The sequence below is a fragment of the Pseudarthrobacter sp. TE3704 genome (assembly GCF_056279405.1).
This window is the reverse complement of the sequence record NZ_JBWCCJ010000001.1, coordinates 452,414-563,990: the sequence shown is the minus strand read 5'-3', so window position 1 is coordinate 563,990 and position 111,577 is coordinate 452,414. Positions and strand designations below refer to the sequence as shown.

At 66.1% G+C, this 111,577-nt stretch carries 109 protein-coding genes (2 of these 109 cut by a window edge); 56 read left to right on the top strand and 53 right to left on the bottom strand.

Annotated elements, in window-relative coordinates:
- A protein-coding gene (dacB, locus tag ACZ9BC_RS02670) for a D-alanyl-D-alanine carboxypeptidase/D-alanyl-D-alanine endopeptidase (protein WP_476244612.1) crosses the window boundary here: on the bottom strand, window positions 1-1,386 show its 5' portion. 117 nt of this gene lie to the left of the window's left edge; only the first 1,386 of its 1,503 coding nucleotides appear in the window; it begins with the start codon at window positions 1,384-1,386; its stop codon lies beyond the left edge, outside the window.
- A gap of 155 nt (window positions 1,387-1,541) precedes the next feature.
- Here dacB and ACZ9BC_RS02665 point away from each other — a divergent pair, with 155 nt between their 5' ends.
- Together ACZ9BC_RS02665 and ACZ9BC_RS02660 are read left to right on the top strand one after the other, a co-directional pair.
- On the top strand, window positions 1,542-2,030 hold the full coding sequence (locus ACZ9BC_RS02665; protein ID WP_079596875.1) for an inorganic diphosphatase: 489 nt from the start codon (window positions 1,542-1,544) through the stop codon (window positions 2,028-2,030).
- A gap of 160 nt (window positions 2,031-2,190) precedes the next feature.
- Window positions 2,191-3,603 (top strand): carboxylesterase family protein, encoded by a 1,413-nt coding sequence (locus tag ACZ9BC_RS02660; RefSeq protein ID WP_476244611.1) that lies wholly within the window; start codon window positions 2,191-2,193, stop codon window positions 3,601-3,603.
- Here the strand turns inward: ACZ9BC_RS02660 and ACZ9BC_RS02655 are convergent.
- Window positions 3,534-4,373 (bottom strand): alpha/beta fold hydrolase, encoded by an 840-nt coding sequence (locus tag ACZ9BC_RS02655; protein ID WP_476244610.1) that lies wholly within the window; start codon window positions 4,371-4,373, stop codon window positions 3,534-3,536. The genes ACZ9BC_RS02660 and ACZ9BC_RS02655 overlap by 70 nt on opposite strands.
- 125 nt (window positions 4,374-4,498) lie before the next feature.
- Here ACZ9BC_RS02655 and ACZ9BC_RS02650 point away from each other — a divergent pair, with 125 nt between their 5' ends.
- A complete protein-coding gene (locus tag ACZ9BC_RS02650; protein WP_476244609.1) occupies window positions 4,499-5,245 on the top strand; it encodes a DUF429 domain-containing protein in 747 nt (248 codons plus the stop codon).
- A 15-nt stretch (window positions 5,246-5,260) separates the two neighbouring features.
- Here ACZ9BC_RS02650 and ACZ9BC_RS02645 read toward each other — a convergent pair whose 3' ends face one another.
- The gene (locus ACZ9BC_RS02645) at window positions 5,261-7,642 is read right to left on the bottom strand and encodes a phosphoketolase family protein (protein WP_476244608.1); all 2,382 of its coding nucleotides are present in this window, start codon (window positions 7,640-7,642) and stop codon (window positions 5,261-5,263) included.
- 168 nt (window positions 7,643-7,810) lie between these two features.
- Here ACZ9BC_RS02645 and ACZ9BC_RS02640 point away from each other — a divergent pair, with 168 nt between their 5' ends.
- Window positions 7,811-8,410: a hypothetical protein gene (locus ACZ9BC_RS02640; RefSeq protein ID WP_476244607.1), complete on the top strand. Its 600-nt coding sequence runs from the start codon at window positions 7,811-7,813 to the stop codon at window positions 8,408-8,410.
- 67 nt (window positions 8,411-8,477) lie between these two features.
- Here ACZ9BC_RS02640 and ACZ9BC_RS02635 read toward each other — a convergent pair whose 3' ends face one another.
- The 5 genes from ACZ9BC_RS02635 to serS all read right to left on the bottom strand — a co-directional run bounded on the left by ACZ9BC_RS02635 (window position 8,478) and on the right by serS (window position 13,053).
- Window positions 8,478-9,062: a histidine phosphatase family protein gene (locus tag ACZ9BC_RS02635; RefSeq protein ID WP_476244606.1), complete on the bottom strand. Its 585-nt coding sequence runs from the start codon at window positions 9,060-9,062 to the stop codon at window positions 8,478-8,480.
- Window positions 9,063-9,132: 70 nt separating this feature from the next.
- A complete protein-coding gene (locus tag ACZ9BC_RS02630; RefSeq protein WP_476244605.1) occupies window positions 9,133-9,519 on the bottom strand; it encodes a hypothetical protein in 387 nt (128 codons plus the stop codon).
- A gap of 17 nt (window positions 9,520-9,536) precedes the next feature.
- A complete protein-coding gene (locus ACZ9BC_RS02625) occupies window positions 9,537-10,397 on the bottom strand; it encodes an HAD family hydrolase (protein WP_476244604.1) in 861 nt (286 codons plus the stop codon).
- Window positions 10,398-10,574: 177 nt separating this feature from the next.
- Complete coding sequence (locus tag ACZ9BC_RS02620; RefSeq protein ID WP_476244603.1) at window positions 10,575-11,588, bottom strand: hypothetical protein; 1,014 nt, start codon at window positions 11,586-11,588, stop codon at window positions 10,575-10,577.
- A gap of 184 nt (window positions 11,589-11,772) precedes the next feature.
- A complete protein-coding gene (gene serS / locus ACZ9BC_RS02615) occupies window positions 11,773-13,053 on the bottom strand; it encodes a serine--tRNA ligase (RefSeq protein WP_079596884.1) in 1,281 nt (426 codons plus the stop codon).
- 90 nt (window positions 13,054-13,143) lie between these two features.
- On the opposite strand from serS, the gene ACZ9BC_RS02610 reads away from it, so the two are divergent.
- A complete protein-coding gene (locus ACZ9BC_RS02610) occupies window positions 13,144-14,199 on the top strand; it encodes a diacylglycerol/lipid kinase family protein (RefSeq protein ID WP_079596885.1) in 1,056 nt (351 codons plus the stop codon).
- Between the two features lie 50 nt (window positions 14,200-14,249).
- On the opposite strand, the gene ACZ9BC_RS02605 is transcribed toward ACZ9BC_RS02610, so the two are convergent.
- The 3 genes from ACZ9BC_RS02605 to ACZ9BC_RS02595 form a co-directional block, all read right to left on the bottom strand.
- Window positions 14,250-14,456, bottom strand: coding sequence for a hypothetical protein (locus ACZ9BC_RS02605; RefSeq protein ID WP_079596886.1), 207 nt, complete (start codon window positions 14,454-14,456; stop codon window positions 14,250-14,252).
- Window positions 14,457-14,550: 94 nt separating this feature from the next.
- A complete protein-coding gene (gene pheA / locus ACZ9BC_RS02600) occupies window positions 14,551-15,531 on the bottom strand; it encodes a prephenate dehydratase (RefSeq protein ID WP_476244602.1) in 981 nt (326 codons plus the stop codon).
- Window positions 15,531-15,857, bottom strand: coding sequence for a rhodanese-like domain-containing protein (locus ACZ9BC_RS02595; RefSeq protein ID WP_079596888.1), 327 nt, complete (start codon window positions 15,855-15,857; stop codon window positions 15,531-15,533). The genes pheA and ACZ9BC_RS02595 overlap by 1 nt, the downstream gene beginning before the upstream one ends.
- Window positions 15,858-15,967: 110 nt before the next feature.
- Between ACZ9BC_RS02595 and ACZ9BC_RS02590 the strand changes: the two genes are divergently transcribed.
- The 7 genes from ACZ9BC_RS02590 to ACZ9BC_RS02560 all read left to right on the top strand — a co-directional run bounded on the left by ACZ9BC_RS02590 (window position 15,968) and on the right by ACZ9BC_RS02560 (window position 19,863).
- Window positions 15,968-16,699 carry a Type 1 glutamine amidotransferase-like domain-containing protein gene (locus tag ACZ9BC_RS02590; protein WP_476244601.1) on the top strand — a complete coding sequence of 244 codons (732 nt, stop codon included), beginning with the start codon at window positions 15,968-15,970 and terminating at the stop codon, window positions 16,697-16,699.
- Window positions 16,692-18,098 carry an amidase gene (locus ACZ9BC_RS02585; RefSeq protein WP_476244600.1) on the top strand — a complete coding sequence of 469 codons (1,407 nt, stop codon included), beginning with the start codon at window positions 16,692-16,694 and terminating at the stop codon, window positions 18,096-18,098. Before ACZ9BC_RS02590 ends, ACZ9BC_RS02585 begins: the two co-directional genes overlap by 8 nt.
- Window positions 18,099-18,222: 124 nt before the next feature.
- Entirely contained in the window at window positions 18,223-18,450 is a 228-nt protein-coding gene (locus ACZ9BC_RS02580) for a hypothetical protein (protein ID WP_476244599.1), read from the top strand.
- 155 nt (window positions 18,451-18,605) lie between these two features.
- Complete coding sequence (locus ACZ9BC_RS02575) at window positions 18,606-18,809, top strand: hypothetical protein (protein ID WP_476244598.1); 204 nt, start codon at window positions 18,606-18,608, stop codon at window positions 18,807-18,809.
- Window positions 18,810-19,000: 191 nt separating this feature from the next.
- Window positions 19,001-19,168, top strand: a complete 168-nt coding sequence (locus tag ACZ9BC_RS02570) for a hypothetical protein (protein ID WP_476244597.1) — start codon at window positions 19,001-19,003, stop codon at window positions 19,166-19,168.
- Window positions 19,165-19,359, top strand: coding sequence for a hypothetical protein (locus ACZ9BC_RS02565; RefSeq protein ID WP_476244596.1), 195 nt, complete (start codon window positions 19,165-19,167; stop codon window positions 19,357-19,359). Before ACZ9BC_RS02570 ends, ACZ9BC_RS02565 begins: the two co-directional genes overlap by 4 nt.
- Window positions 19,360-19,440: 81 nt before the next feature.
- Window positions 19,441-19,863, top strand: a complete 423-nt coding sequence (locus ACZ9BC_RS02560; RefSeq protein WP_176156832.1) for a lipopolysaccharide assembly protein LapA domain-containing protein — start codon at window positions 19,441-19,443, stop codon at window positions 19,861-19,863.
- Between the two features lie 41 nt (window positions 19,864-19,904).
- Here the strand turns inward: ACZ9BC_RS02560 and ACZ9BC_RS02555 are convergent, their stop codons facing one another.
- From ACZ9BC_RS02555 to ACZ9BC_RS02545, 3 genes are all read right to left on the bottom strand, one after another.
- Window positions 19,905-21,431 (bottom strand): carboxyl transferase domain-containing protein, encoded by a 1,527-nt coding sequence (locus ACZ9BC_RS02555; RefSeq protein ID WP_476244595.1) that lies wholly within the window; start codon window positions 21,429-21,431, stop codon window positions 19,905-19,907.
- Window position 21,432: 1 nt separating this feature from the next.
- On the bottom strand, window positions 21,433-22,659 hold the full coding sequence (locus tag ACZ9BC_RS02550; protein WP_476244594.1) for a CaiB/BaiF CoA transferase family protein: 1,227 nt from the start codon (window positions 22,657-22,659) through the stop codon (window positions 21,433-21,435).
- Window positions 22,660-22,726: 67 nt separating this feature from the next.
- Window positions 22,727-24,091, bottom strand: a complete 1,365-nt coding sequence (locus tag ACZ9BC_RS02545) for an SLC13 family permease (protein ID WP_079596896.1) — start codon at window positions 24,089-24,091, stop codon at window positions 22,727-22,729.
- A 132-nt stretch (window positions 24,092-24,223) separates the two neighbouring features.
- On the opposite strand from ACZ9BC_RS02545, the gene ACZ9BC_RS02540 reads away from it, so the two are divergent.
- The gene (locus ACZ9BC_RS02540) at window positions 24,224-24,922 is read left to right on the top strand and encodes a FadR/GntR family transcriptional regulator (protein WP_476244593.1); all 699 of its coding nucleotides are present in this window, start codon (window positions 24,224-24,226) and stop codon (window positions 24,920-24,922) included.
- A gap of 210 nt (window positions 24,923-25,132) precedes the next feature.
- A complete protein-coding gene (locus tag ACZ9BC_RS02535; protein ID WP_476244592.1) occupies window positions 25,133-26,584 on the top strand; it encodes a purine-cytosine permease family protein in 1,452 nt (483 codons plus the stop codon).
- 74 nt (window positions 26,585-26,658) lie between these two features.
- Here ACZ9BC_RS02535 and ACZ9BC_RS02530 read toward each other — a convergent pair whose 3' ends face one another.
- Entirely contained in the window at window positions 26,659-27,228 is a 570-nt protein-coding gene (locus ACZ9BC_RS02530; protein ID WP_476244591.1) for a DUF4190 domain-containing protein, read from the bottom strand.
- A gap of 57 nt (window positions 27,229-27,285) precedes the next feature.
- Window positions 27,286-27,882: a LysE/ArgO family amino acid transporter gene (locus tag ACZ9BC_RS02525; RefSeq protein ID WP_476244590.1), complete on the bottom strand. Its 597-nt coding sequence runs from the start codon at window positions 27,880-27,882 to the stop codon at window positions 27,286-27,288.
- A gap of 69 nt (window positions 27,883-27,951) precedes the next feature.
- Between ACZ9BC_RS02525 and ACZ9BC_RS02520 the strand changes: the two genes are divergently transcribed.
- The gene (locus ACZ9BC_RS02520) at window positions 27,952-28,911 is read left to right on the top strand and encodes a LysR family transcriptional regulator ArgP (RefSeq protein WP_476244589.1); all 960 of its coding nucleotides are present in this window, start codon (window positions 27,952-27,954) and stop codon (window positions 28,909-28,911) included.
- On the opposite strand, the gene ACZ9BC_RS02515 is transcribed toward ACZ9BC_RS02520, so the two are convergent.
- Window positions 28,871-29,800 (bottom strand): NERD domain-containing protein, encoded by a 930-nt coding sequence (locus tag ACZ9BC_RS02515; RefSeq protein WP_476244588.1) that lies wholly within the window; start codon window positions 29,798-29,800, stop codon window positions 28,871-28,873. The genes ACZ9BC_RS02520 and ACZ9BC_RS02515 overlap by 41 nt on opposite strands.
- 251 nt (window positions 29,801-30,051) lie before the next feature.
- Here ACZ9BC_RS02515 and pgm point away from each other — a divergent pair, with 251 nt between their 5' ends.
- On the top strand, window positions 30,052-31,704 hold the full coding sequence (pgm, locus tag ACZ9BC_RS02510) for a phosphoglucomutase (alpha-D-glucose-1,6-bisphosphate-dependent) (RefSeq protein ID WP_476244587.1): 1,653 nt from the start codon (window positions 30,052-30,054) through the stop codon (window positions 31,702-31,704).
- On the opposite strand, the gene ACZ9BC_RS02505 is transcribed toward pgm, so the two are convergent.
- Window positions 31,701-32,216, bottom strand: a complete 516-nt coding sequence (locus ACZ9BC_RS02505; RefSeq protein ID WP_476244586.1) for a 2'-5' RNA ligase family protein — start codon at window positions 32,214-32,216, stop codon at window positions 31,701-31,703. The two genes, pgm and ACZ9BC_RS02505, sit on opposite strands and share 4 nt — an antisense overlap.
- Before the next feature lie 190 nt (window positions 32,217-32,406).
- The gene (locus ACZ9BC_RS02500) at window positions 32,407-33,012 is read right to left on the bottom strand and encodes a malonic semialdehyde reductase (protein WP_476244585.1); all 606 of its coding nucleotides are present in this window, start codon (window positions 33,010-33,012) and stop codon (window positions 32,407-32,409) included.
- Window positions 33,013-33,199: 187 nt separating this feature from the next.
- Here ACZ9BC_RS02500 and ACZ9BC_RS02495 point away from each other — a divergent pair, with 187 nt between their 5' ends.
- A complete protein-coding gene (locus ACZ9BC_RS02495) occupies window positions 33,200-34,552 on the top strand; it encodes a uracil-xanthine permease family protein (protein ID WP_476244584.1) in 1,353 nt (450 codons plus the stop codon).
- A gap of 33 nt (window positions 34,553-34,585) precedes the next feature.
- Here ACZ9BC_RS02495 and ACZ9BC_RS02490 read toward each other — a convergent pair whose 3' ends face one another.
- The 4 genes from ACZ9BC_RS02490 to ACZ9BC_RS02475 form a co-directional block, all read right to left on the bottom strand.
- Window positions 34,586-35,509 (bottom strand): SGNH/GDSL hydrolase family protein, encoded by a 924-nt coding sequence (locus tag ACZ9BC_RS02490; protein WP_476244583.1) that lies wholly within the window; start codon window positions 35,507-35,509, stop codon window positions 34,586-34,588.
- Window positions 35,506-36,429, bottom strand: coding sequence for a GAF and ANTAR domain-containing protein (locus tag ACZ9BC_RS02485; protein ID WP_476244582.1), 924 nt, complete (start codon window positions 36,427-36,429; stop codon window positions 35,506-35,508). The genes ACZ9BC_RS02490 and ACZ9BC_RS02485 overlap by 4 nt, the downstream gene beginning before the upstream one ends.
- Window positions 36,430-36,531: 102 nt before the next feature.
- Window positions 36,532-36,807, bottom strand: coding sequence for a hypothetical protein (locus tag ACZ9BC_RS02480; RefSeq protein ID WP_476244581.1), 276 nt, complete (start codon window positions 36,805-36,807; stop codon window positions 36,532-36,534).
- Window positions 36,808-36,958: 151 nt separating this feature from the next.
- On the bottom strand, window positions 36,959-37,639 hold the full coding sequence (locus ACZ9BC_RS02475; protein WP_476244580.1) for a GntR family transcriptional regulator: 681 nt from the start codon (window positions 37,637-37,639) through the stop codon (window positions 36,959-36,961).
- A gap of 122 nt (window positions 37,640-37,761) precedes the next feature.
- Here ACZ9BC_RS02475 and purU point away from each other — a divergent pair, with 122 nt between their 5' ends.
- From purU to ACZ9BC_RS02440, 7 genes are all read left to right on the top strand, one after another.
- Window positions 37,762-38,667, top strand: coding sequence for a formyltetrahydrofolate deformylase (gene purU, locus ACZ9BC_RS02470; protein WP_476244579.1), 906 nt, complete (start codon window positions 37,762-37,764; stop codon window positions 38,665-38,667).
- A gap of 53 nt (window positions 38,668-38,720) precedes the next feature.
- A complete protein-coding gene (locus tag ACZ9BC_RS02465; RefSeq protein ID WP_476244578.1) occupies window positions 38,721-41,213 on the top strand; it encodes a GcvT family protein in 2,493 nt (830 codons plus the stop codon).
- 3 nt (window positions 41,214-41,216) lie between these two features.
- Complete coding sequence (locus ACZ9BC_RS02460) at window positions 41,217-41,843, top strand: cyclodeaminase/cyclohydrolase family protein (protein ID WP_476244577.1); 627 nt, start codon at window positions 41,217-41,219, stop codon at window positions 41,841-41,843.
- Window positions 41,840-42,736, top strand: a complete 897-nt coding sequence (locus tag ACZ9BC_RS02455) for a bifunctional 5,10-methylenetetrahydrofolate dehydrogenase/5,10-methenyltetrahydrofolate cyclohydrolase (protein WP_476244576.1) — start codon at window positions 41,840-41,842, stop codon at window positions 42,734-42,736. The genes ACZ9BC_RS02460 and ACZ9BC_RS02455 overlap by 4 nt, the downstream gene beginning before the upstream one ends.
- A 146-nt stretch (window positions 42,737-42,882) precedes the next feature.
- A complete protein-coding gene (locus ACZ9BC_RS02450; protein WP_476244575.1) occupies window positions 42,883-44,217 on the top strand; it encodes a molybdopterin molybdotransferase MoeA in 1,335 nt (444 codons plus the stop codon).
- The gene (fdhD, locus tag ACZ9BC_RS02445; protein ID WP_476244574.1) at window positions 44,205-45,086 is read left to right on the top strand and encodes a formate dehydrogenase accessory sulfurtransferase FdhD; all 882 of its coding nucleotides are present in this window, start codon (window positions 44,205-44,207) and stop codon (window positions 45,084-45,086) included. Before ACZ9BC_RS02450 ends, fdhD begins: the two co-directional genes overlap by 13 nt.
- Window positions 45,087-45,389: 303 nt before the next feature.
- The gene (locus ACZ9BC_RS02440; RefSeq protein ID WP_476244573.1) at window positions 45,390-47,408 is read left to right on the top strand and encodes a BCCT family transporter; all 2,019 of its coding nucleotides are present in this window, start codon (window positions 45,390-45,392) and stop codon (window positions 47,406-47,408) included.
- Between the two features lie 57 nt (window positions 47,409-47,465).
- Here the strand turns inward: ACZ9BC_RS02440 and ACZ9BC_RS02435 are convergent, their stop codons facing one another.
- Window positions 47,466-48,683 carry an ROK family transcriptional regulator gene (locus ACZ9BC_RS02435; protein WP_476244572.1) on the bottom strand — a complete coding sequence of 406 codons (1,218 nt, stop codon included), beginning with the start codon at window positions 48,681-48,683 and terminating at the stop codon, window positions 47,466-47,468.
- A 137-nt stretch (window positions 48,684-48,820) separates the two neighbouring features.
- Here ACZ9BC_RS02435 and ACZ9BC_RS02430 point away from each other — a divergent pair, with 137 nt between their 5' ends.
- The 5 genes from ACZ9BC_RS02430 to ACZ9BC_RS02410 are packed head-to-tail and all read left to right on the top strand — an operon-like array spanning window position 48,821 to window position 53,909.
- A complete protein-coding gene (locus ACZ9BC_RS02430; RefSeq protein WP_476244571.1) occupies window positions 48,821-49,582 on the top strand; it encodes a sugar phosphate isomerase/epimerase family protein in 762 nt (253 codons plus the stop codon).
- Window positions 49,579-50,697: a Gfo/Idh/MocA family protein gene (locus ACZ9BC_RS02425; RefSeq protein WP_476244570.1), complete on the top strand. Its 1,119-nt coding sequence runs from the start codon at window positions 49,579-49,581 to the stop codon at window positions 50,695-50,697. Before ACZ9BC_RS02430 ends, ACZ9BC_RS02425 begins: the two co-directional genes overlap by 4 nt.
- Before the next feature lie 12 nt (window positions 50,698-50,709).
- The gene (locus ACZ9BC_RS02420) at window positions 50,710-51,888 is read left to right on the top strand and encodes a Gfo/Idh/MocA family protein (protein WP_476244569.1); all 1,179 of its coding nucleotides are present in this window, start codon (window positions 50,710-50,712) and stop codon (window positions 51,886-51,888) included.
- A 1-nt stretch (window position 51,889) separates the two neighbouring features.
- A complete protein-coding gene (locus tag ACZ9BC_RS02415) occupies window positions 51,890-52,891 on the top strand; it encodes a sugar phosphate isomerase/epimerase family protein (protein WP_476244568.1) in 1,002 nt (333 codons plus the stop codon).
- 1 nt (window position 52,892) lies between these two features.
- Window positions 52,893-53,909 carry a Gfo/Idh/MocA family protein gene (locus ACZ9BC_RS02410; protein WP_476244567.1) on the top strand — a complete coding sequence of 339 codons (1,017 nt, stop codon included), beginning with the start codon at window positions 52,893-52,895 and terminating at the stop codon, window positions 53,907-53,909.
- A 13-nt stretch (window positions 53,910-53,922) separates the two neighbouring features.
- On the opposite strand, the gene ACZ9BC_RS02405 is transcribed toward ACZ9BC_RS02410, so the two are convergent.
- From ACZ9BC_RS02405 to ACZ9BC_RS02395, 3 genes are all read right to left on the bottom strand, one after another.
- On the bottom strand, window positions 53,923-54,792 hold the full coding sequence (locus ACZ9BC_RS02405) for a glycosyltransferase family 2 protein (protein ID WP_476244566.1): 870 nt from the start codon (window positions 54,790-54,792) through the stop codon (window positions 53,923-53,925).
- A 152-nt stretch (window positions 54,793-54,944) separates the two neighbouring features.
- Window positions 54,945-55,307, bottom strand: coding sequence for a hypothetical protein (locus ACZ9BC_RS02400; protein WP_115524754.1), 363 nt, complete (start codon window positions 55,305-55,307; stop codon window positions 54,945-54,947).
- Window positions 55,308-55,375: 68 nt separating this feature from the next.
- Window positions 55,376-56,275 carry an SDR family oxidoreductase gene (locus tag ACZ9BC_RS02395; RefSeq protein ID WP_476244565.1) on the bottom strand — a complete coding sequence of 300 codons (900 nt, stop codon included), beginning with the start codon at window positions 56,273-56,275 and terminating at the stop codon, window positions 55,376-55,378.
- Between the two features lie 209 nt (window positions 56,276-56,484).
- On the opposite strand from ACZ9BC_RS02395, the gene ACZ9BC_RS02390 reads away from it, so the two are divergent.
- From ACZ9BC_RS02390 to ACZ9BC_RS02375, 4 genes are read left to right on the top strand one after another with little or no spacing between them, the layout of a single operon-like run.
- The gene (locus ACZ9BC_RS02390) at window positions 56,485-57,003 is read left to right on the top strand and encodes a DUF6328 family protein (protein ID WP_079596924.1); all 519 of its coding nucleotides are present in this window, start codon (window positions 56,485-56,487) and stop codon (window positions 57,001-57,003) included.
- A gap of 2 nt (window positions 57,004-57,005) precedes the next feature.
- Window positions 57,006-57,668, top strand: a complete 663-nt coding sequence (locus tag ACZ9BC_RS02385; RefSeq protein WP_476244564.1) for a DUF6766 family protein — start codon at window positions 57,006-57,008, stop codon at window positions 57,666-57,668.
- A gap of 24 nt (window positions 57,669-57,692) precedes the next feature.
- Complete coding sequence (locus ACZ9BC_RS02380; RefSeq protein ID WP_476244563.1) at window positions 57,693-58,046, top strand: LuxR family transcriptional regulator; 354 nt, start codon at window positions 57,693-57,695, stop codon at window positions 58,044-58,046.
- A 7-nt stretch (window positions 58,047-58,053) separates the two neighbouring features.
- Complete coding sequence (locus ACZ9BC_RS02375) at window positions 58,054-58,797, top strand: MBL fold metallo-hydrolase (RefSeq protein WP_476244562.1); 744 nt, start codon at window positions 58,054-58,056, stop codon at window positions 58,795-58,797.
- Between the two features lie 31 nt (window positions 58,798-58,828).
- On the opposite strand, the gene ACZ9BC_RS02370 is transcribed toward ACZ9BC_RS02375, so the two are convergent.
- The 6 genes from ACZ9BC_RS02370 to ACZ9BC_RS02345 all read right to left on the bottom strand — a co-directional run bounded on the left by ACZ9BC_RS02370 (window position 58,829) and on the right by ACZ9BC_RS02345 (window position 63,315).
- Window positions 58,829-59,953 carry a glycerate kinase gene (locus tag ACZ9BC_RS02370; protein ID WP_476244561.1) on the bottom strand — a complete coding sequence of 375 codons (1,125 nt, stop codon included), beginning with the start codon at window positions 59,951-59,953 and terminating at the stop codon, window positions 58,829-58,831.
- An 81-nt stretch (window positions 59,954-60,034) separates the two neighbouring features.
- Window positions 60,035-60,844: an SDR family oxidoreductase gene (locus tag ACZ9BC_RS02365; RefSeq protein WP_476244560.1), complete on the bottom strand. Its 810-nt coding sequence runs from the start codon at window positions 60,842-60,844 to the stop codon at window positions 60,035-60,037.
- Between the two features lie 63 nt (window positions 60,845-60,907).
- Window positions 60,908-61,324: a hypothetical protein gene (locus ACZ9BC_RS02360; RefSeq protein ID WP_476244559.1), complete on the bottom strand. Its 417-nt coding sequence runs from the start codon at window positions 61,322-61,324 to the stop codon at window positions 60,908-60,910.
- Between the two features lie 90 nt (window positions 61,325-61,414).
- Entirely contained in the window at window positions 61,415-61,864 is a 450-nt protein-coding gene (locus tag ACZ9BC_RS02355; protein WP_275730494.1) for a hypothetical protein, read from the bottom strand.
- Between the two features lie 133 nt (window positions 61,865-61,997).
- Window positions 61,998-62,753, bottom strand: a complete 756-nt coding sequence (locus ACZ9BC_RS02350; RefSeq protein ID WP_476244830.1) for a class I SAM-dependent methyltransferase — start codon at window positions 62,751-62,753, stop codon at window positions 61,998-62,000.
- Window positions 62,754-62,910: 157 nt separating this feature from the next.
- The gene (locus ACZ9BC_RS02345; protein WP_115524760.1) at window positions 62,911-63,315 is read right to left on the bottom strand and encodes a SpoIIAA family protein; all 405 of its coding nucleotides are present in this window, start codon (window positions 63,313-63,315) and stop codon (window positions 62,911-62,913) included.
- A 58-nt stretch (window positions 63,316-63,373) separates the two neighbouring features.
- On the opposite strand from ACZ9BC_RS02345, the gene ACZ9BC_RS02340 reads away from it, so the two are divergent.
- The 3 genes from ACZ9BC_RS02340 to ACZ9BC_RS02330 all read left to right on the top strand — a co-directional run bounded on the left by ACZ9BC_RS02340 (window position 63,374) and on the right by ACZ9BC_RS02330 (window position 67,871).
- Window positions 63,374-65,077 (top strand): ATP-binding protein, encoded by a 1,704-nt coding sequence (locus tag ACZ9BC_RS02340; RefSeq protein ID WP_476244829.1) that lies wholly within the window; start codon window positions 63,374-63,376, stop codon window positions 65,075-65,077.
- An 18-nt stretch (window positions 65,078-65,095) separates the two neighbouring features.
- On the top strand, window positions 65,096-66,634 hold the full coding sequence (locus ACZ9BC_RS02335) for a putative bifunctional diguanylate cyclase/phosphodiesterase (protein WP_476244558.1): 1,539 nt from the start codon (window positions 65,096-65,098) through the stop codon (window positions 66,632-66,634).
- 172 nt (window positions 66,635-66,806) lie between these two features.
- Window positions 66,807-67,871, top strand: a complete 1,065-nt coding sequence (locus ACZ9BC_RS02330) for an EAL domain-containing protein (RefSeq protein WP_476244557.1) — start codon at window positions 66,807-66,809, stop codon at window positions 67,869-67,871.
- A 91-nt stretch (window positions 67,872-67,962) separates the two neighbouring features.
- On the opposite strand, the gene ACZ9BC_RS02325 is transcribed toward ACZ9BC_RS02330, so the two are convergent.
- A complete protein-coding gene (locus ACZ9BC_RS02325) occupies window positions 67,963-68,202 on the bottom strand; it encodes a DUF6480 family protein (RefSeq protein ID WP_476244556.1) in 240 nt (79 codons plus the stop codon).
- Between the two features lie 135 nt (window positions 68,203-68,337).
- On the opposite strand from ACZ9BC_RS02325, the gene ACZ9BC_RS02320 reads away from it, so the two are divergent.
- Entirely contained in the window at window positions 68,338-68,796 is a 459-nt protein-coding gene (locus ACZ9BC_RS02320) for a hypothetical protein (protein WP_476244555.1), read from the top strand.
- Between the two features lie 15 nt (window positions 68,797-68,811).
- Here the strand turns inward: ACZ9BC_RS02320 and ACZ9BC_RS02315 are convergent, their stop codons facing one another.
- The 3 genes from ACZ9BC_RS02315 to ACZ9BC_RS02305 all read right to left on the bottom strand — a co-directional run bounded on the left by ACZ9BC_RS02315 (window position 68,812) and on the right by ACZ9BC_RS02305 (window position 70,864).
- Complete coding sequence (locus ACZ9BC_RS02315) at window positions 68,812-69,624, bottom strand: glycerophosphodiester phosphodiesterase family protein (RefSeq protein WP_476244554.1); 813 nt, start codon at window positions 69,622-69,624, stop codon at window positions 68,812-68,814.
- Between the two features lie 67 nt (window positions 69,625-69,691).
- Complete coding sequence (locus tag ACZ9BC_RS02310) at window positions 69,692-69,940, bottom strand: hypothetical protein (RefSeq protein WP_476244553.1); 249 nt, start codon at window positions 69,938-69,940, stop codon at window positions 69,692-69,694.
- Window positions 69,941-70,045: 105 nt separating this feature from the next.
- Window positions 70,046-70,864, bottom strand: coding sequence for an HAD family hydrolase (locus ACZ9BC_RS02305; RefSeq protein WP_476244552.1), 819 nt, complete (start codon window positions 70,862-70,864; stop codon window positions 70,046-70,048).
- A 159-nt stretch (window positions 70,865-71,023) separates the two neighbouring features.
- Between ACZ9BC_RS02305 and ACZ9BC_RS02300 the strand changes: the two genes are divergently transcribed.
- Window positions 71,024-71,479 carry a DUF6278 family protein gene (locus ACZ9BC_RS02300; RefSeq protein ID WP_476244551.1) on the top strand — a complete coding sequence of 152 codons (456 nt, stop codon included), beginning with the start codon at window positions 71,024-71,026 and terminating at the stop codon, window positions 71,477-71,479.
- Window positions 71,480-71,636: 157 nt separating this feature from the next.
- Here the strand turns inward: ACZ9BC_RS02300 and ACZ9BC_RS02295 are convergent, their stop codons facing one another.
- From ACZ9BC_RS02295 to ACZ9BC_RS02275, 5 genes are all read right to left on the bottom strand, one after another.
- Entirely contained in the window at window positions 71,637-72,203 is a 567-nt protein-coding gene (locus tag ACZ9BC_RS02295; protein ID WP_476244550.1) for a hypothetical protein, read from the bottom strand.
- 650 nt (window positions 72,204-72,853) lie between these two features.
- The gene (locus ACZ9BC_RS02290) at window positions 72,854-73,552 is read right to left on the bottom strand and encodes a hypothetical protein (protein ID WP_476244549.1); all 699 of its coding nucleotides are present in this window, start codon (window positions 73,550-73,552) and stop codon (window positions 72,854-72,856) included.
- A gap of 157 nt (window positions 73,553-73,709) precedes the next feature.
- Window positions 73,710-74,444, bottom strand: coding sequence for a hypothetical protein (locus ACZ9BC_RS02285; protein ID WP_476244548.1), 735 nt, complete (start codon window positions 74,442-74,444; stop codon window positions 73,710-73,712).
- Between the two features lie 134 nt (window positions 74,445-74,578).
- A complete protein-coding gene (locus ACZ9BC_RS02280) occupies window positions 74,579-74,935 on the bottom strand; it encodes a helix-turn-helix domain-containing protein (protein ID WP_476244547.1) in 357 nt (118 codons plus the stop codon).
- A 1-nt stretch (window position 74,936) separates the two neighbouring features.
- Window positions 74,937-75,827, bottom strand: a complete 891-nt coding sequence (locus tag ACZ9BC_RS02275) for a tyrosine-type recombinase/integrase (RefSeq protein ID WP_476244546.1) — start codon at window positions 75,825-75,827, stop codon at window positions 74,937-74,939.
- Between the two features lie 437 nt (window positions 75,828-76,264).
- On the opposite strand from ACZ9BC_RS02275, the gene ACZ9BC_RS02270 reads away from it, so the two are divergent.
- Entirely contained in the window at window positions 76,265-76,696 is a 432-nt protein-coding gene (locus tag ACZ9BC_RS02270; protein WP_476244545.1) for a LexA family protein, read from the top strand.
- Between the two features lie 36 nt (window positions 76,697-76,732).
- Window positions 76,733-78,031, top strand: a complete 1,299-nt coding sequence (locus ACZ9BC_RS02265; protein WP_476244544.1) for a Y-family DNA polymerase — start codon at window positions 76,733-76,735, stop codon at window positions 78,029-78,031.
- Window positions 78,032-78,073: 42 nt separating this feature from the next.
- Here ACZ9BC_RS02265 and ACZ9BC_RS02260 read toward each other — a convergent pair whose 3' ends face one another.
- The 6 genes from ACZ9BC_RS02260 to ACZ9BC_RS02235 all read right to left on the bottom strand — a co-directional run bounded on the left by ACZ9BC_RS02260 (window position 78,074) and on the right by ACZ9BC_RS02235 (window position 86,161).
- Window positions 78,074-78,910: an alpha/beta fold hydrolase gene (locus tag ACZ9BC_RS02260; protein ID WP_476244543.1), complete on the bottom strand. Its 837-nt coding sequence runs from the start codon at window positions 78,908-78,910 to the stop codon at window positions 78,074-78,076.
- Between the two features lie 76 nt (window positions 78,911-78,986).
- Window positions 78,987-79,946: a lipid kinase gene (locus ACZ9BC_RS02255; protein ID WP_476244542.1), complete on the bottom strand. Its 960-nt coding sequence runs from the start codon at window positions 79,944-79,946 to the stop codon at window positions 78,987-78,989.
- Window positions 79,947-80,143: 197 nt separating this feature from the next.
- Complete coding sequence (locus ACZ9BC_RS02250) at window positions 80,144-81,745, bottom strand: APC family permease (RefSeq protein ID WP_476244541.1); 1,602 nt, start codon at window positions 81,743-81,745, stop codon at window positions 80,144-80,146.
- 119 nt (window positions 81,746-81,864) lie between these two features.
- Complete coding sequence (locus ACZ9BC_RS02245; RefSeq protein WP_476244540.1) at window positions 81,865-83,418, bottom strand: aldehyde dehydrogenase family protein; 1,554 nt, start codon at window positions 83,416-83,418, stop codon at window positions 81,865-81,867.
- Window positions 83,419-83,449: 31 nt separating this feature from the next.
- Complete coding sequence (betA, locus tag ACZ9BC_RS02240) at window positions 83,450-85,162, bottom strand: choline dehydrogenase (protein WP_476244539.1); 1,713 nt, start codon at window positions 85,160-85,162, stop codon at window positions 83,450-83,452.
- Between the two features lie 414 nt (window positions 85,163-85,576).
- Window positions 85,577-86,161, bottom strand: a complete 585-nt coding sequence (locus tag ACZ9BC_RS02235) for a TetR/AcrR family transcriptional regulator (RefSeq protein WP_079596944.1) — start codon at window positions 86,159-86,161, stop codon at window positions 85,577-85,579.
- 261 nt (window positions 86,162-86,422) lie between these two features.
- On the opposite strand from ACZ9BC_RS02235, the gene ACZ9BC_RS02230 reads away from it, so the two are divergent.
- The 8 genes from ACZ9BC_RS02230 to ACZ9BC_RS02195 all read left to right on the top strand — a co-directional run bounded on the left by ACZ9BC_RS02230 (window position 86,423) and on the right by ACZ9BC_RS02195 (window position 94,910).
- A complete protein-coding gene (locus tag ACZ9BC_RS02230; RefSeq protein WP_476244538.1) occupies window positions 86,423-87,601 on the top strand; it encodes an ABC transporter substrate-binding protein in 1,179 nt (392 codons plus the stop codon).
- Between the two features lie 237 nt (window positions 87,602-87,838).
- Window positions 87,839-88,858 carry a VOC family protein gene (locus ACZ9BC_RS02225; protein ID WP_079596946.1) on the top strand — a complete coding sequence of 340 codons (1,020 nt, stop codon included), beginning with the start codon at window positions 87,839-87,841 and terminating at the stop codon, window positions 88,856-88,858.
- Window positions 88,859-88,864: 6 nt separating this feature from the next.
- Window positions 88,865-89,824 (top strand): fumarylacetoacetate hydrolase family protein, encoded by a 960-nt coding sequence (locus ACZ9BC_RS02220; RefSeq protein WP_476244537.1) that lies wholly within the window; start codon window positions 88,865-88,867, stop codon window positions 89,822-89,824.
- Complete coding sequence (locus ACZ9BC_RS02215; protein ID WP_476244536.1) at window positions 89,821-90,858, top strand: cyclase family protein; 1,038 nt, start codon at window positions 89,821-89,823, stop codon at window positions 90,856-90,858. The genes ACZ9BC_RS02220 and ACZ9BC_RS02215 overlap by 4 nt, the downstream gene beginning before the upstream one ends.
- A gap of 63 nt (window positions 90,859-90,921) precedes the next feature.
- Complete coding sequence (locus tag ACZ9BC_RS02210) at window positions 90,922-92,046, top strand: FAD-dependent oxidoreductase (RefSeq protein ID WP_476244535.1); 1,125 nt, start codon at window positions 90,922-90,924, stop codon at window positions 92,044-92,046.
- Window positions 92,043-93,122, top strand: coding sequence for an amidohydrolase family protein (locus tag ACZ9BC_RS02205; protein ID WP_476244534.1), 1,080 nt, complete (start codon window positions 92,043-92,045; stop codon window positions 93,120-93,122). Before ACZ9BC_RS02210 ends, ACZ9BC_RS02205 begins: the two co-directional genes overlap by 4 nt.
- Before the next feature lie 11 nt (window positions 93,123-93,133).
- The gene (locus ACZ9BC_RS02200; RefSeq protein WP_476244533.1) at window positions 93,134-94,132 is read left to right on the top strand and encodes a fumarylacetoacetate hydrolase family protein; all 999 of its coding nucleotides are present in this window, start codon (window positions 93,134-93,136) and stop codon (window positions 94,130-94,132) included.
- 1 nt (window position 94,133) lies between these two features.
- On the top strand, window positions 94,134-94,910 hold the full coding sequence (locus tag ACZ9BC_RS02195) for an SDR family NAD(P)-dependent oxidoreductase (RefSeq protein WP_476244532.1): 777 nt from the start codon (window positions 94,134-94,136) through the stop codon (window positions 94,908-94,910).
- A gap of 89 nt (window positions 94,911-94,999) precedes the next feature.
- Here ACZ9BC_RS02195 and ACZ9BC_RS02190 read toward each other — a convergent pair whose 3' ends face one another.
- From ACZ9BC_RS02190 to ACZ9BC_RS02180, 3 genes are all read right to left on the bottom strand, one after another.
- Window positions 95,000-95,782 carry an SDR family NAD(P)-dependent oxidoreductase gene (locus tag ACZ9BC_RS02190; RefSeq protein ID WP_476244531.1) on the bottom strand — a complete coding sequence of 261 codons (783 nt, stop codon included), beginning with the start codon at window positions 95,780-95,782 and terminating at the stop codon, window positions 95,000-95,002.
- Window positions 95,783-95,894: 112 nt separating this feature from the next.
- Window positions 95,895-96,470: a DoxX family protein gene (locus ACZ9BC_RS02185; RefSeq protein ID WP_476244530.1), complete on the bottom strand. Its 576-nt coding sequence runs from the start codon at window positions 96,468-96,470 to the stop codon at window positions 95,895-95,897.
- Between the two features lie 53 nt (window positions 96,471-96,523).
- The gene (locus ACZ9BC_RS02180; protein WP_115525631.1) at window positions 96,524-97,492 is read right to left on the bottom strand and encodes a LysR family transcriptional regulator; all 969 of its coding nucleotides are present in this window, start codon (window positions 97,490-97,492) and stop codon (window positions 96,524-96,526) included.
- A 222-nt stretch (window positions 97,493-97,714) separates the two neighbouring features.
- On the opposite strand from ACZ9BC_RS02180, the gene ACZ9BC_RS02175 reads away from it, so the two are divergent.
- The 8 genes from ACZ9BC_RS02175 to ACZ9BC_RS02140 all read left to right on the top strand — a co-directional run bounded on the left by ACZ9BC_RS02175 (window position 97,715) and on the right by ACZ9BC_RS02140 (window position 108,609).
- Entirely contained in the window at window positions 97,715-98,479 is a 765-nt protein-coding gene (locus ACZ9BC_RS02175; RefSeq protein WP_476244529.1) for an IclR family transcriptional regulator, read from the top strand.
- Between the two features lie 104 nt (window positions 98,480-98,583).
- Window positions 98,584-99,555 (top strand): PDR/VanB family oxidoreductase, encoded by a 972-nt coding sequence (locus ACZ9BC_RS02170; protein WP_476244528.1) that lies wholly within the window; start codon window positions 98,584-98,586, stop codon window positions 99,553-99,555.
- 25 nt (window positions 99,556-99,580) lie between these two features.
- Window positions 99,581-100,786 (top strand): cytochrome P450, encoded by a 1,206-nt coding sequence (locus ACZ9BC_RS02165; RefSeq protein WP_476244527.1) that lies wholly within the window; start codon window positions 99,581-99,583, stop codon window positions 100,784-100,786.
- Between the two features lie 131 nt (window positions 100,787-100,917).
- Window positions 100,918-102,252, top strand: a complete 1,335-nt coding sequence (locus tag ACZ9BC_RS02160) for an aromatic acid/H+ symport family MFS transporter (RefSeq protein WP_476244526.1) — start codon at window positions 100,918-100,920, stop codon at window positions 102,250-102,252.
- A 242-nt stretch (window positions 102,253-102,494) separates the two neighbouring features.
- Window positions 102,495-103,778, top strand: coding sequence for an MFS transporter (locus ACZ9BC_RS02155; protein ID WP_476244525.1), 1,284 nt, complete (start codon window positions 102,495-102,497; stop codon window positions 103,776-103,778).
- A gap of 50 nt (window positions 103,779-103,828) precedes the next feature.
- Window positions 103,829-104,503, top strand: coding sequence for a TetR/AcrR family transcriptional regulator (locus ACZ9BC_RS02150; RefSeq protein ID WP_476244524.1), 675 nt, complete (start codon window positions 103,829-103,831; stop codon window positions 104,501-104,503).
- 51 nt (window positions 104,504-104,554) lie between these two features.
- Window positions 104,555-106,843: an alpha-L-rhamnosidase gene (locus ACZ9BC_RS02145; RefSeq protein ID WP_476244523.1), complete on the top strand. Its 2,289-nt coding sequence runs from the start codon at window positions 104,555-104,557 to the stop codon at window positions 106,841-106,843.
- Window positions 106,840-108,609, top strand: coding sequence for a glycoside hydrolase family 3 protein (locus tag ACZ9BC_RS02140; protein ID WP_476244522.1), 1,770 nt, complete (start codon window positions 106,840-106,842; stop codon window positions 108,607-108,609). The genes ACZ9BC_RS02145 and ACZ9BC_RS02140 overlap by 4 nt, the downstream gene beginning before the upstream one ends.
- Window positions 108,610-108,638: 29 nt before the next feature.
- On the opposite strand, the gene ACZ9BC_RS02135 is transcribed toward ACZ9BC_RS02140, so the two are convergent.
- Together ACZ9BC_RS02135 and ACZ9BC_RS02130 are read right to left on the bottom strand one after the other, a co-directional pair.
- Window positions 108,639-109,856: an MFS transporter gene (locus tag ACZ9BC_RS02135; protein WP_476244521.1), complete on the bottom strand. Its 1,218-nt coding sequence runs from the start codon at window positions 109,854-109,856 to the stop codon at window positions 108,639-108,641.
- A 181-nt stretch (window positions 109,857-110,037) separates the two neighbouring features.
- Window positions 110,038-111,577, bottom strand: partial view of a family 43 glycosylhydrolase gene (locus ACZ9BC_RS02130; protein WP_476244520.1) — the 3' portion only. 14 nt of this gene lie beyond the right edge of the window; the window shows 1,540 of its 1,554 coding nt (coding positions 15-1,554); the start codon falls outside the window, past its right edge — the gene reads right to left on this strand; it ends in the stop codon at window positions 110,038-110,040.

The following is a 111,577-nucleotide window of genomic DNA, read 5'->3' as shown; positions in this document are numbered from 1 at the left end:
CGCATCCACCACGTAACCGCTCAGCGCCAGCACCGTGTTCAAGGTTCCGGTCTTGGCACGCACCAGCCCGGCGCCGCCCGCCGTCGATTCCTCCCCGTATCTCGCGTCCAGGGTGCCTGTCAGGCCGGCAACGGGAAAACCGTCCAGCGCCTCGCGGAGCCTGCTGTCCGTGCCGGACGTGATGGCGCGGACCACCTCGGCGAACTGGCGGGCCGAGACCTGGTTGCCCATGGCCAGCCCGCAGACATCCACAAGTTGCATGGAGTCCGAGGGTATTCCGGCCCCGGCAAGCTGCGCGCGGACGGCCGCCGAGGCGCCGTCGTTGCTGCCCGGCTGGCCGGCCGCCACAGCAGCCATCCGGCCCAAAGCCTCGGCCAGGTAGTTGTCGGAGACCTGCAGCATCAGGTCAACCTGCTCCGCGACGGTAGCCGACTGCACTTCCGCCAGGACCGGCGTGGTGGCAGTGTCACCTGCGGGCGCGGGTGCACGTTCGACGGCGGCGGCCACGGTCAGTCCCGCCGCGGCACCTGCCTCACGCAGCCGGGCGGCGAATTCCTCCGCTGCCGTGACGGCGGAATCCTGCGGGCGCGGCCCGGTAGTGACGGCAGGATCAAAGCGTGCCGAATGCAGCGCCAGCGGGTACAGCGGGGCCACCTCACCGGCAGCCACATCCCCGGCCTGCCACGCCGGATTAAGGGCGGGGCCAGTAAAGAGGGAATCGTCCACCAGGACCTTGATCTCCCCCGAGGTTCCGGCAGCCTGCAGCGCCGCAGCGGTCTGGGCCGCCAGCGTGGCCAGACCGCCGTGCCCCATCACCAGTTCACCGGCAGATTCACCGGCGCCGAGCAGGACGTCGCCGCCGCCCTTCAGGACCACCTGCCCGGCGGCGGGGCCGGCGGTCACGGTGGTGCTGAACCGGCGGTCCGGGCCCAGCGAGCGCAGCGCGGCGACCGCGGTCAGCAGCTTAAGGTTCGACGCCGGCACGCGGCTTTCGGAGCCGCCCCGGTCAAAGAGGACCTGGCCGGTCACCGCATCCTGGACCAGCCCCGTGAAAGTACCGCCGCCGTCGGTCTTCAACACCGGGTCCAGCCGAGCGGTGACCGCCTCCGGCGACGGCATGTCCGCGGAGGCGTCCAGCTGGGCAAGCCCCTCCGGGGCCGACAGTGTGGCCGGAACCTGCTGCCATTCGGGAGCCGGCGGTGCGGGGGCAGGGGGCTCGGGTCCGATGAAACCGGGGGCCACCAGCAGGGCCGCCGGGACGGCGAGGGCAACCAGGAGCGCGGTGAGCAGGACCGCCGGCCAGGAGCTTTTCACGGCTGCCACCCAGCTGTCCGCAGCCCGCCGGACGCGGTCCATCCAGGCGTCCGTGACGGTTGTTTTGGTCATGCTGGTGCCGGTCCTCAAGTCCTGAAATATCCCCACAAGTTCCTGATTCCAGGGCCTCTCGCTATATCCTCAATAGTAGTCGGCGGCACGGACACTCCTTTTTGTGGGCCCGTCAGATGTGCCGCGCACCCCCTGCAATTGCCGAGGAGCATTCCATGAAGCATGACGTGACCATCGAGATCCCCAAGGGATCACGCGTCAAGTACGAAGTTGACCACGAGACCGGCCGCGTCCGCCTGGACCGCGTCCTCTTCACCTCCATGCAGTACCCCACGCACTACGGGTACTTCGAAAACACCCTCGGCGAAGACGGCGACCCCTTGGATGCACTGGTGCTCCTGCAGGACTTCGACCTGCACCCGGGCGTCATCGTTGAGTCCCGCCCCATCGGCGTCTTTAACATGACGGACGACGGCGGCGGAGACGCCAAGATCCTCTGCGTCCCGGTTGACGCCCGCTTCGACCACATCCAGGAAGTCAGCGACGTCAACGACTTCCTGATCAAGGAAATCGAGCACTTCTTCACCCGCTACAAGGACCTGGAGCCGGGCAAGTGGGTCAAGGCCGAGGGCTGGGGCGACCGCGCCGCCGCCGAAGCCGAACTGGAAGCCTCCATCAAGCGTTACGTGCCCACCGGCCACTAGTCCCCACCGTCTCCCTCACCTCGCTTCTCTCGGTCAGGGAACCCTGACGGCGTGGGCCCAGCCATCGACGCGGGGTCACTCTCTGCCCAATCCGCCGCCGGATTTGGGCCGGAAGTGACTCCGCGTTGTTGCTTAAGGGTTGTGGTTTAAGGTGGGTTCGGTGAACTCCGCACCTGTCTTCAGCCCGCCCTGCGGACCCGTCACCGGGTGGCGGGACGGGCACGTCCTCCGCGCCACCGGCATTCTCTATGCCACGGCCGCCCGGTTCCAGCCGCCCGTCCCGGCGCCGGACTGGAGCAAGCCCTTTGCGGCCACCTCGCCGGCACCGGCCTGCCCGCAGGGGCCAGTCCCGTTCCTCGACGACGTCCTGGGCACCCGGTACGGCGAGCTCCCCGGCAGCGAGGACTGCCAGAACCTGTCCATCACCATGCCTGCGGACGTGTCCCCGGATGAACGGCTGCCCGTCATGGTGTGGATCCATGGCGGGTCCTACACCACCGGGTCCGGCGACCTCGCCATCTTCGATCCCGCAGTCCTGGTGGCCGAGAACCGGGTGGTGGTGGTTTCGGTGACCTACCGGCTGGGACTGTTCGGGTTCCTGGCCACGCGCACGGGCCGCCCGGGGAACCTGGGACTGCTGGACCAGCTCGAGGCGTTCCGCTGGGTCCGGCGCAACATCGCAGCGTTTGGCGGTGACCCCAGCCGGGTCACCGCATTTGGGCAGTCCGCCGGCGGTGACGCCATCGCCCACCTGATGGCCACCCCGGAAGCGCCGAAGCTCTTCCAGCGTGCCATCATCCAGAGCGCACCGTTGGGCATCGCACGCGGCCGCGCCAAGATGAACCATGCCATGGGGATCGCCGCGGAGGCCGTCACCGGGGAAACTCCGGCCATGGACGTGGTGGAACGGGAGAAACACGTGGCCCAGGTGGCCCGCAGGTTCGGGATGCTGGCCGCCATGCCGTTCGGGACCCAGTACGGGCATGCACCGCTGCCGGAGGAAGCCGGAATCGAGGAGGCCTGGAACCGCTCAGCTCCCGGGATCGAGGTGCTGATCGGGCACACGTCCGAGGAAGCCCGGCTGTTCCTGCCCCGCAGCCCGCACCTCAGCAGGCTCGGCACACTGCCGGTTGTGGGTGATGCGGCGCTGCGAGCCATCAACTGGGTGGTCACCGAGACCGTCTACGGCTGGGCTGCGCGGAAGTTCGCCCGACGGCACTCCCGGGCCGGCGGGAACGCCCACCGCTACGTCCTGCACTGGCATGCCCCGGGCAACATTTTCGGCGCCGCCCACACCATTGACCTCCCGCTGCTTTTTGGCAACCGGAGCACGTGGGATGGCGTTGGGCTGATCGCCGGAGCCGGCTGGGAGGACGTGAACGCTGTGGGCCGGCAGCTGCGGGCACTTTGGGCGGGCTTTGCCCGGGGTGAAGACCTTGGTTCGGAGGGCGGGATTCCGGGCGCACTCACCTACAGGTCGGAGCACCGGCCACCCCACCCGCGTCAGCGGCCCCGTGTGCTGGCAGCCGTGCTGCGGATGGTTTCCACCAGGATGTCCTGGCGCTGGAAGTAGGCGTTGTGGCCGGCGTCCTGGACGACCACGAGGCGCGCGCCCGGCACCGTAGCGGCAACATGCTCTGCCCCGCGGCGGATGCGCGGCCTTTCCTCATCCCCGATCAGCAGCGCCAGCGGGCTGGAGATGGATTCCAGTCCCCGCTGGAACGAGTCCACGGCCTGCGGGTCGGCGCTGAGGAACTCGCCCTGGCTCTGTTCCAGGCTCCGCGGGTGGCGTGCCGCTTCTATGGCGGCAGCGGTGGACCGGACCCGGATGTAGCGGGCGTAGTCCAGCGGGTTTTCCGCGATCCACCGCTCGGTGAAGGAATTTCCCACGCCCAGCCAGATCCGTTCGTCTGCATCAAGCGAGCTGAAGACCTCGAACTTCTCCGGCACACCAGGTTGTCCCGGAGGCGGCACCACCAGCGGCCAGCCCATGCCGCAGACCACCAGGGCAGCGGCACCGCCGGGGTTTCGGACCGCCCAGCGGAGCGTGGTCATGCCGCCCATGGACTGCCCCACAATGACAGGGTTCTGCAGGCCGAGGGAGCCCAGAAAGTGTTCAAGCTCTGCGGCCCGGTCAACCAGCGGGCCCTGCCGCGGGGAGTTCGAGGACCAGCCATGGTCGTAGGTGTCGTAGGACAGGACCCGGAAGTCCTGCTCGAGTTCGGCGATGATCGGCTCCCAGCAGGCCGCCGCCGAGGCGTGGCCATGCAGGAGCACCACCGGCTGGCCCTTGCCTGAGTCCGTGTAGTGGATGTCGTTGCCGAGTACATCAAGCCATGGCATGGAAATGATCCTTTCGGGGCCGGTCAGCCGGGTGGCGCACCACCCACCAGCCTTTCAGAAGCGGGACAGGGCGTCATCCGGCGTCCACTGCGGTAGCGGGGTTCCCGGAGGTAGAGTCTGGTCACGTGAAAACGCTCGGAGTGGATCTGGCAGCCGCCACGAAGAAGACCGCGGCGGCGGTCATCGAATGGCTCCCGGGTTCTGCACGGCTGGTGCACCTGTCCCTGGACGTGGACGACCGGGAGATCGTGGAGCTGTTCGGCGCCACGGACATGACCGGCGTCGACTGTCCGGTGGGCTGGCCGGACGCACTCATTCCGTTCCTTACCGGACACCTCGCCCTCAACCCGGCGCCGGTTCTGGAGCATGACGGGATAGCGGGCCGGCGGCTGTTGGCATACCGCGACACGGACCGGTTCGTAACGGGGCAAACAGGCCTGATCCCGCTCAGCGTCTCGGCGGACCGGCTTGCGCATCCGGCCATGCGGTGCGCGGTGATCCAGGCAAAAATCGCCATGCTGCACGAGCCCCAGGCGAGGGACGGCTCCGGCCGCCTGGCAGAGGTCTACCCCGCTGCATCATTGAAAATCTGGGGGTTCAACGGGCGCGGCTACAAGGGCCGCGCCGAGACAGAACGCCTTGGCCTCCTGCTTGACAGCCTCACGGCGCAGGCGCCGTGGCTGGACCTGGCCGGGCACGGGAACAAACTGGCCGGATCGGACGACCTGTTTGATGCCGTCGTCGCTTCCCTTACCGCCCGCGCGGTGGCCCGCCGGCTGACCCTGGTGCCGGACCGGGCCCACGCGGCCGCCGCCCGCACGGAGGGCTGGATCCACCTGCCCTCCGCGGGACTCGACGCGCTGGTCGAATAGGACCGCGCTGCTCCGCTAGGAAAGCTGCCAGTTCCGGATCTCCTCCGGGTCCTCGCCGTCCGTCCGGGTGTGTTCAAAGGCCCGCATGCGGCGGTCCTGGAGGTCCTGCCGCAGGAGCGAGTGCTTCTCAGCCAGCCCCGGCACGCGATCGATGGCGTCGATGGCCAGCTGGAAGCGGTCAATGCCGTTCAGCATGGCCATGTCGAAGGGCGTGGTGGTGGTGCCCTCTTCCTTGTAGCCGCGCACGTGCAGGCCTTCCTGGTTGCTGCGCCGGTAAGCCAGCCGGTGGATCAGGGCGGGATAGCCGTGGTAGGCGAAGATGATCGGCTTGTCCCTTGTGAAGATCCCATCAAAGTCGCGGGCCGGGAGTCCATGCGGGTGCTCGCTTTCGTCCTGCAGCCGCATCAGGTCCACCACGTTGACCACCCTGACTTTCAGCCCCGGCGCACCTTCCCGCAGGAGTTCCGCGGCGGCCACGGTCTCCACGGTGGGTACGTCGCCGGCGCAGGCCAGCACTACGTCGGGCTCCTCGCCGGGCACCTCGGACCCGGCGAAGGTCCAGATCCCCAGCCCGCGCCGGCAGTGGTTCGCGGCGTCCGTCGGCCCCAGCCAGGTGGGTGAAGGCTGCTTCCCGCTGACCACGATGTTGACGTAGTCCGTGGACTCCAGGCAGTGCTCCATGACAGACAGCAGCGTGTTGGCGTCCGGCGGCAAATACACCCGGATGACCTCCGCCTTCTTGTTCACGGCATGGTCGATGAACCCGGGATCCTGGTGTGAGAACCCGTTGTGGTCCTGCTGCCACACGTGCGAGGACAGCAGGTAGTTCAGCGAAGCCACGGGCTGGCGCCACGGCAGGGTGCGGTGCACCTTCAGCCACTTGGCGTGCTGGTTGAACATGGAATCGACAATGTGGATGAAGGCCTCGTAGCAGCTGAAGACGCCGTGCCGGCCGGTGAGGAGGTAGCCTTCCAGCCAGCCCTGGCACAGGTGCTCGCTCAGCACCTCCATGACCCTGCCGGACCGCCCAAGGTGCTCGTCGACGTCGTCAATCCGGTACTGCCACACCTTGTCGGTGACCTCGTAGACGTTCTGCAGCCGGTTGGACGCCGTCTCGTCGGGGCCGAAAAGCCGGAAGGTTTCCTTGTTCAGCGAGATGACGTCCCGCATCCAGGAGCCCAGCGTGATCATGGGGCTGACCCGTTCGGTTCCCGGCTGGGCAACCTCGACGGCGTGGTCCCGGTAGGCGGGCAGCTTCAGGGCGCGCCGGAGCAAGCCGCCGTTCGCGTGCGGCGTGGCGCTCATCCGGAAGTCCCCCGTGGGGGCACCCTCGGCGACGTCGGGCCGGAGCCGGCCGTCGCCGTCGAACAGTTCTTCCGGCCGGTAGGACTGCAGCCACTCCTCAAGCTGGCCCAGGTGCCCACTGTTGGTGCGGACCTCGGAGAGCGGGACCTGGTGGCTGCGCCACGTGCCCTCCACCTGCAGCCCGTCCACGTAGCGCGGCCCGGTCCAGCCCTTCGGCGAGCGCAGGACGATCATGGGCCAGCGCGGCGCGCCGTCTTCCCCTGCGTCCGGATCGGCCGAGGGTGACCGGTGCACGTCCTGGATGGCACGGATGTCCGCGAGGCACCGGTCCAGCGCCTCCGCGAAGTCCCGGTGCGCCTTTTCCGTGGCGGCCGGATCGTCCACCGTGACGAAGTACGGCTCGTGGCCGTAGCCGCGCAGCAGGTGTTCCAGCTGCTGTTCGGGCATCCGCGCCAGGACCGTGGGGTTGGCAATTTTGTAGCCGTTGAGGTGCAGGATGGGCAGCACGGCGCCGTCGGCCGCGGGGTCCAGGAAGTTGTGGGAGTGCCAGCTGGCGGCCAGCGGTCCGGTCTCTGCCTCGCCGTCGCCAATGACGACGGCGGTGACCAGCTGGGGATTGTCGAACACCGATCCGTAGGCGTGCGCCAGGGAGTACCCGAGTTCGCCGCCCTCGCTGATGGAGCCGGGGCTCTCCGGGGCGGCATGGCTGGGGATTCCGCCGGGGTAGGAGAACTGGCGGAAGAGCTCGGCCAGGCCCGCTTCGTCGTTGCCCACGTGGGCATAGATCTCCGAGTAGGTTCCTTCCAGCCAGGCATTGGCGACGACGGCGGGGCCGCCATGGCCGGGACCGGCCACGAAGAGCATCTCGGTGGAGTCGCGGCGGATGACGCGGTTCAGGTGGGCGTAGACGAAGTTCAGCCCCGGGGTGGTCCCCCAGTGGCCCAGCAGGCGGGACTTGGTGTGCTCAGCCTTGAGCGGTTCGCGCAGCAGGGGATTGGCCCGGAGGTAGATCTGGCCCACCGAAAGGTAGTTGGCTGCCCGCCACCAGCGGTCGACGAGTTCGAGTTCTTCCTGCCCCATGCTGCCGGCCATAACCATCCTCACGTCGGGTGCGCCGCCCGTCGGCGGCCGTCCCTCCATCGCAACAGATGGGCCGGGCTGAGGCAACCTCTGCCCATGCTTTGCTGCCACCATCTCCTATTTGACCAGCCGTAATACAGAGATTCCCTGATTCCTGCTTCCGGGTAGTGTGTACCCAGAATGTTCACGCTGACAATCAACCAAACGGACGTCCGGCGCGATGGGGACCGGGTACCGCAGTTGCTCAAGGACCTGCGGCACATCCCCGCGCGCCTGGACTTCGACCGCTCGGTGGAGGATGAAGTCCAGGGCATTGTTGACTCTCCGAACCAGGCGGTGGATGCGGCGTTGATCGCGCTGCGCAGCGGCTCCTGGTACGTGGGGATCGGCGTTGGCCCTGTGAGCGAGCCGCTTCCCAACCAGATCAAGGATGCCTCCGGCCACGGCCTGGTCTATGCCCGGCGTGCAGTGGACCGGCTGCGCAGCAGCAAGGAGCGGGTTCCGGTGGCCGTGGAAGGGCCGCTGGCGGATATTGCCCAAGACGCCGAGGCCGTGCTGCGGCTCCTGGGGCATATTGTCCGCGACCGGTCCGAGGCGGAGTGGCGCGTGCTTGACCTGCTGACGCCTGGCGTGCGCGGGCAGCAGAAAGCCGTGGCGCAGGAGCTGGGCATCACCACCCAGGCCGTGAGCAAAGCGGTGGCGCGGGCGCAGTGGAACGAGGAACACGCCGCCCGTCCCGCGGCAGCCAGGCTGCTGGGCCTGATCCTCGAGGTGCGCTAAGCCGAAGGATATTGGCGGAGTTGGTAGCGCCGGATCAGCCGGGTGCCCGCCTTAGCCCTGCGTTCAATCAGCCCTGAGTGGCAGCCAGAACAGGTTCGCCGTTGAAGTATTCGAGCTGCCAGCCTTCGATGGCGTGGTGGTGCGCCAGGTTAAGGACGGCGTTGTCCACGCTTGTCAGCGTGCGGCCGATGGCACGACTCAGGCTCACACGGAGCAGGGTGCCGTGCGTAACCACCAGGAGCCGCCGGCCGCGGAACTCCTCGGCCAGGGCCTCGAGCGCAGCGAGTCCCCGATCGGCTGCCTCGTCCTCGCTCTCGGCGCCCTGGAAACCGCCGGGGACGCGCAGTGCGTCCAGTTCGGGTCCGGCCTGCATCCCCTCTGCCGGCCCGAAGCTGCGCTCGGTGAGTTCCGGAACGCGGCGCACCACTTCCAGCCCGAGCCCTTCGGCAATCAGGTCTGCGGTTTCGGCCGCCCGGCTCAACGGCGAGGAGACGATTGCATCCCATTCGTACGGGGAAAGGACGGCGACGGCGTCACGCGCCTGGCCGCGGCCGACGTCGTTCAGCGGGATATCGGTTGATCCCTGCAGCCGGCGCTCGGCATTCCAGTCGGTCTGGCCGTGGCGGACGAGGGCGAACGTCGTAAGGGTCATGACTTCTATTCTGCCTTGACTGCAACGGAGCTCCGGCACCGGAGTCTGTGGCTATGTCCGCGCCGGCGCATCAGCTGAGGGCCAGGACCAGGTAAAGCACGGCAAGGACAAGCGCGACGGGCGTCATGACCAGGCGCTCCGGCTTGCTCCTGGAGATGGCGTTCATGATGATGCCGAGCGCGAAGTACCCGGTCAGCACCCAGATGATGACGGATACGGCGGACTCGCCGCCCAGCGGCGGCACCGTTCCGGCCCTGCCGAGCGCCGCATATCCGAAAAGCGCGTAGAGGACGATGGAAACGGCGCTGCCGATCCGCAACCTGGCCGGCAGCACTTCATGTTGCCCTCCCCAGGCAAGCCTGCCAAGCGGGGCACCGGCAATAAGGGCGGCCTGAAAGACGGCCAGGCCGGCCAAAACCACGCAGGCAGCAAGCGCTGCCAGCTGGACCCACGCCATGCGGACCTGGTCCTGCGCTACAGAAGGCTGCGCAGCACGTGGGCGGCGCCGTCGTCGAACACGGAGTGGGTAACCTCGTCCGCGGCGGCGATGACTTCCTCCGGAGCCTGGCCCATGGCCACTCCCCGCCCCGCCCAACCGAGCATCTCGATGTCGTTCCGGCCGTCGCCGATGGCCACCGTCCGGTCGGGGTCGATGCCCAGCTGGAGGCGGAGGTTTTCCAGGGCACTGGCCTTGGTGACGCCGGCTGCGGCGATGTCCAGCCAGGCGGTCCAGCCCACCGAGTAGGTGACGCCGGCGAGGCCCACATGCTCAATCGCCTCGTTGAACTCCTCCGGGGTGTTTTCCGTGCTGAACACCACCACGCGGACGGCCGTGGCCTCAAGCATGGTGTGGAAGTCGACGCCCACGGCCTCGACGCCGAAGCTCGGGTCCTGGAAGCGCTCGGTGGAGAGGAAGTTCCCGTCGGCGTCCTCCAGCGCGTACTTGGCGGAGGGCAACCGCTCGCGGAGGGCCTTCAGCGCGGGTGCAGGATCAAAGGTGGCTTTGTGGATGACCTCGTAGCCGTTGTCCAGTTCGGGGTGGAGCCGCAGGGTCACGCCGCCGTTGCAGCACACTGCGTAGCCGTGCTCGATCCCGATGTTCTCGATGACGGGAAGCGTGGCGTTGAGCGACCGGCCGGTGGCGATCATGACCTCGTGTCCGGCGGCCACCACAGCCTGTGCGGCATCCCGCACTCCCGGTGACATGTGGCCGTCGTGGTCCACGAGCGTGCCGTCCACGTCCAGGGCGACCATCAGCTTCAGGCCATTGGTGTCGTTTTCGTTCTCTCGCCGGTCATCGTTGCCGGCGACTGAGGTTTCAGTCAGCGTTGTCATTCACATAGTGAACCAGACGTCTCTGAAGGGCGCTAGGACGCGCGCCACACAGTTATCGAACCGAAAGTGAACATCCCGTGCCGGCGGTACTCGCTTTCTCGGCCCGCGCCGGCCGCCCCCGGCTTCTGGTCCTAAGCTTGTTCGCGAAACCGAGCCTGCACGGTCCGGATCGGCGGACTAGCTTCTGACGTGTGGGCGCAAGCCAACCGCCAGAAGCTTGCGCCTCAGCCGTTCCGGGTTTTCCACATCCGCCCAACCCCACCGCACGAAGCCGAGGCCAAGCCCCCGGATCCGGTCCTCACGAAGCTTTTCGCGGTACACAGCCTCCTCCGCCGACGTGTCACCACGGACGGCCGCGTCAAGGTACTTCGCCTTCCCATCGAATTCACCCACAACGCGCTGTTGCGGCCACCAGCTGTCCGCCCTGCCGATGAAGCCGTCCTGGTCATGGAAAACGTGCTGGAGCACAGGTTGGTCAAATCCCAGGAGGGTGAAGACGGCGCGGCTGTAGGATTCCCCGACTGATTCCGCCAAGGGATTGGCCAGGGCAGCCACCCGAGCCGCCCTGCGCTGTGCGGAGGCATGGGGGTGGGCTGAAATGCCATCCACAATTTCGCTTACTTCCAACAAGTTGGAGTCGGCGGATAGCATGCCTTGCCGGTGCAGTCGTGCAGCCAGTCCGTCTGCTACGACCAAAGCCTCACTGAGTTTTCCGGCGACCATGAGGTCGAGGGTCGTCTGGACGGGGCTGGTGCACCGGAATTCACCATGGACCTCGGGCTTTATGCCGGGCTTCAGACAATATCGCAAGGGATACGAGCGTTTTGTCCTGACCTGCCGGGCTGCGTCGTCCTCGCCCAGAACTATGAGGGGAGACCGCCTTACTCCGCTCCGGCCGGGCAGTGTGGTTGCCAGTTCCACGCACGGAGGTGTCCTCAACGTGGGCAATCCGATGGCCACGGCTGCGGTTTCCCCGCACAAAACAGCGTCCTTGACCGACCTGGCCACTGCTGCCGTCGACCAGGCAAAACGCTCGGACGGCCGGGCACGTAGCCAGTCCGCGGTGCGGACGTAGAAACCGCGGCGAATCCGGACCAGCCTTCCCGCCCGGAACTCGCGGTGGATAACGTCGGTAGACCCTTGGGTCCGCAGGATGGCGGCGGAATCGATGAGCCCGGGCAGAATCTCCATGCCACAAGGCTGCCCGGAAGGGACTGCGGAGTCAGCATGGGCCGGCGCCTATGTGGACAAAGCGGGCGCGGGAGGCTGCCCGGAGCCCCTCCCCCGTCCGGTCCTGAGCTTGTTCGCGAATCCGAGCCTGCAAGGTCCGGATTCGCGAACCAGCTTAGGAGAGCCGGCGAAAGGAAGCGGGAAACTACAGGACCGGGAGGACCTCGAGGCCGCCCAAGTACTTCTGCAGGGCCTTGGGCACGTTCACCGAGCCGTCGGCGTTCTGGTGGTGCTCAAGGAGCGCCACGATCCAGCGGGTGGTGGCAAGGGTGCCGTTCAGCGTGGCCACTGCCCGGGTGCCCTTGGCGACGCCCTCCGAGTTCACCGCACGCTCACGGATGTTCAGGCGCCGGGCCTGGAACGTGGTGCAGTTCGAGGTGGACGTCAGCTCGCGGTACGCGCCTTGGGTGGGAACCCATGCCTCGCAGTCGTACTTCCGGGCCGCGGAGGTGCCGAGGTCGCCGGCGGCGGTGTCGATCACGCGGTACGGCAGCTCGCACTTGGCCAGCATTTCCTCTTCCCAGGCCAGCAGGCGCTGGTGCTCGGCGGCAGCCTCTTCAACGGTGGTGTAGATGAACATCTCCACCTTGTTGAACTGGTGCACGCGGATGATGCCGCGGGTGTCCTTGCCGTGCGAGCCTGCTTCACGCCGGTAGCAGGAGCTCTGGCCGGCGTACCGGATGGGACCCTTGGAGAAGTCGAGGATTTCGTCCGCGTGGTACCCGGCAAGTGCCACCTCGGAGGTGCCCACCAGGTAAAGGTCGTCTTCGGCGAGACGGTAAATTTCGGCGTCGTGCTTTACATCGAAGCCGGTACCCTGCATGGTTTCCGGACGCACCAGGGTGGGGGTGATCATCGGGATAAAGCCGGCCTCGATGGCCTGGTCCATCGCCATCTGCAGCAGGGCCATCTCCAGCCGGGCCCCCACGCCGCGGAGGAAATAGAAGCGGGCGCCGGACACCTTGGCGCCGCGCTCCATGTCGATGGCGCCGATCAGCTCGCCGATTTCCAGGTGGTCCTTCGGTTCAAAGTCGGGGAATTCGCGTGGCGTCCCGACGGTCTTGACCACCACGTAGTCGTCCTCGCCGCCCTCGGGAACACCGTCCTCGATGAGGTTCGGGATGGTGCGCAGCAGCTCTTCCTGCTTGGTCTGCGCAGCGTCGGCTTCGGCGGACGCCGCCTTGACCGAGTTGGCCAGCTCCTTGACCTCGGCGAGCAGTGCCTGCTTCTCCTCGCCCTTGGCCTGCGCCACCTTTTTGCCGAAAGCGTTCTGCTCGGCCCGGAGGTTTTCGAAGCGGATCAGCGCTGCCCGGCGGGCGGAATCCGCGGAAATGATCGCGTCCACCACTGATTCGTCCGCGCCGCGGGCGCGCTGGCTGGCACGGAACTTGTCCGGGTTTTCGCTGAGGTCTTTTACGTCGATCACCCCATAAGGGTATCCAATACCTCGCACGACGACGGGCGGGCACCGGGCGTGCCGGATCGGCACCCGCCGCCGGGCTACTGTTGAAGCACCATGAGCGACCTGATTCTCTACCTGCTGATTGCGGTGGCGCTTGCCTTCGCCATCTCCAGCTGGTGGGGCGTGCGCAAGCTCAAGGCCCTGCATATCCGCAGCGCGGTGGGCGGGGACGCGCACGAGTCGGGACTCAGCCAGCAGCGCGTCGCCGTGATCCTGAACCCCATCAAGACGCGCTCCGGTGAGGCGAGGGCAGACATCCAGCGGGCCTGCGTCACGGCGGGCTGGGATGAGCCCGTCTTTTTTGAAACCACTGCCGAGGACCCCGGCTTCGGCCAGGTGCAGGCCGCGCTGGCGCACAAGCCCGACGTCGTCCTGGTGGGCGGCGGCGACGGTACCGTGCGGGTGGTGGCCGAGTCCCTTGCCCACACGGGTGTGGCCATGGGCCTGATTCCGCTGGGGACCGGCAACCTGCTGGCGCGGAACGTGGACCTGGACGTCAACGACCTGCACGCCAACGTCCAGACGGCGCTCTTCGGCCGGCAGCGTTTTATCGATACCGCCCGGATGGCAATCGAGAACTCCCGTACCGGGCATTCCTCGGAGCATGTTTTCCTGGTCATCGCCGGCATCGGCATGGACGCCGAGGTGCTGGCAGATACAAACGCCGGCCTGAAAAAAGCCGTGGGCTGGCTCGCCTACACCGAGGCCGGAATGCGGCACCTTCCCGGCCGGCGGAAGAAAATCTCCATATCGCTGGACGGCAGCCCCGAACAGGCCCGGAATATCCGCAGCGTCCTTTTCGCCAACTGCGGCCTGGTGCCCGGCGGCATCGACTTCATCCCGCAGGCCATGATCGACGACGGCATGCTGGACGTGGTGGTGATGAGCCCGCGCAGCGCCCTGGGCTGGCTGCTGATGTACGTCAAGATCCTGTTCAAGCACAGCGGAAAGCTGCCCATCATGACTGTTTACCGGTCCGGCAGGATCGTCATCAAATGCCCTGAACCGATGCCCACACAGCTCGATGGCGACACGTCAGGCGAGGCCACCCGGCTGACAGTCCAGGTGGATCCCCGGTCGCTGCTGGTTCGGGTGAGAAGTCAGGTTTAGGACGGGCTGGCGTTGTTCGATAAGGGGCAGCTGGCAGAGCACGGAGCCTGTCAGGCGTGGGCTTCCTTCGCAGCCTGGGCTGCAGCCTTGGCGGCAGCGCGGGCTTCGGACTGCTCACGGATCATTGCCTGTTCCTCTTCGAAGCGCAGGCGGTCAGCACGGTCTGCGTCGTCGCCGTCCCAGTCCTGGTTGTCGGCAGTGGGCCGGGGATTGACGATCATTCCCTGGCCATCGTTGTCTGTGCTGCTGGTAGTCATGACCCGCTCCCTTCGTTAGGGGCCATCCCCCATGTGGATCAAGTAAGCATACGCACTTGTCCACAGCCCCGGAAGTACCCGCGACGGCATTTACCTACGCTGTGGGCGAAGCGGCGGAAACGTTTTCTGCCGGTGAAGACCCGGGCTGCAGGATGGATGCCACCCAGGACTTTGCCGCCGCGAACGCCTCATCGGACGTGTGGGACTCCACCGCTGTTTCCTGCATGTCCGCCCGGGGATATGAGCCCAGGAAGCGGGTATTGGGGCTGATCCGGTGAAGGCCGGCTAATGCATCCGCCACGCGCGCATCGCCCGCATGGCCGTCGGCGTCGATGCTGAAAAAGTAGTGGCCGAGGTACTGCCCGGTGGGGCGTGATTCGATGCGGCTCAGGTTCACGCCGCGGCTGGCGAACTGGTCGAGGATTTCCATGAGGGCGCCCGGCCGGTCCTCCGGGAGTGGAACCACCACGGTGGTCTTGTCCGCGCCTGTCCGTTCCGGCAGCCTGCCCGGGCGGCTGACCAGGATGAAGCGCGTCACCGCGCCCGGGTTGTCGCCGATGTTCTCAGCGATAACGGAGAGACCGGGCTGCTCCCGGGCCACAAGCGGCGCGCAGATGGCGGCGTCGTAGTGGCAGTCTTCATCCAGCAGGCCCATGGCCGACGCGGCGGTGGAGGATCCCGGAACGTATTCCGCAGCGGGAATATTCTTGTCCATCCACAGCCGGCATTGTGCCCAGGCATGCCCGTGGGTGGACACCCTCCGCACGTCTGCCAACTCCACACGGGGCCGGGCCGCCAGGACGAAGCTGATGGGAACCAGGACCTCCCGGATGATCCGCAGTTCCTGCCCGTTGGCGATCGCGTCGAGAGTGGCGGTGACGCCGCCCTCCACGGAGTTCTCGATGGGGACCATTGCCGCGTCAGCCGCACCGTCCCGGACCAGGTCCAGGGCCGCGTTGACGTTCGACGCCGGGATGCGGGTGGCCTGGGCAGCGTCCGGCACCTGCATCAGGGCGGCTTCGGTAAAGGTTCCCTCGGGGCCCAGGAAGGCGTAGGTGACGGCGGAGCCGGGCATCAGAGGACGATCGGCTTGAGACCGTTGTCCGAGACCAGCGGCTTGCCCAGCTCCAGCCACTGGTCCATGCCGCCGGCCACGTTGATCGCGGTATATCCCTGGCCGTTGAGCCACTGCGCGACGCGGAAGGAGCGGCCCCCGGTGCGGCAGATGATGTAGAGGTCCTCGTCCGGATCAAGTTCGTCCAGGCGCGCCGGGACCTGGTCCATCGGAATGTGGACGGCATCTTCGGCGTGCCCGGCCACCCATTCGTAGTCCTCCCGCACGTCCACAATTACGGCGTGGGAAGGGATGTCCTGGACGGGAACGGTATCGAAATCACTCATGGGAAGTCCTGTCGTGGCGGATCGGATGCACCGTTAAGCCTAGTGCTTCCACCGCGGGCGGGTCCGGCAGCCAGGCAAGTTAGGCTTCTAGGAAACCCTGAGGAGGACGCGTGCCCGCAGAGCAGCCCACCATCCTGGCCACCTCGGGCGGCCTCAAGCCAGGCGCCCGGACGCGGCTGGAGTTTGACCTGCTCCTGCATCACGCCGTGGAACTATCCGGCGTCAGCGGGCGCGCCCCAAGAGTGACCCACCTCGGCACAGCCGGCGGCGACCAGCGCGCGTTCAACGCGGAGCTGGATGAGGCAGCGCGCCTCGCCGGGGTCCAGTTCAGCCACCTGAACCTGTTCACCATGCCCAACCACCCGGACCCGGCAGCGCATCTCCTGGAGCAGGACGTGGTCTGGGTCAGCGGCGGTTCGGTGGTGAACCTCCTGGCGGTGTGGCGCGCCCACGGGCTGGATAGCATCCTGCGCACCGCGTGGCAGGAGGGAGTGGTCCTGGCCGGAGTGTCCGCAGGCTCCATCTGCTGGTTCCAGGGCGGCACCACTGATTCTTTCGGACCGGAACTGAGCGCCGTGGGCAATGGCCTGGCGCTGCTGCCGTACGCCAACGGCGTGCACTACGATTCGGAAGCACGCCGGCGGCCCCTGGTCCATCGGCTCGTTGCGGACGGAACCCTCGGGGAAACGCATTGCACGGACGACGGCGTGGGGCTGGTTTACCGCGGCACGTCACTTGTGGAGGCCGTGTCCGAGGTCCGGGGCAAGGGCGCGTACAGGGTCACCCGCGGAGAAGGCGGCGACGTGCTCGAGGAGATGGTGGAGCCGCGGTGCCTTGGCTGAGCTTCACGAGCTGTCGGCCGTCGCGCTGAGGGACGCCCTGCATTCAGGGGAAGTCTCTGCAAAGGACGCCGCCGCCCACTTCCTGGCAAGGGTGGAGCAGCACAATCCGCTGCTGGGCGCATTCGTCACCGTCACAGCGGAACACGCCCTGCGGCAGGCTCTGGCGGCAGATGCCCGGCGTTCCCAGACACGCGCCAACGCACTGCCCGTCCTGCACGGCATGCCGCTGGCCTTCAAGGACCTCACGGATGTGGCCGGGGTGGTGACCACCCACGGCAGCGCTGCCCTGGACCACAAGCCGGCGCCCGCGGACGCTCCGCTGGTGGCGCACCTGAAGGAGGCTGGTGCGATCTCCCTGGGAAAGACCCAGGTTCCCGAATTCGGCCTGACGGCCTACAGCGAAAACCGCATCGCACCGCCGTCGCGCAATCCCCATGCCTTGAGCAGGAGCTCCGGCGGCTCCTCGGGCGGGAGTGCGGCAGCGGTGGCGGCCAACCTGCTTCCCTTCGCCCCGGGCACCGACGGCGGCGGTTCAGTCCGGATTCCGGCGGCCGCCTGCGGACTGGTCGGGTTGAAGCCGGGCCGGGGCCTGGTGCCTGCCGGGGAAAGCCAGGGCGACCCCGCCAGGCTGGTGGTGGCGGGCCCGCTGGCCCGGAGCGCCGCCGACGCCGCGCTCATGATGGATGCCCTGGTCCCGGACGCCGCATTTTTGGATGCGCTGGCGCAGGAGCCCCCGCGCCTGCGGATCGGCGTCACGCTGGACAGCCCATGGTCCGGAACGTTCCCGTTCACCGCGGAGCCGGAAGCGCTGGAGGCGCTTGAGGCCGGCGAGAAGCTGCTGGAGCACGCAGGGCACAGCGTCACCGAGGCAAGCATCCGCTACGACAACCGGTACCCGGACGCCTTCACCACGGCCTGGACCGCCGGCGTGGGCGCCGCCAGGATCAGCCCCCAGCGGGAAGCGCTGCTGGCCCCGCTGACCCGCACCTTTCGCCGTCGCGCCCAGCAGCGCAGCCCGGCCAAACTGGCCGAAGCGCTCGCGTTCCTGCGGCAGTTCCAGCAGGACACCGTGACGCAATATGCACAGTGGGACCTGCTCCTGATGCCTGCACTGGCACAGACCCCACGCCCGGTGGGCTGGTTCACCGGGACGGCACACGGCGATGAACGCTGGCCCGCAACGCAGTGGCCGGGGGATGCCGACGGCGACTACCGGAAACAGTGCGAATACGCGCCGTGGTCATCCATGGTCAACGTCTGCGGCCTTCCCGCGATCACCGTTCCGGTGCACTGGACAGGCAACGCGCCGGGCAACCGGTTCCCGATGGGGATCCAGCTGGTGGGACCGATGGGCTCGGAGGCCCTCCTGCTGCGGGTGGCCCACCAGCTGGGATTCTAGCGGGACGGTAGTTGACCTGCGCCTAACGCCCCTTTAACCCTCCCGTAACCTGGCGGGAGCAGACTCTTATCAGCGCCTTTCCGCATCCTCCACCTGGCCAAAGCTCAACGAGGAGTTGCCCATTATGAACGCTGAATTCCCGAGTGCTGCCACTGGACAAGCCGGCCTGGGTGAAGACTTCCGGCCGGACCTGAGCAATGCCACCGTCCGGGAAGACCTGGCAAAAACCGGCCGCTGCGCAATGGTGCACCTTCCCACCGGCAGGACCTGCCTCCGTCCCCTCCGCCACCTTGGCCCCTGCGATTTCCACGGGCCCGAAGAGGCCGAGACGGTCGCCGCCACGGCCCAATAACCGTGGCCCGGGGGCCCGCCAGCGCAGCAGCCTCGCAGCCTCGCAGCCTCGCAGCCTGGACAGCAAGGGTGGTAGTGCCGGATTGCCTGCAGGGTGTCGACTCTTGGGCACATCGGGAGGACGATTAAGGGGCGGTCACGATAAGGAGGTCTGCGATGTGCTATTCATCCAGCAAGGACTTCGGGTGGGGCGTTAAGAAGGAAACCCACCGCCAGCCTGAAGCCAAGCAGGAAACCCCGGCGGAAACTCCGGAGCAGGAAGTCAAGGCACAGGACTACACGTTCTGGGCCTTCCCTAACTGGCGCAGGACGCCACGGCCCAGCACCCCCTCCGCGGAACGGAGCAAGGAAAGGGTCTGACACAGTGCCGGTTTAACACTGTGCCGGTCTGACGAAATGCCGGTCCGGCACAGTGCCGGTTTGATACAGTGCCGACGTCCTCGGAAGGGCCTCCCCAAGGGGCCCTTCCGTTGCGTCCGGGCTTGGCCAGGCAGGGCTTGGTCGGACGGAGCCTTCCGCCGCCGGGGCGCCTCTTGCCGGAGAATGGACGCATGCCCGGTTTCTACGTACACGAAGCCACCCTCCGGTTGGACCCCGCCGCCGACTCAGCGGCGCCCGGAGCTGCGATCACCGTAGCCCTGTGCGGCAGCTGGGAGCACCCCACGCCGTGCCCGCTCGCCGCCACCAGACTGCCGTCCAACAGGACGGACAGTCCGTGAGGCTGCGGACCGTCTTCGCGGCCGATCCACGGCAGGAAGCCGAGGTCCGCCGTCGTATTGACGCTGCGCTTGCCAAAGGATCGCAGCCCAGCCCGGACGGCATCCTGTCCCGCTGGACGCTGGTGGGGACCAAAGCTGCCGAACTGACCACGGCTGAGCTCGAGCACGCGCAACGAATCGCCGGCAGTTAGCAGGCGCGGCGTTGTGCCAGCCGAAACCTCCCCGCTAAGGTGGCATTATAAGCATGCTTATCATCCTGGAAGGGGACGTGAATGAGTGCTGGACAGTACACGCCGGGGACTGACGGACCGATGGAGCCGCGCGACAATGGAACGCCGCCGGCCGACCGGACCGGCACGCCGGGGGTACCCGCCGCGCGCCCCGCAGACTCATCACCTGCCACCACCCCGCCTGCGCCGGCGGGTGCAGGTGAACCCAAGGTGACCCGCGCCGGCGTGGTGTGGGCCGCGGTGGTAGCGGCCCTTGCGCTCCTGATCCTGCTGATTATCTTCATCCTGCAGAACCAGGACCTCGTGCTGGTCAGGTTCCTGGGCTTCGAAGGAAGCTTGCCACTGGGCATGGCACTGTTTATCGCCAGCGTGACCGGCGGGGTCCTGGTGGCGGCGGCAGGCGGCGCGCGCATCCTCCAGCTCCGCGCCAATGCCCGCCGGGCGCGGGCAACGCAGCGAAGGTAGAGCGCCCCGAAGCATCACAAGAGCGGACAGCCACCGCAGGCTCAGAAGCTCCCGAGGGTGCGGTACTTCCCCGCCCGCGCTGCCACCAGCTCGGGAACGGGGATCCCGGCTACGGAACCCAGCTCGTATTCGATGGCGGAGGCCATCCGCCCGCAGAATTCACGGGGCTCCAGCGAGGCGTCGTCGCGTTCATCCACGATGTGGTCCACCAGGCCGTGGGCGTACAGCGACGCAACGTTCACGCCCTGTGCCTGGGCCATGGCAGGGGCAAAGGCCGTGGTCCGGTGGACAATCGCGCTGGCGCCCTCGGGAGGCAGCGGGGACAGCCAGCTGTGCTGGGCGGCGATGGTCCTGTCCGCGGGCAGCAGCGCCAGCGCCCCTCCCCCGGCCCCCTGGCCGAGCAGCACCGAGACCGACGGCGATTCCAGGCCGATCAGCTCGTGCAGCGAGCGTGCGATTTCGCCTGCAAGCCCGCCTTCTTCTGCTTCCTGTGAGAGGGCCGCGCCTGCGGTGTCGATGACTGTGAGCAGCGGCAGCCGAAGTTCCTCCGCGAGTTTCATGCCGCGCCGCGCCTCCCGCAGGGAGCCTGGCCCCATCCCGGCAGCGTCCTTCCGCAGCGGGCGGGCGTGCCCCAGGACGATGCAGGACTGGCTGCCGAAGCGGGCCAGGGCCAGCAGGAGCCCGGGGTCCTTTTCCCCTTGCCCGGTTCCGTTCAGGGGCAGGGCATCGGTGGCACCGTATTTGAGGAGCTGGCGCAGGTCGGGCCGCCGGGGCCGGCGGGAGATTTCGATCGACGTCCAGGCGTCCACGGGTGCGGGCCGGACGGCCAGGGTGGGCGGCGCGCCAGGCTGGTCAGCCGGCTGGGAGGACGGGTCCTGGCGGGGCGTCAGGATATCCAGCGCCCTGCCCACCAGGTCGGCCAGGTGGCCGGGTTCCACCACGCCGTCGATCAGCCCCTTGTTGAACAGGTTCTCCGCCACCTGCACGTTGTCCGGGAACGCTTCCCCATGCAGCGCCTCATAGACCCGGGGGCCCAGGAACCCCAGCAGCGCGCCGGGCTCGGCCACGTTGATGTGCCCCAGGGATCCCCACGAGGCCATCACCCCGCCGGTGGTGGGGTGGCGGAGGTAGACCAGGTAGGGCAGGCCTGCCTGCCGGTGCGCCCGGACCGCGCCGGTGATCTTGACCATGGACAGGAACGCGAGTGTTCCTTCCTGCATGCGTGTGCCGCCGGACGCGGGTCCGGCCAGCAGCGGCAGCCCTTCGGCGGTGGCGCGCTCCACGGCGGCCACGATGCGTTCCGCTGCCGCGTGGCCGATGGATCCCGCCAGGAAGGAGAATTCACTGACGATGACCGCCACACGACGGCCGCGGATGAGGCCGTCGCCGGTGATGACGGATTCGTCGGTGCCGCTGCGTTCCCTCGCCTTGGCCAGGTCCCGGGCGTAGTCGTCGGACAGCGCCGGCTCCTGCGCCGGTGTGTCCCAGGAGATGAAGGAGCCCTCGTCCACCACAATGTCCAGCAGTTCCGCGGCGCTGAGGTGCCGCACCTTTTCGGTCGTGGGCATGCTATTTCACCCCGGCGGTGGCGGCAGTTGCATCGGCAGGGACAAGGCCCAGCCACTGCCGGATGGATTCGCCGTCGGCGTCCAGCAGCGGCGGGGCCGCATGCTCGGTGACCGTGGTTTCCGCGGTGTCGCCAGGTGCGAAGAACCGCAGCGGGGGGCCGGGCAGACTGACTTTGCCCAGCAGCGGGTGGTCAACATCCACCACCAGGCCCTGGGACGCCACCTGCTCCCAGGCGTACACCTCGTCCAGCGAGCGGACCTTCCCGGCCGGGATCCCGGCGTCGTTAAGCTTTTGCAGCAGTTCCGCGGCGCCGTAGCCGGCAAAGACGCGTTCGACGGCGGCAATCACCCCGGCGCGGTTCCGCACCCTTTCAGCGTTGCTGGCAAAGCCGGGGGTGGCGGGGTCCAGGCCGAAGGCGGCCGCGAAGGAGGCCCACAGCTTTTCGCTGCCGACACTGATCTGGACGCTGCCGTCCTTGCACGCGAACAGGCCGTAGGGGGCGATGGACGGATGGTGGTTGCCCTGCGCCTGCGGCACTTCCCCGGCCACGGTGGTGCGGGTGCCCTGGAAGGCGTGGACCCCGATCAGGGATGCCAACAACGAGGTGCGCACCACCTGGCCGTGGCCGGTCCGGTCGCGTTCAACCAGCGCCGCCAGTACCCCGAACGCGCCGTTCATCCCTGCCAGCAGGTCGGCGATGGGGACGCCCACGCGCTGCGGATCGTCCGGACCGGACCCGGTGAGGGACATCAGGCCCGCCTCTCCCTGGAGGATCTGGTCGTACCCGCTGCGCTGCGAGTCGGGACCGTCGTGGCCGAACCCCGTGATGGACAGGATCACCAGCCGCGGGTTGAGTTCGTGCATGGCCGCGGTCGAGAAGCCCAGCCGGTCCATGACGCCGGGGCGGAAGTTCTCGATCACCACATCAGCCCGCTCCAGGAGCCCGCGCAGCACGGCCTGGCCGTCCCCGCTCTTGAGGTCCAGGCTGATGGATTCCTTGTTCCGGTTGCAGGACATGAAATAGGTGGACTGCAGGTCGTCCTCGGGTCCTACGAAGGGCGGACCCCAGCCGCGGGTGTCGTCACCGGTTCCGGGGTTCTCCACCTTGATGACGCGGGCGCCCAAATCAGCCAGCATCATGCCGGCATGCGGTCCGGCCAGCGCCCGGCTCAGGTCAACGACCGTGTGCCCGGCCAGGGGGCCTTGGGGATTGTCAGCTCTGCTCATGTGCTGGTTCCTTTTCTGAATATGGGATGGGGCCGTGGATGCCGGCCGGTGCGGGGGCTTGGGGCGGCTACAGCCAGCCGGGGACCACGAGCGCCAGCCAGGCCAGGGCGGGGCCGGCCACGATCACGATGCCGCTGTAGCCGAGGATCTGCTTGTAGAACCGGTCCTTGTCCACGCCCTCGGGCGCGTTGGCCAGGACCAGGGCGCCGTTGGTGGAGAACGGCGAGACGTCCACGATGGTGGCCGCAACTGCCAGCGCGCAGATCACGCCGACGGCACCAATTTCACCGGTGGACAGGAACGGCACCGCGAGCGGGATAAGTGCGGCCAGGATTGCGGTGGAGGAGGCGAAGGCGGAGACCACGGCACCGATGTAGCAGATGAGGAGGGCCGCGAGGAGGGGCATGCCCATGCCGGCCACGCCGTTGGAGACGAACTCGATGGTTCCGGCTTCCTCCAGCACCCCGACGAATGTCAGCATGCCGCAGATCAGCAGCACCGTGGACCAGCTGATCTTGTTGATGGCACCCTTCTGGGCGGCAGGAGAGACCAGGGCCAGCACGATGGCGATGGTGATGGAGACAAACCCGACGTCAACCTTGAACCCGAGGGCGACGACGGCCAGGGCGATCAGGCCGCCGATGGTCACCAGCTGCGGGATCCGCTGGGACCGTTCCTTGGTGGCGGCCACGCCGTCGCCTGCCGGGTCGCGGGGGCCGTACATGCCGGAGCCGAAGCCCTTGAAGGCAACGTCGCCGGCCTTGGCTCCGACGCTGACGGCCATCCGCGCTTCGGCGGCCTGTTCCACGAAGTGGCTCATCTTGGAGGACAGGAGCGCCCGCCCGCCCAGGACCACAAAGAGCACCAGGGCGATGATGATGTTGAAGACCAGGCTGGACAGGAACAGCGCGGTGGGGCTGAAGGCCAGGTCGGTTTTGGCCAGGATGCCGTTAACGGTGACGCCGTACACGGCGATGGGCGAGAAGCCGCCGGCCTGGGCGCCGTGGATGACCATCATGCCCATCAGCAATGGGCTGATCTTGTACTTCCCGGCGAAGCTGAGGGCGATGGGGGCGATGATTGCGACGGCGGCGGGAGACAGTGCGCCAACGGCGGTGATGACTGCGGTGATGGCGAACATCACCCAGGGGATCAGGGCCACCCGGCTTCCCACGAGCTTGACGGCACCGCGCACCAGAAGGTCGATGGTTCCGTTGTTCTGGGCGATGGCGAACAGGTACGTGACGCCGACGATGGTCAGGAAGAGGCCGCCGGGGAAGTTGGCCAGGATGTCGTTGGTGGACATGCCCAGCACCACGGTGCCGAGCAGGAAGGCGCCAACGAAGGCGAGTGCGCCCATGTTCAGGGGCAGGACGGTGGCAAGCAGGAACATCGCCGCCAGGATGATGATCGACAAGACAGGAGCGGACATCGTTGGTCCTCCATTGGGGAAGAAATGTGACGTGAGTAACTGGCTCACTGGACTAGCCTCCTAGACAGTGAGTCTATCTGTCAATAGCTGCCCCCTGTACTCTTGAAGGAACGACGACGGAGCGAGGGCTTTGTGGAAAAGACATCACGGCTTGGACTGGAGCGGGTGACGCGTCCGCGGCTGTACGAACAGCTGGTGGAGCAGATCCTTGCCTATATCGAGTCAGCCCAGCTGGGGCCGGGCGACCTCCTGCCTGCCGAGCGGGACCTCGCCGAGCGGCTTGGGGTGTCCCGCGCCACCCTGGCCCAGGCCCTGGTGGCCCTTGAGGTCCTGGGCGTTATCGATGTGCAGCACGGCACGGGCGCGGTCCTTGCGCGCCGTCCGAGCGTTGCATCCGTCATCAAAGGATTGCGTGAGCACCGGAGCCGGCTGCCGGAGATCGTGGAGGCGCGCAGCACCCTGGAGGTCAAACTGGCTGCGCTCGCAGCGGCCCGCCGCACCGACGACGACTTGAAGGCGATCGACGAGGCCCTGGACGTCATGGCCAGGGAGATCAGCGACGGCGACCGCGGCACCCATGGCGACGAACTCTTCCATCAGGCCATCACGGCTGCGGCCCATTCCTCGGTGCTGGCCCAGCTCATGGCGTTTATCGCGGAGATGATCCTGGAAACACGCATGGAATCGCTGGGCCAGCCGGGCCGGCCCGAGCAGTCCCTTGCCTCGCACCGCAAGATCGCCGATGCCATCCGGGCGCAGGATGCGGAAGGGGCAGCAGAGGCCATGCTGGCCCACATCGAGCTCGTTTCGGATGTGGAGCTGCTCCGCTAGACGGCGTCCCTCGAGGCGAGAGCACAACTCCCCGTCAAACGGTCATTTCCCCTTGGAACGCGCGGGGGAATAGCGCATCCGGAGGGGAATTTTGCGCCGACACGCCGGGCTGTCTGGAGCACCGGACAGCCGGAGGCAATTTCCTGTTCTTATCGGGCCGCAAACCCAGTGTGATGGAACCTACGTTTTATCACCCAAGGAGTTTTGGCCATGGCCGCAGGAAGTACAGCCGTAGAGGCACGTTCGATCGAAATGATTCCGCCCGGCGAGCGCCACGGCAGCCCGCGTGGGCAGTTCACGCTCTGGTTTGGCGCCAATGCGCAGATCACGGCCATCGTGGACGGCGCGCTGGCAGTAGTGTTTGGCGCGGACGCGTTCTGGGCAATAGTCGGCCTGCTGGTGGGCAATGTGGTGGGCGGTGCAGTGATGGCGCTGCACTCGGCGCAGGGCCCCAGGCTGGGCCTTCCGCAGATGATTTCCAGCCGGGCGCAGTTCGGCGTCTACGGGGCGGTGATCCCGCTGGTGCTGGTCATCCTGATGTACATCGGATTCGCGTCGACGGGCACCGTCCTTTCAGGCCAGGCGATCAACCTGATGCTCGGGGTGGAGGCGCCCGCCGTCGGAATCCTGATCTTCGGCGCGGCCACCGCGCTGCTGGCCATCCTCGGCTACAAGTACATCCATGCCCTGGGCCGGATCGCCACGGTAGTGGGACTGGCCGGGTTCCTGTACCTGACGGTGGCGGTCTTCACGAAGTTCGACGTGACGCAGGTGATGATGGTCAAAGGCTTCGAATGGCCCACGTTCCTGACCGCGATCGCCCTCGGCGCCGGCTGGCAGCTGACCTTCGGCCCCTACGTCGCCGACTACTCCCGCTACCTGCCGGCCAGCACGTCCGAGCGGAAGACCTTTTGGTACACCTTCGCCGGATCGGTGGGCGGCGCGCAGTGGGCCATGACCTTGGGCGCGATCGCCGGCGGCCTCTCCGCAGCCAAGCTGGGCGGTGACTTCCTGAAAAACCAGGTGGGCTACATGGGCGACCTTGCCGGCGGCGGGCTGATCGCCGTCTTCATTTACCTGATGATCGTCACCGGCAAACTCACGGTCAACTGCCTCAACGCGTACGGGGCCTTCATGTGCGGCGTCACCATCAGCACCGCCGTCAACCGCCGCGACTCGGTGTCCAAAACACTGCGGATCGTGTTCATTGTTGCGGTGATCAGCGCCAGCGTCCTCATCGCCCTCTTCGCCAGCAAGGATTTCCTGAACCTCTTCAAGAACTTTGTCCTGCTGCTGCTGATGGTGTTCACGCCCTGGTCGGTGATCAACCTCGTGGACTACTACAAGATCTCCCGCGACCGCCTGGACATCCCGGCGCTGTACAACCCGGACGGACGGTACGGCCGCTGGAACGCGGCTGCGCTGGTCTCGTACGGAGTCGGCGTCGTAATCCAGATCCCGTTCCTGGCGCAGGCGCTGTACACCGGTCCCGTCACCAAGTTGCTGGGCGGCGCGGACATCTCCTGGCTGGTGGGGATCGTGGTCACGCTGGCCATCTACTACCCCTGGGCCAAGGCCACCAACCGGGCACCCGCGGAGTCCATCTACCCGCCCGGTCCGGCGGAGGACAGGGTTCCGCTGGCAGCCGCGAGCAAAGCCTAAAAGCCAAATGCCCTATCACCTCTGGTCCCTAAAACCGCATCTTAGGGACCATACGTGATAGGGCATCCCGGGGGTTAGAAGGTGTTCGTCGACGTGGTGCCGGCGTATGCCAGACCGATGACGAGCAGCAGCCAAAAGGCGCCGTAGCCGAGCAGGCACAGGTAGCCCAGGACCAGGCCGGTGATGGACATGCCCTTGCCGGACGGTTCCCGCTTGAGCGCCATGTGGCCCGTGATGATCGCCGCGATCTGCGGCAGGAGCAGCCAGCCCATGATCACGGAGGCGATGCCGCACACCATGCTGGCGATGCTCAGGGTTTTTGGCTCGGCCGGCATCCCGTAGTAGGCGGGCTGTCCGTACGGGCTGGCGGGCTGCCCATACGGTGCCTGCTGCGGATAAGCGCCGGCCGGCTGTCCGTACGGATTCCCGCCGTACTGATCACTACCGTAGTGATTTTCGGGGTATTGATTGCCGGGGTACTGGCTGCCCGGGTACTGGCTCCCGCCCTGGTTCTGCGCTTCCGAGCCGTAAGGCGGCACGAAGCGGGGCGGTTCATAGCCCGACGGCGGCACGTTGGGTTGCGGGTCTGCGCCCGGGTAGTCAGGCCCCGGATATTCAGGGCGCCGGGCAGGCTGGTCAGTCAAGGTTTCCCCCTAGGATTTTGATTCCCAGCCTACCGCCGAACCGTCCTCCGGAACCCGTCAGTGCACTACAAGCCTGATGGCGAGCACCAGCATCAACACCCCGATGGCCAGGTCCACCCAGCGCCAGGTCCGCGGGCTGCCGAGGACCCCCGCCAGCCTCCGCGCCCCATACCCCAGGGCGGAGAACCAGAGCACACTGCCGGTGACGGCGCCGCCTGCGAAGATCCACCGCGTACCGGAGCCCTGCTGGTTGGCCAGGCTGCCCAGCAGCACCACCGTATCCAGGTAGACGTGGGGGTTCAGGAAGGTCAAGGCGACCGCAGTGGCAACCACCGAGTGCTTCGATCGCGGAGGCTGCTCGGTCAGCGACGAGGGCTTCAACGCCGCCATGAAGGACCGGACCGCAAACCACAGCAGGTAGGCAGCCCCGCCCCAGCGCAGCACCTCCAGGGCCTCCGGAAAACGCGTGACCAGGGCACCGATGCCGGCAGTGCCGCCAAGAATCAGCAATGCATCGCCCGCCATGCACACGGCCACGACAGCACCCACATGTTCCCGCCGGATTCCCTGGCGGAGCACAAAGGCGTTCTGCGCCCCGATCGCGACGATCAGCGCGAGGCCGGTCAGAAGTCCCGTTATCCCTACAGTCCACATGCTTCGACGCTAAAGGGACCGTATGATGAAGACAAATAACAGATTCTACTGTTCCATTAGAATTTCTTCATGAACTTCGAGCACCTGAAGGCACTGACCGCGGTGGTTGACGAGGGGACTTTCGAGGCTGCAGCGGACGCGCTGCGGATCACCCCGTCCGCCGTGAGCCAGCGGATCAAGGCCTTGGAAGCCTCGGTGGGCCAGGTCCTGGTGCGCCGCCGGGTGCCGTGCACGGCCACTGACGCCGGCATGCTTTTGCTCCGCATGGCCCGCCAGGTGCAGGTGCTCGAGGCCGAGGCATCGAACGCCCTGGGCAGCGGCGGGTCGTCCCGGACCCACCTGCCATTGGCCGTCAATGCGGATTCGCTGGCCACCTGGTTCGTTCCGGTTTTGGCAGAGGCCGCCGAATGGGATGACACCACCATCGACCTCCATGTCGAGGACCAGGGATACAGCAGCCAGCTCCTGCGGGAAGGGGAAGTGATGGGCGCAGTGACCTCGGATCCCGTTCCGGTGAGCGGCTGCCGGGTAGAGCTGCTGGGGCATATGCGCTACATCCCGGTGGCCGCCGCCGGACTGCGGGGCCGGTTCACCACTCCGCAGGGCCTGGACTGGGCGGCCATGCCCGTGCTGAAGTTCAACGCCAAGGACAACCTCCAGCGCCAGCTGCTCGATGCCAAAGGTATCGGCCAGCCGCCGCCCACGCACACCGTTCCATCCTCCGAAGGATTCCTCGCCGCTGCCAGGGCCGGGCTGGGGTGGGGAATGATCCCCGAGTTGCAGCTCACCGGAGAGATCGCCGAAGGGTCCCTGGTCCGCCTGGAGGACAGCCATGAGGACGTAGCCCTCTACTGGCAGTCCTGGACCCTGGACTCCGAAGGACTCAACCGCCTCACGACCACCGTCCGGCAGGCCAGCAGCAAACTGCTGGTTCCGGCCCGCTCCCGGCTTGGCAGGGAACAGCTGCGGCCACGTACCGGCCGTGGGGCTAGTACCCCCAGTACGGCAGGATATAAACGGCGAAAATGACGAACGCGGCGAGCAGCGCGAGGCGTCCCGCACCGGCTCCCGCGTGCTGGTGGGCCTTAACGTTCCGGTCCTGCCGCACCCCGGCTGCCTTAAGGTGGCGGCCCGCCGGATGCCGGGCAGAGCTCCCGCCCCTGTTCGTGGTGTGCTTGCCCACCGCGAGGGTGGGGCCACCTTGGGAAAGGGAATCCTGAGCCGTTGCCTGTTCAGTGTCAGCGCCCTTGCCCGCTGGCCCACGTGGCGGGAGGGCCCCTGTTGGGTGGACCACGGTTCCTGGCCGGACGTTCCGGAAGGCCGTGATCCCCGGCTCCTGCTCATGCGTGAGCTCCTGGCCCAGGTGCTCGTACAGTCCCACCACGGCCTGCTGGTCCAGAACGGGCGGCAACGACTCGATGGCCCCCACCAAACGCTGGGATCCCGCGACGGCGACGTCGGAGCTGGTGATGCCGAAGAGGTCCGGCTGCGCGGCCATGCAGATGAGGGGGCGGACCAGCCTGCGATGCGGCGGGTCAACCACCGAGGCCACCGCGGCGCACTGGGCCAGCGCGCCTTCCACCGCCTGGGTGCGGGCGTAGCGTCCCTGCCACAGCACCCCGGAGGCAACGCGCACTTCGCCGGTCCAGTTTTTGGCGTCCACCACCACAACCCCGCCAGGCCCCACCAGGACGTGGTCAAGGTTCGCCTTCGGGCGCCCGGGCCAGTGCACGTCGTGCAGCACGTACCAGCCGCGCGGAACCAGTTCGCTCAGCTTGTCCGCCACTACCTGTCCGCCCGCGGCCCCTGCATCCCACGCCTTTGTGGCATGCTCGGCCTGGTCGAGCCGGCGCTTGAGCCTGGCAACCCTCTCAGCGGCCAGCCTGGACTGCTCGGCTGCTCCGTCTCCTGCCCCCATGGCCGTCCCTGCTTCCCTGCCGGAGGGACGAGGGCGGCAGGCCGCCGTCGTCCATTGCTTACGGATGTTTTTCCCGGTTTTTTCGAACGTAACAGTGCCGGCAGGCCCCGGTATATAAGTACTTTGCGGGGCCTGTACTCAGGTCGGCTACTTGGTTAACGTCCCACCGGTTCATGACGCGGCGCCGTCACAGGTGCCCGGATTCCGGGCGGTTCGTTTTGACTCCCGCGAGGTTCTGGCATGCTGGTGCCATGGCTAGCCGCGCGGGTACAGTTGCCCAACCCCAGGACCTTGTTGACATTACTGCGCTCCTTGACGCGTATTACGACCTCACCCCGGACCTGGGTGATCCAGGCCAGCGGGTGGTGTTCGGTACCTCGGGCCACCGCGGCTCCAGCCTCAAGGCATCCTTCAACGAGAAACACATCATCGCCATCACCCAGGCCATCGTTGAATACCGGGCGGCGCAGGGCGTCACCGGGCCGCTGTTCCTGGCCAAGGACACGCACGCGCTGAGCGAGCCGGCACAGAACTCCGCACTGGAGGTGCTTGCCGCCAACGGTGTCCAGGTCCTCATCGATGCCCGCCACGGCTACACCCCCACCCCGGCCCTGAGCCACGCGATCCTCACCTATAACCGCAACGCCGGACCCGGAGCTCCGCAGGCGGACGGCATCGTGGTCACTCCCAGCCACAACCCGCCGGCTGACGGCGGCTTCAAGTACAACCCCCCGCACGGCGGACCCGCCGATTCCGACGCCACCGGCTGGATCGCCAACCGCGCGAACGAGCTGCTCGAGAATGACCTGCGCGGCGTGAAGCGTGTCCAGCTGGCCGATGCGCTGGCCGCGGACACCACCGGCAAGTTCGATTTCCTCAGCAGCTACGTGGACGACCTTCCCTCCGTCCTGAACCTGGACGCCATCCGCGACGCCGGCGTACGGATCGGGGCCGACCCCATGGGCGGCGCAGCGGTGGACTACTGGGGCGAGATCGGCGAGCGCCACCACCTGAACCTCACGGTGGTGAACCCCACGGTGGATCCGCAGTGGGCGTTCATGACCCTGGACTGGGACGAGAAGATCCGGATGGACTGCTCGTCGCCCGCGGCCATGGCGTCGCTGATCAAGCGGATGTCCGACGGCGGGTCCGCCTTTGATGTGGCCACCGGCAACGACGCCGACGCGGACCGCCACGGCATCGTCACCCCCGACGGCGGGCTGATGAACCCGAACCACTACCTCGCCGTCGCCATTGACTACCTCTACCGGAACCGCAGCGGCTGGAACCCCGCCTCGGTGGTGGGCAAGACCCTGGTGTCCTCCTCGATCATCGACCGCGTGGCCGAAAGCCTGGGGCGCAAACTGGTGGAGGTGCCGGTCGGCTTCAAGTGGTTCGTGCCCGGACTGCTCTCCGGCGAGGGTGCCTTTGGCGGCGAGGAATCCGCCGGCGCCTCCTTCAACAAGAAGGACGGCAGCGTGTGGACCACGGACAAGGACGGCATCCTGCTGGCGCTGCTCGCCTCGGAGATCACGGCTGTGACGGGCAAGTCCCCTTCACAGCTGTACAAGGGCCTGACCGACCAGTTCGGCGCCCCCGTTTACGCACGCATTGATGCAGCAGCCACGCGTGAGCAGAAGGCGGCACTCGGCAAGCTCTCGCCGTCGGACGTTACCGCCACTGAACTGGCCGGCGAGGCCATCACCGCCAAGCTCACCGAGGCACCCGGCAACGGCGCGTCCATCGGCGGGCTCAAGGTGGTCACCGAGAACGCCTGGTTCGCGGCGCGCCCGTCCGGCACCGAGGACGTGTACAAGATCTACGCAGAGTCCTTCAAGGGCGAGGAGCACCTCAAGCAGGTCCAGGCCGAGGCCAAGGCGCTGGTGGACGGCGTCATCGCCTAACCGGCCTCCGGTTCCCGGCTCCACAGCCGGAGCACGCGCCGGATGGTGTGGTCACCATCCGGCGCCATGTCCACCAAGGCGATCCGGTCAAGCACGACGGCGTCTCCGGGGCGAAGGCGCTTTACTCCCGCTCCTGCCGCACCGTGGTGCGACACGTGCGGGCGGTAGCCGGAGAGCGTGTGGCGCGGGGTAAGGATGGCGGCGCCCAGGTCCGTGACCGCATGGACGAGCTGCTCGTGCAGTGCCTGCAGGGAGGGGTGCGGTTCCACCAGGCTGACAGGCACGGTCCCGTTCCTGCCGAAGGCCGCGTCCTCCCCCACTGTCAGGCCGGCACCGAGGGCCTCGGATGCGTGCGGGCCGGCCTGTTCTGCCAGGCGGACGGCGACGTCGGCACTGTCCGGAGAGCCGACGTCGAACCTCACCAAAGTGATGTGCAGCGGCCACGCGGACCGCAGGAACACCTGGCCTTCAGCCACCGGCTCGACGAACGCCACGAAGATGAGGTTCCGCATCTGCCCAGTCTCCCACCGCACTGCCCTGCTCCGCCCCTCACACGCCCCAACGCTCTCTCACCTTTCGCGCCTTAAATGCAGACGCTCTCTCACCTTTCGCGCCTTAACTGCAGACGCTCTCTCACCCCCGTGAACCGGGGTGAGAGAGCGTCTGCCAAAAAGGTGCAGAAAGTGAGAGAGCGTCCGGGGGTTAGACGGTGCGGACGACGTCCTCGTAAGCGAACTTGGGCTTGGCTTCGCCCCAGGCGTCCTCGGCCGGCTGGCCGATGTTGACCACCAGGAAACTCTTCTGGTCGCCGGCCGGGAAGAAGGCCTCGTCGATGGCACCGAAGTCGGCGCCGGTCATCGGGCCGGCCGCGAAGCCGAGCGAGCGGACAGCCAGGATAAAGTAGCCGGCCTGCAGGTGGGCGTTGTTGTTGCCCGTGGCCTCGGCGAGTTCAGGGTTGGCGTCGTACATGGCCTTGGGCGCGTTGTAGCCGGGGAGGAAGTTGTCCCACTGGCCGGCCCAGTCGGTGTCGTAGCTGAGGATGGCCACCAACGGGGCGGACGCGGTCTTGGCGCGGTTGCCGGGCATCAGGGCGTCCACGAGCTTGGCGCGGGCCTCATCTGAGCGGACGTAGGTGACGCGCAGCGGCTGGGAGTTGAAGGCGGTGGGGCCGAACTTGGTGAGTTCGTAGATGGCCCGGGCCTGCTCTTCGGTCACTTCCCCCTGGAAGGAGTTGGCGGTGCGGGCCTGGGCGAAAATGGCGTCGACGGCGGCCGGATCGATAACCGCTTCTTCGTGTGCAATGGTCATTGGCATACCTTTCGCTGCGCCGCCCCGCCTGCCGGAGTGGCCTCTCTGCTGTCCATAGTTGCAACTTCAAGTTCTGCCGTCCTCTTCCCGTGACGGTACGTGACCTTCGGCACAGCCCGGCCGGGCGGTATTCTGGTGGCAGTTCATCTACGCCATCGGCGGCAACCCCCTTTGAAAGGCCCAGCCCATGAGCATGCTCGGAATCAAGTGGAAGCTGCACGGCACCGGCAAATCCATCAAACCCGGCCACGTGGTGGCACCTGACGAGCGGCTTGCCTGGCCGCTGACCATCGGCGTGGGCATGCAGCACGTGGTGGCCATGTTCGGCGCAACGTTCCTGGTGCCCATCATCACCGGAATGCCGCCGGCCACCACGCTGTTCTTCTCCGGCATCGGCACCCTGCTGTTCCTGGTGATCACCAAAGGCCGCGTGCCCAGCTACCTCGGCTCCAGCTTCGCGTTCATCGCCCCCATCATGGCGTCCCAGCAGCAGTTCGGCGTGCCCGGCGCCCTGGGCGGAGTGGTGCTGGCCGGCGCGGCGCTGGCCCTCGTTGGCGCCATCGTGCAGAAGTTCGGCGCAGGCTGGATCAACCGCCTCATGCCGCCCATCGTCACCGGTGCCATCGTGGCGCTCATCGGCCTTAACCTTGCCCCCGCCGCGAAACAGAACTTCGACGCCGCGCCCGTCACCGCCGTCGTCACCCTCGCCACCATCATCCTGGTCAGCGTCCTGTTCCGCGGGATCCTGGGCCGGCTCAGCATCCTGGTGGGCGTGGTGGTTGGATACCTCGTGGCCATGCTCCGCGGCGAAGTGAGCTACGAGAAGATGGAGTCCGCCGCCTGGGTGGGCCTTCCGCAGTTCCAGACCCCCGAGTTCCACATCGGCGTCCTGGGCCTGTTCGTGCCGGTGGTCCTGGTGCTGGTGGCCGAGAACATTGGCCACGTGAAATCAGTGGCAGCCATGACCGGCCAAAACCTCGACGGCGTCTCCGGACGCGCACTGATGGCCGACGGCGCCGCAACAGTCCTCGCCGGCTTCGGCGGCGGCTCGGGAACCACCACCTACGCGGAAAACATCGGCGTTATGGCGGCCACCAAGGTCTACTCGACGGCGGCCTACTGGGTGGCCGGCATCTTCGCCATCCTGCTGAGCTTCTCCCCCAAGTTCGGCGAACTCATCGCCACCGTCCCGCCGGGCGTCCTGGGCGGCGCGGCCACCATGCTGTACGGCATGATCGGGATCCTGGGCGTGAAAATCTGGGTCCAGAACAAGGTGAACTTTTCGAACCCCGTGAACCTGACCACGGCAGCCGTGGCCCTGATTATCGGCATCGCGGACTACACCTGGACCATCGGCGAACTCACCTTTACCGGCATCGCGCTGGGCTCGGCCGCGGCATTGGTGATCTACCACGGAATGAAGGTCATCGCGAAGGCCCGGGGCACTGTGGCTGAGCCCGAGTCCGAACAGGCAGGCCTGCCGCCGGCAGCCAAGGCCGCCTTGAACGCGGCCGCCAAGCGGGCACCGAAGAAGCGCTAGCGTTTACACTGGCAGGCTGCGGGGCGACCACGGTCAGGCCACCTCGTCAGACTCCTCCCCTTCCACGTTGCGGTCGACGGCGGCGCCTTTCGCGGCGCTGCGCCCGGCCGGGTGGCCCGGGGGAAACGGACCCGGGCGGCCCAGGCCGAAGATGGGCCCGGGCTGTGGGCGCTTCGCCACCAGGGAATCATCAGCGGCATGGGGGTGCAGGCGCCGCAGCACCCAGGGAAGGAAATACTGCCGCGCCCAGATCAGGTCCTCCGCCCGGGCCTGGGTCCAGCCCTGGGCCGGCAGCGGCCGGGGCTGGAGGGGCTTGAGTGTGTGCGGAACACCCAGCGCGTTGAGCGTGGCAACTGCTACGGCATGGTGGCCCAGCGGCGAAAGGTGCAGCCGGTCCCGGTCCCACATCCTGCCGTCCTGCAGCTCCGGCAGGCACCATAGGTCCACCATGATGGCGTGGTGCCGCAGGCCGATCCTGTGAAGGTGCTCGTTGTAGATGGCCACCCTTCCGCGGATTTGGCTGAACACGGGAATATCGCCCCAGTCCGGCCCCGCGAAAAGGAGGACTGTGGCGCCGGTTCCGGTCACCAGGCCCACCGCCTCATCCATCTTTTCCGCGAGCTTGTCCGGATCGCCGAGCCGGAAGATTACGTCGTTTCCACCCCCGGACATGCCAATCAGGTCCGGCTTCAGGGCCAGCGCGGGAGCCAGCTGGCGGTCCAGGATCTGCCCCAGCAGCATGCCCCGCACGGCAAGGTTGGCGTACGCAAAGTCCGGCTGCCCGTCGCTCAGCTCTTCCGCCACCCGGTCCGCCCAGCCGCGGAGGCCGCCCTGGCTGCGCGGTTCGGGGTCTCCCACGCCCTCGGTGTAGGAATCGCCGATCACCACGAAGCGGTGCCAGGGATGCCGTTCCCCTGCCCCGCTGCCGGCCCGCAGCTCCTGCTCTTCCATAGTCATGCCGTCCTCCTTCGTGGACGTGACGGCGGGCGCTGCTTCTTTGCGGCCCCCGCCCCAGGTGGCATCTGTGGCTGTTGATCCAGCTCTGCCGGCGCAGGCAGGCGCCAGTCGGCCCCGCCGTCGGGCATGTCCTGCTGCGGCTGTGGAGGCTCTGCGGTGGGCCCGCCTGCCAGGGGCAGGTCCATTGCGGGCCCGCCCATTCCCGTTGCTGCTCCGGGCACAACCACGTTCAACGCCGCGTCCCGCAGGTCCAGTTCATGGTGCAACGCCTGCGTCTGCAGGAACCGGAGGGCACCCTCCCGGCTGAGGCCGTACTCGTTCATCAGGCTGCGCACGGCCAGGTCCACCAGCACCAGCGAGCTCTGCACCACGGCGATTCCCGCCGTCGCTTCTGCCCGCGCAGCCACCCTGACCACCACGCGCAGGGCGCGGGCCACCTGCTGCACGTAGGTCCGGCTCCGCACGAGGTCGTCACTGCTGAACGTGTGGGGCTCGGATGCGTAAAGGTTGATGGCCGCGCTCGCCCCGCCTTCGGAGACGATGGGCGCGGACAGGAGCGACTGGACGCCGTGGCCCGCGGCCGCACTGGAGTACCCGGGCCAGCGCCTGTCCCGGCTGAGGTCGGAGAGCAGGACGAATTCGCCCGTCCGCAGCGCCTCCATGACCGGACCGTCGGCGAAGGAGCACTGTTCCCTGTCCGCCTCGCGCGCCTGGTCGGTACTGGCGGCAAGCGTGTGCGCCTTACCCAGGCGGAAGAGGGTGGCCGCCCAGCTGATGCCGCGGCTTTCACCCTTGATGTCCGTCATGAAGTCACGGGTGACTTCCCAGAGGTAGGTCTCGACGTCCTTGCTGTCGAATACCGGCTCCGGTGGCATTGGAAGAGGTCCCCAGCCAACCTGCCCCGAGGGTTCAGCGGCCATACTCCATGCCTTGCTTGAAGCGCTTCGGCCTACTGCAAAACCTTGTTCTAAGAATACGTCTCCCAGCCACGATGGCGGGAGCCCGGCGGGGCTTTGGCTGCGTCAGACCCACACCTGGTAGCCGGTGGACTTGTCGAAGAGCCGGCGGGTACTGATGCCCGCACCGGCTATCCACAAAACCGAATCGTCTTCCGCGGCCTGGTCAACCACCCCGGTAGTGACATGCTCGCCCAGCAGCCACACTTCAACGGTGTGGCCGGTCAGGCGCGCCCAGTCACCGCGCATTCCACGACCGTTCTGGCTGCCGGACCTGCCCTTCTTCGTCCTGGCGATGCTGCCGCCTGCGGGAACCGTGTCTGCGGATGCGCCTGGTTTCATGTTTTCCTCCACGGGCCTGGCGCCGGGCTTCATATTCCTGGGCACCATTCGAGCTGATATTTCATTGATATATCAAAGTCAGCTCAAGTATGGTGCAGGTCACATTTCCTGTCAATGAAGCCTCAAACCCGGAGCGCGCAGGCGGCAGACCCTAGACGCTGAAAAGCGCCTCCCGGACCGCATGCTCGAATCCACTCACGTGCACCCGCGCCAGGTCGGCAGCCCTGGCTTCGTCGCCCTCGATGATGGCGCGGAGCAGGTCCAGATGTTCGTGCACATGGAGGGAAAGATCCGGAAGGCGGTCGATGACCATGCACCAGATCCTGGTGGCCAGGTTGTCATAGCGGATGAGGATGTCCTCAAGGTGGGGATTAGCGGCTGCCGCGTAGATGCCTTGGTGGACGCGGGCGTCCAGCCTCAGCGTTTCAGTCACCGAGGCGGCCCCGGCATCAAAGGCCTCAACATCCTTGAGGATGGCCCGCAGCTGGGCCCTGACGGCTTCAGTTGCCACCCGCGCAGCGCGCGAGGCCGCAAGGGGCTCAAGCTGGGCCCGTATTTCCGAAATGAACGAAAGATCCGTGACGTCCACACGCGTGGCGAACGTGCCGCGCCGTGGGTAGGTGACCACCAGGCGGTCCAGCTCCAGCCGCTTCAGGGCTTCCCGGATGGGCGTGCGGCCCACGCCAAGGGCTTTGGCAAGAGAGTCGTCATTGAGCAGCTCGCCGGGCTTGATCTCCAGCATCAGGAGCCGGTCGCGGATGCTCTCGTAGGCAACATCCGCCAGGGACTTCCTGCTGACATCGTCAGCCACCGCCAAAGTTTCAAACGCCACGCTAGGACCCCTTCCTCGGGCCAGAAATGACTATTGACCTCACTCATGGACCAGTATACGCTGATCTCCAACCTAATATATCAGTCCGATACACAGGGATATATCTTGAAGGAGGAGGGGACATGACCCTCATGCAAACAGAGTCGTCAGCTGCTGTACTTGCGGCACCGGTCCAGGAGCAGGCGCAGAAATTCGTGCTCACACTGTCGTGCCGCGAGCGCGCCGGGATCGTCCAGGCCGTAACCACCTTCCTGTTCGAGCGGGGCTTCAACATCGACGAACACCAGCAGTTCGACGACAGCCTGCGTGAGACCCTGCACCTGCGCACCGCGTTCTCAGGTTCCCCCGACTACACCCCGGACATGCTCGAAGAAGAGTTCCGTTCCATCGCCGACCGTTTCGACATGAAGTTCAGCTTCCACGACCAGACCAAACAGCGCGTGCTGGTAATGGTGTCCAAGTTCGGCCACTGCCTGAACGACCTCATCTTCCGCTGGCGCGGCGGCACCTTGGGCGGTGACCTGGTCCTGGTGGTTTCCAACCACGAGACCCACCGCGCCATGGCGGAAGCAGCCGGGCTGCCGTTCATCCACATCCCCGTGGCGGCGGACACCAAGGCCGACGCCGAGCGCCGGCTCCTGGACCTGGTGGAGGAGTACAACGTGGACCTGGTGGTCCTGGCCCGGTACATGCAGGTGCTTTCCAACGACCTGTGCCGGTCACTGGAAGGCCGCGCCATCAACATCCACCACTCCTTCCTCCCCGGCTTCAAGGGCGCCCGCCCCTACCACCAGGCCTATGACCGCGGCGTCAAGCTGGTGGGCGCCACCGCCCACTACGTCACCGCAGACCTGGATGAGGGACCCATCATCGAGCAGGAAGTGATCCGCGTGGACCACAGCTATGGTCCGACGTCCCTGTCCACGGTAGGGCAGGATGCGGAAGCACTCGCCCTGTCCCGCGCTGTTCGGTGGCACTGCCAGCACCGGGTGCTGCTGGACCAGACCAGCACTGTGGTGTTCCGGTAACCGGCCGCGCCCCCTCACCAGACTTAGACACGAACAGCAGCAGGAGCAACCACATGGAATCGTCGCCACGCATTGTCATCATCGGAGCCGGCATCGTCGGCACCAACCTCGCCGATGAACTCGTCACCAGGGGCTGGAACAACATCACGGTCCTGGACCAGGGCCCGCTCAACATGCCGGGCGGGTCAACCTCCCACGCCCCCGGCCTGGTCTTCCAGACCAACCCGTCCAAGTCCATGGCACTGTTCGCCAAGTACACGGTGGAAAAGCTGCTGTCCCTGACCGAGGACGGCGTCAGCTGCTTCAACCAGGTGGGCGGCCTGGAAGTCGCCACCACGGAGACGCGCCTTGCCGACCTTAAGCGCAAGCTCGGGTACGCACAATCGTGGGGCATCGACGGCAAGATCCTCTCCCGTGAGGAGTGCAAGGAGCTCTACCCGCTGATCAATGAGGAAGACATCCTGGGTGGCCTCCACGTCCCCACCGATGGCCTGGCACTTGCAGCCCGCGCCGTGCAGCTGCTGATCAAGCGCACCGAAGCCGCAGGCGTGAAGTACATCGGCAACACCGAGGTGACCGGCATCGAGCAGGCAAACCGCCGCGTGACCGGTGTCGAGACCTCCGACGGCGTGATCCCCGCGGACATCGTGGTTTCCTGCGCCGGCTTCTGGGGCGCCAAGGTGGGCGAGCTCATCGGGATGTCCGTTCCACTCCTCCCGCTGGCACACCAGTACGTCAAGACCACCCCGGTACCTGCCCAGAAGGGCAAGAACGAACTGCCCAACGGCGCCCAGCTGCCCATCCTGCGCCACCAGGACCAGGACCTCTACTACCGCGAACACGGTGACCGGTACGGCATCGGCTCCTACGCCCACCGCCCCATGCCCGTGGACCTCGACGAGCTTGGCAGCTTCAAGCCGAACGAGATCAGCGAACACAACATGCCGTCCCGGCTGGATTTCACGCTGGAGGACTTCCTGCCCGCGTGGGAGGCCACCAAGCAGCTGTTGCCTGCCCTGCGCGAGAGTGAGATTGAGGATGGCTTCAACGGCATCTTCTCCTTCACCCCCGACGGCGGCTCGCTGGTGGGCGAATCCAAGGAACTGGACGGCTTCTTCGTGGCCGAGGCAGTGTGGGTGACGCACTCCGCAGGCATCGCCCGTGCCGTGGCCGAACTCCTCGTGGAGGGCAAGTCCCGGATCGACCTGGGCGATTGTGACATCCACCGGTTCGAGGACGTGCAGCTCACCCCCGAATACGTCAGCGAGACCTCGCAGCAGAACTTCGTGGAAATCTACGACGTCCTGCACCCCCTGCAGCCCAAGCTCTCCCCCCGCAACCTGCGGGTCAGCCCGTTCCACGCCCGTCACAAGCAGCTGGGCGGGTTCTTCCTGGAGGGCGGCGGCTGGGAGCGCCCCTACTGGTTCGAAGCCAATGCAGACCTCCTCAAGGAGATGCCCGCCGACTGGCAGCCGCCCGCCAGGGACGCCTGGTCCGGTATGTTCAGCTCGCCCATCGCAGCCGCCGAAGCGTGGAAGACCCGTACCGCCGTCGCCATGTACGACATGACCCCGCTCAAGCGCCTCGAGGTTTCCGGCCCCGGAGCCCAGAAGCTGCTGCAGGAACTGACCACCGCGGACATGTCCAAGAAGCCCGGCGCCGTCACCTACACACTCCTGCTGGACCACGCAGGCGGCATCCGCAGTGACATCACCGTGGCCCGCCTGAGCGAAGACACCTTCCAGCTCGGAGCGAACGGAAACATCGACACCGCCTACTTCGAGCGTGCAGCCCGGCACCAGACCGAAAACGGCACGGCCAGCGACTGGGTCCAGGTCCGCGACACCACCGGCGGTACCTGCTGCATCGGCCTCTGGGGCCCGCTCGCACGCGAGGTGGTAGGCGCGGTCAGCAGCGACGACTTCTCCAACGACGGGCTGAAATACTTCCGGTCCAAGAATGTGGTCATCGGCGGCGTGCCGGTCACCGCCATGCGCTTGTCCTACGTTGGCGAACTGGGCTGGGAGCTCTACACCAGCGCAGACAACGGCCAGCGCCTCTGGGACGCGCTCTGGAAAGCCGGGCAGCCCTTCGGCATAATTGCAGCCGGCCGGGCATCCTTCAGCTCCCTCCGCCTGGAAAAGGGCTACCGTTCCTGGGGCACCGACATGACCACCGAACACGACCCCCTTGAAGCCGGCCTGGGATTCGCCGTCAAGATGGCCAAGGACAACTTCGTCGGAAAGGCAGCCCTGGAAGGCCGCACCGAGGAGAACTCCGCCCGGCGCCTGCGGTGCCTCACGGTCGACGACGGCCGGTCCATCGTGCTGGGCAAGGAACCTGTGTTCTACAAGGACCAGGCCGTCGGCTACGTGACGAGCGCCGCGTACGGCTACACCGTGCGCAAACCGATCGCCTACGCCTACCTCCCAAGCGCCGTGTCAGTAGGCGACTCCGTGGAGATTGAGTACTTCGGACGGCGCATTGTTGCCACCGTCACCCAGGATCCGCTGTACGACCCCACCATGACCCGGCTCCGCGGCTAAGCCATGATCAGCGAAGAGACGATCGGCAGCTACCTCACCCGGCTCGCCTCACGGCAGCCCACCCCGGGCGGCGGCGCGGCAGCCGCGCTGCACGCCGCCCAGGGTGCAGCCCTGGTGGCCATGGTGGCCCGCTACACCACAGGCGGCAAGTACGAGCAGCACGCCGCCCTGGTGCAGCGGATCACCCAGGCCGCGGACGATCTGGTCAATGAGGCAGTGGGCCTGGCCGACGCCGATGAGCAGGCCTTCCAGGCTGTGATCGACGCCTACAAGCTCCCCGCCACGACGGACGAACTCAAGGCCGCCCGCGCCGCCACCGTTGACGCCGCGCTCGTCCAGGCGGCACAGACACCGGCACACCTCATCACGGTTGCCGGTGCCGTAGTGGAGCTGGCAACGGAACTGTTTGACGTCGCGAACGCCAACGTCATCAGCGACGTCGCGGCCGCCGCCGACGCCGCCCGCGCAGCCGCAACCACCGCTCGGGTGAATATCGACATCAACGTGGTGGCCATCAAGGACCCCGGGGCACGCGCCGGGCTGGCCCAGCGGACGGACGGCCTGGAGGACAAAGTGATCATGGCAGCCGACGCCCTTGCGGCACGCGTACGTGAAAGGATCCTTCGTTGAGCACTGAAACCGCAACGCTCTCGGGAACGTCCCTCGCCGGGATCATCCGCGAAAGGACTCAGGACGAGGCCCGGACCCTGGAACAGCACGGCGTGCGTCCCGTCCTCGCGGTGGTGATGGCCACCGATGACGAATCGACGCGCTGGTACGTGCGCTCCATTGAGCGCGCAGCAGAACGCGCCGGCATTGGCTGCCGGGTCCTCGACCTGGGCCATGACGCCACCGAGCAGGTGCTGGCCAGCGTCCTGCGGGACCTGGCCGCCGAGCCATCCGTGAACGGCATCATCCTGCAAACGCCGCTTCCCGCGGGGGTGCGGGCGGACGCCCTGGTGGGGCTCATCGCGCCGGAGAAGGACATTGACGGAGCCAATCCGCTGAGCCTCGGCAGGCTGGCCGTGGGCCAGCCCGCGTTCGCACCGGCCACCGCCCGGGCCGTCGTCGAGATCCTTGACCACTACGCCGTCCCGGTGGCGGGCCGGAACGCCGTGATTGTTGGCCGGTCGGCGGTGGTGGGAAAGCCGCTGTCCCTGTTGCTGCTGGAACGGGACGCCGCGGTTACGGTCTGCCATTCCAGGTCGGGTCCGCTCGGGACCTACACCAGGGAGGCGGACATCGTGGTGGTCGCCGCCGGACGGACAGGCCTGCTGACGGGCAGTGACGTTTCCGCGAAGACGGTAGTGGTCGACGTCGGCACGAACGTCCTGCCCGACGGTTCGCTGGTAGGCGATGTGGACGGGAACAGCGTCCGCGGCGTCGCGGCTGCGCTGACCCCTGTCCCCGGAGGTGTTGGCTCGGTGACCACGGCCCTGCTGCTCCTGCACACCGTGGAGGCAGCCAGGAACCAGTCGGGGTCGCTGATTGCGGAATCCGGCGTCCTCCAGGCAGCCGGTTAGAACAAATGGACCTGATGGTCCCGTTTCCGTAAATGGTGCTTCGGTGGGCCTAAAACCTGGGGAGGTATTCCTCATCGAAGCACCACTTTCGGAAACGGGGCCATTTCCGTCCCCGCCGATATTCAGCGCAATGAGAGGGAGCACCGATGCTCACCGAGGAACTCGTATTCCACGCTTCTGATTCCCGCGCAGCGGTTGTCCGTAACGGGTCTCCCACCTGGGCTGAAGCCCGGCAGCTCGCCTTCGACTGCGCCAGGCCGCTCCCGCCGGTGAGCCTGCCGCTGGCTGACGCCGCTGGCCGTGTCCTCACCCGGGATGTCACTGCACTGCAGGACCTTCCGCACTATGCATCATCAGCCATGGACGGCTGGGCCGTGAACGGCCCGGGCCCGTGGCTTCTTCCGGAGGACAACTGCTCACCGCAGCACGCGACGCTGCCGGCGGACCAGGTGCTCGTACCGAACCGGGCACGCGTCATTGCTACCGGGGGCCTGGTACCGGACGGCGCCGGCGCCGTCCTGCGCAAGGAAAGCGGCCAGGTGGCCACGGACGCCGCAGGCAGGCACGTTCTTACGCTGCATCCCGATGCACGCCAGGGCGAGCCGCATCCCGGCCAGCACATACGTCCCGCCGGTGAGGAGGCAAGGGCAGGAAACGTGCTGCTGCCAGCCGGCACTGTCCTCAACCCTGCGCACCTCGCCCTGGCGGCCGTAGCAGGCCACGACGAAGTCCTGGTCCGCGCCCGGCCCGCAGTCGGCGTCGTACTGACGGGGGCGGAAGTGGTGACGCACGGCGTTCCTGGACCAGGACAGGTCAGGGACACCTTTGGCCCGCAGCTGGGCACGGTAGTCGGGCAGCTCGGAGGTACTGCCGGCCCTCCCGTGAGGATCGGAGACTCGTTCAGCGAGTGGCTCGCCGCCCTGGCGGACCGTGCTGCGCCGTCCGGTGAACGGGCCGACGTCATCATCACAACGGGCGGGACCGGCAAGTCCGGGACCGACCACTTCCGTGCGGCCATAGCCGCGCTGGGCGGTGAACTGCTGCTGGACGGGATCGCCATGCGCCCCGGCCACCCCGCCGTGCTGGCGGCCCTCCCGGACGGCCGCTTCGTCGTCGGACTGCCCGGAAATCCCCTGGCGGCCATGATGGCGCTCCTGACCATCGGTGCACCGCTGCTGGCTGCCCTCGGAAACCGGCAACTGTGCCCGCTGGACCAGGTACTGTCCGGCAGTGACATCGAACCGGACGCGGGACGTACACGGCTCATCCCCTGCAGATTCCTTTCCGGGCTGGCATTTCCCGTTGAGCACACGGGTCCGGGCATGATGCGCGGCCTGGCGTGGGCGGACGCTGTTATGGCCGTTCCCGCCTGCGGCGTGGAGTCAGGCGAACCCGTCCCTGTCCTCCCGCTTCCCTGGACGCAGCCAGGTGACACCATCGATTCCATCAACAGACAGGGGTACACGCCATGGCCCGGATGACCCAGCGCCGGAAGATCCACCGTTTCCACCTGGATGGATCAGCCACCGAGTTCCCCGTCCGGTTCAAGGAGGATGTCCTCGCCGCTGAGGAACCCCTCGAAATCCGGCTGGCCGGACGCTCCTTTTCCGTCACCATGAGGACCCCCGGAGACGACTTTGACCTCGTGGCCGGCTTCCTTGTTTCGGAAGGCATCATCCGCCATCAAGCCGATCTGGCCTCGCTGCGCTTCTGCGCCGGCAGGAACGGGGATGTGCAGACCTTCAACGTGGTGGATGCCCAGTTGGCGCCCGGCGTGGCAATGCCGGACACCATGCGGCACGTCTACACCTCAAGCTCCTGCGGCATCTGCGGGACCGAATCCATCGACGCCGTCCGTAAGACCCTGCACTACGACCCCTCCGGGGACGGGCTGCAGGTGCCCTTGGATCTCCTGGCCCGGCTGCCGGATAGGCTGCGGGAGGCCCAGGCCGTGTTCGACAAGACCGGAGGCGTCCATGCGGCGGGCCTCTTCAGGATGGACGGGGATGAACCTGAGCTGCTGTGCCTGCGCGAGGACGTGGGCCGCCACAATGCGGTGGACAAAGTAGTGGGCTGGGCGCTGCGGGAGGGACTGCTGCCGCTGCGCGGCACTGTTCTGCAGGTCTCCGGGCGGGCCTCTTTCGAGCTGGTCCAGAAGGCCGCCCTGGCGGGAATTCCGGTCCTGGCTGCCGTCAGCGCGCCTTCCAGCCTTGCCGCCGACCTTGCTGCCGAGACAGGAGTGACCCTGGTGGGATTCAGCAGGGGTCACAGCCTCAATGTTTATGCCGGCCGGGAACGGATCGGACGTCCCGGCAGGGTAGCGGCGGAGGCCGCGTCATGCGCAACATGAATCAAGTGATGCAACAGCATGTTTCGGACATTTAACGTGTCAAGAGTTACGGAGCGCCTTCAGAAAAGTCTTGACTTTGAATGTGGTCTAGCGCACTCTGTTGCTTAGCGCGAATTCTGTTGATTCTTGCGGAACACCTCCCCCGGGCTTCCCGGCCCTTCCCATGTGAATAAGAACCCTGACCTAAAGAGGTGCAACACCAGTCAGCGAATCGGGCGAGGACCCCAACCTTCCGCCCGGACTATCGCCCCAAGGGCATGCATCCATGCCTGCCCGTGACTCGCCGAGCAAAGGAACCCGCTCATGGCTATCAACAGCGAAATATCGTCCCCCAAACCGAACGGCCTTCCAGTAGACAGCGATCCGCTGGAAGCCCCTCTCCGCCCAGACCCGGACGCCAAGGACAGCGCCGTCCCGGCAGCCGGTGCTGCCGCAGCCGGCACGCCGCCGGCGGGAAATGCCCCGGCCGAAAGCGAGACCGTCATCCTTCCGGAGACACAAGAATACGAGCAGATCCTCGAGGAACTGCGCCAGAGCAAGACCGAGCAGGCAGTCTCCGAACGCCGCAACCGCAAGCTCATCCTCGACAAGACCACGTTCGGCATCACAGGCGTCCTCGCCCTGGCCTTCGTGGTCTGGGGGTTCGTTGGCAAGGACAGCCTTTCCACAACCTCCACCGCAGCCCTCGACTGGGTAATGGAGTACACGGGCTGGCTCTTTATGGTGCTGGCCTCCCTCTTTGTAGTTTTTGTCCTGTGGCTGGCCCTGGGCAAGTTCGGAAACATCCCACTGGGCAAGGACGGCGAAAAGCCCGAGTTCCGGACCGTGTCCTGGGTGTCGATGATGTTCGCCGCCGGCATGGGCATCGGCCTGATGTTCTACGGCGTCGCGGAGCCCCTGTACCACTTCATCACTCCCCCGCCCGGCACCGTGGACGGCCGCACGCCGGACGCCATCCAGACAGCGATGGCCACGTCCATCTTCCACTGGACCCTCCACCCCTGGGCCATGTACGCAGTGGTGGGTATTGCCATGGCGTACGGAACCTACCGGCTGGGCCGCAAGCAGCTGATCTCGGCCGCCTTCACCTCGCTGTTCGGCATCAGGATGGTGGAAGGCCCGGTGGGGAAGTTCATCAACATCCTCGCCATCTTCGCCACGCTTTTCGGCACGGCCGCGTCACTGGGCCTCGGAGCACTGCAGATCGGGAGCGGCCTCACCTCCAACGGCTACGTGGGTGAAATCGGAACTCCCGTCCTGGTGGCCATCGTCGCCATCCTGACGGCCTGCTTCGTCGCCTCGGCCGTATCCGGCATCAGCCGCGGTATCCAGTGGCTGTCCAACACCAACATGGTCCTGGCCGTCATCCTTGCTTTGATCGTCTTCATTGCCGGGCCCACCCTGTTCATTCTCAACCTCATCCCGGCGGCTGTGGGAGATTATGCCCGTGACCTGGCAGAGATGTCCTCCCGCACCGAGGCCGTCGGTGACGAAGCGCTCCGTACCTGGATGTCAGGCTGGACCATCTTCTACTGGGCCTGGTGGATTTCCTGGACGCCCTTCGTGGGGATGTTCATTGCCCGCATCAGCCGCGGCCGGACCATCCGGCAGTTCGTGACCGGCGTCCTGCTGGTCCCGAGCATCGTGAGCGTGATCTGGTTCGGCATCTTCGGCGGTACTGCCTTCAAGATCCAGCAGGAAGCCGACAAGGCAAACCTGCCGGGCCTGATGACGGTCACCGACGGAACTGCCAGCATTGATTTCGACGGTGCCCTGTTCAACCTGGTCAAGAACCTGCCCCTTCCGGCCTGGCTGATCGCCGCCGTCGTGGTCCTGGCCATGGTACTGGTTGCCATCTTCTTCATCACCGGCGCGGACTCGGCATCATTGGTCATGTCCTCGTTGAGCTCCAACGGCTCCTCGGAGCCGAAGCGCGGCCTGGTCATCTTCTGGGGAACGCTGACCGGTGCCGTGGCGGCAGTTATGCTCCTGGCCGGCGGTGACGAACCTTCCGAAGCGTTGTCAGGCCTGCAGCGGATCACCATCGTTGCGGCGCTGCCGTTCGTCGTCGTGATGCTGCTGCTGTGCTTCGCCCTGGCCAAGGACCTGCGCCGGGACCCGCTCTCGCTGCGCCGCCGCCTGGCCACGTCGGTGGTGGAGCGGGCCATCCGCACCGGCGTCGAGCAGCACCGCGGAGTCCAGTTCGACCTCGTCACCAAGCACGAATGCGCGGAAACCTGCCCTGACCCCGAGTCCTGCTCCGGCGGAAGCTCCGGAGGCAGCTCTGCAGTCAGCTCCGATCCGGAGACTGACAGGAAATAGCTTTACGTACTGGCCCTGGTGATCACATCACCAGGGCCAGTTTTTTGTGCCGGGAGCTTAGCCGGCAATAGCGCTCCCGGCGAGAGTTGCCTCGACGACGTCGGGCGACAGGACGTGCTGGGTGACCATCTGGCTGGCCCCAAGGATGGCGGCGCGGGGCCCCGCCATCGAGATCCCGATGCGCAGGTGCGCCGTGGCCAGCGGAAGGGAGCGCCGGTACACCACCTCGCGGATCCCGGCCACAAGGTGCTCCCCCGCCTCCCCGATGCTGCCGCCGATGATGACAATGGACGGATTGAGCAGGTTGACGGCGGCGGCCAGGACGTCGCCAACATCGCGCCCTGCCTGGCGCAGCGCCTGGACGGCCTGCGGGTGCCCCTCCCGGACCAGCCGCAGCATATCGGCGCCCGTTGCCGCATCCACGCCCTGCGCCTGGAGCTGCCGGGCGACGGCGGGCCCGGACGCGAGCGCTTCCAGGCAACCGTAGTTGCCGCAGCGGCACAGGACGTCATCGCCCCGCGGCACGCGGATATGGCCCAGGTCACCGGCCGTACCGTCGGCCCCGCGTTGCAGCTGCCCGCTGCTGATGATGCCCGCGCCAACACCCGTGGCGACCTTGATGAACAGGAAGTTGCTGTGCTCCGGCCAGTAAGCGGTGCGCTCCCCGAGTGCCATGATGTTGACGTCGTTGTCCACCAGGACAGGGACCGACAGCGAGCGCTGCACATACGGGACCACGTCGAATCCGTCCCATCCCGGCATGATGGGCGGCTTAACGGGCCGCCCGGTGTCGTGTTCAACCGGGCCAGGCAGGCCGATGCCCACTCCGGCAAGGTCCTTCAGGGGGCGGCCGGCCTCGGCGAGCAGCTCTTGTCCAAGGGCAAGGATCCGGCCCAACACGGCTTCCGGCCCGTCAGCCACTTCCTGCTCCAGCCGGCGCTCCGCCACAATGTTGCCGGCAAGGTCAGTGACGGCCACCACCGCGTGGGTGGCCCCGACGTCGACGGCCAGCACAACGCGCGCAGCCGGGTTGAAGGCAAAGCGCGACGGCGGCCTTCCGCCGCTGGAGCTTGCTTCCCCGGCGGGGCCAACGAGGCCGGAGCTGATGAGGGCATCGATGCGGGAGGCAACGGTGGAACGGGCCAGCCCGGTAGTGATGGCGAGTTCGGCGCGCGTCCGTGCCCGGCCGTCACGCAGGAGTTGGAAGAGATCCCCGGCCCGCCCCTGCAGCCCCTGGATGTCAGGCGGAGCAAATCGTCCGGCGGTATTGGTCATACGAAATTGATAGCACGGCCACTTACTTCTGTCACGCGCGCAACTTTTGCTTGACCTTCGGCAAAAGTCCTTCTAGCTTTGCACTAAGACAAACTGCCGGCGGGATACTGCCACATGCCAAAGAAGCCAGGAGAACCATGCCGTACTCAGTCCAGCTCTACACCCTGCGCAAAGCCATGGAGGACGACCTGCCCGGAACCATCAGGAAGGTGGCGGAGATCGGCTTCACGCAGGTGGAGCCCTACAACTTTGTGGCCACCGCCAGGGAGCTGGGCGCCGCATTGAGGGAAAACGGCCTGGCCGCACCCTCCGGCCACGCTCCGCTGCTCAGCCAGGACCAGGACGAAATTTTCGCCGCAGCCAAGGAGCTCGGCATTGCCACCGTCATCGAGCCCTTCATCCCGGCCGACCACTGGCAGAACGCGGAGGACATCCAGGCCACGGCGGCCAGGCTCAACGCTGCAGCCAAAAAGGGCGCCGAATACGGGATCCGCGTGGGCTACCACAACCATCAGTGGGAGCTGGAGTCCACCATCGACGGCCGCACCGCCTTGGAATACTTCGAAGGCCTGCTGGATCCGGAGGTGGTCCTGGAGGTGGACACGTACTGGGTGGCCGTCGGCGGCCATGACCCCGTGGACATCCTTGCCAGGCTCGGTGACCGGGTGAAGCTCATCCACATCAAGGACGGCCCCCTGACCACGGACACCAAGGCGCAGCAGCCCGCAGGGCAAGGCAAGGTCCCGGTCCTGGACGTTATCGCAGCGGCGAAGTCCCTGGAGACAGGCGTGGTGGAATTCGACGACTACGCCGGCAACATCTTCGACGGCATCGCCCAAAGCCTGGCCTTCCTGAACAGCAACACCGCGGGCAACCCTGCAGAAGGAGCAACCGCATGAGCCCCCTTTCCGCACGCAAAGGCCCGGTAGGCGTCGGCGTCATCGGCGCCGGCAACATCAGCAAGCAGTACCTGGACAACCTCACCGTGTTCCCCGACCTCAAGGTCCACGTTATCGCCGACATGTTCGAAGAGGCGGCCGAGGCCCGCGCCAAGGAGTACGGCATCCCGGAATGGGGCGGCGTGGACAAGGCACTGCACCACCCGGACGTGGAGATCATCGTCAACCTGACCATCCCGGCCGCGCACGTTGAGGTGGCCACAGCCGCCGTAAACGCCGGCAAGCACGTCTGGACGGAGAAGCCGTTCAGCCTGGACCGGGAATCCGGGCTCGGCCTGCTCAAGACCGCCGACGCTGCGGGCATCCGCCTGGGCTGCGCGCCGGACACGTTCCTCGGCGCCGGGTTGCAGACGGCCCTGCGCCTGATCCAGCGCGGCGACATCGGGACGCCGCTGACCGCGATGACCACGTTCCAGACCCCCGGCCCGGAGTCCTGGCACCCCAACCCGGCGTTCCTGTTCCAGCATGGCGCCGGCCCGCTGTTCGACATGGGCCCGTACTACCTCACCACCCTGATCCAGGCATTCGGCTCCATCCGCAAGGTGGCCGCCGTCGGGTCCAAAGCCAAGGAAGTCCGCGTCATCGGTTCCGGACCCAAAGCCGGCGAGGAATTCACGGTTGAGGTACCCACCCACGTCTCAGCGATGGCGCAGTTCGACGGCGGGGCTTCCTCCCACAGCGTGTTCTCCTTCGAATCCCCCCGCGCACGGGTGGGCTTTGTGGAGATCACCGGCACCGAGGCCACCATTTCCCTGCCGGACCCCAATTACTTTGACGGCGACATCAGGCTGTGGCGGGCCGGAGACGAGGACTGGACCACCATCCCGGCCACCGGCCCGGCGAACGGCCGGGGCATGGGCGTGCTGGATATGGCCCGGTCCATCCGGACCGGCGTCCCGCACCGCGCCACCGGGGACCTTGCGTACCACGTTCTGGACACCATGGTGTCCATTTCCGAATCCATTGATGCCGGCACATTCATCAACGTGGAAAGTTCCGCTCCGGCCTCCGCAGCCCTCCCCGAGGACTGGGCACCCCACACCGCCACCCTCTAGGAAACCCCGACCATGACACAGCAGACACAAAGCAGCGGCGCCGGTCCCCTCGGCGTTGCCGCCATCGGATACGCCTTTATGGGCAAGGCCCACTCCAACGCCTGGCGGAACGTGGCCAGCTTCTTCGACGTTCCGGCCATCGAGCAGAAAGTAATCGTAGGCCGTGATGCCGGGCAGGTGGCACAGGCGGCAGCCAAGTACGGCTGGGCTGAGTCCGCCACCGACTGGCGCTCCGTCATCACCCGCGACGACATCCACATCGTGGATATCTGCGCACCGGGCTGGATGCACGCCGAAATCGCCATCGCCGCCCTCGAGGCCGGCAAGCACGTCCTCGTCGAAAAACCCCTGGCCAACACGCTGGCCGAGGCTGAACTCATGACTGAGGCGGCGGCAAAGGCCCGTGCCCGCGGCGTCCAGTCGATGATCGGCTTCAACTATCGCCGGGTCCCCGCACTTGCCCTTGCCCGGGAACTGATTTCCGAGGGCCGCGTGGGGACGGTACGGCACGTCCGCGCCGCCTACCTGCAGGACTGGCTTGCCGATGACCAGGCCCCCATGACCTGGCGGCTGCGAAAAGAAACAGCAGGCTCAGGTGCCCTTGGCGACATCGCCTCACACGCCATCGACCAGGTCCTCTACCTCCTGGGCGACCAGGTCACCGAGGTCAGCGGCCGGCTCCACACCTTCGTGGGCCGCCGCCCGGGCACCAGCGGACCGGAGGACGTCACGGTCGACGACGCCGCCTGGGCAACACTGTCCCTCGCCTCCGGAGCTATCGCCTCGGTGGAGGCCTCCCGGGTGGCCACCGGGCGGAAGAACTCCCTCCAGATTGAGGTTTACGGCGATAAGGGCAGCATCCTCTTCGACCTGGAAAACCTCAACGAACTCGGCTTCCTGGACGCCACCGCGCCCGCCCGGGAGCAGGGCGTCCGGCGTATCCTCGTCAGCGAACCGGACCACCCGTACCTTGATGCCTGGTGGCCGCAGGGCCATATCATCGGCTGGGAACACACCTTCACCCACCAAATCCGCGACTTCCTGCTGGCCGTGCAGGACGGAACCCAGCCGTCGCCGTCGTTCGAAGAAGGACTGAACGTGCAGTACATCCTGAACGCCGTCGACGAATCCGCCAGCAACAAAAGCGCCGTCACGCCCGTCCACGCACCGCTTTCAACCGAAGGAGCCTGACATGCCCCGCCCGTTCACCCTTTTCACCGGCCAGTGGGCCGACCTGCCCTTCGAGGAAGTCGCCAAGCTGGCCTCCGGCTGGGGCTACGACGGACTCGAGATCGCCGTTTCCGGGGACCACCTGGACGCCTGGCGGTGGGACGAGCCCGGCTACGTCGAGTCCAAACTGGAGATACTCAAAAAGTACAACCTGAAGGTCTGGGCCATCTCCAACCACCTCACCGGCCAGGCCGTCTGCGATGACCCCATCGACTTCCGGCACCAGGGCATCGTCCGGTCCAAGGTCTGGGGCGACGGCGACCCCGAAGGCGTCCGCCAGCGCGCCGCCGAGGAAATGCAACACACCGCCCGGCTCGCCAAGGCGCTCGGCGTGGACACCGTCGTCGGCTTCACCGGCTCCTCCATCTGGCAGTACGTCGCCATGTTCCCGCCCGTGCCCGAAAAGGTCATCGACGCCGGCTACCAGGACTTCGCCGACCGCTGGAACCCCATCCTGGACGTCTTTGACGAATGCGGCGTCCGCTTCGCCCACGAAGTCCACCCCTCCGAGATCGCCTACGACTACTGGACCACCGTCCGCACCCTCGAAGCCATCGGCCACCGTGAAGCGTTCGGCCTGAACTGGGACCCGTCCCACATGATGTGGCAGGGCATAGACCCCGTCTCCTTCATCTGGGACTTCAAAGACCGGATTTACCACGTGGACTGCAAGGACACCAAGATCCGCCAGACCGGCCGGAACACCGTCATGGGCTCCCACCTTGCCTGGGGCGACCCCCGCCGCGGCTGGGACTTCGTCTCGGCAGGCCGCGGTGACGTCCCCTGGGAAGCGTCCTTCCGCGCCCTCGCGGCCATCGGCTACAACGGACCCATCAGCGTGGAATGGGAGGACGCCGGCATGGACCGCCTCCACGGCGCGCCCGAAGCCCTCGCCGCGCTGAAGAAGTACGATTTCCCTGCTTCCACCGCTTCGTTCGACGCCGCCTTCAGCAGCAAGGACTGACATGCCCCGCCACAGCAACGGCACCTCCGACGGACAACTCCGCTGGGGCATCCTCGGCACAGGCTTTATCGCCGCGCTGCAGGCCCAGGACCTGCTGGACAACGGGTTCACCGTCCAGGCCGTCGGCTCCCGGAGCCTCGAGTCCAGCCAGGCGTTCAGCGCCCGGTTCGGCATCGCCACCCCGCACGGCAGCTACGAGGAGCTCGCCGCCGATCCCGAGGTGGACGTGGTGTACGTTGCCACGCCCCATGTGTTCCACCACGCCAATGCACTGCTTGCCCTGAACGCGGGCAAGCACGTGCTGGTGGAGAAGGCCTTCACCATCAACGCCCGCGAAGCGCAGGACATCGTGGAGCTCGCGGAGGCCAAGGGGCTGGTTGCCCTGGAGGCCATGTGGACCAGGTTCCTCCCGCACATGGTCCGCCTCCGGGAGATCATCAGGGAGGGCACCATCGGCGAGGTCCGGAAGGTCATCGCCAGCCACAACCAGGACCTTCCCAAGGACCCGGGCCACCGGCTCAACGATCCTGCCCTGGGCGGCGGCGCGCTGCTGGACCTGGGCATCTACCCTGTCTCGTTCGCGTTTGATGTGTTTGGCGCACCGGAAACCATCCGGGCCAGCGCTGCCATGACGGCGACGGGCGTGGACCGCCAGACGGCGGCGGTTTTCGAGTATGCGCAGGGACAGCAGGCCATCCTCGACTGTGAACTGGATGCCGCCGGCCCCAACCGGGCAGTGGTGATCGGCACCGGCGGCTGGATCGACATCGAACCCACCTGGTACAACCCCACACCCTTCACCGTTTACGACACCCTGGGCAACGTCGTGGAACGGTTCGACCAGCCCGTGAAGAGCAGGGGCATGCAGTACCAGGCAGCCGAGCTGGAGCGGCTCGTCAGCGAGGGGCTCACCGGAGGCACGGTGCTGCCGCCGGCTGAGAGCGTGGCCGTGATGGCTGCCTTGGACGGCATCCGCCGCCAGATCGGCCTGGCGTACGACGCCGACGGGCGGCTTTAGCGGCCGGCCCGCCTTAGGCGGGACCGCGGTTCAGGACCACCTCGTAGGCTTCCACGCGCCGGTCCGTCACAGTAGTGGGCGATTCCAGGTGGACTGCCCCGGAGGGCAGGATGCCGGCCCCGCCGAAGCGTTCCATGACCTGCCACTGGGCCATGACGTCCTCCCCCGCATGATCCGGCGGCAGGTCCGGCCAGAAGGTGAACCCGCCGGCGTCATACAGGGCTTCGCGCCGGTACATCACGCACCCGCCCAGCCACGCCACCCGGTAGGGCACCCACTGGCCCGGCTCAAGGGACAGGTCGGCGCTGAGGTGGCTAAGGTTGGCGGCGCTGTGGAGCGGCCAGCGCTCGAACGCGGGGTCCCCCGGGCGGATGCGCTCCGGCATCACCCCGCCTTCCCACGCTTCGAAGTTCGCGGTCTGCCCGGGCCGCCGGTCGTCCAGGTAGGACAGACCCTGCGGGGCCATCCCCACAAAGCCGCACCCAAGCTCGTGGAGCGCGCGGCTGAGCAACTCCACGGCTCCCGGCTCCAGCCAGACGTCGTCGTCAAGGAAGAGGCACTGGTCCGCCCTGGACTGCTCCAGCAGGAACTGTCGGTGTTCCGCCAGCCCGCGCCGCGGCAGGTGGCGAAGGAGCCTGACCGGCCGCCCCTGGGCTTCCAGGACGCGCACCATGGCGGCAGCGGCAGGGTGCTCCCAGCCGGGCCCGTCCGTGGATTGGTCGCTGACGACGACGGCGAAGGCCGGGTCGGTTTGTCCGGCGAGTCCCGCGAGGGTGACGGCGAGTTCCGCCGGCCGGTTGCAGGTGGGCACAAGAACGTCCACTGCAACCTGCTCCGGCCTGTCAGCCGGCCGTGCCCACTGTCCTGATGGTCTCCTGCTCACAGCTCCTCCTGGCGCCGGCAGGCAAGGGCCGGCAACTGGCGAATTGGTTTCGCATGGTCCGTACCCCGCCGGGAGCCATGTATGCCGGACACGGCGAAGGCCCCCGTCCCGGCATCGAGCCGTGGCGGGGGCCTTCAACGGATCAGGACCGCTTATCCGGCGTCGAAGCTCTCGCCGCCGCCGTCTTTGGGCGACTTTTCCTGCGGGAGGTCGTTGCCGCTGCCGTCCGGAATGCCGGTGGCTTCCTGCCCGGGCTCGGAGGAGACCGGTGCGGAGCCCTGGGAATCGTCGTTGAACTCGTTGATCTCAGCCTCGCCGGAGGGAAGGTCCATGTCACGCGGGACCTGTTCCTCACCGACGCCGGACTGCGGCTCGTTGGTGTCAGCCCCGCCGGCACCCGACGTGGTGCCGCCCTGGCTTGCGCCCTGGTTCCCGCCAAGCTCCTGCTCAGCCGTCGGAGTGCCGTAGCCGCCCGGGTCCTTTTCCGGCTCGGCGTGCTGGTTTTCCTGCGTCATGGTTCCTCCTGTGTGCGATGGGATGAAACTGGTGTGCAAAATCCGGCTGCTGTGTAGAATCCGGCTGCTTAGAGCCCCTTGCCGCCCGTCACCGGCAGCACCGCGCCGGAAATGTAGGACCCGTCTTCGGAGGCCAGCAGAACGTACGCTGCGGCGAGCTCGGCAGGCTGGCCGGCGCGTTCCAGCGGCGTATCCTGGCCAAACTTCGGGAGCTTGTCCGGCCATTCGGTGGCGGGGATCAGCGGCGTCCAGATGGGGCCGGGGGCGACGGCGTTGACGCGGATTCCCTTGGAGCCCAGTTCCTGCGCGAGTGCCTTGGTGAACGCCACCTGCGCGGCCTTGGTCATGGCGTAATCGATGAGGCCCGGCGAGGGATTGAAGGCCTGGATGGATGCCGTGGTGATGATCGACGCGCCCGCTTTAAGGTGCGGGACCGCCGCCCGCGCGGTCCAGAGCAGGGAGTACAGGTTGGTCTTGAAAACGCGGTCGAACTCCTCCGTGGGAAGGGTTTCCAGGCTTTCCCGGTTCTTCTGGTAGGCGGCGTTCAGCACCACCACGTCCAGGCGGCCGAATCCGGCCACGGTTTCCTCGACGATCCGTGTGCTGAAGTCCTCTTCACGCCCGTCCCCGGCGAACAGGAGGACGCGGCGCCCCGCCTTCCGGATCCAGTCCGCAGTGTCCTGTGCGTCGTCTTCCTCCTCGGGAAGGTAGGAGATGGCTACGTCGGCTCCCTCACGGGCAAATGCGATGGCCGCCGCCTTGCCGATGCCGGAATCGCCGCCGGTGATGAGTGCCGCCTTGCCCTCCAGCTTCCCGTGTCCCTCATAGCTGAGTTCCCCGTGGTCAGGTTTGGGATCCATGGGCGCGGTGAGGCCCGGCTGCTTCTGTTCCTGCTCGGGGAAGGGGCCGGCGTGGTAGCCGCCCCGGGGGTCCTTTGGCTGGTCCGTCTGCTTGTCTGTGCCGCTCATAGTCCACCTACTCGCTGTGTCGGTTTTCGAAGAGCCCTGCCCCCGGCCCTTCGACGCTATCCCGGCCGGCGGAACAAAGTCCACCCGTTCGGTGCCGATAATCAGTAAACTTATCAAATGTTGATACCGGCGCAAGATCGGCCTTGTTTCTGGGTATGTGAAGAGTAGAAAGGGAAACACGGGCCGGCCAGGCCAAGGAAGGAGCAGCGATGTCCGAGGTGGAGGATTACACCGGCAGAACCGGGCGGAACGAAACCCGCGAGGAGCAACTGGACCGCAACTGGGCGGAACTGCTCCAGGAGATGCGCGTGTTGCAGATGGGCGTCCAGATCCTGGCAGGCTTCCTCCTGACCCTGCCCTTCCAGGAACGGTTTGAAGACCTGGATGACTTCCAGGTGAACCTGTACCTGACCAACGTGGTGATCGCCGCCCTGACCACGGCTTTGATCCTCCTGCCGGTCAGCGTGCACCGGAGGCTTTTCCGGAAGCGGCTCAAGGAAACCCTGGTGTCCAGCGGCGACACGATCGCCAAGATCACCCTGGCCGGCATCGCGCTCCTGAGCGCCGGCACCGCCGCCCTGGTTTTCGACGTCACCGCTGGCCGCTCGGCCGGGCTGACGGCCGGCGCGGCACTGCTGGCCGTGATGGTGGTCCTGCTGGTCTATGTCCCATTGCACCTGAACAAGCGCGCCGCCGCGGGAATGACGGCCCGGGCAAACAAGGAGTGACAATGCGCAAATGGGTTAAGGAACACGGGCTGTTGCTGGCGAACGCCGCCCTGTTCCTGATCTTTTTCGGAGGGATGATCCTTTCCGGAGCAGCATCGTACAGCGAAGAGCAGCAGGCGCACGGCGAACCCGGGGTTTCCGTCCTGCAATTCATGGGCACCGGGGAGTTTGTGGAGGCCACCTTTGAGAACTGGGAATCGGAGTTCCTGCAGATGGCCCTGTACGTGGTGCTGACGGTTTTCCTGTTCCAGAAGGGATCCTCGGAATCCAAACCGATGGGCAAGGAAGCCCCGCAGGACGAGGATCCCCGCGAGGCAGCCATCAAGAAGGCAACGCCGCTGCCGGTGAAACGCGGAGGCTTCGCGCTGAAGCTCTACGAGCATTCGCTGTCCATCCTGCTGTTCGCGCTGTTCCTGGCATCGTTCACCTTGCACGCGCTGGGCGGCACTGAGGCGTACAACGAGGAGCAGCAAAGCCACGGCCAGCCCACGGTCACGTTCCTGCAGTACGTGGGGACCAGCCGCTTCTGGTTCGAGTCCTTCCAGAACTGGCAGAGCGAGTTCCTGGCCATCGCCGTCCTGGTGGGCGCGTCCGTCTACCTCCGGGAAAAGGGCTCCCCGGAGTCCAAGCCCGTCGCCGAACCCCATTACGAGACCGGCGCCTGAGCCGGTCCCTGTCGAAAGGAATCCATGCGAACCGTCGTAAAAACCGTCCTTTTTGCCCTGCTGCTCCTGGCCGTGCCGGCCCTTTCGGTGGCCCCGGCCTCAGCTGCCCCACATCCGGCGGTGGCCGCCGGCGACGCAATCGTCCAGGCGGCTGCGGGATCTTCCGGAGGGGTGTGGGCGCCGGCAGGCAACACTCCCACGCCGTCTCCCGGGGATACCGCCTCCAGCGGGCCTGCAAACCCCGGGACGGGCGAGTCCGCGCAAAATGAGTCCACCCGGCTGGACTTCGCTCCCTGGGTGATCGGGGCAATCGCGCTGGTAACAATCATTGTGGTTCTGATCTGGCGGCGCCGCCGGAACACCACCATCGTGGGCTGAGCGGCGCATGATTACCCCAAGCGTGGCCGACGGCATCCATCTCATCACGCACGCCCACGTCAACTGCTATCTGGTGGAGGACCAGGACGGGCTGACCCTGGTGGACGCCGGGCTGCCGAGCATGTGGTCCATGCTGCTGGAGCTCCTGGAGGACCGCGGCCGGCGGCCGGAGGATATCAAGGCCCTGGTCCTCACGCACGGGCACTTCGACCATGTGGGATTTGCGCTGCGGGCCCGCCGGGAGTGGAACGTGCCGGTGCTGGTCCATCCCCGGGACGCACATTTGGCTGCCCATCCGTACAGTTACAAGCCCCAGCGCAACCGGTTCCTCTATCCCTTGAGCCACCCGCGGTCAGTGCCGCTGCTGGGGAGGATGGCGGCAGCGGGAGCGCTGGCCGTCAAGGGAGTCTCCAGCACCCGGCCACTGGCCACCGGCGCCGCGTTGCCGGTGCCGGGACGGCCCACGGTTGTCCACACTCCGGGCCACACCGACGGGCACTGCATCCTGCATTTCGCGGACCGGGACGCCGTCCTGAGTGGCGACGCCCTGGTGACCCTGGATCCCTATACGGGCAAGGCGGGGCCGCAGATCGTTGCCTCTGCGGCGACCAAGGACACGAAGCAGGCCCTGGCGTCCCTGGAGGCGGTTGCCGCCACGGGTGCCACAACCGTACTTGCGGGCCACGGAGAGCCCTGGAGGCAGGGCGCCGGCGCGGCAGTGAGCCATGCACTGACGGTCGGGGCGCACTAAGGCCTGGCTTTTCCGGCCACGCCCAGGGGCTTTACGCCCCTTCGAGTACCTGGCTTGTTGCCCAAACCAGGTACTTTCCGGCATTGGCAACAGCGTCCTGCGGGCTCGACGCCACGTCCAGCAACTGCGCGGCGGCCACCACGCCGTGCCGGGCGAGGTCTTCGGGAGTCACCAGGATCCGGCCGGCCACAACGATGACCGGAATGCCCCGCTCGCGGGCAGCATCGGCGAGCGCAATGGGGGCCTTGCCCGTGAGCGACTGGGAATCCATGGACCCTTCGCCGGTAATCACCAGGTCCGCGCCGCCCAGTTGTTCTGCCAGGCCGGTGAGTCCGGCTACCAGCGCGAAGCCACCTTCCAGCGTGGCACCCGTAAAGGCAAGGAACGACGCCGGGAAGCCGCCGGCGGCGCCGGCGCCGGGGACGTTCACGTCCCGGCCCGTGGCTTCCCGCAGGACGGATGCCCAGTTGCGGAGGCCGGCGTCGAGCTGTTCCACGGCGTCCTGGTCTGCGCCCTTTTGCGGGGAGAAGACATGCGCGGCGCCCGACGGTCCGTAGAGCGGATTGCGGACGTCCACGGCGATACGGAAGGTGGTTGCCGCGAGCCGCGGGTCGAGGCCGGTGGTGTCCAGTGCGGCGATGTCGGCGAGGGATCCGCCGCCCAGGGGCACCACGTTGCCGGCGGAGTCCAGTGGCTTCAGGCCGAGGGCGCGCAGGGCTCCGCTGCCGCCGTCGGTCATTGCTGATCCGCCCAGGCCCAGCACGATTTCCGTAGCACCTGCCTCCAGGGCGGCCGCGATGAGCTGTCCGCAGCCGTAGCTGTGGGCCCGCAGGGCGTTCTCCGGCGTGGGTTCCATGCTGGCGAGGCCTGATGCCTGAGCGGTTTCGATGACGGCGGTGACTGCGCCATCGCTGCCCTTGCGAAGGGCCCAGGCGGCGCCGAGGGGTGCCAGAATCGGGCCCACCACGGCGTTGAGCCGATCCTCGTAACCGGCGGCGACCGCTGCCTCAAGGGTGCCCTCGCCGCCGTCTGCGATGGGGAACTGGGTGGCCACGGCGTCCGGGTAAACGCGCAGGGCGCCTTCAGCGATCGCGGCGGCGGCTTCGGCTGCCGTCAGGGAGCCCTTGAACTTATCCGGAGCAATGAGGATGCGCATGCGCTCCATCATGCCAGTACCGCGCGGGAAAGCGCTTGCCAAATCCGGTATTCGGACAAACCCCGCACTTTAGGAGGAGAGTTAGCCTTCGCGCCACTCGTGGCTGGTGATGTGCGAGCCCGCCTGCGGGCCCATCTGGAGCATGCCGCCGTCCACGGGCCAGGACGCCCCGTTCACGTAGCTGGAGGCAGGGGAGGCCAGGAAGGCGATCACGGCAGCAATCTCCCGGGCGTCACCCGGCCGGCCCAGGGGCACGCCCGGGCGGTCCTTCGCGGTGGGGTCTTCGTCCTCCTGCCCCGTCATGGGAGTGGCAATCTCGCCGGGGGCCACGGTGTTGGCAGTGATCCCGTGCTCAGCCAGTTCCAGGGCCAGCGTCTTCATAAGGCCGGCAAGCCCATGTTTGGACGCGTCATAGGCGGAGGATCCCACCCGGGGCTGGAACTCGTGGACGCTGGTGACGGCGATCAGCCTTCCGCCCCTGCCGGCCTGGACCATCCGGCGGGCGGCTGCCTGCAGGCAGACGAACGCGCCGTTGAGGTTGGTGTCCAGTGTCTGCATCCAGCGGTCGATATCCATGTCCAGGAATTTGGTGCTCTCGCCGGTGCCTGCATTGTTGACGAAGACGTCCACACCGCCAAGCTCGTCGGCGAGTTCGTCGATCACAGCGCCTGCCGCCCGGAGCTCCGTGGTGTCCAGTTGCCGGATCACGGATTTGCGGCCCAGAGCACGGATCTCCTCGGCGGTGCCTTCGGCCCCGGCTTTGTCAGAGTGCCAGGTGACACCAACATCCAGTCCGGCGCGGGCCAGGGCCACAGCAGTGGCCTTGCCGATGCCGGAATCGGATGCGGTGACGATGGCGGTGGCGGGCGTGAAGTTGCTGGTGTCCTGCATCGAGGCAGCCTTTCGGGTGGGTCAGGGTGCGTGGATCATCTTGGGTCGAACTGGTCGCGGCGGTCAGGCGGGACGGCGAAGTTCCGTCTCCGGCGGGTAGCCGCCGCGCGCTGTGGCCGATTCCTCGGGAACGGCCATCAGCGGGACGGCGAAGGTGACCACCGGCCGCGCTTCCGGGCCGTCCGCTGACCTCACGGTCAGGCTCCGGGTGCCGGGCGGCACCGAGGGGGTGAAGACCTGCAGGTTCCGGGAACCCAGGACCACGGAGTCCCGCAGTGAGTACTCGGTTCCAAAGTGGTCCTCGAGGATAATCCGGGGCTGCGGTCCGCCCTCGGACGCCATTTGGATATTGACCACCAGCCCGGTGGCCCAGATTTCCACCGACAAGACGGTGAATTCATTCGAGTCCGTGACGTGGCGTCCATACGTGGGCGGCAGCAGCATCCTGCGAAGGGAGCCTGACGGTATGAGTTTGCGCATTGTTGTTCCTGTGGGTCTTGCGTCCGCGGTCGCAGAAGTGGCGCCGGATGCAACTCCGGTGCTGCCGAGACGATGGGGCGCGGGTGCGGCTTAGGCGTCTTCGCGGTTGGGATTTTCCAGCCGGAAGAAGTTGGATTGCTGCCCGTCGCTGCGCTGTTCCTGATAGATGAAGTTCAGTCCCCGGGAGTCAAAGGTTTCAAACCATTCCTCCCAGCTGATGTGGCGAAGCTTGTCATTTTCGCCGCCAAAATCGATTCTCAGCACTCCGAGGTGGTCTCCGTGTTCGGTGCCTTCCACCGTGGCGGGAACGCCGTCGCGCTCCTCCGCCCACTGCCTGATGACTTCGTGGTGGGTGGTGGCGAGGCTGCGTCCCTCACGCTCCGGCTCGTCGTCCGGCGAGGTGACTTCCTGTGAGTACTTGAGGGATTTGGAGGAGTCCGGCCCGCGCCGGATCTTTCCGCCGTCCGGGCCGGGGCCCAGGTCCTCTTCATCCGTGCCCGCGCCGGAATCGCGGGCGTTGTTTCCCTTGTCCTGTGCCATGGCGGCCATCCTTTCCCCAAGGTCCCAACTAGTAAGGCTACTTACTATGGAGCCTCCGGATTGGCCCTTGTGTCAAGGGGTTTGGCGGCTTTCTGCGGCTTCCCGCAATGGTGCCACTGCCGGGCGCGGGCCGCTAGGTCCGGGGGCGCAGTACCGCATAATATCCGGGAACGCGGCCCTGTCCGCTGATGCCGGTTGCGGGATTCGTTTCGATGGCCACGGGTCCGTCTTCCAGGAGTTGCCAGGCAGTGCGTGGCAGTGCACGGGAGCGCTCCTCCGGGCCGAAACGGCCGGGCATCGGCAGGCCGCGGATGGCCCGTTCGAGCGGAGCAGGAATGCTGCGGGATGTGGCGCCCAAATGGGATACGTACTCCACCGGGTTGCCCTGGAAGTTGGTCTCCGCAAGGAATACCCTCCCGCGCTGCCCAACCAGCAGGCGCAGGTTTTCCGCGAGGGCCGCCTGGTCTGCCGCGCCCAGGACGTGGAGGACGCCCCGGATGAACACGTTGGCCTCCCGCGGGAGATCTTTCTCTGCACCCGGTGCTGTCATGTCCCTGACCTGGAACCGGACGTTGCGGAGTTCAGCGGATTCGGCCTCGGCCCGGTTCACCGCATGCGCGGACACGTCCACGCCGATGACTTCGGGGAAAAGTCCGGCCAGTGGCCTGCTGAAGCTGCCGTGCCCGCAGCCGATGTCCACTACGGGAAGCTCCGGGTCCAGATGGCGGAGGAGGACGTCCTTGTAGCTGAGGAATTCCTGGTCCGTTCCGGAATCCCACAGGACCTCACCGGCCGCCCCGGTGGCCCTGATGCCGGCCCAGTAGGTGTCCCAGGCCAGCGGCCGGTCCTTCGGCGCAGAGCGCGACAGCCGGACGAGCTTGGGGATCATCAGGTACTTCTGCAGGGCAGCTGCCACCGATTTCGCTGGGGAGGACTTTGAGGGGGAGGACACCGGTCCAATATATGTCCCGGAGCTGTTGCCGGCGGGCGCGGCACGGGGTTTCGCGGATGGCCTCTCCCTCCGCCGGTCCGCAGAACACGCCGGGTCAGGCCGCCGCACCCTCCAGCTTCAGCCAGGCCATGGCTTCCTCCCGGGACGTGAAGAAGCGCGTGGGACACGGCAGTTTGTTGATGCCCAGGATGAAGTTGGCCATCACTTTGTCCACTGGCGAGGCACCCAGCAGTGCGATGCGTGAAGCCTGGCAGGGGCGGCCAAAAACGGCGCGGGCGCCCCTGCTGACCTTTTCGGTTGTGGCCATGTCCACCAGCATCGGATGCCGGTTCTCCCCGCAGAGTTCGTTCACCCTGCTCATGGCATTCTCGGCATCAGCCTCGCTGATGGCCGCACCGCGCGGCCACCGCAGGTGCAGGACGCCGCCCTCGAGGGTGAGGTGGCCCTTTTCGCGTTCTTCCGGCTGGTGCGTCACTTTGTCCTCCCAGTGAATATTCATGGAGCCGCCCGCCCCGCATCCCCCTACAATGTACTCAACTGGGAGGAAAGTGAGCATTGTGGCAGCTGATTTGCCGTGTGACTTGCGCGTGCCCCGCAGCGCGGTGGTGGCGGACGCCAACGCCGGGCGGCTGGCCCTGAATGCCGCCGCTCTCCGCGATGCGGGCTACGCGGTCCACGCCGCCGCTGATGCCGCCGGGCTGGCTGCCCTGCTGGACGGCTGCCAGCCAGCTGTCATTGTGGTGGATGCCCCGCTGCTGCCCGCCGCCGAGTCGGAAGTGCCGGTCCTGGTCATGGTGGACCTCGACAACATCGCCGAGTGCGCTGTCCGCCCTCCGGGCATCCACGACTGCATCGCGAAACCGCCCTCACCCCGGGAACTGGTCCACCGCGCCACGGCGCTCATCGATCTGGTGTCCCGCCGCAATGCCTCGCGGCAGGAGGCCGAGGCGCTGCGCGGGCAGCTCCGGCAGGTGTCCGCAGCTGTGCGGGCAACGAACGATCCGCAGGAAATCGCGGACCACGTGGTGGCGGGATTTGGCCGGACGTTCAAGGCCGACCATGTCTGCCTGGCAACCTTCGAGGACCATCGGGTCCCCCCGATCACGGCCGCCTGGAGCAGGCCGGGCCTGGAGCCGCTCCCGGCCGATGCGCTTCCGGACGAGGAGGAAGCACGCCGCACGGCCGACCTTCTGTGGGCCGGGGCAGAAACCCTGTCCTCGGACGGCACCGAGACGGACGACGCCGAACCCGGCACGGCCGGGACTGACGGGGCCATGGTTGGCAAAGGCGGGCAGGCGGCGGCAGGCGAGGCGCCGGCGTCGGGCATTGCCAACGTTGCCTCGACCCTGGCCGTTCCCATGGGTGAAGGAAGCTCGTCGCTGGGCATCATCTGGATCGCCAGTGTTGACCGGCCCCGGACATGGTCCCGTGCTGAGCTCGGACTCATCCAGCACGTTGCCGGCAACGCCGCGCACGGACTGATCCAAAGCCACCTGATCAGCAGCCAGCAGCAGGTGGTCAAGCAGCTCCAGCAGCTGGACAAGGCCAAGACGGACTTCCTGGCCACCGTCAACCATGAACTGCGCACGCCGCTGACGTCCATCATGGCCTACCTGGACATGATCCAGGAGAGCACGGAGCAGCCCGTCTCCGCCGAAGTCCACCAGATGCTGGACATCGTGGTCCGGAACACCGAGCGGCTCCGGACGCTCATCGAGGACATGCTGAGTGTGTCGCGCAACGGCCTTGATGACAGCCTGATGCATCTCACCCCGGTGCGCCTGGGCCAGACCCTGGACCTGGTGGCGGCAGCGCTCCGGCCGCTGGCGAAGCTGCAGAACGTGACCATCGCCGTGGACCCGGTCCCGGAAGACCCGGAAATCCTCGCCGATGAGGTGCAGCTGCAGCAGGTGTTCACCAACCTGGTGTCCAACGCCATCAAGTTCACCCCCAGCGGCGGACGGATCGAGGTGGGCAGCGAATCCCACGCGGCGGCGGACGGCACCCGGTGGGCCACCGTGAGCGTCGCGGACACGGGCATCGGCATTTCCAGCGAGGAAATCGACCATGTCTTCACCCGGTTCTACCGTGCGTCCAATGCCATGTCCGGAGCCATCCCGGGCACGGGCCTGGGACTGGCCATCACCAAGGACATCGTGGCCCGCCATGGGGGACACATCGATGTGGCCTCCACGCTTGGTGCGGGCACCACCGTCACGGTCAGCCTCCCCCTGGATGCCGACCGGTCCCGGTCCAACTAGGGGGAAGGAGGATTTTCGATGTTTGCGGATAACGATCCCCGCCTCTCCCACCTGCTGGAAGGCATTGTGCGGCTGGCCTCGGGAGACCTCAGTTCCCGGATCGAGATCTCTGATGCCCGTGACGAGCTGGATGCCATCATCATGGGCACCAACCTGCTGGCCGAAGACCTGCAGATCATCTACGAAGAGCTTGAGCAGCGCGTCCAGGTGCGGACCCAGCTGCTGCACGAGGCCCACCTTGAAATGCAGAAGATGGCCATGCAGGACCCGCTCACCGGCCTTGCCAACCGCTCGGCCCTGATCGAGGCATTGCGGACAGCGCTCGACGCCGGCAGCGCCACGGGCGAGGGCCCCGCCATCCTGCTGATGGACTTGGACGCCTTCAAATCCATCAACGACAGCATGGGCCACACGGCCGGCGACCAGGTCCTCATTGCCGTGGGGGACCGGATCCGCAGCGCGGTGCGCTCCACCACCGACGTCGTCGCCCGCCTGGGCGGGGACGAATTCGCCATCGTTATGCCGGAGGCGTCACCGGACCAGGCAGTCATCGTGGGGCACCGAATCCTGGCGGCCCTCAAGCAGCCCATCGAGCTCCCCGGCCGCAGCGTGCGCTGCGGCGCCAGCATGGGGCTGAGCGTTGGCAGCGCAGGCCAGGCCCCGGAGGACATGCTCATGGAGGCCGACGTCGCCATGTACGCCTCCAAGGCGGAAGGGCAGAACCGGCTGCACCGTTTCGAGCCGGCGCTCCTGCTGATGCGCAGGCTCCGCAGCCAGCTGGTGGAGGACCTGCGCGCCGCGATCAAAACCGACGGCCTGATGCTCCACTACCAGCCCGTGGTGGAGCTCGCTACCGGACGGATCGAAGGGGTGGAGGCGCTGGTCCGGTGGAACCACCCCACACGCGGGTTCATCATGCCCGATGAGTTCATTCCGCTTGCCGAAGAAGCCGGGCTGATTTCCGAACTGGGGCTCTGGGTGCTCCGGACGGCAGTGCACCAGCTCCGCGACTGGATCGACGCCTCCCTGGTGGACAACCGGTTCTCCGTGCGCATCAACATCTCCGCGACGGACCTGCAGAGCCTTCAGTTCATCGAGGACGTCCGGAACGTCCTGAAGGAAACCGGCGTACGGCCGGAGCAGGTGGTCCTGGAGCTGACGGAAGTGGCCATCGTCAAAGGCAACGAGCTGGACCGTTACTCGCTGGGAGGCCTCCGCGGCCTGGGGGTGGGCATCGAAATCGATGACTTCGGCACCGGGTACTCCTCCATCAGTTACCTCCGCCGGCTTCCGGTGGACCGGGTCAAGGTGGACCGTTCGCTGATCAGCGGGCTGGGCACCGACCCGGGCCAGCCTGAGCTGGTGGCTGCCGTCCTGCAACTGGTCCGGGCATGCGGGCTGGAAGCCGTGTGGGAGGGCGTGGAAACAGCGGAGCAGGCAGGGATTTTGCGCGGGCTGGGCTGCCTCAGCGCCCAGGGGTACTACTTCAGCAGGCCGGTCCCGCCCGAACAGATTCCCTTGCTGCTGGTAGACCGGGCGGAAAGCGCTAACCCTTAGGGGCGAAAAGTACTGCGCTTTTGTTCACGCCGATATACGATCATCGTGCGGTGTCTGGTTTTCGTCGCCGCGAAAACAGGGAATAACAGAAACACCGGACTTTAAAGGCGTTTAGGAATTGAACATTAATGGGCCACTGGGTCATTACTTCGTCAACTGGGGGGCGTAGCTAATGTCGGTTCGTGTACAGGCATGGGGAATTATTGCCGCGGTGTTGGCGGATACCGATCCGTCCGGAGCCGCCGTCCGTCAGCGCCTTAGCAACAGCCTCGACGAGAACCCGGGCGTCCCGGAACGGGCGCTTCTGGAATACCTGCTGGAAACGCGGCGGAGTGAAGCCAATACGGTGGAAACCCTGGAAAGTGCCAGGGAGATGCGCCTGACGCCCCGCGTCATTCCGCCAAAGCTTGCGGAACACATCGACGCGATCCGCAGCATGTCGCGCATCAGCGCCCTGCTCGAAAGCCAGATGCTGATGACGGCTTTCCAGCCCATTTACGGGCTGGCGGGGAAAAACGTGGTGGGCGTGGAAGCACTCTCCCGCTTTGTCAGTGACGACGGCGCTGCCGCGGAACTGTGGTTCGCAGAGGCCAGGGCAGTCGGCCTGGGCGCCAACCTTGAGTTCTCGGCACTGGGATCAGCCGCAGCGGCCGCCAAGGACCTTCCGCCGCATCTTTTTGTGTCCCTGAACATTTCGCCCGCGTCATGCCTCGATCCGCGGCTGCCCGAGTTGTTCGAGCACATCGACCTTCCCGTCAGCCGCGTGGTGCTCGAATTGACGGAAACCATCGCGGATGAGCAGTACGCGCAGTTTATTGCCGCGGTCACTCCCCTGCGCGACAAGGGCCTGCGGATTGCGGTTGACGACACCCATTCGGGTGCCGGCGCCCTGAGCCGCATGGTGCACCTGCGGCCTGATTTCCTCAAAGTGGGCCGGGACGTGATCGGCGAGGTGGACAGCGACGGCATTCAGCGTGCCCTGGCTGCCTGCCTGGTGGACTTCACGCAGCAGATCGGCACCACCCTGGTTGCGGAAGGCATCGAAACGGTCGGCGAGCTGAAGGTCCTTACCGAACTCGGGATTGACGCCGGCCAGGGCTACCTCTTGGGCCGGCCCTCGGTCCGGCCGCAGGACTGGGCGTCCTGGAACACCCGCCTTGACGTGGACGGCCTCAACCGGCAGCTGGTCGGCACCGAGCAGTCCGGCCGGGATTCCCAGCCCACCGATTCCCCCTAGCCCGGACCGGCGCCAGCGGGACGTTTACAAACAACGGCTGAGGGGCGGGCACTGTGCCCGCCCCTCAGCCGTTGGTTTGTGTTCGCGCGCCTTACTCGTCGTGGCCCTGGTCCCCGCTCATCTGGTCCTCGGCCGGCGGCGTCTCTCCGGGAGGCACTCCCCCGCCGGGCTCCAGGCCCGTGATGTTGCCTTCGGCGGGATCGGGGTTCGGGGTGCAGGCCGAATTCTCGCCTCCGCCGGTGCCGGTGCCGGTGCCCGTATGGCCTGCCCGCGGTTCCTTGCCCGGCTGATCAGGGTTCGCGGGATCATTTTCCGGATGGTAGCTGCTCATCATGCGTGTCCTTTCCTGCCCGGCCGTGGTTCTTTGCCCCAGCTCTGGACTAATTGTAAGCATGCTGATAATTCTGGAAGGGAAGAGCGGGGCGGCCGCTGGGGCGCCCCGCATACGATGTCAGGAGGAGCAGTCATGGGAATCGGCGACAGCATCGGCAAGGCAGCAGAGAACGCCATGGAGGATCTTGCGGGAACATCCAAGCCCACGGAAAAGCTGAATGTTCCCGACCCCACGGACCCCAATGACGATGTGGAGGTCCACTCCTCCATCAGCGAAGGCTCCAACGCCATGGAGGCCGAAAAACAGAAGGCCCCGGGGCTCAAGACCGGCGCCGCACCCGGGCCGGTTTCCGAAAGTCCCTTTGGCGGGGATATAGACGAAACGAACAATGACAGGGCGGAAGCAGGGCGTGGAACGGGCGACGACGGCCTGGCAGGAGATGCGTCTGCGCCTACCGGCGGGGCCGGGGCGGCAGGCAGCGGAGGTCCCAGCGGCGTAAAGGGCGGACTGCCGGACAGCAACCCGGACGAGTTGCGGGCCGACCCGACCGAAGGCGACCAGGACCCGTCCACCAGCACCGGCCGCGGCTAGAACCACCACAGCGGATCAGGCGGTTGGCCCCGGCGGCCACCCGCCTTTTTCCGTGAGGACCTCCTTGAGCAGGTCCGCGCAGTCGGTGACGATCCCGTCGACGCCCATCTGCAGGAGGCGGCGCATCTCGGTGGGGTTGTTGATGGTCCAGACGTGGACCACCAGCCCCAGGGCATGGGCCCGCCGGACGGATCCGGGCGTCACCACCCTGATGATCCCCCGCCGTACCGGAACCTGCAGCGCCTGCACGTCGCGCAGGATCCGGCGCATCAGCCAGCGGAACACCGGGCCGGGCAGCACCGGGCCCAGCAGGGTGAAGAGGCCGCTGGACACAACGCCGGCGGAGGCGGCCACCGGACGGCTGAGCAGCTTCAGCACCGCCCGCCGTCGCCGGTCCGAGAAGCTTGTCACCAGCACCCGGTCATGCACCTGGTGGCGTTCGATGGCGGCCGCGGTGCTCTGCACCGAGTTCCAGTCCTTGACGTCCAGGTTGAGCCGGACGCCGGGCAGCCCGGCGACCAGCCCGTCGAAAGTAGGGATCGGCTCGCGGCCGCCGATCCGGAACTTCGCAATCTCAGCGGCGGGAAGATCCGAAACCTTGCCCCTGCCGTCGGTGACCCGGTCCAGCGTGTCGTCGTGGAAGAGGAGCAGCACGCCGTCGGAAGTGGTGTGCACGTCGGTTTCCACGTACCGGTAGCCAAGGCTTGCGGCGGCACGGAACGCGGCCATGGAATTTTCCAGGCCGTCCATGGAAAAGCCGCGGTGTGCCATCGCAATGGGCAGCTGGTTCCCGTCGGCGTCCGGGTTGGCGAAGAACGGCAGGCTCACAGTGCGAGCGTACCTGAGTGCCCTGCCGGCAGCGGTCCGCCTGAGGCGCGCCGCCTGTTCCCGCTAGTTAGTCCTCGTGGGGCAGGATTTCGATGCCGTCGCCGCAGTGCAGCAGCGTGCGCCCGCGGCCGCCGTCGAGATTGATCCACACAACCGTGTTGTCAGGGGTGATGGCGTCCACCAGGCCGCCAGTCTCGAACCCCGGCGAGAGCAGGACGCGGACGCGGTCACCCTGCCGGAGCTTTTTCCAGTGCGGAGCGGGCGTTGCCCTGCGCAGCGGTGCATCGGCGGTTTCGCGCTTGACGTTCTTTGCCATCTTTACCCCTTAGGCCAGCAGGAGAGGAGTCTGCTCTCCGGGCTCCACGCTACGGAGCAAAGATGAACGCCAGGTGAGCGCCAGCTGAGGATACGACGGCGGGAATCAGGCCTGCCGCGCGCCCAGCGAAGCGAGCCGCGCCTCCAGGACCTGGGCCACGCCGTCGTCATCAAAATGCGGGGCCCGCTGCCCGGCCGCCTCAATGGCCTCCGGGTGGCCGCTGGCCATGGCATAGCCGTGGCCGGCCCAGCGGAGCATCTCGATGTCGTTCGGCATGTCGCCGAACGCCACCACCTCGGAGGCGTCGATGCCCAGCGCCCGGGCGTACTCGGCCAGCGTGACGGCCTTGTTGACGCCGGGCAAGGACAGTTCGAGCATCGCGACGCCCGGGGAGGAGTGTGTGGCGGCGGCAAGATGCGCGACGGCGGGGCGCACCTCCGCGAGGAAATCGTCCGGCGTGCCCTCGCGCACGATGGCGAGGAACTTCACCACGGAATCATCGGCAGCAAGGGTGTCGGCGAGCGGTGCGGGGGTGAACTCGGACAGAAGTTCACTGGATCCGTTCTCGATGAAGCCGGGCTCAAGGTGGAAACCGGTCAACGTTTCTGCCGCGAACAGGGCGGCAGGGCGCAGCTGCTTGATGAGGCGGCGCAGTTCCAGGACGGCGTCGAGGGCGAGGGTGCGGGCGGAGACCAGCCGGTCGGCTTCGAGGTCCCAGACCACGGCGCCGTTCGAGCAGATCACGCGTCCGGTGTGCCCCAGCTGGTCCTGCAGCGGGTGCAGCCAGCGCGGCGGGCGGCCGGTCACAAAAACGAGTTCGACGCCGGCGTCCCGGCAGGCGTGGAAGGCGCGGACGGTGCGGTCACTGATTTTTCCGTCATGTCCGAGGATCGTTCCGTCAATGTCGCTCGCTACCAACCGCATCCTGCCAGTCTACGTGGGTTGCTGGGAGGGGGTTCCTTCTGCCAGGAGGGTACTGGTGGACCTCCACGTAGAAAGCCACCAAGTGCCCCGGCCATTTCCCAAATCTCATGACCGGCTTGCGGGCGCTGCTGCTCGAACAAGTCGGGATAGCATGACGGCATGCCTGACCAGGACGAAACCGAAGAACCGCTTCAATCACTGCCTCTTGGGATGGCCCGGGGATATGCAGAGTACAAGCCCGCTTCCGATCGGCCCTCGACTCGATTGACCAACGTCGGGGGCTACGACGAGCTCCTTGAGTTCTGCCGGGCGAAGGGATTGGCCCTCCCTCGCACTCGGCAAGGACTCGCAGTAGTCGATTCTCTGATTGAGAAAGCAGAAGATCGAACGACTCTGGAAGCACTCGTCCGCCCCATAGGAATGTTCTTTGGAGATGTTCTGACCCACGCCGTTCCGGGCGCTGAGTGGAAAGTCATTCATGAAGACTTCCCAGAGGTCAAAGTAATAAGGAACACGAATGTCTCCGTGATCCATGTTGCTCGGAACCGGTTGAACCGTGGCCTGCCGACGCTGGTGATGAACTACGACCATGCCCTCGATTTGATCGATGGTTAGTAGGGCGCTTCAGGAAGTCCGCAGTGTTCCTGGACCCTTGAATGTGTAATGCCGATACGCAACCGGCAAAAGGATCCTTTATCGGGCGGGCCCCGATTCCTTACCAACTGGACGTCCAGCAGAGGCATTGCTCTGTCTTTGGACCACCGCTTGGAACCTACGCCTTAGTCGCAGCGGCTGCTGCCCGCAGCGTGGGAGGGGGCATGTGGTCCGCGCCGACGTGGATCACGATGGCCTTGCCCAGCACTGTTTGATATGCGCGGTAGCCGCGAATGTGGAGAGCGATTGCATCCTGGATGCGACCGTCAATGGTCACTTCGGATTCAGAAGGTGTGGCCAGAGCGGCGAGCTTTTCCTGCTGGATACTTAATTGCTGTCCTCGCGGGCGCTCGGGGTCGCTCGTGGGGTCGTTACCAGTCGACTCGGCGTTCACGCTGAATTCGATAAGTGCTGAGCGCAGTGGGTCGCCAAGCTGCCCGTGTGCAGGTGGCGAGGGTAATTCACGAATGGTGCGAACCCGCTCCACGAGCTGGTAATCAACCAAATAATCGACGTCCAGATACCAGATCTGACCGTTGAAGCCTCCGCCGCTGATACTGGGCGTGGTGCCTGGCACCGCACTGTCTAGTACGGCGATAGGTTGGCCAAACTCGGCCAACATCTCTTCAGAGCCAGGGATCTCCCGTGGCAATGGCAATGGATCCCCAACGTTCATGAACTCCATGCGATCAGGGTACTCGCAGCCGCGGCTGATGGTAACGGCCGCCGGTCCCTGCAACTTCGTGGAGAATATTGGTGGACCCCCACGTAGGACTCCAGCAGGTTCGGCCCCCGCCAGCAGTGGCCCACAGCCATAGAAACGTGTCACGGAGTCGAGGAAGGGCATGGGCGACCCACCGGATATACAAGGACTCGTAGCAGTGCCATCCTGAAGCGAAGGAGACCTGGTTCGGATTGGGGATAACGAATGGCTGACGAGGGCCAACCAAAGACAAGTTCATTGCCTATGGGCTCTGACCAATTGAAGAGGAAGCGCTATGCGCGGAACTCCACCCTTTTCATGGCCGCGATGGCGCTCACGTGGCTGGCTACGTCCCTCGTGCAAGGACCAGATGCAGTTACGTATGAGTTCAACCTGGTACTGGCAGGCTTGTTCGCGATCGCAACGATTATCTGGTTACTCAAATGGAGAAGGGCCCGAGGCGGATCGAAGTAGCTTGTCGCCTTCAGAAGCGGGCTGCGCAAGCTTCCCCTGAATTCAGGATTGTGCAGAGGGCTTGTGAGTACTAGCTGGCAGGTACTCCTATGGCGTTGACATGGTTGGCGAATGGGCGCCGGATGAAGAGCAAGACCACCCTTCGGCAGGAGAAGCTGCTACTTGTCCGTTGTGTCACGACGAACTGGAAGATTTCCTGCATAACTGGCGGAGACGGCGGCATTCCAACGAACCGTAGTGGACGGGGCAAGCCCGGTGAGGCGGGCGAGAATTGGTGGCGGAAGTTGTTGCGCGAGTTGTCCGAGGGCTGTTGCCCGGGCCGCGCGGGGCCTGATGCCAATGACCCCGAGTCGCTTGCGGAGCGCCGGTGCACCTATTGGGTGTCCGTGAAGCGGACCTGGGAAGAGCCACTGCATGTCCTCAGCATTCCCCCCGAATCGCATCACCCGTCGCCTGCCGGCCGCTTGCCGGGCGTATTCGCCAAGTTCATCCGGTAACCGAAGCGGTTCGTGCCCGAAATGGATCCAGACGCTCTCGTTCGTGAAGGTGATGTCTGCCAGAGACAGCCCCCGGATCTCGTGGCTTCTGAAGCCGTAGATGATGACCAGGCCTGCGGCCAAACGCAGGCCAGGCTCGATGTTTTTCTGTGGATCAAGGATCTGACCCAGAAGCATTGCGCGTTCGTGCTCGGGGGTGAGGAAAACTGCAGGGAGGTTGGATGCCGGCGGTGGGGGGATTTTCAAGGTTTTTCCTGTGCCGTTGATTTTGCACCACTGTAGGAATGCCTTCACACGGTGACGTTCAGTAGGGCCTCCGGCGAGCCAAGCGTCCATGGTTGCCTGCTCGACGGAGTTCACCGTTAGGCGTTGGGTGTGGAGGATGTGTAGCAGCGCGTGCACTTGGGCAAGTTCCCGGCGCTGGCCGGCGAACTGAGCCTCGGTTCGGCCCTCGCGTCGTGCCTTTCGCAGATGCCGCCAGCGCGCGAATCCGGTGAACGAGCGTCGGTCCCTGTCGTCAGTGATGGTTTCTGATGGCCCTGAGAATCCATTGCTCAAAGGCGTGGAGACGCTCGTTCCGTTCAGGCAGGACGCCGGTGGCGACGAGGAAGGAGCGCAGCATTCCCGCTCCGGGCCGACCCGCTGCGTCGAGGGCTTCATGACAGATGTCGGCCTCGCTGCCAAGGAGTTGGCCTAGGATCCTCCAGTTCCTGCCGCTACCTATCATCGTGTCCAGATAACGGGCGTCGGCGTCCAGCAAGATATCCCGCACATATTCGAGGGCTGGTCGCTTTGACAGTTGTTCCGGTGTGAAGAGCGCTTTGACTTCGTCTCGGCGGCGGCAGCCTTTGCAGAGCCGGTCTTTTGTCAGATAGCCAATTTGTTCGCAGCGGACGCATGCCTTTAGGACTTGCTCGTGGGATCGCCAGCAACCGGAGCAAAGGAGCACGCCGCCGATTCGGCCGGTCGACTGCCGTTCCTTGCCGCACTGGGCGCAGATTCCCCTCGACCCTGCTGATCCGGGAAGGTGGCGCTGGCCGATCATCTTTTGAGGGAGTCCGCTGTCGCGGAGTTCGTCCGCGAGGGCAATCAGATGTGGGCTCCTTTTTCCTGATGCCCGGTTAGGGCCTAACCCTCTGATGCTCAGCTCGAACCATACTCTTAGCCGGTCGTCCCGGTCTGGCAGCGCTGAAGCCACAATCCTGGATACAGACACGGGGTCTATGCGGTATTCGGGGTCGATCCGTTCCATGATGCGATCACAAAGGTGTGAGGTTGCTGTCCTCAGGTGCACCTGCCAGCAACCCTCACAAACAAAACCGCCGGTGACAGGTTCGCCGGAATCGGCATAGCCGCCGCATTCCAGGCAGGGCAGTGTCTTCGGCATCAGCTCTTGTCATTGGGGATTATGGCCGCGCGTTTGGGCCTCAGTCCCTTTTCCCGCAGGAACTCCAGGCCCTTTTCAGTGCTTAGAGCGTCTTCGGTGCCGGTAGCGCGACCACGGGCCGAAGGCACGCGCACTTTGCCTATAAGGTCGTCTGCCGAACAGTCCAGGGCGTCCATCAGCGCAACGAGCACCTGCAGGTTCAGCCTTTCGGGTTTCTCCGCGGCCAGGCGGTAGACCTGACTGGCAGAGAGGTGCACTCCGCGCTCATTAAGAAGCGGAATCAGCTTGGTTGTGCTGAATAGCCCGCGGGTAGCCATGACTTCCCGGAGCCGCCATTCATAATCCAAGGTGTTCATCTCACTGCCTTTCCGAACCCGCGGCCTGAAGCAGTCCGGAGATCGCTTTTCGCATCATGGTGTTCGCGAAATCGCCACTCACCGCAGTGTAGATCGCTGTCGTGGCCTGATACGCGTGGCCTACCTGGCGTTGGATAAACATTGGATCGACACCATCCTCGGTTAAATGCGTGACATAGCTGTGCCTCAACGCGTGCGGGGAAAGCACCTGGTCCATCCCGAGCTCGTCACGGTACTCACCGAACCGCCTGCTCACGTCATCAGCCCGCAACCTGCGTCCGCGTTCGGAAACCCACAGGGCGTTCGAGGATTCATCGCGCACCAGTGGCCATATATTCTCCACATAGTCTCGGACCGCATCCGCCGCCCACTGATGCAAGGTCGCAACGGAGCGACGCTTCGGCGCCCCTCCCCTTGAAGACTTCCCGTTGCGGACAAGCAGCATCCCGAAAGATCCGAACTCCGGGGCATGGGGGTTGCGGTAGAAATCCGTAACGTCCAGGCCAGCGGCCTCGCTCGCGCGGAGTCCCCACGCATACGAAACCTTGAACAGCGTCGCGTCCCGGTAGGCGATGAACGACCCCTTCCGGCCCGAATCCAGGCGCAGGCCGACCTGCTCATCGGCATGGTCGAACAGCTGCTGAAGCTCCGAACGGGTTAGAGGGCGCCGCCGGGACCGGCCCTCGTAGTCCTGCAAATGCCGGGTCGTGTTCCACTCGGTGCAGACCTGCACAGGGTGTGTACCAAACCGGGACTCACACTCCGCGACCCAGTCATAGTGCGGCGAACAGATGAAGTCGCAGAACTGCGCCACAGCGTTCTGATAACCCCGGATCGTCGAAGGGGCCAGCCGTCGAACGGTGACCAGGTCCTCCATCCATTCATCAAACAAGGCGGCACTCCAATTCCAAGGAAAGGCTCCCGCCGACGTTCTGAAACGCTGCACAACGTTCAAGTCAGACTGCACTCCGGAGGCTCTGAGGTTCCGTCCTCCCACGCGCTGTGCTCGCCACCCCTCAAGCATGGCTGAGAAGACTGCCTCTTCCTCGTCAAGGAATGACACCCCAGGCGCCAAGAACAACGACGCCGCCCCTGCCGGAACCCTTTTTGAGCCGCCCACTCGTCCCCCTAATGCAATATTCCTGCATTAAACGCAGGATATGAGCAGGACGTCAAGCTGGGTAAGGTCAACTGGAAGCCTCACCGGGGATCATGAAGCCTTCTGCCCACACCGATCCTGCATCAAACGCAACATGGTGGAGAAGGTCGATTGTCGGCGGCTGGCGCTACACTGAATGAATCGAACATATTTTCGAATAAGGGTGTGTTGTGGGCGTTATTATTGGTCCCCGCGTGATAGATGCGGGCGCCTCGTTGTTCTCGGTGCTGATCTCTCCGGTCGCAGTGGCGGCGGGCTTTCCCTCGCCCGCGCAGGACTACTTCGACGGCCGGATCGACCTGAACGCGCACCTGATCAAGGACATCACCAGCACGTTCGTGGTGCGGGTGACCGGGGACTCCATGGAAGGCGCCGGGATCAGCCACGGTGACGAGCTGATCGTCAACCGGGCCCTTGAGCCCAGGGACGGTTCCGTGGTGATTGCGGTGCTGGACGGCGAGTTGACCGTCAAGCGCCTGCGCATCACCTCAACCGGCGTGGTGCTCCAGGCGGAGAACCCGAAGTATCCGGACATCAAGGTCCCAGCCCTGTCCGAGCTCACCATCTGGGGCGTGGCCACGAGGTGCCTCCATCATGTGTGAAGGGTATGCGCCCGTTCGGCATGCCGGAGCAGGGCAATGACTAAGCCCGTCCTGATGCGCCGGATGCCGCAGATCGCCCATGTTGACGTGAACTGCTTCTACGCCTCGGCCGAGCGGGCGTTCGACCCCTCCCTGGAGGGCCGGCCGCTGGTGGTGCTGTCCAACAATGATGGATGCGCGGTGACGCGGTCCCCCGAGGCGAAGGCACTCGGCATCGCGACCGGCGAGCCCTGGTTCAAGCTCGCGCCGCGCGCCAAGGAGTGGGGGCTGGTGGCCAAATCGAGCAATTACGAGCTCTACGGGGACATCAGCGCCCGGGTCATGGAGCTGCTCGGCAGGCACTCCGCGTGGATGGAGGTCTACAGCATTGACGAGGCCTTCCTGGGCGTCAAAGGCGACCCGGACCAGCTGCTGACCCTTGGCCGGGATATCAAGGACGCCGTCCGCCGCCACGTCGGCGTGCCGGTGTGTGTGGGGATTGCCCCTACCAAGACGCTGGCCAAGCTGTGCAACAAGTGGGCCAAGAACAACGTGGCCTTTGGCGGGGTATGCCACTGGGACAGTGTCCCCTGGCCGCAGCGGGAGTCCTTGATGGGGCGGCTGTCCGTGGAGGAGATCTGGGGCATCGCCGGCAGGCTCACCAGGCGCCTGAACGTGATGGGCATCTTCACGGTCCTGGACCTGGTCCGCGCCGATCCCGTGGTAATCCGGGACAAGTTCTCCGTGGTCCTGATGCGCACGGTCCTGGAGTTGCGGGGGACTCCCTGCATTCCCATGGAGGAAGAGCGCATCGGCCGGGACCAGCTGATCTTCTCCCGCTCCTTCGCCAAGCCGGTCACCACCGCAGCGGGACTGCGGCAGGTGCTGGGCATCTACGGCCAGCAGGCCAGTGCCAGGCTCTCGAAACACGGGCTGCAGGCAAAGGTCCTCACAGCGTTCGCCGCCACATCTCCTTTCCGCCAGCAGGAGCAGGCTTATCCGTCCGTCTGCGTTTCCCTCCCGATGCCGACGGCGGATCCGCTCCTGCTGACCCGGGCCGCGCATGCGCTGCTGCCCAACATCCGCGACGGCCTCCGGTACGCCAAGGCAGGGATCATGCTCACCGATCTGCGGCCCACCGGCAACCAGTCGCCGCTGGAACCTTTTGAGAACCGGCATGAAGAACGGGCCATCGGCCCGCTCCTGGAGGACGTGAGCCGGCGCTTTGGCCGCGGCTCCATCGGGCTGGGGCAGGCCGGCATCAAGACGGGGTTGGACTGGACCATGAAGCGCGACATGCAATCACCGCGGTACACCACCCACTGGGACGAGCTCCCCCTGGTCAAAGCCGCCTGATCTGCGGCTTTGGCAGCCAGTGGAGGAACTGCAGTGGCTCCTTCAACGGTCGGCCCAGCCGACCGGGGCGGGCGCATCGAGGAACGTGGTCACCACCTCACGCACCAAATCGGTCCGTGCGAGCCCGAAGAAGTGCGTGGTGCCGGGGAAGACCGCGAGCTGCGACGCAGGCACACCCTCGAAGTCGCCGTTCACGTCTCCCCCGCGCAGTTGGAGGAATTTCACCGCGTGGTCGAGCTTGACCATGTCGCAGTCGCCCACCGTGAAGAGCGTCGGCGCCTCGATTCCGCGGATGTCGTCGTCGCTCCAGCCAGGCTCGCCCTCGCCGTAGTGTGCCAGCTTGTCCAGCAGGCCCTGCAGGTGCCCGCGGTCCGGATGCGGAGACACGGCAAGGTAGCGTTCCTCCATCGGAGTTCCCGCGATCATGTCCACCGTCATCTCCGCCACAGCTTCGGAGTTGCCGCCGCGGTCGCCCTCCGGCCGGAACGCTACCGACGACACGATGAGCTTGCGCACGAGTTCCGGGTGCTTGATCGCGAGGTGCAGCGCCACGGCAGCCCCGACGCTGAATCCGAAGACATCAACCTTGTCGACGGCGAGGTGCTCGAGAAGCCCGATAACATCGGAGGCCAGGTGGTGCGTGGCCAGTGGCCGGTCGATGTCGTTGGTGCGCCCGTGCCCTTGGAAGTCGGCGGCGATCACCAGGCGCCCGGCCGACAGGCCCGGGATCAGTGCACCGAACTGCTGCTCAATGTCGAACAGCCCGCCGTGCAGGAGCAGCAGCGGGGTGCCGCCGTCGCCATGCAGCTCGTAATACATCCGGAGCCCGTTGACCGGCGCATAACCGGTTGCGGGCTGGGCCGGCGTTGTATCGGTCATCTTCGAACCTCCTCGGGCCCTGTGCCTGGTCGTGCAATCCTTGCATCGTGTGCACGCGCCCACCAGTGCTGATTCCTCAGGCGGACGGGGCCCCCGGCGTGTGCGGCCCGTCGAACATTGCGCTGTTGCTGGCCTGCGGCACGATGACGTGGACGGCGTTCCGCTGGATGGTGAAGTCCGTGGGCGTGGCGGCCGCGATTTCGCCGTCCAGGTTCACGGGCATGGGCGGCTCGGTGACCAGGCGGACCCGCCGCGTGGTCAGGTGGTACACCCGGTCGTGTTCAATAAAGCTTCCGTTCCTGAGCAGCCGTGCGATCTTTACGTGCTCACGGAACGGCGCTGCCAGGATTGCGTAGATGTCAAGGATGTGATCGTCGATTCCCGCCGTCGGCGAGACTGTGTTGCCGCCGCCGTAGTGCCTGCCGTTGCCGACGGCCACCTGGAGCAGGCCCTCGAGGTGCATCGGCTCATGGTCCTCCTCCGGGAACTCGAGACGGGCGGAGAACGGTTCGTGCCGGGAATACGAACGCAGAGTGGCAATGCCGTACGCCAGCGGCCCGAGACGCCGCTTCAGGCGAGGGGTGAGAGCCTCCGTAACCCGCACGGACAGGCCGGCGGAAGCGACGTTGAGGAAGGGCTGGCCATTTGCCCTGCCGAGGTCGATGTCCACCACCTTCCCGCCTGCCACCGCAGCACATGCCTCCGCCAAATTGTTCGGGATCTCCAGCGTGCGTGCGAGGTCGTTGGCGGTGCCCAGCGGAAGAACGCCCAGCACGACGCCGGTGCCGGCAACCCTGCCGGCGGCGTAGGAAACCGTCCCGTCACCGCCACCCACCACCACCAGGTCATGACCGTCCGCAACCACCCGGTCGAGCGTCCCGGCCAGTTCGGCCCCCGAGTGAACGTGGTGCACGGCGGAGACCGGCACGCCCGCCTTCTGCAGGGCATGCACCGCCAGCTCCCTGGCAGCCGCCCCCCGGCGTGATCCGGAGTTGATCACCACGGCAGCAGAGCGGGCCTCTCGGGCAACCTTCATGGGGCCATGGTAGGTGGATTACCTTGGGAAGTCCCTGCGGGACGGCCCAGCAACGGGACGGCTTCACGGGAACCGGCCATAACCAGCACTGACGGGCATCCCTTCGCAGGTTACACAAAGGGATGCCCGTCAGGACTGGCAGCGCGTCCGGGGTTGGACGATGCCAGGGGTAGGTATGGGCTAGTGGTTGATACGGGCTACGGGTGGGAAACGGGTGCTGACACCAGTTGAGGCGCGGCTGGAGCATCCGGCCCGCTGACATCCGGAGCCGGGTGGGCGATTGCGGCGTGTTCGGCCAGGACGCCCGTCTGGTGCCTGATCTTCAGGCGGTACAACAGGGCCCCGCCGCCGGCAACGGTGGCAACGAAGATCACGCCGCCCCACTGCAGGTACCACTCGAATGGGGGTACCGAGTTGTAGATTTCCGGGCGGGGCCAGATGAGGTTCAGCGTCATGGCGCCGCCCCACAGGACCGCGAGGATGTTCACGGGCAGCCCCCACTTGCCCAGGCTGAAGCCCGGCTCGGTGCCGTCATCCGCGAGCGGCCACTTTTTCTGGAACCGCTTGCGGAGCAGCGGAACGGTGACCAGCAGGTAGGACAGGTAGATCAGGACGATGCTGATGCTGGAAAGGATGGTGAAGATGGCGGGCTGGGAGACGTTGACGATCAGCGGAATGATGGCGATGAGTCCGATGACGATCGCCGCCACCGTGGGCGTCTTCCGCTCCGGGTGTACCTTGCTGAGCTGGCGGCTGAAGGGCAGGTTGTTGTCCCTGGCCATGGCGAACATCATGCGGATGGCGGCGGCGTGAACGGCGAGGGTGCAGACGATCACGGCCACCACGATGCACCCCAGGAACGCCTTGCCGAAGGGGCCTCCCAGGACGGAGAGCACGATGTACTGGAGGCCGCCGTCGGCGGCGCCCAGCTTGGGGTCGCTGAGGTCGGGGGCGGCCAGGAGTCCGCCAAGGAGAATCAGGCCGCCGAGGATGAAGGACGCCGTGATGGCACGGAGGATGGCCTTGGGTGCGGTCTTTTTCGGGTCCTTCGTCTCCTCGCCGAGGGAACTGGCCGTGTCAAAGCCATACATCACGTAACCGGAGGCCATGGCACCGATGAGGAACACCCCGAAGAAGCCAAGGTCGTGGTCCATGCCGTAGCCTTCTGTGCTGAAAAGGACTTCCGGCCCCCGCACCACATGCCAGCCAAGGGCCAGGATGAGGAGCACGGCGGCTGCGAGCTCCACGAAGACGCCGATGCTGTTGATCTTGGTCATCAGCTTCACGCCGAAGGCGTTGATGAGGGTGGAGATGGAGATCATGATGCTGGCGAGCAGCACGCCGTTGAGGGCGAAATCGTAGGTGCCGGTGCCGTCGCCGATGATCTGGAAACCGGACCAGATCTGGGGCAGGGTGAGCTGCAGTGCAAGGGCCACGGCTCCGAGCGCCACGATCGAGGAGATGAGCAGCAGCCAGCCCGCCAGCCAGGCGAACGTCCCTGACGAGAGCCGCTTGGCCCAGTTGTAGACCGAGCCGGCTACCGGATACCGTCCGGCAAGCTCGGCGAAGCAGAGCGCCACCATGAGCTGGCCGGCGAAGACGAGGGGCCAGGACCACGCGTAGGCGGGGCCGGCCATGGAAAAACCAAAGTAGAACAGCTGGAATACGCCGGTGAGAATGGAAATGTAGCTGACTCCGGCCGCGAAACTGGCGAATTTGCCGATGCTGCGGTCCAGGGTCTGGGCATAGCCGAACTCGTCCATGCCGCTTGAATCAGTACTCTTGCTGGGTTCGAACATCTGAACTCCTAAGTGGAAAAGCACGATGGTGATGACCCATGGCCGCCATTGGACACGGGTTATATCGGCGGCCGGGCGCCGCGCCGGCGGCGCCCGGCCATGTCCCCCAAATGCTGGTGCTAGCCGGCGGTCCCCACCCCGGCGTCATCGGCAGGTGAGCCAAACCAGCCGCTGGGCGCGGGCTGGATGTTCTGCCAGATATGTTTTGCCTCGCGGTATTCGTTGAGGCCGGCGCTGCCAAGTTCCCGGCCGATGCCGGACTTCCCAAAACCGCCCCACTCCGCCTGCGGGACGTATGGGTGGTAATCATTGATCCATACTGTTCCGTGCCTCAGGGCTCCCGCAACGCGCTGTGCTTTCGATGCGTCGGACGTCCACACCGCACCAGCCAGGCCGTACTCCGTGTCATTGGCGATGGCAACGGCCTCCTCCTCGGTCCGGAACGTTTCGATGGTCAGCACCGGGCCGAATGACTCTTCCCGCAGCACACTCATGCCGGAGCGGCAGTTGCCAAGCACGGTGGGCGGGTAGAAGAACCCGTCCGCAAGGGGCCCGTCGTCGGGAATGAAGCCGCCGCACAAAAGCTCCGCGCCTTCCGCGATGCCGGCCTGGACGTAGGCGTGGACCTGATCGCGGTGCTTTGCGGAAATGAGCGGACCCGTTTCCGCATCGGGATCGAACGGTCCGCCCATGCGGATCCTTTTGGCGCGTTCCACCACCTCGGCCACGAAGCGCTCCGCGATGGTCTCCTCGACCACGAGGCGCGCCCCTGCCGAGCAGACCTGGCCGGAGTGCAGGAACACGGCGGTCAGAGCGTTGTCGACGGCAGCGTCCCAGTCGGCGTCAGCGAAGACGACATTGGGGTTCTTCCCGCCGAGTTCGAAGGCGACCCGCTTCACGGTCTCCGCGGCCGCCGCCATGATGGTCTGGCCCGTGGCCAGGCTCCCCGTCAGGGAGACGAGGTCCACGCGCGGATCGGAGCTGAGGAGGGGGCCCACCCTCGATCCGGATCCCGTGACGAGGTTCGCGACGCCGGCCGGAACGCCGGCCTCTGCCAGGGTCTCCATGAGCAGGATGGAGGTGGACGGTGTGAGCTCGCTGGGCTTGAGCACGAAGGAATTTCCCGCAACAAGTGCCGGCGCCACTTTCCAGGCCGCCTGCAGGAGCGGGTAGTTCCAGGGCGCGATGAGGGCACAGACGCCGAGCGGTTCGTAGACCACACGGCTGATGGCGTTCGGCCGGCCCGTATCGATGACCCGGCCGGCATCGAGGCCCGCTATCTTGCCGTAGTAGCGGAAGCAGGAGGCAATGTCGTCAATGTCGTATTCGGCCTCGACGAGGCGCTTGCCTGTGTCCAGTGCTTCGGCCCGGGCGTACGCCGCCTTGTCCCGCTCGAGCAGCGCGGCGACGCGAAGCAGGACCTCGCCGCGTTCAATGTCGGTCAGCCGGCGCCACGCACCGCCGTCGAACGCTGCCCGGGCACTGGCGATTGCCCGCTCCGCGTCCTCTACGGTGGATGAGGCGACTACCGCCACTTCGCGCCCGTCCGCCGGGCAGCGCACAACGGTTGTCCCGCCGTCGGACGCCTGGTGCCAGGCACCGTCAATGTACAAGCCCTTGATGGCATCCTGCGCTTTTCCGGCGTCGCGGACCTGCTCAGCGGTGGCGGTCATCGTTTCTCCTTTTCCAGTCCATCAATCATGCCTATGCCTTTGCCGCAGGGGCAGCCGCAGTGCCGGCGCCGTTACGCTCCAGCGGGCTGATGCCGTGCCGGTAGAACTCGGCATGCTGCGGCGCCAGCGGGGCCTTCCCGGCGATCAGGTCGGCTGCCTTCTCGGCGAGCATCATGACGGGGGCGTAGATATTGCCGTTGGTCACGTACGGCATGGCCGAGGCGTCCACAACCCGGAGGCCCTGTGTTCCGTGGACGGACATGTCGAGCGGGTTCACCACCGCCATCGGATCGGACTCCGGCCCCATCTTGGCCGTGCAGGAGGGGTGCAGGGCGGTTTCCGCGTCGCGGGCCACCCAGTCCAGGATCTCGGCGTCGGTCTGCACGGCCCGGCCGGGTGAGAGCTCGCCGCCGTTGAAGGGGCCCATGGCGGACTGGCCCAGGATGTCGCGGGCCACGTGGACGGCCTCGACCCATTCACGGCGGTCCTGGTCCGTGGACAGGTAGTTGAACACCATGGATGGATGCACCGTGGGGTCGGTGGACTTGATCTTGAGGGTGCCACGGGCGTCGGAGTACATGGGCCCGATGTGCACCTGGTAGCCGTGCTTGGCATCCGCCTTCTGGCCGTCGTAGCGGACGGCGACCGGGAGGAAGTGGAACATCAGGTTCGGGTACGCGACGTCCTCGTTGGAGCGGACGAAGCCGCCGCCTTCGAAGTGGTTGGTAGCGGCCGGGCCCTTGCGGCCGAAGAGCCACTGCATGCCGATCCACGGCATGCGCCAGACGTCCAGAGCCGGCTGCATGGAGACCGGCTGGGTGCAGGCATGCTGGATGTAGACCTCCAGGTGGTCCTGCAGGTTCTCGCCGACGCCGGGAAGGTTGACCACGGGGTTGATGCCCAGGGAGTTCAGGTGCACCGCTTCGCCCACGCCGGAGAGCTGCAGCAGCTGCGGGGTGTTGATGGCGCCGCCGGACAGGATGACCTCGCCGGCGTTGACCACGTGGGTCTGGCCGTTGCGGCGGTAGGTGACGCCGGTGGCCACCGTGCCCTTGAAGTTGACCTTGGTGACCATCGCCCGGGTCAGGACGGTGAGGTTCGGGCGGCGTGTATTGGGGCGGATGTGGGCCCGGGAGGCGGAGAGTCGCTGGCCCTTGTGGACGTTGCGGTCGAAGGCCGCGAAGCCTTCCTGGCGGTAGCCGTTGACGTCGTCGGTCAGGGGGTAGCCGGCTTCCTGGGCGGCTTTGAAGAACGCCTGGAAAAGCGGGTTGGTGGCCGGACCGCGTTCCAGGACCAGCGGGCCGTCGTGGCCGCGCAGTTCGTCATCCGGGTCCGCTGCCAGGGCGTTTTCCATTTTGTTGAAGTAGGGCAGGCAGTGCGCGAAATCCCAGGTATCCATGCCGGCGTCGGCGCCCCAGCGCTCGTAATCGAGGGGGTTGCCGCGCTGGAAGATCATGCCGTTGATGGAGCTGGAGCCGCCCAGGACCTTGCCGCGGGCGTGTGCTACGCGGCGGCCGCCCATGAAGGGTTCCGGGTCGGATTCGTAGCGCCAGTCATACAGCGGGTTGCCGCTGGGAAAGGTCAGCGCGGCAGGCATCTGGATGAACAGGTCCCAGGGGTAGTCGCTGCGTCCGGCCTCAAGAACCAGGACGCTGCTGTTGCCCCCTTCGCTCAAGCGGTTGGCGAGCACGGAACCCGCGCTTCCTCCGCCGACGATGACATAGTCGTAGTGGGTTTTTGTCATGCTGGAAACTCTCTTTCTACCTGGTGCAGGCCAGCCGCTGAGGGCTGGTGGTCCTTCTTCCGGAAGCCGGCGATACACGGCGATGCCCCGGAAAAGCGTTGGAAATCCCTGAAGTGGTGGATGCGGACCGCTGATGAATCAGCGCTGAATCAACGCGGTTCCGGAAATCCATGAGCTGTGGTGTACGTCATACTCATGCACAGTAATCCACATTGAACAAGTGTTCAATAGTCCGACTGGACAAACGTTCAAGATTTAACGCCGACGAAACATCGCGAGGTGAAATGGAGGCGAAAAACCGTCCCTGGACGTCGAATATGACGGGCTGCTGTCATGAACGCGGAACCGCAGCGGCAGGGTGCAGCGCTGGAAGTGCGGACGGCTTCGATCCGCGAAAGAGGGTAAAGCGGGCCGCTAAGCGGCGAAGGCGATCTCTTCGGTCCGGGCGATGCTCCGGCGGATGGAATCCTTGTCAACACCAAGGAGCGCGGTGAGCCACATCCCGTTTTGCACCACGACGATGTCTGCGGCCCGCTCCCTGCACTCGTCATTGGAAAGCCCGGGCCTGGCATTGCCGATCAACGTCGCGAGCCCCTGGAGGTAGCGCTCAAACGCTGCCGCGTTGATGGCTGCGAAGTCTTCATGGGCCTGTGCCAGCGCCCATAAATGGAGCCGCAGGGACAGATATTGTGTGGTCAGCAACTCCGGGCCCGCGACGCGCTGGAGGGCCTTCTTCAGCTGCTCGTCGGGCGGCGAGTCGGGGTCGGGCGTGACCAGCATCAGGTCATGCTGGTCGATCCGGTGCAGGGCCGCGCGGATCAGGCTCGACTTGTCTTCGTAGTAGTAGTTCACCAGCCCGAGGGCGACGCCCGCTTCCCGGGCCACCGCGCGCATATTGACGCCTGAGATGCCGTGGCGCGACAGCAGGGCCAGTGCCGCCTCGAGAATGCGGGACTGCCTGTCAACCTGTTCGCCGGAGTTCACGGTGCTGGTATCCACTTGGCCAGACTATGGGCAATACGGTGGTGGCGCATCCCGCAGCAGGGTCAGCGCGGCGTTAGCGCCATCTCAACCTTGAGGTCACGGCCACTCATCAGCCAACGGACCGAAAAAAGACGTTCTGCGACGTTTCTTGACGCGCCGCTACGCCGCGTTGAGCGTTCGCGTCGCCCCGTGAACCCCTGCTACACGAATGATTGTGGCGCTGCCGGCCGCTCCGTAATCTCAACTCAGCATCCGCCCCAGCAAAGGAATTTCCCGATGACTACTCCCCAGGACAAGAGTCCGCAGAACCAGGAAAGCTCCACCCGCATCGTTGCCGGCCAGTCGGCACCCAAGCGTCCCCTCGGCCTGAAGATCGGCATCGCCGCCGGCATCCTGGCCCTCATCGGCGGCGGTGCCGCCGTCGCCTCCGCGGTGAACAGCAACAACAGCACAGCGGCAGCGGAGCAGAGCGCACTGGCCGGCAACCCCGCCGCCGAGCTGAAGCTGGGCTACTTCGGCAACGTCACCCACGCCCCGGCCCTGGTGGGCGTCAGCCAGGGCCACATTGCAGAGGAACTTGGCGACACGAAGCTCAGCACGCAGGTGTTCAACGCCGGCCCGGCCGCCATCGAGGCACTGAATGCCGGTGCCATCGACGCCACCTACATCGGCCCGAACCCGGCCATCAACTCCTACGTCAAGAGCGCCGGTGAATCGGTGCACATCATTGCCGGCGCCGCGGCTGGTGGTGCCCAGCTTGTGGTCAAGCCCGAGATCAACTCCCCGGCAGACCTGGCAGGCAAGACCCTCGCCTCCCCCCAGCTGGGCGGCACCCAGGACGTTGCGCTCCGCGCGTGGCTGGCATCCCAGGGCTACAAGACCAATGTGGACGGCAGCGGCGACGTAGCCATCAACCCCACCGAAAACGCTCAGACCCTGAAACTGTTCCAGGATGGAAAGCTCGACGGCGCGTGGCTGCCTGAGCCCTGGGCCTCGCGTCTTGTGCTGACCGCCGGCGCCAAGGTCCTGGTGGACGAAAAGGACCTGTGGGACGGCTCGCTGTCCGGCAAGCCCGGCGAGTTCCCCACCACCATCCTGATCGTGAACCAGAAGTTCGCCGCCGAACACCCGGACACCGTCAAGGCCCTCCTCAAAGGCCATGTGAAGTCGGTCGAGTGGCTGAACAAGGCGGCCGACGGCGAAAAGGCCAGCGTCATCAACGCAGCGCTGAAGGAAGCGGCCGGCGCCGAGCTGAAGGCGGACGTGATCGACCGCTCCCTGAAGAACATCGTGTTCACCGTGGACCCGCTGGCTGGAACCTACGAAAAGCTCCTGGCCGACGGCGTCGCCGCCGGAACCACCAAGCAGGCCGACATCAACGGCATCTTCGACCTCACCGCGCTCAACGGCGTAACGGCTGAGAAGACCTCCGCGGCCGGGCTCGGCAAGGAATAACGCAACGCTCTCTCACCTTTCGCATTATTTTGGCCGGCGCTCTCTCACTTTCCTGAGGAAAGTGAGAGAGCGCCGGCCGTTAAGGCGCATCAGGTGAGAGAGCGTTGGTTTTGAGGTATCAGCGCAACGGATAGTTGCTATTGAAAACTGCCGCTTCTCCAAATATATGAAGTCCCTCACAGTAGTTACAGGACCTGCACCAAACCGACCGCAGCCAGTAACCAGAAGGACTTCAACGTGGAAACTCCCCTCTCCCATCTTGCCCACCTCGAGATCACCACCCCGGACGTCGAAGCCTCGGCACGGTTCTACGAGGAAAAGTTCGGCATGCGCATCATCGACCGCGTGGACGGCAACGTCTACCTGCGCTGCTGGGGCGACTACTACCGCTACAGCCTGGTCATCACGGAAGGACCCGAAGCGTCCCTGGGCCGGATGGCCTGGCGCACCAACTCCCAGGCGGCCCTGGAAGCCGCAGCCGAGCGCATCGAAGCAACCGGCGTGCAGGGAACCTGGACGCCCGGCGGCCACGGCTTCGGCAAGGCTTACGAGTTCACCGGGCCCTACGGCCACCACATGCGCCTCTTCTATGAAGTGGAGAAGTTCGTCGCCGAGCCGGGTTTCGAGTCCACCTACCCGGACCGGCCGGAACGCCGCAGCAGCCACGCCGCCGCACCCCGCTTCCTTGACCACGTCACGGTGGCATCCTCCGATGTCCGCGGCTTCGCCAAGTGGTACAACGAGGCCCTCGGCTTCCGCGTCATGGCCTTCGTTGACCTGGACGAAGCACCCATCACCGTCTTCTCCGTCCTCACCACCAACGAAAAGTCCCACGACCTGGGCGTCGTCCTGGACACCTCCAGCCGCGCCGGACGCGTCAACCACATCGCCTTCTGGGTGGACGCCACCGAGGACCTGCTCCGCACCGCGGACGTCATGATGGAAAACGGCACCCCCATGGAATACGGCCCCTCCATCCACGGCGTGGGCGAGCAGAACTTCCTCTACTTCCGCGACCCGTCCGGCCTGCGCGTCGAACTGAACTCCGGCGGCTACCGCAACTACGTCCCGGACTGGGACGCCAACACCTGGAAGCCGTCGCTGGGCTCCAACAACTTCTACAAGAACGGCGCCATGCCGCACTCCATGACCGAATCCTTCCCGCCGGCCGAGGGTTTCACCGCGACCGAAGAAGGCGCCTCCCCCGAGATGAAGGAAGCCCTCCTGAACCCCTACGCGAAGCAGGGACGGGGCTAGAAAGATATGCCTGAAGCAACATATGCCCTCATCCGGTTCCAGGAAGCCGGTGACAGCAAGGCCCGCGCCGGCCTGCTGGTAGGTGAACGCGTCCTGCCGCTGGACGGGGACATCAACTCCCTGATCGAGCACTGGGACACCACCGAAGCCCAGCTGGACAGCCTCGCCGCCTCCGCCGGCCAGGATGCCGGCCTTGCACTGGCCGACGTCGAAGTCCTTGCCCCGGTAGAACCAGCCCAGGTCCTGCAGACCGGCGCGAACTACCGCAAGCACGTGATCGACCTCGCCGCAGCACACCGCGAACCGGGCGAGGACGAGGAAGAAGTGCGCGCCAAGACGGCGGCCATGATGGACAAGCGGGCAGGCCAGGGCACGCCGTACTTCTTTATAGGGCTCCCGACGGCGATCGCGTCCGCCACGGACGACCTCACCCTGCCTGCCTACTCCAAGTCCCACGACTGGGAGCTGGAACTGGCAGCAGTCATCGGCAGGACCGCGTTCCGCGTCACCCCCGAGGAAGCGCTGGACTACGTCTTCGGCTACACCATGGTCAACGACATCACCACCCGTGAATACGTCTTCCGCAAGGACATGCCGGCCATCGGCTCGGACTGGTACCGCGCCAAAAACGCCCCCGGCTTCCTTCCCACCGGGCCGCTGCTGGTACCGGCCAAGTTCTTCGGCGACCCGCAGGACGTCCAGGTGACACTGAAGCTCAACGGCAAGGCCATGCAGGACGAGTCCACACAGGACATGATCTTCGGCGTCGCCAAGCTCGTCAGCGAAGCCTCCCAGATCATGCCGCTGCGCCCCGGCGACCTGGTGCTCACGGGAAGCCCCGCCGGCAACGGCCAGCACTGGGGCCGGCTGCTGCAGGACGGCGACGTCATGGAAGGCACCATCACCGGACTGGGCACCCAGCTCATCCACTGCAAGGACGAAACCACAACTGAAGGTGTCCAGTGACCACCCAGGACACAGCACCAACCACCGCCACCGGGGAATCCACCGATTCCCCGGTGATCCGGCGTGAAGACCCGCTCGGCAGCATCCGCGCCATGGCCGCGGCCCACAACAACTGGGGCCGCTGGGGCGACGACGACGTCCTGGGGACGCTGAACTTCATCGACGCCGGCAAGCGCCTCGAGGCCGCGGCCCTGGTGAAGTCCGGTGAGGCGTTCTCGCTGTCCCAGCCGTTCGACACCAACGGCCCGCAGAAGGGTTGGCGCCGCCGCACCAACCCCGTCCACACCATGACGGACACCGGGGTGGATGCCGAACGCGGCAACCAGGGCTTCCCGCACGGCTTCGGCGGAGCGGACGACGTGATCGCCATGCCGCTGCAGTGCTCCACGCAGTGGGACGGCCTGGGCCACATCTTCGACCAGGGCAAGGCCTGGAACGGCCGCGCCGCCGGCGACGTAGTGACGTCCGAAGGCGACCTGGTAACGGGAATCGAAACCGCTGCGGCCAAGATCGTCACCCGCGGCGTGCTGCTGGACGTCGGCCGGGCGCTCGGACCGGAATTGGGGAGAAACGACGGCGAACTGCCGGACGGTTTCACCATCACCCCGGAGCATCTGGAGCGCACCATCGCACTGCAGGGCCCAAGCTCTAAGGTGGGCCGGGGCGACATCGTGGTGATCCGCACCGGGCAGTACACCCGGGTCCGCCGCGACGGCTGGGGCGATTACGCCGGCGGTTCCGCCCCCGGCCTGTCGTTCACCACGGCGCCGTGGCTGCACCGCTCCGAAATCGCCGGTATCGCCACGGACACGTGGGGTTTTGAGGTCCGTCCGAACGAGTTTGACGCCGCCTTCCAGCCCCTGCACCAAATCGCCATTCCCAACCTGGGGCTGTTCCTGGGCGAGATGTGGGACCCGGACGGCCTGGCGGAAGCGTGCGCAGCAGACGGCAGGTACGACTTCCTGCTGACCGCGGCCCCGCTGCCCATCACCGGAGCTGTGGGGTCGCCCGTCAACCCGATCGCCGTCCGGTAGCTTTTCAGTTAAAACAGCAACAAAACCACCAGCAGTAACGCCGTCAATACAAAGGAGTCAGCGATGGCAGCAGTACAGAACGTCGGAATCGTCGGGGCCGGAGCCGCCGGACTGACCGCAGCCATCCTCCTGGCCGACGCCGGAATCCGGGTGGAAATCCTCGAGAAGGCGGAAGCACCGCAGACCCTTGGGTCCGGCATCACCCTGCAGGGCAACGCCCTGCGGATCCTCCGCCAGCTCGGCGTCTGGGAGCAGGTCGAGGCGAAGGGCTACGGCTTCAGCACCCTGGGCCTGCGTGCCCCCGACCCGGCCGGCACCGTCATCGCGGTCCTTGAGGACATCCGCACCGGCGGCGACGACCTTCCCGCCACGATGGGCATGTACCGCCCCGACCTCACCGCCATCCTCCGCGAACGGGCAGAGCAGGCGGGCGCCCGGATCAGCTACGGCAAGACGGTCACCGGCATAACGGACGACGGCGGGTCCGTCACCGTGAGCACCGACGACGGCGGCAGCGCCACCTACGACCTCCTCATCGGCGCCGATGGACTGCACTCGGCCGTCCGCAAGGCCATCGGCATCGAGGTTGAACCCCAGCCCACGGGCATGGGAATCTGGCGCGCCTTCGTGGAGCGCCCCGCAGAGGTGGTCCGGACGGACCTGACCTACGGCGGACCCTGCTTCATCGCCGGCTACTGCCCCACCGGCCCTGACACCATCTACGCCTACCTTGTGGAGAAGGCACAGGAGCGCAAGCACGAGGACGGCCCCCGCATTATGGCTGAACTCGCCGCGGCGTACGGCGGCCCCTGGAACGAGATCCGCGCCAACCTGGACCACAGTGCCCGCATCAACTACACCTGGTTCACCACGCACCTGGTTGACGGGCCCTGGAACCGCGGCCGCAGCGTCGTCATCGGCGACGCCGCGCACAGCTGCCCGCCCACGATTGCGCAGGGTGCTGCGATGGCGATGGAGGATGCGGCTGTGCTGGCCGAGCTGCTTATCAGTGCCGACGACGTTACGGAGACGCTCTGGAAAGAGTTCACCGACCGCCGCCTGGACAGGGCAAAGGCAGTTGTTGACGCGTCCGTCCAGTTGGGCCAGTGGATGCTCGACGGCGTCCGGGATGCCAATGTGCCCGGCCTCATGCATTCAATCTCCAGCCTGGTGAAGGAACCCGCATGAGCACGCGCACGCCCGAGTCAGGAACCCCCACCGTTGACGTCCACGCGCATATCCTGCTTCCGGCCCTGCAGCAGCTGGTGGCCGACGGGGACCCCGCGGGCTTCGGCGCCCAGCAGGCTTTGGAGGTGCAGCGCAACGGACCGGAATCGATGGCCGCTTCGGGCCGGATGATCAAGGAGCGCTGGCCGCAGCTGACGGACCTGGACCGCCGGCTCGCGGACATGGATGCCCAGGGTGTGGACGTGCAGCTGGTCTCGCCGTCGCCGTCGCACTTCTACTACTTCGCCGGTGAGGAACTGTCCCTGCAGGTAGCGAAGCAGGCTAACCAGGCCGTGCGGGAGTTCGTTGACCGCGCCCCGGCGCGGCTCAACGGGCTGGGCCTGGTCCCGCTCCAGCACCCCGCCCTGATGGTGGAAGCCCTGGAACACGCGGTGCTGGAGTGCGGACTGCTCGGCGTCGAAATCGGATCGTTCGCCGCCACCCCGGACCATCCGGAACGCAGCACCGTCGAACTCTCCGATCCCCGGCTGGAACCGTTCTGGAGCCGGGCCGAGGAGCTGGGCGCCCTGGTGTTCCTGCACCCGTTCGGCTGCTCGCTGGATGAACGGCTGGACCGCTTCTACCTTGCCAACACCGTGTCCCAGCCCGCGGAGAACGCGGTGGCGCTGTCCCACCTGATCTTCAGCGGCGTCCTGGACCGGCACCCTGAGTTGAAAGTGCTGGCGGCGCACGGCGGCGGCTACCTGCCCACCAAACTTGGCCGCTCCGACCACGCATGGAAGGTCCGGCCCGAGGCACACGCCTGCGCCCAGCCGCCGTCGTCCTATCTGAAGAAGCTGTACTTCGATTCCCTGGTGCACAGCGCCGCGGAACTCCGGGCCTTGGTAGCTGCAGCAGGCCCGGAGCAGGTGCTGCTGGGCTCGGACTACCCGTTCGACATGGGCTCCGACCTTCCCGTGGACGAGGTCCAGGCTGCCGGCCTCCCGTCCGACGGCGAGGCCCAGGTTTTGGGCGGCAACGCACGCACCCTGGGCATCATGGCAGCGGCCGCCCTGACCGCCCGACCCACTGCTTAAGGAACACTCTCATGGTCAAGATCGCACGCTGGAATTACGACGGCGGGACGCAGGCCGGCTTTGTAAACGGCGGACACTGCTACGCGCTGCCCGCCGGCCAGGGCATCCAGACCCTGTTGGACGCCGGGCTGGATGAAACCCTGCGCGTTGCCCGGGAAACCGTAGGTTCCGCCCCTGCCGTTCCGCTGACGGAGGTGCAGATGCTCGCCCCTCTGGTGCCCGCCACCATCCGGGACTTCGTGGCATTCGAGGAACACGTTGAAGGCGTGCGGAAGAGCATCGACGGCGTGGCCGGAGTGGTGCCCGAATGGTACGAGGCGCCCACGTTCTACTTCACCAACCCGCACACGGTGACCGGCACGGGCGAGGTGATCGGTATTCCGGCGGGCTGTGATGACCTGGACTTTGAAACGGAAGTGGCCGCCGTCGTCGGACGCGTCCCCGGGAGCGACGGCAGGAACCTGAGCGCCGCGGAGGCGCACCGGCACATCTTCGGCTACACCATCCTCAACGACTGGTCCGCGCGGGACCTGCAGCGGCGGGAGATGAAGGTCAGCCTCGGACCGTGCAAGGGCAAGGACTTCAGCAATACGCTGGGCCCCTGGATCGTCACCGCGGACGAGTTCGAGGACCGGCACGACGCCGAGGGCTTCCTGCCCATCTCCATGGCTGTCGAAGTCAATGGCGAGCCCATCGGCCAGGACCTGCTGTCCAACATGGGCTGGCCGTTCGCCGAGCTCGTGGCCTACGCCTCGCAGGACTCAGTGGTGCGGCCCGGCGACGTCCTGGGCTCCGGCACCTGCGGCAGCGGCTGCCTCGCCGAGCTGTGGGGACGCAACGGTTCCAAGACTCCCCCGCCCCTGGCAACCGGCGACGTGGTGAGGATGACGGTGGAAGGGATCGGCACCATCGAGAACACGGTGGGCGCCAGGCGCGAGGCCGTGACCCGTGTGGCAGCCCGCCCGAGGCCCCGCAACCGGGTTGCCGCTGCGGCTCCTTCCGGCGTCTAGGGTGGTTTCGCTCCAGCTTGAAGGGCGGACCGTGGTGGTCACCGGCGCAGCCCAGGGGCAGGGCGCGGCGGAAGCACGGCTGCTGGCGGAGGCGGGGGCACGGGTCATCGCCACGGACCTCGCAGCCGACGCCCCGGCCGGGCTGGCGGATGTGTCCCCCGCTTCGGACGGTGAGCTGACATACCGGCAGCTGGACGTCAGTGACGAGGCCGGTTGGTCCGGCCTCGCATCATGGATCCGGTCGCAGGGCTGGCAGGTGGGCGGGCTGGTCAACAATGCCGGGATCACCCAGCGCAGCAGGCTCCTGGATGCCTCTGTGGCGGATCTGCAGAAGGTTTACGACGTGAACGTGGCCGGCAGCCTGTTAGGAATCCAGGCGCTGTCTCCGCTGATGGGCAGCGGCGCATCGATCGTCAATGTGGGCTCGGTCGCCGGGCTGACCGCCCATTATCCGGTGACGTACACCGCGAGCAAGTGGGCACTGCGCGGGCTCTCCCAGGTGGCGGCCATGGAACTCCGGCCTCGCGGGATCCGCGTCAACACCGTCCACCCCGGCTTTATAGAGACCCCCATGACCGCGGGCGCCAAGCCGGAGTTCCGGCAGGCGACCCTGGCGGAGACCCCGCTGGGACGTTCCGGAAGCGTGGAGGAGGTGGCCGGCGTCGTGCTCTTCCTCCTCAGCCCGCTCTCATCCTTCGTGACGGGCGCCGAGATCCCGGTGGACGGCGGCCAGTCAGGCCACGGCGGAGCCAAATCCATCTCCGACGCCCTGCGCTAGCCCCGAATCCCAACTAGGTAGCGCTAAGTGTCGTTCTGCGGGCCCAAAACGACACATCGCGCTACCTGGTTGGGGGCCACCGCAGAAACTTAGCCGGGCAGCACGGCCGACCAGCCGCCGTCGACCATTAGGTTTGCGCCGGTCACATACGAGGCCTCATCCGATGCCAGGAACAGCGCGCAGTTGGCGACTTCTTCCGGCGCCCCGATCCGCCCCAGCGGGATGCTCCCCGCAATGGTCCGCATGGGGTGGTCCGCTGCCAGCAGGTTGCCCTCGGTGGCCGCGGTGCGGATCATGCCCGGGCTGACGGCGTTGACGCGCAGTCCATGCGGAGCGCCCTCGGCCGCGAGCTGTTTGGTCATGGCCACCACGGCGCCCTTTGTGGCGGTGTGGGCCAGCCGGCCGTTGGTCATGGACCCGGTGACTCCCACAGTCGATCCCACCAGCACAATGGCCGGGTTCGGCGCCTTGATGAGCTGCGGCCAGAAATACTTCACCGGCAGGAACACCACATCCATCTCGTGCTCCACGTTCCATTTCCAGTCGGCAAAAGTGAGCTGATCCACCGGGGCAAACCGCGTGAGGGCGGCGTTGGCGTACAGGATGTGGACCTGGCCATGCGTAGCGGCGACACCCGCAGCCCACGCCGCCACGGCTGCCTCGTCCGTGAGATCGACCCGGCTGCTGCTCATCCGGCCCCCGGCGTCGGTGACCGCCGCAACCGTGGCCGCGGCGCCGTCGTCGTCCATGTCGCAGCCCACCACGAAGGCCCCCTCCGACGCGAAGGCGAGCGCGGCGGCCCTGCCCTGGCCGCTGGCCGTTCCGGTGATGACGGCGGTCTTGCCGGTCAGACGTGGGCTGGAAGCGGGCATGGGCGATCCTTCCGAAAGCGTGTTTCCTCGACTTTCGCAGGGATGGGCCGGAAGGGAAACGGCGTCTTGGATCTAGGTGGTATCCGCCGCGTGGATACTCATTGGGACAGGTTCAGCCCTCTTCTGTGGTGATGACCGCAGGAGTGTCTGCGGCCGGAGCCGCAGCGTCCGCGGCGAGGGCTTTGCGCCGCCGGGAAACCTGGATGGCGATGGCGGTGGGGATGGCGGCCAAAGCGGTGATCCGCATCCAGGGCCGGTCCAGGACATGGCCGGTGAGCGCATCCAGCGAGTAGAGTCCGGAGCCTCCAATAGTAAAGGCCGCTGCTGCCAGGCCCAGCACGGCCGGGTACTCGAGGCCGCCCTCCTGGGCGAAGAAACCGTTCGGGGCGTGGACGCTGGCTGCGACGCCCATGGTGGTTGCGGCAGCGGCACCGGCGGCAGGGGTGGCCAAACCCAGGGCCAAGGCGAGTCCCGCTCCTGCTTCACCGACACCAGCGAGGACGGCGCTGGGTTTTGCCGGGCGGAACCCCATGGCGTGCATGCCCTTGCTGGTGCCTTCAACGCCTCCCCCGCCGAACCAGCCGAAAAGTTTTTGGGATCCGTGCGCGATGAGCACCCCTCCGAGACCAACGCGGAACAGGGTCTGCGCGGCGGCCGCCGCCTCAGCGCTGGTGGTTACATTGCTCATAACAGTCCTCCTGGGTTGTTTGAGTCGCTGCACGGCTCGGTGTGGGCACGATTCTACGTCTGCGCTGCCTCCCGCGCCTGGACAGTCACGGGGTGGGCGGTAACGGGAAAGAGTTCGTGGAGCCGGGCGCAGGAGCGCTGGACCACGGACCGCAGCCACACGCTCGCCGGATCCTCCGCCTGGGACGGGTGCCAATACATGGCCTCCACCAGGGAAGCTTCGGTGCCTTCCGAGAACTCCAGCACAACGATGTCCGCGCCGCGCTGGGCCCGGGCCGCCAGCATCCGCGGGACCATGGCCACCAGGTCCGTCCCTTCGACCAGGAGCGGCAGGGACAGGAACCCGGCCACCACGGCAGCGACGCGGCGCTGGATGCCCCGCGACTCGAACAGCTTGTCTGCCGGGGTGCTGATTCCCTCGCCGAAATAGCCGACGGCGTGGGGAACCGAGGCCAGGTCCTCCAGCGTCAGCCGGGGCTGCTGGAGCAGGGGATTGCCGGCGTCGGCAATGGCCACGAAGCTGTCCCGGAACACCTGCTTGCTGGCACCCTGCATGTGGTACCCGGTGGGCCCCACCAGCAGGTCGATCTTCGAATAGTCGGCCATCTGGCCCTGGATCCCGGAACCGGCGGTGGGCACGAAGTCCACTGACACGCCCGGGGCTTCCTGGCGCAGGATGCCGCGCAGCGGACCCACGATCAGCGCCGCCGCATAATCCGAGGCGGCGATGACGAACTCCCGCTCACTGGAGGCGGGGTCGAAGCCGGACCGCACGCGCGTGGCCCGCTGGATGTGAAGCATGGCTTCATCAACCAGCGGGACCAGGGACTGCGCAAAGGGCGTGAGGTCGTAGGTGCGGCCGTTCCGCACCAGGAGTTCGTCGTCGAAGTGGCGCCGGAGCCGGGCCATCGCAGCGCTGGTGGCCGGCTGGCTGAGCTGGAGCCGCTCCGCTGCCCGGGAGATGTTCCGCAGTTCAAGCAGGACCTGCAGGTGGGGCAACAGGTTCAGGTCCAGGTTCTTCACGCTCATAGCGTAGCCACTAATGACGCGGAGGCTTGCAGCATGCGGTCCTGATTCCAGCTCCTACGTTGCGGACGCTGCCGCCCTCGGATCTAACTTCACTATCGGCCTTGCGGATCATCTTGTGAGAAAGCAACTCAGGTACGCGCGCTTCATCTACCTGGAATCCATGGCGCATATAGCCGACCCCCGAAGCGGGGTTGCGGCGCAGTTAAGCTTGAGGACATGGCACGCACCCAGGCGGGAGAATCGGTGCTCTCCCGTGCTGTCCGCATCGTGGAGGCTTTTGGCCCGGGTGATACGTCTTTGACGGTCACCGAAATAGCCCGGCGGTCCGGGCTTCATATCGCCACCGCTTCACGCCTGGTGGAAGAACTGGCCAGTTTCGGCTGGTTGCAGAGAGACGAAAAACGAAAAGTGCGGATTGGGGTCCGGATGTGGGAAGTGGTCTCCCGGGCATCACCCACTCTCAGCCTCAAAGAAGCTGCGATGCCCGTCATGGAAGACCTGCACGCCATCGTTGGACAGCACACACAGCTGGGGGTTATGGAAGGCGATGACGTTCTGTTCGTGGAGCGACTGACCGTTCCCGGGTCAGTCGTCAACTACACCCGGGTTGCCGGCAGGCTGCCCCTGCACGCCTCGTCTTCCGGCCTGCTGCTCCTGGCGTACTCTCCGCCGGCCCAGCAGGAACGGATCATCGCCCAACCCCTGGACGTTTTCACGGATCAGACCATCAGCACCCCCGCACAGCTGAGGGCTGCCCTCGCCGAAGTCCGCCGCCAGGGGTACGCGTTCCTCGCAGGCCATCTCCACCCCGATGCCACAGGAATCGCGGTGCCGGTCCGCGATCCTGCCGGCACAGTTGTGGCCGCCCTCGGGATTGTGGTGCCCAACGATGCCACCGCACGCTCCCGCATCGCCGTTCTTCAAGCCGCATCACGGGCCGTTTCCAGGGCCATGGAGTATCCGGCTCCACCACTCACCTAGACGGCAAAGACTTTTGCACTCTCAACCAATGAGAGCTATATGGTGACGGCCACCACGCGCAGGCCACCCTTTGTGAGGAGAACACAACGAGCAAAGGAGCCGCGATGTTCACCGGAGAAAATTCCGCTGCCGGGAGGCCAGAGGTCAAGCTGACCGTGACGGCGAAGACCAGGGTCGCGCACGATGTGGTGGCCCTGACACTGGCCCGCCCCGACGGGCGACGGCTGCCCGACTGGACGCCCGGATCACATGTCGATCTCGTCCTGCCGTCCGGTATCAGCCGCCAGTACTCACTCTGCGGAGACCGGTGGGATGCCCACAGCTACCGGATCGCAGTTCTGCATGAACGGGCGGGACGGGGAGGATCGGCGTACATCCATGAACGGCTCGGCGAAGGATCGATGGTCGCCCTTGGCGGTCCGCGGAACAACTTCCCGCTCGTTCCGTCCGAAAAGTACCTCTTCATCGCCGGCGGCATCGGCATCACCCCCGTGCTGCCGATGATCCAGCAAGCAGACATGCTCGGCGCGGACTGGAAGCTGCTGTACCTGGGCCGGTCACGAAACTCAATGGCGTTTCTCAATGAACTAGCGCCCTACGGCGACCGTGTCCGGGTGATGCCCAAGGATGAATCCGGACTATGCCGGATCGAGGAACTCATCGGCGGTGCCGCCAAGGACACCAAGGTCTACGCCTGCGGCCCGCAGAGGCTGCTCACCGCCGTCGAACACCACTGCGCAGACTGGCCAACCGGCCTCCTGCGCCTGGAACATTTCGCCCCCAAGGCACAAGGCCGGCCCGCACGGGACACGCCCTTCGAAGTGGAACTCGCCCGCAGCGGACTGTCCGTAACAGTTTCGCCCGACCTGAGTGTCCTCGATGCGCTGCGAAACGCGGGGGTACCCGTCCTGACATCCTGCCGCGAGGGAACCTGCGGAACCTGCGAAGTCACAGTCCTGGCGGGGGAACCCGACCACCGTGACTCACTTCTTGGGGATGCTGACCGGGCAACAGGCCACTGCATGTTTCCCTGCGTCTCACGTTCCCGCAGCGACCGCCTCGTTCTTGACCTCTAACCCTGCTTCCTGAAGAAGGACCACCATGACCGCGCAAGCCATCACCTCAGCCCCCGTCAGCGACGTCGACCCATTCAGCTACGACGGACTCGAAGATCCCCTCCCATTCCAGGCGGACCTCCGTGAGGCCGGGCCTGTTGTCTACCTGGAAAAATACGACGTTTACGCAATGGGCCGCTACGCGGAAGTCCATGCGGCCCTGATGGACTGGCAGACCTTCCAATCGGCCGCCGGAGTCGGTCTGAGCAACTTCCGCCACGAAAAGCCCTGGCGGCCGCCGAGTTTGCTGCTGGAAGCCGACCCGCCCCACCACGACGCACCGCGGGCGGTGCTCACCAAGATCCTGGGGCCCCGCGAACTCCGCCGGCTGGCTGATTCCTGGGCCGCCGACGCAGAAGAGCTGGTGGACGGCCTGCTGGCCAAAGGTACCCACTTCGACGCCGTCACCGAACTCGCCGCCGTGTTCCCCCTCAGGGTATTTCCCGATGCTGTCGGCATACCCCGGGAGGGACGGGAAAGCCTCCTGCCCTACGGCGACCACGCCTTCAACGCCTTCGGCCCACCCAACGAACTCGTTTCCAAGGGAGCACCACGCGTCGCCGAGCTTTCGGCCTCCATTGCCGCCCAGTGCGCCCGTGACGTGTTGACCCCGGACGGATTCGGTGCGCAGATCTGGGCCGCGGCCGACAGAGGGGACATCACCGAAGCCCAGGCGCCCCTGATCGTCCGGTCACTGCTCACTGCCGGAGTCGATACCACCGTCAACGGCCTTGCCGCAGTCCTTTACGCCTTCGCCACCAACGCGGGCCAGTGGGCCCGCCTGCGCGAAAACCCTGCCCTCGCGCGCACCGCCTTCGATGAGGCAGTGCGGTTCGAATCACCAGTGCAGACGTTCTTCCGAACCACCACCTGCGACATCGAAGTGGGCGGAACCCTTATCCCCGAAGGGAGGAAGATCCTGATGTTCCTCGGCTCCGCCAACCGCGACCCGCGCCGCTGGCACAACCCGGATGTCTTCGACCTAGGCCGGGACCCTTCCGGCCACGTCGGCTTCGGCTTCGGCATCCACCAATGCGTCGGTCAGCACGTCGCGCGGCTGGAAGCATCAACAATCCTCAACGCCCTGGCCAAGCGCATCGCTTCCCTTGAAATCACCGGCCCAACCCGCCGGCACCACAACAACACGTTGCGGGCATGGGAATCCTTGCCCGTCCGGGTCGAACTGGCCTAACCCGGGAACCACGGCGGCATCACCACGAAAACCCATCAGCCGCGATTCACCCAAAAGTAAAAACGCTATCCCATGACGGCAGCCTTCCGGCGGCCGCCTATCCAAGTGCACCCATTTACAAGGACGTAAACATGGACATACTCAATGAAGTTCGCACATCCCCGATGAGCCGGCTCCAGATCCGCGCCGTTGCCGTTGCCATCGCGCTGATGCTGATTGACGGCATGGACGTTGCCGTTGCAGCCTACGCCGCACCGGCCCTCTCCAGGAGCTGGAGCCTGGACCCCATCACCCTGGGATTCCTGCTCAGCTCGGGCCTGGTGGGCATGGCAGCGGGCTCACTGTTCCTGACACCCATTTCAGACAAGATCGGGCGGCGCCGCATGATGCTCGTGGCCTTGGTCCTGGTCAGCGCCGGCATGGTCCTGTCGGTCTTCGCAGCCGACGTCATGCAACTGATGGTGTTCCGCGTGCTCGCCGGACTGGGGATTGGAGGCATGATCGCGAACCTGAACGTGTACGTCTCCGAATACTCTTCGGACAAACGCCGGGGAAGCATTTTTGGACTCTACACCGCCGGCTTCGCCATCGGAGCTACCCTGGGCGGGTTCATCGCAGGTCCGCTCATCCCGGAGTTCGGCTGGCGCTCGGTGTTCGTCGTCGGCGCGGCCGCCAGCATACTGATGCTCGCCGTCACTTGGCGATTCCTTCCGGAATCGCTGGACTATCTCATCAGCAAGCGTCCCCGTAACGCCTTGCCCCAACTAAACTCCATCCTCGCGCAGATGCAGCGGCCGGCCCTGAGCGAACATCCGGAACTGCTTGAAAACCAACAGACACAGCAGGGCATCAGAAACCTCCTCACCGGACGAATGGCCGGCCAGACCGTCCTCCTCTGGCTGGGTTATGGCCTCATGATCGCGGCCTACTACTTCGCCAGCACCTGGACCCCCAAACTCATCGCCACCTCCTCCGGGAACGACAGCCTGGGCGTGACGATGGGCCTGATAGTGAACTTCGGTGGCATCATCGGCTGCTTTATCTTCAGCATCCTGGCCGTCTTCCTGCGCAGCCGCCATTTGTTGCTCGGTTCGCTGCTGGCCTCAGCACTGATCTACGTCATCTTCGGGATGGCGTTCAGCCAGACTCCCGTGGCCATCGTCCTCGGCGCCGTCCTCGGCCTGGTGACTTCAGCGAACGTAGCCGGTTTCTATGCCACCACACCGGTACTGTTCCCCGCGTCGCTGCGCGGCACAGGAATAGGTTGGATGATCGGCATCGGACGGCTCGCCTCGATCATCGCCCCCATCATGGTGGGCTACCTCCTCGCCGGCGGCTGGAAGGCCGAAAACATCTTTATGCTCTTCGGCGTCCCCTTGATCGTGTCCGCCTTGTCCATGACCGCCGTGTGGTCACTGGCCGCAACAAAGCCGTCTATGGACCCCGCCCTGGCCAGGGTGTCCTAAACAGCAAAGGCAACTACAACAGCGGGAAGCTGGCAAGGGCGGCTCGGGCGGCCCTTGCCAGCTTCCACGCAATCGCGATCCGCCCGGGTTGAGTCCCCAAGCAACGTGCCACTGGTTACAGCCTTTTTCAAAACCACCTTGTGGGATGGTTTTTAAGTTGCTACGCTCAGGATTGCAGGATCGAAACGATTCAAATTCTCCTGCTCCCCCGCTGCGTTATGCGATTCAAAGGAGAGTCCCCCATGAGTACCCTCGACCAAAAGGCCGTCAGCCGCCACGGGTGGCGTGTCGCGTTTGCCTCGGGCCTTGCCTCCTACGTGGACGCGGGAGCCATCGCCGGAACCGGAACCGCCCTGGTGATCCTGCAGGGTTCCCTCGGCCTGACGCCTGCCCAGATAGGCCAGCTCTCGGCCCTGCTGACGATCATGATTGCCGTTGGAGCGCTGGTGGGCGGCCGCCTCGGCGACAGGTTTGGCCGCCGCCGGGTCTTCCTGGTGACGTTGAGCGTCTTTATTGTGGCCGCTTTGGCCCTTATGCTCGCGCCCAGCATTGCACTGCTCTACATTGGCCTGGCGGTGCTCGGACTCGCAGCCGGTGCGGACCTGCCGGTATCAATGGCGATGATCGCCGAATCAGCTCCTGAGGATAAGCGCGGGAAGATGGTGACTTTCACCCACGTGTTGTGGATGGCAGGCATTCTGGGCGTCATCATCATCAGCATCTTCTTCGGCAACGCCGGGGTACTGGGCGCCCAGATCATCTACGGCCACCTGGCTGCTGTCGCACTGATTGCCGTTGCGCTGCGCTGGGGCCTCCCGGAGTCCCGTCTTTGGAAGGAATCGCAGAACAGTCCCGCTGATGACGAGCGCGTGGACCTGCGTTCGCTGCGCGCCCTCTTCTCCCCGAAGCTCTTCGCCCCGCTGGCTGCCACGGGCCTTTTTTACGCCCTGGTCAACATCGCCGCCAACACCAACGGCCAGTTCTCCACTTATCTCTTCGTGAACGTCGCCGGAGTGGATGTGGCCACCGCCTCCATGCTGGGACTTGGCATCCTGTTCCTCAGTGTGGCGGGGCTCTTCGTCATGATGCGGATTGTGGATGGCTCAAGGCGCCACCGTACCTTTGTCTTCGCAGCCATCCTTGCCCTGGTGGGACTGGCGGTCCCGCTGGTATTCGGCGTCACCGCCATCACCCTGGTGGTCATGGGGGTATTCGGGGCGCTCGGCGGCGCCGTTGCCGGTGAGCCCATGTACAAAATCTGGTCACAGGAACTTTTCCCCACAACCCACCGAAGCACCGCCCAGGGCATCACCATCGCCTTCGCCCGGCTCGTTGCCGCCGGCGCAGCGCTCGTCACTCCCCTGATCATCGCGGCCGGCCCGGCGCTGCTGTTCCTGTTCCTGATCGTTACCTCCGGCGCGGCATACCTCACGGGCATTTTCTGGATCTTCCGGATGCGCACATTCTTGAAGGACGACGGCGGCATGGTCACCGCCGGAACCGCCCGCCAGAACGTCGCGGGATAACCGGAAGACCGTTGCCCCCTCAAGGAAGCCGACGCCGGGAAGGCTAAGTTATGACGATGCAGACAGAGGCAAGCAAAGCTCCCGCCGAACGTTCCAAACGCGTCCGCCGGACAGGCCCCTACAAGGCAGCGGATGCACGGCGCGGGGCGATTCTTGAGGCCGCCATCGAGCACTTCTCCCAATGGGGCTACTTCAATTCCTCCATTCCCAAGATTGCCGCGGACGTCGGGCTGACGAAGGCCGGCCTGATCCACCACTTCGGCAGCAAGGAGGAACTCCTCTCTGCTGTCCTTGAACTGCGCGACCAGAGGGCGGTCGAGGCCTTCTTCGCAGAAGACTTCCTGGACGACCCCGTCCGGTACTTCCGGCAGATAGCGGCCCAGACAGCCTTCAACGAGGGTCAGCCCGGGCTCACGCAAATGTTCACCGTCCTGGCAGCCGAATCATCGAACGAAGAGCATCCCGCGCACGAGTACTTCCAGCGCCGCTACGCCAACATCGTGGACCTCTCGTCGGGAATCCTCGGCAACATGGTCGCTGCCGGGACGCTTATCCCGGGAACTGACGTCCGCCAGGTGGCCAGTGAGATTCTCGCTGTTGTGGACGGCTTCACCATCCAGTGGACCCTGGCCAAACCGTCCACCTCACTGCACGACACGGTTTACGCCTACCTCGACAGGCTCGCAAAGTCGATAACAACTGACAGCCGCGGACTTGCCGGCTAAGCCGCGCCGACTGCCCGGCGAAAACCCCTGCCTACGTACGGAAAGAAGCACATGACAGCACTACCCTGGTCCGCGGCAATGATCGCGCCCGACAAGGACTTCGACGGCGCCCCTCTGCTCCGGAAGACATTCTCACTCGCGGACGGCCACGGAGCCCCGGTGACGGCCACCCTCCGGGCAACCTCCTTCGGCGTCTTTGAAGCCTTCCTCAACGGCCAGCGGGTAGGGGATGACGTACTGAGCCCGGGCTGGAGCTCGTACGAATGGCGGCTGCGTTACCTCACTTATGACGTGACAGGACTGCTGCAGCCCGTCAATACTCTCGGCGCCGCCTTGGGCAACGGCTGGCACCGCGGCAACCTGTCCTGGAACGGCAATTCAGGGTTTTACGGCAAAGAGCTTGGCTTCTTCGGACAGCTGGACATCAAGTTCGCGGACGGCTTCGTCCAGACCGTCAGCACCGATTCGTCGTGGGTATCCGGTCCTTCGGCAACAACAGCGAACGACATCTACAACGGGCAAACCATCGACGCCCGCCGCGCCGGTACCCAATGGGCAAGCCCCAGCTACGACGCCAGGTCCTGGGCGGGAGTCCATGCTCTCGAGTTCGACACGTCACGATTGGTAGAGCCGGTCGGCCCGCCCGTTGTCCGGAACGACGTGGTTAAACCCGTCAGTATCCTGACATCACCCAGTGGAAAGACCATCGTGGATTTTGGCCAGAACCTGGTCGGCTGGCTCCGCTTCACCGTGCAGGGACAACCCGGGGATTTCATTACCCTTCGCCATGCAGAAGTCCTGGAGGACGGCGAACTTGGCGTCCGGCCGCTGCGCACCGCGCAGGCCACCGACACCCTGGTCCTTTCCGGCGGGCAGGACTTTTTTGAACCCAGCTTCACTTTCCACGGCTTCCGCTATGCGGAGGTGACCGGCTGGCCCGGCGACCTGACAGCGGACGCCCTGGAGGCCGTCGTCGTCCATTCCGCCCTGGAACGCACCGGATACTTCGAGTGCTCCAGCGAGCCGGTCAACCAGCTGCACCGGAACATCGTCTGGGGCCTGAAAGGCAACTTCCTGGACCTGCCCACCGACTGCCCGCAGCGCAACGAACGCCTGGGCTGGACCGGTGACATCTCCGTCTTCGCGCCCACTGCCGCCTACCTGTATGACGTCAAGGACTTCCTGCAGGACTGGCTCCAGGACCTGGCTGCCGAGCAAAAAGCCGCCAATGGACTGGTGCCCTTCACCGTGCCGGACATCCTCAAATACGAGGAACACCCGAAGGAATTTCCCGCCCCCGAATCCACCGCGCTGTGGAGCGAGGCCGCGGTCTGGGTTCCATGGGCGCTCTGGGAAGCCTACGGCGAGAAGGACGTGCTGGCACGGCAATACGAATCAATGGCACAACACACCCGGCGCGTCGAGGGCCTGCTCTCGGAAACCGGGTTGTGGGACCAGGGCTTCCAGTTCGGTGACTGGCTGGACCCCGACGCCGACCCCGACCAGCCGTGGAATTCAAAGGCTGACAACGGCGTGGTGGCCACCGCATGCCTTTACCGCACCGCACGCATCACAGCCCAGACCGCCTCACTTCTGGGGCACGACGGTGATGCCCGCCATTTCGCGGACCTCGCCGAAAGCGTCCGCGCCGCGTATAACACCCACTACGTCGGCCCGGACGGGACCATCCTGAGCGACTGCACCACCGTCTACGCCCTGGCGCTTGCCTTCGATGTCCTCGGCACCGAGGAGAAGCGGGCTTTTGCCGGGAACCGCCTGGCCGAGCTTGTCGAGAAGAACGGCTACCGGGTGTCCACCGGATTTGCCGGCACTCCCTTCATCACCTGGGCGCTCTCGGAGTCCGGCCACATCGAGGACGCCTACCGTTTGCTCCTCGAGGAGCAGTGCCCGTCGTGGCTCTATCCGGTAACGATGGGAGCCACAACGGTCTGGGAACGCTGGGACTCGATGCTGCCCGACGGGACCATCAACCCAGGTGAAATGACGAGCTTCAACCACTACGCCCTGGGTGCCGTGGCGGACTGGCTCCACAAGGTTGTCGGCGGCATCCGCCCTATCGAACCCGGCTATGCCAAGGTCCTTTTCGCACCCCGGCCCGGACCGGGAATCGACTGGGCCAAAACGTCCCTTGCCACTCCTCGCGGCACCGTGGCAAGCGAATGGCACCTGGCTCCGGAGGGGGAGCTGATACTCACCGTCACGGTACCGGACGGCGTCACTGCCGACGTCGACCTTCCGTCCGCCCCCCGGCAAAGCGTCGGGGCGGGCACCCACACGTTCACAACAACAGGCCTGGCCCTGGCAGGAGAATCAGCATGACGCACACGGCCCTCGAACCCGCGTACCTGGACGCCGGCCGGCCGATTGCCGAGCGCGTGGTCGACCTGCTGGGACGTATGACCCTGGAAGAAAAGGCCGGACAGATGTTCCACGCCATCTCCTTTGGCGGGGCGGACGTGGACCCGGAAACGCAACGCCTGATTGCCGACGGGCAAATGAGTCACTTCAATGTGCACCAGCTGGCTGATGCCCGGGGCGCAGCACGCTGGCACAACCGGATGCAGGAGCTGGCGTCCCGGACCCGGCTTGGGATCCCCGTCACGGTGTCCACCGACCCCCGGCATGCCTTTGCGGAAAACCAGGGTGCGTCATTTGCCGCCGGCTTCTTCTCCGCCTGGCCTGAGCCCATCGGCATGGCCGCGCTTGGTGACCCCGAAACTGTCCGGCAGTTCGCTGACACCGCCCGGCAGGAGTACCTCGCCGTTGGCCTCCGGGCGGCACTGCACCCCACGGTGGACCTCGCCACGGAACCCCGGTGGGCCCGCCAGTACAGCGGCTTCGGGCAGGACCCGGAGCTGACAGGAAAGCTGGCCGCGGCCTACCTCGAAGGGCTCCAGGGCAAAACAGTCGGCAGCCAGAGTGTCGCGTGCATGACCAAGCACTTCCCCGGAGGCGGGCCACAGAAAGACGGCGAAGACCCCCACTTCCCGTACGGCCGGGAGCAGGAGTACCCGGGCGGCGGGTTCGAGGACCACCTGCTGCCCTTCCGGGACGCCATTGCGGCCGGGACCAGCGCCATCATGCCGTACTACGGCATGCCCGTGGGGCTCAGCCGCAACGGTGAATCCATCGAGGAAGTGGGCTTCGGGTTCAACCGGCAGGTCATTACCGGGCTGCTGCGCGGGGAACTGGGTTATGACGGTGTGGTGTGCACCGACTGGGGCCTCCTCCATGATTCTCATGTTTTTGGCCTGAACCTGCCGGCCAGGGCCTGGGGTGTGGAGCACCTCTCCGTCGAGGAGCGCATGATCAAGGTCATAGAGGCAGGCTGCGACCAGTTCGGCGGGGAATCCTGTCCCGAAATCCTTGCAGGGCTCGTTACGACAGGCCGCATCTCAATGGAGCGCATCGACGAGTCCGTCCGGCGCCTGCTGCGGGTGAAGTTCGAGCTTGGGCTCTTCGAGAACCGCTATGTGGACGAGGACGCCGCAGTGGCGCTGGTGGGTAACGCGCAGTTCCGGGAGCAGGGCCTCAAGGCCCAAAGCCGGTCCGTGGTGGTCCTCAAAACCTCCGCAGGCATCCTTCCCCTCCAGCCCTCCACCCGCGTGTACGTGGAGGGCATGCCGGCCGACAGTATCCGGCACTGCGCCTCCGTTGCCGCGACCCCGGACGAGGCAGACCTCGCCGTCGTCCGCCTGGACGCTCCTTTTGAGCCCCGAAATGATCTGTTCCTCGAGGCCATGTTCCACGCAGGGAGCCTCGAATTCGATGACGAGGTCGTGGAGCATCTCAAGGAGTTGGCAGCCCAGGTTCCTGTTGTGCTCGTCGTGAACCTGGACCGTCCGGCCATCCTCACGCCGCTGGAACCGCACTGCTCCGCCGTGCTGGCCACCTTTGGAGTGTCGGACGAAGCCCTCACCAGGGTCCTGGCGGGAACCGAAACGCCGGAAGGCCGGTTGCCGTTCGAATTGCCGCGCTCAACCGAAGCGGTGCTCCAGGGGCACAGCGATGTCCCGGGCGGTACCCGGGACCCGCTGTACGCCTACGGCCACGGCTTGGAAAGCCTGACCCAAGCGACGATCTGAGAGCACGTACGTGGCCGTGCCCACGGCTTCTAATGGGTGGCGGGCGCCATGTGAGGTCCCCGGACCAGGACAGCCAGGAGGGCCACCGCGCACGCGATTCCCAATCCGCCCAAGGCCAGGCTGAGGCTGCCGGTTGCCGCCGCAGCCGCGCCAAGGACGATGGGCGTCAGGAACTGGCCGATGAACAGTGTTCCGGTCCAGATGCCGGTGCCACGCCCGCGCTGTTGGAATTCAAGGCCGTTCACGGCCCAGGTCAGCAGGGTGGGCAGGAGCACACCGGTTCCGGCGCTGGCAACCACCGCCCCCGCGATCGCCAGCGGCACGGTCCCCGCGACGGAGACCAGGGAAAGTCCGACGGCGGCCAGCCCGAACGCGAGCGCCAGCAGGTTCCGCGTGCCGAGCTTCGCCAGGAAGCGGAAGGAGATGGCCCCTACCGCGGTGGCTAGGGACGCGATGGCCGCAGCCAGTCCAATGAGAGCTGCATCGCCCACGCCCAGTCCCGTGATGACGTAGGGCAGGTGGACGATGAGTGCATAAAAAACGATCCCGCCGAACAGCGTCACTGCGGCCGGGGCACTGATCTGCCGCCATGGCACCGGCGTCCTTTCCGCCGTCGTGCGCTGGCTCTTTGCCGGCTCCCACAGCTTGAAGACCATGGGGATCACGATGACCGCGCTGACTGCGTATAGCCAGAACGGTGTGCGCCAGCTGATGCTGCCCAGGGCGCCGCCGAGGGCGAAGAACGCGGTGGCCGCGAGCGCACTGACCATGGTCTGCAGGCCCAGGTATTTGTTCCGCTGCCCGCCCGCGTAGTAGTCCGTGATGAGCGTGGTGCAGCAGGTCATGATGGCCGCTTCCGCAATTCCGACGCCCACCCTGGACAGCGCGATGGACTCGAGCGTGTCCAGCCACAGCGGCGCGGTCCCGAACGCTGCGTAGGCCAGCATGGCGAAGACCAGCAACTGCTTGCGGCCCACCCTGTCCGCAACATAGCCGGCCAGTGGCGAGAAGAGTGCCACGAACAGTGCCGGCAGTGTCAGGGTGAGCGGTACCAGGATGGCCACGCCGGGTGTGCCCGCAAACACCTGGCTTAGCGTCGGCAGGATGGGCGCGAGCAGAACGGCGCCCAGCACCGGCATGCAGCTACCGGCAACAAGCAGGGCCGCCTGGAAGCTCCCGGCCCGGCGCGTCACCGCCGGGCCAGGCGTCCCGTTCCTGGCGGTACCCGCGAGCTGAATATTCTCCATTGAATCTTCCTTAGCCTCTTGATGGTCACGGAGGGGACGGCACCGCTGGGGCGCCGAAAAGTGACTTCCCTCACTGTGGCAACCCCCGGGCTATCGCGGAATCATGGATTTGGGATAGCTGGTATCCACGGGACGGATGGCGGGAGACGGAGGCAGGCCCGAGTTCTCCTACCATGGGACGTTAGTCATCGAGAGAGCGGTACTGAAAGTTACGGAAGCGCGCCTGCCCTTCGCCCGTCGCGAAAAGGGCCGGTCGAAGACTGAGGAGCTCGTCGGCTGTGTTCGTGTTGTATCCGGTCACGTCGAAACGCAGACCATGCCTCGTCCATGTGATTCCATCGGGACTGTAGTACTGGGTCACAATGTTTCCGTCGTTCACGATGCGGAGATGCAGGACATTGGTAGAAGGTGCGGGTTCCCGCCAATAGGGAATTGGCCGACCTGCCCGGTAGCTTGTCATGCGGTCGCCGTCGTGGCCCATGCCGCAGAACAAGCGGTCGCTGTAGTACAGAAGCAAACCGCCTTGTGCGCCGCCCAGTAGTTCCACTTCAACGCTGATCTCGTAACGCCTGTCGCCAACGATGCAGGTCAGCGGAGAGCTGTCCGAGGGGCTGGTTCCGCGAGCCTGGAGAACGAGCCCGTCGTCCAGCGAGGCACGGAGATACTCGTCCTTTGATGGTGCGTGGAAGGACCACTGGATCCCGAAGCGCTCCTCGGTGAAGTCGTCGGATAGAGGGATTCCGTGGGGCCGGTCCCCAGCCGGTTCAGTAGGTGCAGGCAAGGACCTTGAGAGATCGCCTCCGGCTGCTCGGGGCCACCCGTCGTCGTCCCATTCCATGGGTTCCAGGAGTGTCTGCCGGCCCAGGGTCGTGAAGCCGTTTTCGTATCCGTGATAAACGCACCACCACTGCCCTTTTGGCCCTTCGAACAGGGTGGCGTGGCCCTTGCTCCACCATGGCTCGTTGGCGTCCCATGTGCGGATGATCGGGTTCGTCGGGCAATCCTCCCACGGTCCATGAACTGACCGGGAGCGGGCGACGGTGACCATATGCCCTGTTGGAGGACCCGAAGTGCCGCCGACCGCCGTCGTGAGGTAAAACCAATTTGCGCGGCGGGTGAGCTTAGGTCCTTCGAGGGCATAGGCCTCCGTAACCCAGTCATCGGGGTAACGCCAACCGTCGTACGCATGCTCAACGGGACCGTCTGTGGCAAGACCGTCGGCGCTCAGGCGTACACGGCTGACACCACTGAGGAAAAGGTAGCGCCGTCCATCTTCTCCCACCACGTGCCCGGGGTCGATATGCCCTGATATCCCAAGATTGATTGGTTCACTCCACGGGCCCTCCATGCTTTCGGCATGGATGACGAAGATCTGCGGCGGGGCCGACGGATCGGGGGAAACAGCTGTTGCAATGATCGGGATGTAGATGAAGTACCGGCCGTCGACTTTGCACATATCGACTGCGAAGACGTTTCCGATCGGCTCGGGCAGGGCTGGGCCAACTGGTTTCCAATTGAGCAGGTCACGCGAGTGCCAGATGATGAGGCCGGGTGTGGATTCGAACGAGGAGAATGTCAAATAGTAGTCGTTGCCGTCGCGAAGAATTGCCGGGTCGGGGTGGTCTCCGGCGAAGACGGGGTTGATGTATGTCCCGTTACCGAGATCGGCTCTGCGCTGGCCCTCATATCCGCTTGCCGACCTTACGATACTCGCGGCATTT

Coding starts and splice junctions, on each gene's coding strand:
- ACZ9BC_RS02165 (WP_476244527.1), top strand. CDS start 99,581: ATGACCGCGCAAGCCATCACCTCAGCCCCCGTCAGCGACGTCGACCCA.
- ACZ9BC_RS02310 (WP_476244553.1), bottom strand. CDS start 69,940: ATGGCAAAGAACGTCAAGCGCGAAACCGCCGATGCACCGCTGCGCAGG.
- ACZ9BC_RS02265 (WP_476244544.1), top strand. CDS start 76,733: ATGACTAAGCCCGTCCTGATGCGCCGGATGCCGCAGATCGCCCATGTT.
- ACZ9BC_RS02450 (WP_476244575.1), top strand. CDS start 42,883: ATGCTCACCGAGGAACTCGTATTCCACGCTTCTGATTCCCGCGCAGCG.
- ACZ9BC_RS02560 (WP_176156832.1), top strand. CDS start 19,441: ATGAGTGCTGGACAGTACACGCCGGGGACTGACGGACCGATGGAGCCG.
- ACZ9BC_RS02205 (WP_476244534.1), top strand. CDS start 92,043: ATGAGCACGCGCACGCCCGAGTCAGGAACCCCCACCGTTGACGTCCAC.
- ACZ9BC_RS02610 (WP_079596885.1), top strand. CDS start 13,144: ATGAGCGACCTGATTCTCTACCTGCTGATTGCGGTGGCGCTTGCCTTC.
- pheA (WP_476244602.1), bottom strand. CDS start 15,531: ATGCCCGGCTCCGCCGTCACCTACGCCTTCCTGGGCCCCGAGGGAACC.
- ACZ9BC_RS02280 (WP_476244547.1), bottom strand. CDS start 74,935: ATGAACACCTTGGATTATGAATGGCGGCTCCGGGAAGTCATGGCTACC.
- ACZ9BC_RS02190 (WP_476244531.1), bottom strand. CDS start 95,782: ATGCCCGCTTCCAGCCCACGTCTGACCGGCAAGACCGCCGTCATCACC.
- ACZ9BC_RS02505 (WP_476244586.1), bottom strand. CDS start 32,216: ATGCGGAACCTCATCTTCGTGGCGTTCGTCGAGCCGGTGGCTGAAGGC.
- ACZ9BC_RS02575 (WP_476244598.1), top strand. CDS start 18,606: ATGTGCTATTCATCCAGCAAGGACTTCGGGTGGGGCGTTAAGAAGGAA.
- ACZ9BC_RS02480 (WP_476244581.1), bottom strand. CDS start 36,807: ATGAAACCAGGCGCATCCGCAGACACGGTTCCCGCAGGCGGCAGCATC.
- ACZ9BC_RS02375 (WP_476244562.1), top strand. CDS start 58,054: ATGATTACCCCAAGCGTGGCCGACGGCATCCATCTCATCACGCACGCC.
- ACZ9BC_RS02440 (WP_476244573.1), top strand. CDS start 45,390: ATGGCTATCAACAGCGAAATATCGTCCCCCAAACCGAACGGCCTTCCA.
- ACZ9BC_RS02630 (WP_476244605.1), bottom strand. CDS start 9,519: ATGGCGTGGGTCCAGCTGGCAGCGCTTGCTGCCTGCGTGGTTTTGGCC.
- ACZ9BC_RS02525 (WP_476244590.1), bottom strand. CDS start 27,882: ATGTGGACTGTAGGGATAACGGGACTTCTGACCGGCCTCGCGCTGATC.
- ACZ9BC_RS02535 (WP_476244592.1), top strand. CDS start 25,133: ATGGCCGCAGGAAGTACAGCCGTAGAGGCACGTTCGATCGAAATGATT.
- ACZ9BC_RS02155 (WP_476244525.1), top strand. CDS start 102,495: ATGAGTACCCTCGACCAAAAGGCCGTCAGCCGCCACGGGTGGCGTGTC.
- ACZ9BC_RS02325 (WP_476244556.1), bottom strand. CDS start 68,202: ATGAGCAGCTACCATCCGGAAAATGATCCCGCGAACCCTGATCAGCCG.
- ACZ9BC_RS02220 (WP_476244537.1), top strand. CDS start 88,865: ATGCCTGAAGCAACATATGCCCTCATCCGGTTCCAGGAAGCCGGTGAC.
- ACZ9BC_RS02655 (WP_476244610.1), bottom strand. CDS start 4,373: ATGCCATGGCTTGATGTACTCGGCAACGACATCCACTACACGGACTCA.
- ACZ9BC_RS02305 (WP_476244552.1), bottom strand. CDS start 70,864: ATGCGGTTGGTAGCGAGCGACATTGACGGAACGATCCTCGGACATGAC.
- ACZ9BC_RS02365 (WP_476244560.1), bottom strand. CDS start 60,844: ATGCAGGACACCAGCAACTTCACGCCCGCCACCGCCATCGTCACCGCA.
- ACZ9BC_RS02490 (WP_476244583.1), bottom strand. CDS start 35,509: ATGACTATGGAAGAGCAGGAGCTGCGGGCCGGCAGCGGGGCAGGGGAA.
- ACZ9BC_RS02410 (WP_476244567.1), top strand. CDS start 52,893: ATGCCCCGCCACAGCAACGGCACCTCCGACGGACAACTCCGCTGGGGC.
- ACZ9BC_RS02360 (WP_476244559.1), bottom strand. CDS start 61,324: ATGCGCAAACTCATACCGTCAGGCTCCCTTCGCAGGATGCTGCTGCCG.
- ACZ9BC_RS02295 (WP_476244550.1), bottom strand. CDS start 72,203: ATGGAGTTCATGAACGTTGGGGATCCATTGCCATTGCCACGGGAGATC.
- ACZ9BC_RS02460 (WP_476244577.1), top strand. CDS start 41,217: ATGATCAGCGAAGAGACGATCGGCAGCTACCTCACCCGGCTCGCCTCA.
- ACZ9BC_RS02370 (WP_476244561.1), bottom strand. CDS start 59,953: ATGCGCATCCTCATTGCTCCGGATAAGTTCAAGGGCTCCCTGACGGCA.
- ACZ9BC_RS02210 (WP_476244535.1), top strand. CDS start 90,922: ATGGCAGCAGTACAGAACGTCGGAATCGTCGGGGCCGGAGCCGCCGGA.
- ACZ9BC_RS02400 (WP_115524754.1), bottom strand. CDS start 55,307: ATGACGCAGGAAAACCAGCACGCCGAGCCGGAAAAGGACCCGGGCGGC.
- ACZ9BC_RS02395 (WP_476244565.1), bottom strand. CDS start 56,275: ATGAGCGGCACAGACAAGCAGACGGACCAGCCAAAGGACCCCCGGGGC.
- ACZ9BC_RS02555 (WP_476244595.1), bottom strand. CDS start 21,431: ATGCCCACGACCGAAAAGGTGCGGCACCTCAGCGCCGCGGAACTGCTG.
- ACZ9BC_RS02620 (WP_476244603.1), bottom strand. CDS start 11,588: ATGGAGATTCTGCCCGGGCTCATCGATTCCGCCGCCATCCTGCGGACC.
- fdhD (WP_476244574.1), top strand. CDS start 44,205: ATGGCCCGGATGACCCAGCGCCGGAAGATCCACCGTTTCCACCTGGAT.
- ACZ9BC_RS02185 (WP_476244530.1), bottom strand. CDS start 96,470: ATGAGCAATGTAACCACCAGCGCTGAGGCGGCGGCCGCCGCGCAGACC.
- ACZ9BC_RS02430 (WP_476244571.1), top strand. CDS start 48,821: ATGCCGTACTCAGTCCAGCTCTACACCCTGCGCAAAGCCATGGAGGAC.
- ACZ9BC_RS02300 (WP_476244551.1), top strand. CDS start 71,024: ATGCCTGACCAGGACGAAACCGAAGAACCGCTTCAATCACTGCCTCTT.
- ACZ9BC_RS02415 (WP_476244568.1), top strand. CDS start 51,890: ATGCCCCGCCCGTTCACCCTTTTCACCGGCCAGTGGGCCGACCTGCCC.
- ACZ9BC_RS02390 (WP_079596924.1), top strand. CDS start 56,485: ATGTCCGAGGTGGAGGATTACACCGGCAGAACCGGGCGGAACGAAACC.
- ACZ9BC_RS02255 (WP_476244542.1), bottom strand. CDS start 79,946: ATGAAGGTTGCCCGAGAGGCCCGCTCTGCTGCCGTGGTGATCAACTCC.
- ACZ9BC_RS02335 (WP_476244558.1), top strand. CDS start 65,096: ATGTTTGCGGATAACGATCCCCGCCTCTCCCACCTGCTGGAAGGCATT.
- ACZ9BC_RS02485 (WP_476244582.1), bottom strand. CDS start 36,429: ATGGCCGCTGAACCCTCGGGGCAGGTTGGCTGGGGACCTCTTCCAATG.
- betA (WP_476244539.1), bottom strand. CDS start 85,162: ATGACAAAAACCCACTACGACTATGTCATCGTCGGCGGAGGAAGCGCG.
- ACZ9BC_RS02625 (WP_476244604.1), bottom strand. CDS start 10,397: ATGACAACGCTGACTGAAACCTCAGTCGCCGGCAACGATGACCGGCGA.
- ACZ9BC_RS02380 (WP_476244563.1), top strand. CDS start 57,693: ATGCGAACCGTCGTAAAAACCGTCCTTTTTGCCCTGCTGCTCCTGGCC.
- ACZ9BC_RS02520 (WP_476244589.1), top strand. CDS start 27,952: ATGAACTTCGAGCACCTGAAGGCACTGACCGCGGTGGTTGACGAGGGG.
- ACZ9BC_RS02350 (WP_476244830.1), bottom strand. CDS start 62,753: ATGATCCCCAAGCTCGTCCGGCTGTCGCGCTCTGCGCCGAAGGACCGG.
- ACZ9BC_RS02645 (WP_476244608.1), bottom strand. CDS start 7,642: ATGGCCGGCAGCATGGGGCAGGAAGAACTCGAACTCGTCGACCGCTGG.
- ACZ9BC_RS02320 (WP_476244555.1), top strand. CDS start 68,338: ATGGGAATCGGCGACAGCATCGGCAAGGCAGCAGAGAACGCCATGGAG.
- ACZ9BC_RS02580 (WP_476244599.1), top strand. CDS start 18,223: ATGAACGCTGAATTCCCGAGTGCTGCCACTGGACAAGCCGGCCTGGGT.
- ACZ9BC_RS02640 (WP_476244607.1), top strand. CDS start 7,811: ATGTTCACGCTGACAATCAACCAAACGGACGTCCGGCGCGATGGGGAC.
- ACZ9BC_RS02550 (WP_476244594.1), bottom strand. CDS start 22,659: ATGAGCAGAGCTGACAATCCCCAAGGCCCCCTGGCCGGGCACACGGTC.
- ACZ9BC_RS02285 (WP_476244548.1), bottom strand. CDS start 74,444: ATGGAACGGATCGACCCCGAATACCGCATAGACCCCGTGTCTGTATCC.
- ACZ9BC_RS02595 (WP_079596888.1), bottom strand. CDS start 15,857: ATGAGTGATTTCGATACCGTTCCCGTCCAGGACATCCCTTCCCACGCC.
- ACZ9BC_RS02435 (WP_476244572.1), bottom strand. CDS start 48,683: ATGACCAATACCGCCGGACGATTTGCTCCGCCTGACATCCAGGGGCTG.
- ACZ9BC_RS02260 (WP_476244543.1), bottom strand. CDS start 78,910: ATGACCGATACAACGCCGGCCCAGCCCGCAACCGGTTATGCGCCGGTC.
- ACZ9BC_RS02515 (WP_476244588.1), bottom strand. CDS start 29,800: ATGGGGGCAGGAGACGGAGCAGCCGAGCAGTCCAGGCTGGCCGCTGAG.
- pgm (WP_476244587.1), top strand. CDS start 30,052: ATGGCTAGCCGCGCGGGTACAGTTGCCCAACCCCAGGACCTTGTTGAC.
- ACZ9BC_RS02570 (WP_476244597.1), top strand. CDS start 19,001: ATGCCCGGTTTCTACGTACACGAAGCCACCCTCCGGTTGGACCCCGCC.
- ACZ9BC_RS02150 (WP_476244524.1), top strand. CDS start 103,829: ATGACGATGCAGACAGAGGCAAGCAAAGCTCCCGCCGAACGTTCCAAA.
- ACZ9BC_RS02635 (WP_476244606.1), bottom strand. CDS start 9,062: ATGACCCTTACGACGTTCGCCCTCGTCCGCCACGGCCAGACCGACTGG.
- ACZ9BC_RS02495 (WP_476244584.1), top strand. CDS start 33,200: ATGAGCATGCTCGGAATCAAGTGGAAGCTGCACGGCACCGGCAAATCC.
- ACZ9BC_RS02245 (WP_476244540.1), bottom strand. CDS start 83,418: ATGACCGCCACCGCTGAGCAGGTCCGCGACGCCGGAAAAGCGCAGGAT.
- ACZ9BC_RS02145 (WP_476244523.1), top strand. CDS start 104,555: ATGACAGCACTACCCTGGTCCGCGGCAATGATCGCGCCCGACAAGGAC.
- ACZ9BC_RS02200 (WP_476244533.1), top strand. CDS start 93,134: ATGGTCAAGATCGCACGCTGGAATTACGACGGCGGGACGCAGGCCGGC.
- ACZ9BC_RS02230 (WP_476244538.1), top strand. CDS start 86,423: ATGACTACTCCCCAGGACAAGAGTCCGCAGAACCAGGAAAGCTCCACC.
- ACZ9BC_RS02170 (WP_476244528.1), top strand. CDS start 98,584: ATGTTCACCGGAGAAAATTCCGCTGCCGGGAGGCCAGAGGTCAAGCTG.
- ACZ9BC_RS02250 (WP_476244541.1), bottom strand. CDS start 81,745: ATGTTCGAACCCAGCAAGAGTACTGATTCAAGCGGCATGGACGAGTTC.
- ACZ9BC_RS02345 (WP_115524760.1), bottom strand. CDS start 63,315: ATGAATATTCACTGGGAGGACAAAGTGACGCACCAGCCGGAAGAACGC.
- ACZ9BC_RS02140 (WP_476244522.1), top strand. CDS start 106,840: ATGACGCACACGGCCCTCGAACCCGCGTACCTGGACGCCGGCCGGCCG.
- purU (WP_476244579.1), top strand. CDS start 37,762: ATGACCCTCATGCAAACAGAGTCGTCAGCTGCTGTACTTGCGGCACCG.
- ACZ9BC_RS02665 (WP_079596875.1), top strand. CDS start 1,542: ATGAAGCATGACGTGACCATCGAGATCCCCAAGGGATCACGCGTCAAG.
- ACZ9BC_RS02160 (WP_476244526.1), top strand. CDS start 100,918: ATGGACATACTCAATGAAGTTCGCACATCCCCGATGAGCCGGCTCCAG.
- ACZ9BC_RS02175 (WP_476244529.1), top strand. CDS start 97,715: ATGGCACGCACCCAGGCGGGAGAATCGGTGCTCTCCCGTGCTGTCCGC.
- ACZ9BC_RS02420 (WP_476244569.1), top strand. CDS start 50,710: ATGACACAGCAGACACAAAGCAGCGGCGCCGGTCCCCTCGGCGTTGCC.
- ACZ9BC_RS02355 (WP_275730494.1), bottom strand. CDS start 61,864: ATGGCACAGGACAAGGGAAACAACGCCCGCGATTCCGGCGCGGGCACG.
- ACZ9BC_RS02545 (WP_079596896.1), bottom strand. CDS start 24,091: ATGTCCGCTCCTGTCTTGTCGATCATCATCCTGGCGGCGATGTTCCTG.
- ACZ9BC_RS02500 (WP_476244585.1), bottom strand. CDS start 33,012: ATGACCATTGCACACGAAGAAGCGGTTATCGATCCGGCCGCCGTCGAC.
- ACZ9BC_RS02135 (WP_476244521.1), bottom strand. CDS start 109,856: ATGGAGAATATTCAGCTCGCGGGTACCGCCAGGAACGGGACGCCTGGC.
- ACZ9BC_RS02425 (WP_476244570.1), top strand. CDS start 49,579: ATGAGCCCCCTTTCCGCACGCAAAGGCCCGGTAGGCGTCGGCGTCATC.
- ACZ9BC_RS02385 (WP_476244564.1), top strand. CDS start 57,006: ATGCGCAAATGGGTTAAGGAACACGGGCTGTTGCTGGCGAACGCCGCC.
- ACZ9BC_RS02465 (WP_476244578.1), top strand. CDS start 38,721: ATGGAATCGTCGCCACGCATTGTCATCATCGGAGCCGGCATCGTCGGC.
- ACZ9BC_RS02605 (WP_079596886.1), bottom strand. CDS start 14,456: ATGACTACCAGCAGCACAGACAACGATGGCCAGGGAATGATCGTCAAT.
- ACZ9BC_RS02330 (WP_476244557.1), top strand. CDS start 66,807: ATGTCGGTTCGTGTACAGGCATGGGGAATTATTGCCGCGGTGTTGGCG.